Here is a 109,927-nt window from a genome sequence, read left to right as displayed (position 1 = left end):
GGGGCATCGCGCTCGCGCTCGTCATCATGTCGGTGCTTTCGTGGACGGTGATCGTCGTGAAGGCGTGGAATGTCGTGCGCCTGAAGCGCCTGACCAAGAACGCCGAACAGGCGTTCTGGCATTCCGACGACTTCAGCGACGGCATCAAGAAGCTCGGCAGCCAGTCGTCGAGCCCGGCGGACAACCCGTTCCTCGCGCTCGCGCTCGCCGGGCAGGAAGCCGCCGACCATCATCACCAGACGCAGCCGCATCTGCATGACCGGATGGACGTGTCGGACTGGATCACGCGCTGCCTCAAGGACGTGATGGACGAAGGCGTCGGCCGCATGCAGTCGGGTCTCGCGATTCTCGCGTCGATCGGTTCCACGTCGCCGTTCGTCGGCCTGTTCGGCACGGTCTGGGGTATCTATCACGCGCTGCTGACCATCGGCGCGACGGGCCAGACCTCGATCGATCAGGTTGCCGGTCCGGTCGGCGAATCGCTCATCATGACCGCGTTCGGCCTCTTCGTCGCGATTCCGGCGGTGCTCGGCTACAACGCCCTCACCCGCGCGAACAAGGGCATCGTCACGAAACTGAACCGCTTCGCGCACGGTCTGCACGCATTCTTCGTCACGGGCTCGAAGCTCTCGTCGACCAAGCGCGCGACGAACGGCTCGACCGACAGCCTGCGTCTCGCGACGCGCGCGTCGTAAGTCCGGGAGGTTCGCAATGGCCATGAGCCCTTTCGCCGGAGACGAAGACGACGGCATGATGAGCGAGATCAACATGACGCCGCTCGTCGACGTCATGCTGGTTCTCCTGATCATCTTCCTCGTCACGATTCCGGCCATGCATCACGCGGTCAAGATCGACCTGCCGCACGCGAGCAGCCAGCCGCAGGACGAGAAGCCCGCGCATGTGAATATCGCGATCAAGGCCGACGGCACGACGCTGTGGGACGATCAGCCGATCGACGAAGCGACGCTCAACGCGCGCATCGCGCAGGCCTCGCAGCAGAATCCGCAGCCGGAGATTCATCTGCGCGCGGACCGTCAGGTGGCGTACGAGAAAGTCGCCGATCTGATGTCGGCGGCGCAGGCAGGCGGACTGACGAAGATCGGTTTCGTCACGGAGCCCAAAAACGGCAAATAAGGCGGCAAATAAGGCAGCAAGCAGCCTCAAAAGTAAAAGGCCTTCATCGTCAGATGAAGGCCTTTTTTCGTGCGCACTCGGCGCATTCGGGTGAGGCGGTCACTTTGGGTTCGAATAGCCAGAACCAGAAGTCCCGTCACATGCGGCAGCCGTGGTCGACACGGACAGCGCAATCAACCCTATCAGGCTAACTATCAGAGCAGCCGTGAGTTTTCGCATAAGGAGCTCCTTAGCGAAGGAGGTTTCAATATACCGCCGCGATGAGGGACGTTCAATTGAATCTGACCATCGCAAACGCGCACTTCAATGTCATAAACCAATGACAAACGCGGATGCGGTCAAACTGTTTCCCGTTCCGGCGCTTCCTGAACAGGACATTCTCCGGGGAAGCGCTGGCCGCTACCTATCGACTCGACGAGAAAATCCACGAAAGCGCGCACGGCGGGCACCATGCCCTGGCGCGACAGAAAGACCGCATAAAGTTGCGGCGACGGAAACGTCCAGCCCGGCATCACCGGCGAGAGTTGCCCCGTTCGCAGCGGCGCGCCGTACATCATCTCGGGCAACGCCGCGATGCCGACTCCGCGCATCACCGCTTCGCGGATCATCGACAGGTCTGCCGTGACGAGCCGCGGCTCGTGCTCGAACTCGTGGCGCGTGCCGTCCGGCGCGATCAGGCGATAAACGTGGCGGCCATCGGCGGAGGGCGTGTCGATCGTGTCGTATTGGGCGAGCTCGGCGGGCGTCATCGGTGGCGCGTTCGACTTCAAGAGCGACGGCGCCGCAACCAGCATCTGCTCCGTGCGCCACAGCGGCCGCGCGACGACGTTCGAACTCGCGGGCGGCTCCGAGCGCACGCGCAGCGCGACATCGATGGCATCCTCGAACAGATCGACGACACGATTCGTCACGCGCAGCACGACGCGCACTTCCGGATAACGATGCATGAAATCCGGCATCACCGCGGAGAGAAACGTCTGCGCGATCGTCACGGGCACGCTCACGCGCACGGTGCCGCGCGGCGAATCGCGCAGGCTCTGCACGACGTTGACGGCCGCCTGGGCCTCCGCGAGCATCGCCTGGCAATGCTGGTAGAAAAGCTGTCCGGCTTCGGTGAGCGCGAGCTTGCGTGTCGAGCGCTGCAACAGGCGCACGCCGAGCGACGCCTCGAGTTCAGACACACGCCGAGACAGACGCGACTTCGAGATGCCGAGCACGCGCTCCGCAGCCGAAAATCCGCCGTGCTCGACGACGTGCGAGAAATACATCAGATCGTTCAAATCATGCGAGTCGGCTTTCATGGTCGCTCGGGAGACAGGGAATCGAGTTGACGCGGTTCGTTATCGCCAGCGCGACAATCCATTGCGCGGCAGCGTCTTTTACCGTGAAACGCGGCCCATATAATAGACCTGTGTTTCAAATTTATCGCTATTCCCCTATTTCCGCATACGCGACACGAGGCAACCATGTCCACCAGCCGCAGCATCGAACGCATCATTCCGGCGACCCGCACTGTCGAAGGCGGCGGATTTGTCGTGCATCGCCCGTTTCCGACCCGTCTCCTGATGGATTTCGACCCGTTCCTTCTCCTCGACGAAATGGGCCCCGCCGATTACGCGCCCGGCGAGGCGAAGGGCGCGCCCGATCATCCGCATCGCGGTTTCGAGACCGTGACGTACATGCTCGAAGGCGAGTTCGGCCACAAGGACTCGGCGGGTCATTCGGGCACGCTGCGCCCCGGCGACGTGCAATGGATGACCGCCGGCGCGGGCGTCGTGCATAGCGAAATGCCGGCCGAGGAGTTCACGCGTCGTGGCGGCCGCGTGCACGGCCTGCAGCTCTGGGTGAACCTGCCGCAGCGCGACAAGATGATCGCGCCGCACTATCAGGAGATTCTGTCGGCGCAGATTCCTGTCGCGACCAGCGAGGACGGCAAGGTCAGCGTGAAGGTGATCGCGGGCGAAGCGCTAGGCGTGAAGGCCGCGATCGAAACGCGCACGCCCATTCTGTATCAGCACTTTTCGCTGAAGCCGGGTGCGCGGATCGAGCTGACGGTGCCACGCGATTACCGCGTGTTCGCCTATCCGCTGTCGGGCACCGCGCTGTATGGTCCGCAAAGCCAGCCAGTTCGCGCGCAGCAGATGGTGATCTTTCGCGACGACAGCGATACGATCGCGCTCGCCGCGAGCGATGAGCCCGTCGAGCTGCTGCTGATCGGCGGCGTGCCGTTGAAGGAGCCGGTCGTGCGCTACGGCCCGTTCGTGATGAATACGGAGGACGAGATCCGTCAGGCGGTGGTCGACTATCAGGCGGGCCGGATGGGCGCGATCACGCACTGAGCGCCCTCGCCCGCGTACCAGCGCGCATTCGACGAGACGGTGCGGCATGAACGGACACATTGCGTCACAATGACCGTTCTTGCCGCGCCGTTTTTCGTCATTCTTGCAGTCCCTCTCAAAACAAGGAGCAACGCATGGCCGGACCTTCCGTGACCGCCGACATCGGCAATATCGACTATCAAGTCCGTCTCGCAGATGGCACGCATTCATGGATCGCCGACGAGCCGGCAAGCCTCGGCGGCGGCGATACGGGACCGGAACCGGCGTCGCTGCTGCTTTCGAGTCTCGGCGCGTGCACATCCATCACGCTGAAGATGTACGCGAAGCGCAAGGAATGGCCGCTGGAAGGCGTCCACGTCGAGTTGTCGATGAAGAGCACCGCGGAAGGCACGAACATCGATCGCCGCATCTCGCTCCACGGTGCGTTGTCCGATGAACAGCGGGAACGGCTTTTGCAAATTGCCAACGCGTGCCCGATCCACAAGGTTCTGTCCGGCGCGATTCGCATCGACTCCGGTCTCACGCCGCAGTGATGCATCGCGGGCACCACGAACGTCCAAGGAAACGTCGTCTTGAATTTCGAACACCTGATCCAGATCAACGATCCGCTCAACCCGCTCGTCGACTCGCTCACCCCCGAACAACTTTGGGAAGGGCTCGTCCTGCGCGCGGAGCAGCCACAATTGTTCGTGTTGGGGCTGGATAGTTGCGACATCCTCTCGCGCGATGGCGACACGATGGAGCGCGAACTGCACTACGGCCAGGCCACCGTGCGCGATCGCGTGACGCTGACGCCCGGGTCGAGCGTGCGCTATGACATCCTGCCGACTGCCGATTACGTCGGCGGCTCCCTCACGATGGCGATCGTGCAGCCCGATTCGCTTCAGCTATTCCTGCGCTTCACCTACAGCACGACGCTGCCGGAGAACGAGAACGCCACGCCCGACGAGCGTCAGACGCAGGAGATCGTGAAATCGGCCTATCGGGAGTCGGATATCGACACCGTGCGGCTGATTCGCCAGTTCGTGCACGGCCGCAAGGACGAAAATCCGCTGCATTGAGCGTAGCGCCGATGCGGCGACGAATGCTTCGCCGCATCGAGATTGGCTATCAAAAGTTGCGCTTCAATCGGAAAGTCTAGTTGCAAATAGGAATAGTTATCATTTACTATAGACCCATCGAATCAACGAACGCACACTTCCGACATGACCGACACGCTGCGATCCTCCACGCTCAGGCTGCGCCGCCCGGCTGTCCGCGACGCCGCGATCACCCGCCCGAAGGCGACGACCGTCACGACCGTTCACGTCGCGCACGCAGCGGAAAGCAACGCCGAGCGCTCGCTCAAGAGCGACGCGCTGCTGCAGGGACGCAGCCACGTGAGCATCGTGCATAACGGGGAGATTTATCAGTTGCGCGCGACGCGTCTGGGCAAACTGATCCTGACGAAGTAACGCGCCAGACAGGCAAAGAACAGCAGTACGTACCGGGTATTGTGGGGACCACCTCGCCAAGAGGTGTTTGGCCTTAGCCAGCGAGGACGACTTGCACGCGAGAATTTAGACCCCTTCGTGCAAATACCAGCCAGTCGTCGATAGCAAGCGAAGCCGCTTTTTTTGGTTCCTGCTTGGGTTCACACGATGCGCGCCGACGAGCGCCGCATCGGAAACAGAATGGCACGCCTTCGTGACGAAGACGTGCCATTTTTATTGCGCGCATCGCACGAAAGCTTCAGACGTTCTCGATACCCAGCGCCGCGATACCCGCTTTCGCGATCTGCGCATCCTGATCCGACTTCACGCCCGACACGCCCACCGCCCCGACGATATCCGCGCCCACGAAGATCGGCACGCCGCCTTCGAGCATCGCGGTCATGGGCGCGCTAAGGAAGGCCGTGCGGCCCTGCTTGATGGTGTCTTCGTAGACCTTGGTTTCGCGGCGGCCGAGCACGGCGGTGCGCGCCTTGCCCGTCGCCATTTCGACGGTGCTCGCGCCCGCCCCGTCCAGACGATGCAGATGCAGCAGATGCCCGCCATCGTCGACGATCGCAATCGTCACGTTCCAGTTGTGTTCCCTGGCATGCGCCTCCGCGGCGGCGGCCATGGCCTTGACGTCTTCATCGGTCAGTACGGGTTTGGTTCTCACTTCTCGCTCTCGTTGCCGCGCGTGACGGCGTGGACGGTTTATCGACTGAAGCCCCAGAACATCAGGTACCACGCGCTGTCCGCGACGGCCAGCGCAGCGACAAACCATACCATCGTGAGCACGCGGGGAACAAGCGTCGACGCATAGCGGCCCGTCACGCGCCACGCGAGCCACGCGCTCCACAAATTCGCCGCGCCGAGCAAACCGAGGCGCAGACCCGGCACCCACCACAACGGCAAATGCTCCGCGCGCAACAGCGATACCGTGGTCGCGGACAGGCCGAGAAACACGCCGACGCCCGCAATCGGGATCAGCGCGAGCGTCAGATGGTGCAGGCGCGTCGCGTTCATCTTGCCGAGCATGCGCGTGCCGATCGCGAGGAGCGCGAGCAACGCGGTGCCATACACGATTCCTGTCACGACGATATAGCCGATCACCATCGTCCCGTCGAGCCACGAGAAGACGTCGTTCTGCTCCGGATAATGCGTGAAGAGGAACCACGGCGCGTTGGTATCGAGCGGCCAGAGAATATTGCGATCGATGAGCCACGCCGCGAGATATTGCTTCAGGTCGACGAACCACGTGCTCACGGTCCAGTGGAACGCGCCGATCGCGATGCCGAGCAGACCATACAGAATCAGCGCGGTGTCCCACGGATTCGCGGCCTTGTCGCCGAGCGTCACGACTTCTTCCGACGGCGAGCGCCACGTGAGGGCGATCGCATCGCGATGGCCGCTGCATCGGCCGCACATGTGACAGTCGGCGGCGCCCTTCATGTTGCGCAGCGGGACGAGCGGCGCGCAGTTGATCGGAATCACGCGATGACCGTGCTCGCCCTCTTTGTACGAGCGACGCCACGCGTCTTCGCTGACCTTGTAGTGGAACGGCGCGAGCCGCGCGAGCAGCGAGAACACGCCGTTCACCGGGCACAGATACTTGCACCACACGCGCTTCTCGCGGCCATACAGCACGCCGATGATCATCGCGCCCACGGTCGAGCCGCCAAGCACGAGCAGCACCGCTTTCGGATACTGATAGACGCTGACCATCTGGCCGTAGATCGTCGTCAGTCCGAACGCGACGAAGGGCCAGCCGCCCCAGCGCATCCAGCGCGGAATCGCCCAGCCGCGGCCGAACTTGCTCGCGAATTCCGACAGCGCGCCTTCGGGACACAACACGCCGCACCAGACGCGGCCGAGCATGACCATCGACAGCAGCACGAACGGCCACCAGATGCCCCAGAACACGAACTGCGCGGCGAGCGTGAGATTGCTCCACAAATGCGCGGAGCCATCGGGCAGCGGCATCACGGCGGGAACGGCGATCAGAAACGCGTACACGGCAACGACGACCCACTGAATCATGCGGATCGCGCTGCCGTGACGTTGCATCCAGTGACCGGCTTGTTGCAGCCGGCCCGGTCTAGGTATCACAGAACTCATGCTGGACGGCTTGCCGCCTTTTGTTTTTGCGCCATCTGATTTTTCGAATGGCGCATCAGGAGATAGATGACGATCCAGTACAGCGCATACGCGACGAGGTTCATGCCCGCCGGATGCGCGCGATAACCCGTGAGTGTAGCAACGAGCGAGCCGAAGGTACTCGAATCGTCGAGCAGCCACGACGTGTTCCACACCTGATTGACGATGACCGGCAGCACTTCCATGTCGATCAGCTTGTCGACGCCGGTTTCGAACAGGCCCGCCGCGAGGAACAGCAACATGATTTCGGTGACGCGGAAGAACGTGCGCCACGAGAAGATCTTGCCGCCGAGTTGCAGCACATAGAACGTCAGCAGCGCGAGGCCGAAGCCGATGATGATCGCGACATACTGCGACACGTCGACATGCCCTGACTGGCCGAAGCCGACGCCATACAGGAACACGGCGGTTTCGCTGCCCTCACGCGCGATCGCGAGCGCGACGAGCAGCGCGATGCCCCACCAATGCCCGTCCTGCGTGCTCTTTTGCAGCGACGACTCCATGTCGCGCTTGAGCGTGCGGCCGTGGCGCTTCATCCACAGGACCATCTGCACGATCAGCACGCACGCGACCAGCACCATCGCGGTCTGGAAGTAATCCTGCGCATTGCCCGACAGCACTTCGGTGAAGCCGATCAGCGCGGCGCCCAGCGCCACCGCCGCGACCAGGCCGATGACGACACCGGCCCACAGATAAGGCAGGCCACGGCGCGCCTGATGATCGCCGTTCTTCAGCCACGCGTAGAGAATGCCGACGACGAGCAACGCCTCGACGCTCTCTCGCCACACGATGAAAAGTACCTGCCCCATTTCAAACCTCCAGCAATTCCACTTCGATCGGCCGCGCGTGACATGACGCCTCGCGTCGGCACGACACTTATTTCGCGACGATCACGCCCTGCGCGGACTGATGAAAGTCGTCGAAAAACTTGTATTCGCCCGGGTCCAGCGGCGCGATCACGACGAACGAATCGGCGCCCGGCGCGAGGACTTTCTCCTTGCGCAACTGCACGCTTTCGAACTCGGCGGCGCCCTTGCCGATGTTGTGCACTTCGATTTTGATGCGCTGCCCCGCCGGCACCTCGATGCGCGCCGGATTGAGCTTGCCGTCGTTCATCTCGAGCTTGAACGTCGGCAGGTCGGCGGCGAGCGCGGTCCCGGAGGCGAACACGGACATCGCGAGCGCGGCCACCTGAATTTTCAGTTTCATGCGTACTTCCTGAGGATGAACGCGCCCGGTCCGGGATGCCGGGCGCCTGCGACGATCAGTAACCGCCCTTCTTGCCGATGCCCGCGAACGGGAAGTCGTATTCGATCGTGAACGGCTTGAACCACGGACCCACGCCCGTTTCCTTGTCCGTGTGACGGCCGAACGCCATATGACCTTCCTGCGAAGGCGGCGAGATGTGCAGCTTCAGGTGATATTTGCCAGGGCCGAAGAGCTTCACGTTATCGCCGTAATGCGGGCCGTCGCTCGCGACCATCGGCATCAGATCGCCCTTGAGGGTCTGCGTCGTGCCGACCTTCGTGAGTTCATACGTGACGTTCAGATACGGCATCCAGTCGCCTTCGGCGAAACCGGTCGGGTTGTTCTTGACCGCGTGGATGTCCGCCTCGAGGTGAATGTCCGAATCCGACGCCTTGCGCATCATGCCTTCCGGCGCCATCGTGATCGGCTGCAGATACACCGCGCCCGTTTCCATGCCGCCTTCGATGTGCTGCTTGCCGATCGGATATTCGGCGGCCGATGCTGCCATCATCGCCGTGAGACCTGCGGCGGCGACGAGGCCGCGCATCAACGTTGAACCCATCAGAAACTCCTTGTTGTTATCGACTGGCGCGCGTGCCACGCGAGCCTCGCCACTGAAGTACCGGACCGGCGCGCCGGACGCCTCAAAGAGAAGCGTCGGCCGGGGCAATACCTCCCGTTGGAACGTCCGCATCGACCTGTCGCAGAGACGCATTAGCACAACTCTGTGAACGTTAATACGAACCATTCTCAATGTTCGTCAGTTTAGCATCGTTCGACACCCGCAACAATTTGGGCGAGCTTACAGACCTAGGCGCGGTAAGGCTTTTCGCGGGATCGCGCGATTTCTCAAAGCAATAAAAAGCGCGGCGAACATTCGTTTCGCCGCGCTTTCCGGGTTTCAGCGCAATTTTACTTACATATAGCTTACTTTCCGCCGATGCCGCTCACATGATCGCCGACGTTCGCGCCGAACACGCGCTGTCGCAGGAGCGCCAATTGGTCGCGGGTCTGCGCCGCCTTTTCGAATTCGAGATTCTTGGCGTGATCCATCATCTGCTTCTCGAGGCGCTTGATTTCCTTCGCGATCTGCTTCTCCGACATGTCTTCGAACTTCGCGCGCGTCTGCGCTTCCTTGAGTTCGGCGCGGGCTTCGTCGGCGTTGTAGACGCCATCGATGATGTCCTTGATGCGCTTCTCGACGCCGCGCGGCGTGATGCCCATCTTCAGGTTGTGCGCGATCTGCTTCTCGCGGCGCCGCTCGGTTTCGCCGATCGCGCGCTTCATCGAGTCGGTCATGTTGTCGGCGTAGAGAATCGCCTTGCCGTTCACGTTACGCGCCGCCCGGCCGATCGTCTGGATCAGCGAGCGCTCGGCGCGCAGGAAGCCTTCCTTGTCGGCGTCGAGAATCGCGACGAGCGACACTTCGGGAATATCGAGACCCTCGCGCAGCAGGTTGATGCCGACGAGCACGTCGAACGTGCCGAGCCGCAGGTCGCGGATGATCTCCACGCGCTCGACGGTGTCGATGTCGCTGTGCAGATAGCGCACCTTCACGCCGTGATCGGCGAGAAACTCGGTCAGCTGCTCGGCCATGCGCTTCGTGAGCACGGTGACGAGCACGCGCTCATGCACGGCGACGCGCGCGTTGATCTCCGACAGCACATCGTCGACCTGCGAGCGCGCCGGACGCACCTCGATTTCAGGATCGACCAGACCGGTCGGCCGCACGAGCTGCTCGGCCACCTGCCCCGCCTTCTGCTTTTCGTAGTCGGCGGGCGTCGCGGAAACGAAGATCGCCTGCCGCATCTTGCGCTCGAACTCGTTGAACTTGAGCGGCCGGTTGTCGAGCGCGGACGGCATGCGAAAACCATAGTCGACGAGATTTTCCTTGCGCGCGCGATCGCCGTTGTACATGCCGTTCAACTGGCCGATCAAGACGTGCGACTCGTCGAGCAGCATCAGCGCGTCGGGCGGCAGATAGTCGACGAGTGTCGGCGGCGGCTCGCCCGGCGCCGCGCCCGAAAAGTGCCGCGAGTAATTCTCGATGCCCTTGCAGAAGCCGAGCTCCTGGAGCATTTCCAGATCGAAGCGCGTGCGCTGTTCCAGCCGCTGCGCTTCGACGAGCTTGCCGCCGCCATGGAAAAACTCGAGCCGCTCGCGCAGTTCGAGCTTGATGGTTTCGATCGCGCGCATCACGGTATCGCGCGGCGTCACATAGTGCGACGACGGATACACGGTGAAGCGCGGAATCTTGTTGCGCACGCGGCCGGTGAGCGGATCGAAGAGCATCATCGATTCGACTTCATCGTCGAAAAGCTCGACGCGCACCGCCATTTCCGCGTGCTCCGCCGGGAAAATATCGATGGTGTCGCCGCGCACGCGAAACGAGCCGCGCTGGAAATCGGCTTCGTTGCGCGTGTACTGCATCGCGATCAGACGCGCGATGACGTCGCGCTGGCCGAGCTTGTCGCCCGTGCGCAGCGTGAGAATCATCTTGTGATACTCGGACGGATTGCCGATACCGTAGATCGCGGACACGGTCGCGACGATCACGACGTCGCGCCGCTCGAGCAGGCTCTTCGTGGCCGAAAGCCGCATCTGCTCGATGTGCTCGTTGATCGACGAATCCTTCTCGATGAAAAGATCGCGCTGCGGCACATACGCTTCCGGCTGATAGTAGTCGTAGTACGAGACGAAGTACTCGACGGCATTGCGCGGAAAGAACTCGCGGAACTCGGCGTAAAGCTGCGCCGCGAGCGTCTTGTTCGGCGCGAAGACGATCGCCGGGCGGCCCATGCGCGCGATCACGTTCGCCATCGTGAAGGTCTTGCCCGAGCCGGTCACGCCGAGCAGCGTCTGGAACGAGAGGCCGTCCTCGATGCCTTCGACGAGCGTCGAAATGGCTTCCGGCTGATCGCCCGCGGGCGGATACGGCTGATAGAGCTGAAATGGCGAACCTTCGAACGTGACGAACTTCGATTCGTCCAGTTCTTCGGGTGATTCGATGAGAGTGTCGGACATGAGAGATCGAGAGAGTCAACGTCAGGCGCAAACAAGCATTCTAGCGTCGTACGCAATGCGCGCGCTCGCCATGACGTGACCGGGATTCGGAAGGGTTATCGTCGTCAGATTGGGCATGGATCGGCAATCTCAAGCGCGCACCTTCGCGCCCTTTTTTATCGTCGATTTCGCGTGCATCGATATAAAAAAGGGCCGAAAAGCACGCGCATTCGCACCATATTCGTCCGAAAAGCCACACCGGATTCGCTACAATGTGCGACTGGCATAACGGTTTTGAGCCGCTTATCGCCACACATCATCCGTTTGCATCCTGCCGCACGTCCTTCCCTCACTGCCGATAGATCATGTCTCTTTTCTCTGCCGTCGAACTCGCTCCCCGCGACCCGATCCTGGGCCTCAACGAAGCCTTCAACGCCGATACGCGCACGACCAAAGTCAATCTGGGCGTCGGCGTGTACACGAACGAGGAAGGCAAGATTCCGCTCCTGCGCGCCGTGCGCGAAGCCGAAAAAGCGCGCGTCGATGCCGCGCTGCCCCGCGGATATCTGCCGATCGACGGCATCGCCGCCTATGACTCGGCCGTGCAGAAACTGCTGCTCGGCGACGACTCGCCGCTGATCGCCGCGGGCCGCGTCGTGACGGCGCAGGCGCTCGGCGGCACGGGCGCGCTCAAGATCGGTGCGGACTTCCTGAAGCGCCTGAATCCGAACGCGATCGTCGCGATCAGCGATCCGAGCTGGGAAAACCATCGCGCGCTCTTCGAAGGCGCCGGTTTCGAGGTGGTCAACTACCCGTATTACGAAGCCGCCACGCACGGCGTGAACTTCGACGGCATGCTCGCGGCGCTCAACGGCTACGCGCCGGGCACCGTCGTCGTGCTGCACGCGTGCTGCCACAACCCGACGGGCGTCGATCTGTCGGACGATCAGTGGAAGCAGATCGTGGAAGTCGTGAAGGCAAAGAACCTCGTGCCGTTCCTCGACATGGCGTATCAGGGCTTCGCGGACAACATCGACGCGGACTCCGCCGCCGTGCGTCTGTTCGCCGCCGCCGATCTGAACGTGTTCGTCTCGTCGTCGTTCTCGAAGTCGTTCTCGCTGTACGGCGAGCGCGTCGGCGCGCTGTCGATCATCACGACGGGCAAGGAAGAATCGGCTCGCGTGCTGTCGCAACTCAAGCGCGTGATCCGCACGAACTACTCGAACCCGCCGACGCACGGCGGCTCGATCGTCGCGGCCGTGCTGGCGTCGCCGGAACTGCGCGCGACCTGGGAGCAGGAACTGGGCGAAATGCGCGATCGCATCCGCGCGATGCGCAACGGTCTCGTCGAGCGCCTGAAGGCGAGCGGCGTCGATCGCGACTTCTCGTTCGTCAGCAAGCAGCGCGGCATGTTCTCGTACTCGGGCCTGACGGTGGCGCAAGTCGATCGTCTGCGCGACGAATTCGGCATCTATGCCGTGAGCACCGGCCGCATCTGCGTGGCCGCGCTGAACACGCGCAACCTCGACGCCGTTGCTAACGCCGTCGCCGCCGTGCTGAAGTAAGCCGGCTCGGCAGCTTCCAAATGAAAATGGCGCCCTTCGCGGGCGCCATTTTTTTGCGCGTCGAAACCGGCGATTCAGAGCGTCTTTTGCGCGGACGTCACGGCGGGCGTCGCGTCGTCGTCCTCGACGAAGCCTAGCGAAATCGCGCGCGCGAGCTCCGCGCTCACGCCCGCAACGCTGGTTTCCTCGTGGCGCATGGCCGCGCTGCCGCTTTCGCCGGCGTGCATGCAGAAAGCCAGCGCGATCGGAAGCACGATGGCGACGGGCCAGTAAGTCGATATTGTCTTTTTCATGGGACTGCCTTTGGTCGAGATGTCGCAGCGGGTTACAAGCGTTAGTGACCCACTGCCGGACACTTCAAATTTTACGGAATCGTCCCGATCTTAAAAAGCCATTGAAAAGCAAAGGATTGTTGCGTTCGCGACAACAAGCATGTCTCGCGAATGCATGCTCCGACTCGCGTCTTTATGACGCCTGGCCGTCATAAAAGCTTACAAAGTTGTTGGGGACATCCACTCACCGATGTTGTCTCATACAGTAATGGTTCGACAGGTTCTTTAAAGATCATGAAATCCGCAGTTGCTGGTCTTCTCATCGCGTCATCCGCAGCATTTCTAGGCGGCTGCGCGGTTTATCCCGATGGCTCGTCTTATGGCGGCGGCTATCCCGGTGTCTACGACGATCCGGGCTACGGGGGATATTACGGCGGACCGCCGGTGGTTCAGCCGGGCGTTGTCGTCGGTGGCGGTTATTACTCGGGGCCTGCGTATTACGGTCCTGGTCGAAGCCGCTATTGGGATGACGGTCCGGGCTGGCGCCGGCCGCCGCCCGGTGGCTGGCATAGTAACCAGCAGCCGCGCGATCGCGGTCCGGGCGGGCCGCCGCCGCAAGCGGGCGGCAACGGACACCAGAACGGACCGCCGCCGCAGGCGGGCGGCGGTCGTCCGCCAGCCCCTCCGCCTCCGCAGGCGAGCGGCGCGCCGATGCCCAAGGCTGTCGGCGGTCAACCCCCGGGGCCGAATCGCGCCCCGCCGCCATCAGCAAACGGCGGCAACCGCGAGAGCGGAAATTCACGCGGCTTCCTCGGACGCTACGGCGGATAACGCGAAAAGCGCACTCATCGATACGGGCCACGGCAGATTGCCGTGGCCTTTTTCTATCCGAGATGCGAGTGCTGCGCCTTGTACAACTCTCTGAAGGTCCGCCCGACCGGCGCGGGCATGTCGCGCGTACCGGTCCATCCACCGCCGAACGGCAAGCGCGATATCGCTTTCTTGTTGCCACCCATGCGTTCGAGCACACGCACGGCGAGCTTCGTGAAGAGCGCATACGCAACCGGTCGTTTCGCGAGATAGCCCCAGGCTGCGAGCGCGGCGCGTTCGTTCCAGGGCCGCAGGCGGCGCTCCATCTGCTTTTCGCGCAACTTGCGCAGCAAATCCGACAACGGAATGCCCACCGGGCACACGCTGTTGCACTCGCCGCAGAGCGTCGCGGCTTGCGGCAGGTCGAGCGCCTTGTCGATCCCGACATACGCAGGCGTCAGCACCGATCCCATCGGGCCCGGATAGACCCAGCCGTACGCATGTCCCCCGATCTTCTGATAGACCGGGCAATGATTCATGCACGCGCCGCAGCGGATACAGCGCAGCATCTCCTGAAATTCCCCGCCGATCAGCCCGGTGCGCCCGCCATCGACGAGCACGAAATACATGTGCTCCGGCCCGTCCGATTCGTCCGCCGCCCGCGGCCCGGTCAGCAGCGAGAAATAGTTCGAGATCGTCTGCCCGGTCGCCGAGCGGGGCAGGAGGCGCATTGCGGTTGCGAGATCCTCGAGCGTCGGCAGCACTTTTTCGATGCCCGTCACCGCGACATGCACGCGCGGCATCACGGTGCACATGCCTTCGTTGCCCTCGTTCGTGACGACCGCCACCGATCCCGTCTCCGCGATCAGAAAGTTGCCGCCCGTCACGCCCATGTCCGCCGACATGAAATGCGGACGCAGCACTTCGCGCGCCTCGCGCGTCATCTCGGGGATATCGGTCAGGCGCGGCTTGTTGTGCGTCTTCGCGAAGAGATCGGCGATCTGCTCCTTATCCTTGTGGACGACCGGCGCGATGATGTGGCTCGGCGGCTCGTTGTCGTTGATCTGCAGGATGTATTCGCCGAGGTCGGTCTCGATGGACTGCACGCCCATCTCGCCGAGCACGCGATTCAACTGCATCTCTTCCGAGACCATCGACTTCGTCTTGATGACCTTTTTCACGTCGTGCTTGCGGGCGATATCCGCGACGAGCCTGGCCGCATCCTGCGTCGATTCGGCGTAGAGCACCGTGGCGCCGCGCCGGGTCGCTTCGCGCTCGAAGGTTTCGAGCCACACGTCGAGATTGTCGAGCGCACGATCGCGCCGCTCCTTCAGCGCCGCGCGGGTCGCCTCGAAGTCGATGTCGCGCACCGCGCTCGCGCGCGCGCTGACGAACTTGGTCGAGAGCTTCGTGAGATTCTGTTGCAGGCGCTCGTCGGCGAGTTTGGCTGTAGCGCGCGCCTTGAAATGCATCGTCTGGACTTGCATGTGCGGTCTCTCTGTCAGGATGCGCTCACGCGCGGCCTTGCGCGTCGCCGGCAAGCACCTGCGCGATGTGCAGCACGCGCGTCGACGTATCGCCGGTGCGGCGCAGGCGCCCTTCGATGTTCAACATGCAGCCGAGATCGCCGAGCACGACGGTGTCCGCCCCGCTCGCCTTGATGTTCGCGCACTTTTCATCGACGATCGCAGTCGAAATGTCGCCGTACTTCACCGCGAACGTGCCCCCGAAGCCGCAGCAATGCTCGCAGCCCGCCATCTCCGTGACCGGCACGCCCGCCTGCGCGAGCAGATCGCGCGGCTGCGATTTCACGCCGAGTTCGCGCAGGCCCGAGCAGGAATCGTGATAGGTCACCATGCCGTCGAACGCGCCGGGCTCCATGCGCGCCTTCGCGACATTCACGAGAAAATCGGTCAGCTCGAAAACACGCGGCTGCAGGCGCGCGAAGCGGCCCATCAGTTGCGGATCGTCGCGAAAGAGATCGCCGTAATGCGCGCGGATCATGCCGCCGCAGGAGCCCGACGGCACGACGACATAGTCGAACTGCTCGAACTCGCGCAGCGTTTTTTCGGCGAGATCGCGGGCGAGAGGACGATCGCCCGAATTGTAGGCGGGCTGGCCGCAACACGTCTGCGAAGGCGGCACGACGACTTCGAAACCCGCCCGCTCGATCAGCTTGATCACCGAGAAGCCGATTTCAGGGCGCATCATGTCGATGAGACACGTGACGAAAAGTCCGACTCGCATTGAGGGCGTTTCCTGTTTTGTAGAAGTGATTGAACGCACCGACGATTATCCGCGAAAGTCCCGCCCGTCGGGCTCGCGCAGGTCCGCGAGCACCATTGACGAAGGGCATCTTTTTGACCGGCGTTCGCTTTTTTCACATTATGAGATACAATCGCCATTCCGCTGTTTGACGCATCAACCGATTTTTCACGATGAGCGATACGAACCCGGAATCCAAAACATCCATTCAGGTGATCGAGCGCATGATGCGTCTTCTCGACGCCCTCGCCGACCACACTGACCCCGTCAGCCTGAAAGAGCTGTCCCAGAGCACGGAACTGCATCCGTCAACCGCGCATCGCATCCTGAACGACATGGTGCTGTGCCGTCTCGTCGATCGTTCCGATCCGGGCACCTACCGGCTCGGCATGCGGTTGCTGGAACTCGGCAATCTCGTGAAGGCGCGTCTCTCGGTACGCGAGGCCGCGATGCCGCCGATGCGCGAACTGCATCGCCAGACCGGCCAGACCGTCAATCTGTCTGTACGGCAAGGCGATGAGATCGTCTATATCGAGCGCGCGTATTCCGAGCGCTCGGGCATGCAGGTGGTGCGGGCAATCGGTGGCCGTGCGCCTTTGCATCTGACGTCCGTAGGAAAACTGTTCCTCGCCGCCGACGAAGCCACCCGCGTGCGCGCCTATGCGATGCGCACCGGTCTCTCAGGCCACACGCAGAACAGCATCACCGATCTCTCGAAGCTCGAGCGCGAACTGTCGCTGGTGCGCCAGCAAGCCTGCGCGCGCGACAACGAGGAACTGGAGCTCGGCGTGCGCTGCATCGCGGCCGGCATCTACGATGACACCGGACGGCTCGTGGCGGGTTTGTCGCTGTCCGCGCCCGCCGATCGTCTGCAGGACGCCTGGCTCAAGCAACTGAGCCACACGGCGCTCGAAATCTCGCAGTCGCTCGGGTATCACCCGGAACAGGCGGCCGCCGAAGCGCCGCACGCGCACCGCTGAACCGCACTGCATGAAAAAACGGGATTCGTCTTTCGACGAATCCCGTTTTCTTTTGAGTCGGCCGATCGAGCCGACGAAAGTCAGACGCTCAAGGATTCGCGCCGCTGCCCATATCGGCGCTCATGATGTGCGGCTCGCCGAGCGTATCGAGAAACGAACGAAGGCGGCCCGCATCGGCGAAACGCGAGTACTTGCCGTATGAGTCGAGCAGCACGATCACGACCGGGCGGCCGTTCACGTTCGCCTGCATCACGAGACATTCGCCCGCTTCGTTGATGAAGCCCGTCTTCTGCAAGCCGATATCCCACGACGCATTGCGGATCAGCGCGTTCGTGCTGTTGTAGGCAATGTTGCGCTTGCCGGTGAAGACGTCGTAGCTGCGATCGGTCGAGAACTTGCGGATCAGCGGATATTGATATGCCGCGTTCACCATCTTCACGAGATCACGCGCGCTCGACACGTTCTGGCTCGTCAGACCCGTCGAGTTCTCGAAGTGCGTGTCGGTCATGCCGAGCGACTTCGCCTTCGCATTCATCGCGGCGATGAACGCCGGACGGCCGCCGGGGTAATAACGCGACAGCGCAGCCGCCGCGCGATTCTCGGACGCCATCAGCGCGATGTGCAGCATGTCCTCGCGATTCAGTTCCGAACCGACCGCCAGGCGCGAACCGGTGAACTTCTCGTAGTCGCGGTCTTCGTCGGTGACGCTGATCGCGTCGGTGAGCGGCATGTGCGAGTCGAGCACGACCATCGCCGTCATGAGTTTCGTGATCGACGCGATCGGCACGACGGCGCGCGAATTCTTGTCGAAGAGCGTCTCGGACGTGTTCTGGTCGACGACATAGGCCACGCTCGAACGCAACGCGAGGCTGTCGGGCGTGTCATGCAGGCCGAACGCCTGGCCGACCGACGTCGCGCGCGGCTGGAACGCAACCGCGTGCACCGCGCCGCGGCGCGCATGCGGTTCCATGCGATACGACACCCGACGCTTGCGCGACGCGCGGGGCGCATCGTCGTCGTCATCCGTGGCGGCGACCTTGGCGGCTTTCGCGGCCTTCGGCGCCTTGAGCGTGGTTTTCGCCACGCGCGCGGGCTTTTCGGCTTGCGCGGTGGATTTCTTTGCGGTCTTGGTTGCCGTGGCGGTCTTTGCAAGGGCTTCAGCCGGAGCCGCTGCGAAGGACGTCGCTACTGCGATGGAGACAGCGATGGACAATGCCGAGCGCACTGCCACGCCATGCACCACCTTCAACGACGAAAACATTTCGGTTTTCATTAGTGTTCTGTTGGGCGGCTGGAGGGTACCGCCAAGTGTAGTGAAGCAACGAAATTTAAGCAATATTAAGCACTTATCGGCACTCGTTAAACTGAGTTGTAAGCCTGGATTGCATATTGCCGATCAACAGCGCGCCTCGATCGGAAAAAACGATCGTCCCGGCGGAACCGTGCTGCCAAAAGCGCGCTTTTCTACACGACGGCAAACGCACTATCGGCAAAACTTTCCACGACTTTAGTTAAACGTGTGAACCGAATCGGACAAAACGCAGAACTTCGAATCGACGGAGGGAGCGGTCGGATGCCGCGAACAAACACGCGACAGATCGGTCAGCCGAAATGTTAACGTTTCTTCAACAATTTGGTGTACGGCAACATCTTAAAATTAAGACAATCTTCAGAAACTTCTCGTTTTGCATCGCGATAAGACTCAGACTTCGGGCGCGCGGGCAACATCAAATCTTCATCCGGGCGTGTTCTCATCCACTTCAGTGAAGAGCAACAGAAGCTCTGGAGGCCCATGTGCAGCCTGGATGCTCAGGGTTTCCACGGATGCGTCCCCCACACGTTTTTCTAGCAACTAAGTCCTTGTTTAACATACAATTTCGATTCATTGTGCGGCGCACAAAAAGTGCTTGACATCCATCGGAATATCTCTAAAATGGGTCTCATGTTGCGACGCACCAATTGCAGTTGCACCTAGCCGGCCAGGTCCATCGCGCCGGATCTACCCAAACCACGACCCGCGTTTGATGGGTCGGCCATCAGGAGCCTGAGATGACGCTGTTGACCCCCGAGCAAATCGCCGCTGCACAAAAAGCTAACTTCGACACGCTGTTCGGTCTGACGAACAAGGCGTTCGAAGGCGTCGAGAAGCTGGTCGAACTGAACCTGCAAGTCGTGAAGTCGACGCTGGCCGAAAGCCAGGAAAACGCGCAACGCGCGCTGTCGGTCAAGGACGCTCAAGAACTGCTCGCGCTGCAAGCCAGCCTGACGCAGCCGGTCGCGGAAAAGGTGCTGTCGTATGGCCGTCACCTGTATGAAATCGCATCGGCCACGCAAGCTGAATTCGCCCGCGTCGCGGAAGCGCAGTACGAAGAGCAAAACCGCAAGGTGCAAACGCTCGTCGACAACGTCGCGAAGAACGCACCGGCTGGTTCGGAAACGGCTGTCGCCGTGATGAAGTCGGCTATCACCGCTGCCAACACGACGTACGAAACGGTTCACAAGGCAACGAAGCAAGCTGTCGAAATCGCTGAAAGCAACTTCAACGCTGCCGCTACGGCTGCGACGAAGGCCGCTACGCAAGCGACCGAGCAAGCTTCGCGCGCTGCCAAGAAGTCGGTTGCGTAAGTTTGCCGCCGGGCCCTGCCCGGTTTGATGCAGCACGCATGACGAAGAACCCGGCCACCGTGCCGGGTTTTTTGTCGTTTGTCGTCCGCCGTTTGCGCTGCAAATGAAAAAGGCGCGCTCCGGTGAAGGAGCGCGCCTTTGCACTTCCCGAAGCGCGAACGCTTACTTCTTGCGCTGCGGCGGCAAGTCCGTGCACACGCCTTCGTACAGCTCGGCGGCCATCCCGACCGATTCGCCGAGCGTCGGGTGCGGATGGATCGTCTTGCCGATATCGGTTGCATCCGCGCCCATCTCGATCGCGAGACACACTTCGCTGATCAGATCGCCCGCATTAAGACCGACGATGCCGCCGCCGATCACACGATGCGTCTCTTCATCGAAGATCAGCTTGGTGAAGCCCTCGTCGCGGCCATTCGCGATCGCGCGGCCCGACGCGGCCCACGGGAACACTGCCTTGCCGAACTTGATGCCTTCGGCCTTGCACTGGTCTTCCGTCTTGCCGGCCCACGCCACTTCCGGATCGGTGTACGCCACCGACGGAATCTGCAACGCGTCGAAATACGCCTTCTCGCCGTGCGCCGCTTCCGCCGCGACATGGCCTTCGTGCACGGCCTTGTGCGCGAGCATCGGCTGGCCGACGAGATCGCCGATCGCGAAGATGTGCGGCACGTTGGTGCGCATCTGCTTGTCGACGTTGATGAAGCCGCGATCCGTCACCGCCACGCCGGCCTTGTCCGCGCCGACCTTGCCGCCGTTCGGGCTGCGTCCGACCGCGAGCAAAACGAGGTCGTAGCGCTGCGGCTCGCTCGGAGCCTTCTCGCCTTCGAAGGTCACATAGATGCCGTCTTCCTTGGCCTCGGCCTTGGTCGTCTTGGTCTTGAGCATCACGTTCGTGAAGCGCTTGGAATTGAACTTCTCCCAGACCTTCACGAGATCGCGGTCCGCGCCGAGCATCAGGCCATCGAGCATTTCGACGACATCGATGTCCGCGCCGAGCGTCGAATAAACGGTCGCCATTTCCAGGCCGATGATGCCGCCGCCCACCACCAGCATGCGCTTCGGCAACTGACGCAGTTCGAGCGCGCCGGTCGAATCGACGACACGCGGATCGTCCGGGAAGAACGGCAGCTTCACGGCTTGCGAGCCCGCCGCGATGATCGCCTGCTTGAACTTCACGACCTTCTTGCCGTCCGCGCCCTGCACTTCCATATGGTTCGGATCGACGAAACTGCCGACGCCCGTCACGACCTGCACCTTGCGCGCCTTCGCCATGCCCGCGAGACCGCCGGTCAGCTTCTTGACGACGCCTTCCTTGAAGCCGCGCAGCTTGTCGAGATCGACTTTCGGCTCGCCGAAGCTGATGCCGTGCGCCGCGAGTTCCGCCGCTTCGTCGATGACGAGCGCGGTGTGCAGCAGCGCCTTCGACGGAATGCAGCCGACGTTCAGACACACGCCGCCCAGCGTCGAATAACGTTCGACGAGCACCGTCTTCATGCCGAGATCGGCGGACCGGAAGGCCGCCGAGTAACCGCCGGGGCCGGCGCCGATCACGAGCATGTCGCATTCGACATCGGCGGCGCCGGAGTAGCTGCCCGCCTGCGGCGCGGGCGCGGACGCGGACGCCGGAGCGGCTGCGGCGGCTGCCGGAGCGGCCTTCTGCGGCGCGGCCGCGGGAGCCGCGTCGCCGCCTTCGAGCGTCAGGACGAGCGTGCCTTCCGACACGCTGTCACCGACCTTCACCTTCACTTCCTTCACCGTGCCCGCAGCCGGAGAGGGCACATCCATCGTGGCTTTATCGGATTCGAGCGTGATGAGCGACTGCTCCTTCTCGACCGTATCGCCCGGCTTCACGTGCACTTCGATGACCGGAATGTCCTTGAAGTCGCCGATGTCCGGCACCTTCACGTCCTGCACGGCGCCGCCCGCGGCCTTCGCGGGCGCAGCGGCGGGAGCCGGCGCGGCAGCGGGTGCCGCGGCAGCGCCTGCGCCTTGCGTTTCGACCATCGCGATGACCGAGCCCTGGCTGACCTTGTCGCCCTGCTTGACCTTCACTTCCTTGATCGTGCCCGCGACATCGGCGGGCACTTCCATCGTGGCTTTGTCGGTTTCGAGCGTGATGACGCCCTGTTCCTTTTCGATGCTGTCGCCGGGTTTGATATTGACTTCGATGACATCGACATCGGAGAAGTCGCCGATGTCGGGTACTTTTAGTTCGACGAGACTCATGTTGTCCCCTAAGAGATGTGCGGATGGAACCTCAGGGCAAAGCCCCGAGGTCCCGCCGTCGGCCAGATCCGAAGATCAGAGAATGACGCGACGGAAATCGCCCAGAATCGCCGACAGATAAGCGTTGAAGCGCGCGGCGGCCGCACCGTCGATGACGCGATGGTCGTACGACAGCGACATCGGCAGCGTGAGGCGCGGCACGAACTGCTTGCCGTCCCACACCGGCTTCATCTGACCGCGCGACAGGCCGAGAATCGCGACTTCGGGCGCGTTGATGATCGGCGTGAAGTGCGTTCCGCCGATGCCGCCCAGCGACGAGATCGAGAAGCAGCCGCCCTGCATCTGATCGGGCTTGAGCTTGCCGTCGCGCGCGAGCTTCGACAGCTCCGCCATTTCCTTGGCGATATCGACGAGGCCCTTCTTGTCCGCGTCGCGGATCACCGGAACGACGAGGCCGTTCGGCGTATCGGCCGCGAAACCGATGTGGTAGTACTTCTTGAACACGAGGTTGTCGCCGTCCAGGCTCGCGTTGAAGTCCGGGAACTTCTTGAGCGCCGAGACCACGGCCTTGATGACGAACGCGAGCATCGTGAACTTCACGCCCGCCTTTTCGTGTTCCTTGTTCAGCTTGACGCGCAGTTCTTCGAGCTCGGTGATGTCGGCTTCGTCGTTGTTCGTGACGTGCGGAATCATCACCCAGTTGCGATGCAGGTTCGCACCCGAGATCTTCTTGATGCGCGACAGCGGCTTCGGATCGATCGGCCCGAACTTCGTGAAGTCGATCTTCGGCCACGGCAGGAGACCCAGCTCGCCGCCGCCACCGCCAGCCGGTGCAGCCGCTGCGGGCGCCGCACCCTGTCCCGACATCACGCCCTTGACGAACGCGGTGATGTCGCCTTGCGTGATGCGGCCTTTCGGACCGCTGCCGCGCACGCGCGACACATCGACGCCCAGGTCTCGCGCGAACTTGCGCACCGATGGCGACGCGTGGCTCGACGTGCGCGTGCCGTCGCCGGCAGGCATCAGGGGCGCCTGCGCGAGCGCGGACGGCGCCTCTTTCGCGGGAGCGGGTTTCACGGGCGCATCGGACGGCACTTCGACCGGCTTCGCGGGCGCGGGCGCCGCCGCGGGCGCAGCCGCTCCAGCGCCGCCTTCCAGCACGACGATCAGCGTGCCTTCGGAAACCGTATCGCCGATCTTGACCTTCAGCTCTTTCACCGTGCCCGCTTCGGGGCTCGGCACGTCCATCGTCGCCTTGTCGGATTCGAGCGTGACGAGCGACTGTTCCTTCTCGACCTTGTCGCCGACCTTCACGCCGATCTCGATGACCGGAATGTCCTTGAAGTCGCCGATGTCCGGCACCTTCACTTCGATGGAACCGCCGCCGCTCGCCGCGGGCGCCGCAGCGGGCGCCGCCGCCGGCGCCGGTGCGGCCGCTTCCTGCTTGGCGGCAGGCGCGGCAGCGGATGCGCCGCCTTCCAGCACGACGATCAGCGTGCCTTCCGACACGTTGTCGCCGACCTTGACCTTGACCTCCTTCACGGTGCCCGCCGCCGAACTCGGCACGTCCATCGTCGCCTTGTCGGATTCGAGCGTGACGAGCGACTGTTCGGGTTCGACCGTATCACCCACCTTGACCAGCACTTCGATCACGGGGATGTCCTTGAAATCGCCGATGTCCGGCACTTTGACTTCGATCGCTTGACTCATTATTAGTGTCTCCTGGGTTGCACGCGGGCCTCCTTCCGCTTCGGAAGGAGGCCGCGTCACAACGCACGGGGGCGATGCCTTTAGACGGTCATCGGGTTGGGTTTGGACGGGTCGAGGTTGTACTTCTTGATCGCCTCGGCGACGACCTTGCGCTCGATCGTGCCTTCGTCGGCCAGCGCGTTCAGCGCGGCCAGCGTCACCCAGTAGCGGTCGACTTCGAAGAAGTGGCGCAGCGCCTCGCGCGTATCCGAGCGGCCGTAGCCGTCGGTGCCGAGCACCACGAACTTGTTCGGCACATAGCCGCGGATCTGGTCGACGAGCGCACGGATGTAGTCCGTCGATGCGATCACCGGGCCCTTCGCGCCCTTGAGCAGCGCGCTCACGTGCGGCACGCGCTTCTCTTCCGTCGGGTGCAGCAGGTTCCAGCGCTCGCACGCCTGACCGTCGCGCGCCAGTTCGGTGAAGCTCGGCACGCTCCAGAGATCGGCGGTGACGTTCCAGTCGTTCTTCAGGAGATCGGCGGCGGCGATCACTTCGTTGAAGATCGTGCCCGCGCCCATCAGTTGAACGTGCGCCTTGCCCGCGCCTTCGGCCTTCTTGAACGCGTACATGCCCTTGATGATGTCCGAAGCAACGGCATCGCCTTGCGGGATCGCCGGATGCTCGTAGTTCTCGTTCATCACGGTGATGTAGTAGTACACGTCTTCCTGATCCGCGACCATGCGGCGCAGACCGTCCTGCATGATGACCGCGAGTTCGTAGCCGAAGGTCGGGTCGTAACTCACGCAGTTCGGAACGGACGCCGCCCACAAGAGCGAGTGGCCGTCTTCGTGCTGCAGGCCTTCGCCGTTGAGCGTCGTGCGACCCGCGGTGCCGCCCAGCAGGAAGCCGCGCGAACGCATGTCGCCCGCGGCCCATGCCAGATCGCCGATACGCTGGAAGCCGAACATCGAGTAGAAGATGTAGAACGGGATCATGATCTCGCCGTGCGTCGAGTACGACGTCGCGGCCGCGATCCAGTCACACATGCCACCCGCTTCGTTGATGCCTTCCTGCAGAATCTGACCCGTCTCCGATTCGCGATAGAACATCAGCTGGTCGGAGTCTTCCGGCACGTACTTCTGGCCTTCCTGATTCCAGATGCCGATCTGACGGAAGAGACCTTCCATGCCGAAGGTACGCGACTCGTCCGGCACGATCGGCACGACGCGCTTGCCGAGCGCCTTGTCCTTCAGCAGGATGTTCAGGATCCGCACGAAGGCCATCGTCGTGGAGATTTCGCGGCCTTCGCCCGTGCCCTTCAGAAGCGGCTCGAATGCGGAGAGCGCTGGCACCGGCAGCGATTCGGCCTTCTCGCGGCGCGACGGCAGATAGCCGCCCAGGTCCATGCGCTTCTGACGCATGTACTCGAGTTCCTTCGAGCCTTCCTCGAACGTGAGGTACGGCACGTCGGCGATCTGCTCGTCGGTGAGCGGCAGGCGGAACTGGTCGCGGAATTTCTTCAGCGTGTCGATCGGCAGCTTCTTCTGCTGGTGCGTGATGTTCATCGCCTGACCGTGCTCGCCCATGCCATAGCCCTTGATGGTCTTGGCGAGGATGACGGTCGGCGCGCCCTTCGTCTTGGTCGCGGCGTCGAATGCCGCGTAGATCTTGTGCGGATCGTGGCCGCCGCGGTTCAGGTTCCAGATGTCGTCATCGGACCAGTCGGCGACGAGCGCCTTCAGTTCCGGCGTGTTGAAGAAGTGCTCGCGTACGAACGCGCCCGACTCCGACTTGTACGTCTGGTATTCGCCGTCGACGACTTCCATCATGCGGCGCATCAGCGCGCCGGTCTTGTCGCGTGCGAAGAGCGCATCCCAGCGGCTGCCCCAGATGACCTTGATGACGTTCCAGCCCGCGCCGCGGAATTCGCTTTCCAGTTCCTGGATGATCTTGCCGTTGCCGCGCACCGGACCGTCAAGACGCTGCAGGTTGCAGTTGATGACGAACACGAGGTTGTCCAGACGCTCGCGGCCGGCCATGCCGATCGCGCCGAGCGATTCCGGCTCGTCCGTCTCGCCGTCGCCGAGGAACGCCCAGACCTTGCGGCCGTCCGTCTTCGCGATGCCGCGCGCCGCCATGTACTTCATGAAGCGCGCCTGATAGATCGCCATGATCGGGCCGAGACCCATCGACACGGTCGGGAATTGCCAGAAGTCCGGCATCAGCCACGGGTGCGGATACGAGGAGATGCCCTCGCCGCCCACTTCCTGACGGAAGTTGTTCAGTTGCTTATCGGTCAGGCGGCCGAGCAGGAACGCGCGCGAGTACACACCCGGCGACGAGTGGCCCTGCACGAACACGAGATCGCCGCCGTGTTCTTTCGACGGCGCGTGCCAGAAGTGATTGAAGCCGACGTCATAGAGTGTTGCGGCGGACGCGAACGAAGCGATGTGGCCGCCGACGTTCGTGTCCTTGCCCGCGCGCAGCACCATCGCGATGGCGTTCCAGCGGGTGTACGAGCGGATGCGGTGTTCGAGGTCCTGATCGCCCGGATTCTTCGCCTGCGCGGCGACGGGGATCGTGTTGATGTACGGCGTGTTCGCCGAGAACGGCAGGTGCTCGCCATGCACGCGAGCGAATTCGATCTGTTTCTCGATCAGGTAGTGCGCGCGATCAGGACCGACCGCGGAAATTACGCCATCGAGCGCGTCGAGCCACTCGGCGGTTTCCTGAGGATCGTCGTCCTTGGCGTTGGCGACATATTTGAGAACTTCGTCGGGTACAGCGGACATGCTCGTCTCCTGATGTGAGGAACACTCTGAGAACCGCCGGCGCACGCCCGATCGAAGGCGGGCACTGGCCGCGTGCCGGCAATTCTAAAGAGGGTCCAGACCATGATGCAAGGAATTTTTCAAATCATGAGAGTTAATCTCACCATACGAAAAATTGCTGCAACGCACCGTCCGATAAGACTTTTTTGTTCAGATGTTTCTCCTCCTTTTGCGACAATCCATACTTCTTTACCGTCTTTTTACGCCGATTAACAATCAGGTGCTGCGTTACAATCGCTTCCATGTTGACCGAACGGCTGATCAAACGCTCGGCGAGGGTCGCGCGAAAGCCGACCGACGCCTCGCCCTCCCGCTGGCACCACGGCCCGTGGTGGTCGAACTCCTATTTACTCACGCCGCTCATTTCGATCCTGGTATTCCTGGTCGTGATGAGTCTGATCCTATGGAGCCTGAACCGGCGCGAGCAACAGCAGCAGGAAGACACGCTCTATCGGAATGTCGCGTGGGCACAGCAGCAAATCCGTCTTTCGATGACCGGCGCGCAGGAGCAGATCCAGGCGCTCGCGCGCGACATTGCGACCGGCCACGGCGACCCGCAAACCTTCCAGACCTCGTCCACCGACATCATGCAGGGGCATCCCGAGATCCTCTACATGAACTGGTACACGAGCGAGCATAAGCCCCGCTGGCCGAATACGCCGCTGCCCGTGCTCGGATCGCGTCTCGCGAAGCCCAACGACACGCAGATGGACGAGGCCGTGCAGGCCGCATTCGACGAAGCGCGCACCACCCGCCGCCAAGTCTACTCGCCGTTGCTCTACGACGACCTCGGCAATGGCTATATCACCTTGCAGACACCGGTCTTCCGCGACCGCGAGTTCCTCGGCTCGATCGCGGCGGTGTTCTCGATCGAAGGCGTCCTGAAGCACGACATTCCCAGCGAACTGTCGGCGAAGTACAAGATTTCCATCACCGACCTGAACAACCGCGAACTCGCGACCACGTCGAGCCGCCCGCGCCTGCCGCGCGACATGTTCTACGACCTGCCGCTCGATCCGCCGGGACAAGGTCTGTCGGTGCGCGTGTATTCGTATCCGCAGCTCACCAACTTCACCAACAACACGCTCGTCTGGCTCGTCGCGGGTTTGTCGTGTTTCGTGCTGTGGAGTCTCTGGAGCCTGTGGAAGCACACGCGCCAGCGCTTCGAGGCGCAACAGGCGCTGTACGCCGAAGCGTTCTTTCGTCGCGCGATGGAAAACTCGGTGCTGATCGGCATGCGCGTGCTCGACATGCACGGCCGCATCACGCACGTGAATCCCGCGTTCTGCCGCATGACGGGCTGGGATGAGAGCGATCTCGTCGGCAAGAACGCGCCGTTCCCGTACTGGCCGCGCGACGCGTATCCCGAAATGCAGCGCCAGCTCGACATGACGCTGCGCGGCAAGGCGCCCTCGTCCGGCTTCGAACTGCGCGTGCGCCGCAAGGACGGCTCGTTCTTTCACGCGCGGCTGTACGTGTCGCCGCTGATCGACAGTTCGGGCCGGCAGACCGGCTGGATGTCGTCGATGACGGACATCACAGAGCCGAAGCGCGCCCGCGAAGAACTCGCCGCCGCGCACGAGCGCTTCACCACCGTGCTCGAAAGCCTCGACGCGGCCGTCTCCGTGCTCGCCGCCGACGAAGCCGAGCTGCTCTTCGCCAATCGCTATTACCGGCATCTGTTCGGCATCCGTCCGGACGGGCATCTGGAGCTCGCGGGCGCCGCGTTCGACGGCGGCTCGCAAAGCTCGTCGGACACCATCGACATGGTCGACACCTACGCGGGCCTGCCCGCCACCGCGCTCACCGAAAGCTCGGCGGACGCGCAGGAAGTCTATGTCGAAGGCATCCAGAAGTGGTTCGAGGTGCGCCGCCAGTACATCCAGTGGGTCGACGGCCATCTCGCGCAGATGCAGATCGCCACCGACATCACGCAGCGCAAGCAGGCGCAGGAACTCGCGCATCAGCAGGAAGAAAAGCTCCAGTTCACGAGCCGCCTGATGACGATGGGCGAAATGGCGTCGTCGCTCGCGCACGAGCTGAATCAGCCGCTCGCGGCGATCAACAACTATTGTTCGGGCTGCGTCGCGCTGGTGAAATCCGGCCGCGTGACGCAGGAAACGCTGCTTCCCGTGCTCGAAAAGACCGCGCAGCAGGCCGTGCGCGCGGGCATGATCATCAAGCGCATCCGCGAGTTCGTGAAGCGCAGCGAGCCCAAGCGCCAGGCCGCGCGCGTCGCGGATATCGTCGCGGACGCGGTGGGTCTCGCCGAAATCGAGGCGCGCAAACGCAAGATCCGCATCGTCACCGAAATCCGCTCGCGCATGCCGGTGATCTACGTCGATCCGGTTTTGATCGAACAAGTGTTGGTCAACCTGTTGAAAAACGCGGCCGAGGCGATGCATGATGCGAAACCGAACGCCATCGATCCGGTGATTCGCGTCGTCGTGCAGCGCATGGACGGCGGCTTCGTGTGCATCAGCGTGGTCGATCAGGGTCCGGGCGTGGACGAGGCAACCGCCGAGCGCCTCTTCGAACCGTTTTACAGCACCAAGTCCGATGGCATGGGCATGGGGCTGAACATCTGCCGCTCGATCATCGAGTCGCATCGCGGACGCCTCTGGGTCGTCAACAACGTCGAAGCGGACGGCCACGTGACCGGCGCGACCTTCCACTGCAGCCTGCCGATCGGCGCAGTGGACGGCAGCTCGGGCACGAGCGGCACGGATGCGCAGGACGAACATACGAGACAACAAACAGTTACGGGAGAACTATGAGCACAGTCACCACTCAGGAAACCGTCTTCGTCGTCGACGATGACGAAGCCGTGCGTGATTCCTTGCGCTGGCTGCTCGAAGCAAACGGCTATCGCGTTCAGTGTTTCTCCAGCGCGGAATCGTTTCTCGACGTCTATCTGCCGATCTCGCACTCCGGCGCGATTTCCTGCCTGATCCTCGACGTGCGGATGGCCGGCATGACGGGGCTGGAGCTACAGGAGAAACTCATCGCCGAGAATTCGCTCCTGCCGATTATCTTCGTGACGGGTCACGGCGACGTGCCGATGGCCGTCTCGACGATGAAAAAAGGCGCGATGGACTTCATCGAAAAGCCTTTCGACGAGGCCGAGCTGCGCAAGCTCGTGGAGCGCATGCTGGAAAAGGCGCGCAGCGAAAGCACCAGCGTGCAGCAGCAGCGCGCCGCCGCCGAGCGTCTGGGCAAGCTGACCGCGCGCGAGCATCAGGTGCTCGAACGCATCATCGCGGGACGCCTGAACAAGCAGATCGCCGACGATCTCGGCATCAGCATCAAGACGGTGGAAGCGCATCGCGCGAACATCATGGAAAAGCTCTCCGTGAACACCGTCGCCGATCTGCTGCGCCTCGCGCTGTCGAACAAGCCTCAGCAGTAACGGCTTCGCTCTCCCGTTCGCGGCCGGCATCGTCATGCCGGCCGCGCTTTCATGGCGCGCCCGATGTCCGCATCGCGCCGCCCGTCCCCTTCCGAAACCCCCGTTGTCGGCGAGAGTGAAACGTGATATTTCCTGAATCACGTTGACACACATCGCGGCCCGCCCGTAATTTGGCCGGACCCACTACCGGACAACGGTCATGCGCGACAAGGCGTCTGCCACGTACTTGCTCGACGGTCAAACGTTTGGTGTCGATACCTTCGAGACCAGCGCGCTCTCTCGCATCGTTCCCTTCGCTTTCATCAAGCACTGCGCATCAGTTCGCTGCCTGTCAGCAAACAACGTGCGCATCGCGCGTGCACCGGAGGACTTGATCTTGAAACGAAATCCTTACATCGTCGTCGGGCATCGCGCGCTGCGCATGATCGCGATGAGCGTTGCGCTCGCGTTGCCGCTCGCGGCGCTTCATCCCGGACCGGTGCACGCACAGACGCAGGACGCCGCGAGCACCGCGCCGAAGCTGACAAACCAGCAGCTCGATGCGCTGACCGCGCCGGTCGCGCTCTATCCCGACGCGCTGCTCGCGCAGGTGATGATGGCGTCGACATATCCGTCGCAAATCACCGACGCGGCCGCGTGGTCGAAGGCGAATCCGAACGTCAAGGGCGACGACGCGGTCAAGGCCGTGCAATCCGAGCCGTGGGACCCGAGCGTGCAATCGCTCGTCGCGTTCCCTCAGGCGCTCGCGACGATGGCCTCCAAGATCGACTGGGTGACGCAGCTCGGCAACGCCTTCATCGCGCAGCCGAGCGACGTGATGGACTCGGTTCAGCGTCTGCGGCGCGCGGCGCAAAGCGCGGGCAATCTCAAGACGAACGAGCAGCAGAAGGTCACGAGCGGGCCGCCGCCGGCGGGCAGCACGACCACCAGCACCACCGTGATCCAGATCGAGCCGGCCAATCCGCAAGTGGTCTACGTGCCGACCTACAACCCGACAGTCGTGTACGGCACATGGCCTTATCCGGCCTATCCGCCGGTCTACGTGCCGCCGCCTCCGGGATATGCGATGGCGTCGGCGTTCGTCGGCGGCCTCGCGTTCGGCGCGGGCGTCGCGGTCGTGAATTCGCTGTGGGGCAATTGCAACTGGGGTCACGGCGATGTCAACGTCAACGTGAACCGCTACAACAACATCAACACGAGCAACCGCATCAACGCGAACAGCAACAACGTGCGCTGGAACCGCAACGATCCGCAGTTCAACCGGACCAACGTCCAGAACCGGCAGAACACGTTGAACAACGCGAATCGCGGCGCGAACGCCAACCAGTTTCGCGGCCGCGAGGACGGGCGCGCGCAGGCGGCGCAGACGCTGCAGCAGCGCACCGGGCAAAACCTCAACGAGCCGGCCAGCCAGCGCGTGCAGAGCATCCGCCAGGGCGGCGGAGAGAATGCGCGCAACACCAACGATCTGCGTCAGCGCTCGCAGAACGTGAATCGCGATAACGCGCTGCGCGGCGCGGGCGATGGCAACGGTGCGCGGCAGGACATGCAGCGCGGCCAGGCGAGCCGGGAGTCGTTCGCCAATCAGTCGCATAACCGCGGCGGCGGTGTCGAGCGACAGGCGGGCGGCGGTCTCGGCGGCGGTGGTGGTGGTGGCGGCGGATTCCATGGAGGCGGAGGCGGCGGCGGCGTGCAACGCGGCGGCGGCGGTGGCGGCGGATTCCACGGAGGTGGCGGCGGAGGCGGCGGCGGATTCCATCGAGGCGGCGGCGGCGGAGGAGGATTCCGCCGGTGATGATCGAGTCCATCGTCAAACGCCGCTCAGGCGGCGAACGCCAGATCCAGGAGCCCGACATGAAAACACTCGCCTCATCGAAGAAGCCATTGCTTCGCGCACTCGCCGCCGCGTCGCTGGCGCTTTGCGCATCGTTCGCGTACGCGCAGGCCGTGTATCCCACCGCGGAAGCCGCCGCGCAGGCGTTCACCGACGCCATCGCGACCAACGACGAAACCGCGCTCGCCAAAGTCCTCGGCAAGGACCACGGGCGCTACGTGCCCGAAGGCAGCATCGGCGAAGAGGACATCTACGCGTACCTCGCCGCGTGGGCGCAACAGCATCGCATCGTCGAGGATGCGCAGCCGCTCGATGGCCGTCCGGCCGCTCATATCGAAGCGGGCACGAGCGGCTGGACGCTGCCGATTCCGCTCGTGAAAGTAGCGAAAGGCTGGCGCTTCGACATGCCCGCCGCGCGCGACGAAGTGTTCACGCGGCGTATCGGCCGCAACGAGCGTTCGGCGATGCAGGTCGCGCTCGCGGTCGTCGCCGCGCAAAGCGACTATCGCAAGACGGCCGGCCGCTACGCCGACCGTTTCGTGAGCACGCCCGGCAAGCACGACGGCCTCTACTGGGACACCGCGCCGGGCGACCCGGAAAGCCCGCTCGGCCCGCTCGCCGCGACGATGCCGAACAAGCCCACCGACAAGGACGGTTACTACGGCTACCACTACCGCATCCTGACGGCGCAGGGCGCGAACGCGCAGGGCGGCGCGAAGAACTATCTGCAGGACGGCAAACTGACGAACGGCTTCGGCGTGATCGCGACGCCCGCGCGCTACGGACAGACCGGCGTGATGACCTTCATCGTCAATCAGGATGGGCAGATCTACGAGAAGGATCTCGGCCCGGCGTCCACGCGCGCGGCGGCGGCGATCAGGTCGTTCAATCCGGATTCGTCGTGGCAGGTGGTGACGCCGTGAGTCGCGGCGACATGTTGGAGATGGCAGGCCGGAACGCGCGATAGCGCCCGGCGGTATAATTTCGCCCTTCCCAGGGGCGCATTTGCCACGCATTTGCCGAGCAGGCGCCCAGCACCATGCGCGAGCGCCGCGCACCGCTGCCGCACGAAAGCGGCGGGCACGGCGTCGGCTTTACGCCCTCGCGCGCCCTCGCCCATCCTCGATCCGATTCGCCATGACCGCCCAACTCATCGACGGCAACGCCCTTTCCAAGACCCTTCGCGCCGACGTCGCCCAGCGCGCCGCCGCACTCACCGCCCGTGGACACAAGCCGGGCCTGGCCGTCGTGCTCGTCGGCGACAATCCCGCGAGCGAGGTCTACGTGCGCAACAAGGTGAAGGCCTGCCACGACAACGGCCTGCACTCGGTGATGGACCGCTTCCCCGCGACGCTCGCCGAAAACGAGCTGCTCGCGCACATCGCGAAGCTCAACGCCGATCCTTCGATCCACGGCATTCTCGTGCAACTGCCGTTGCCCGCGCATATCGATAGCCACAAGGTCATCGAAGCCATCGCGCCGGAGAAGGACGTCGACGGCTTTCACGTCGCCAACGCGGGCGCGCTCCTGACCGGCAAGCCGCTCTTTCGCCCGTGCACGCCCTACGGCGTGATGAAGATGTTCGAGGCGCACGACATCGGCCTCAAAGGTGCGAACGCGGTGGTGATCGGCCGCTCGAACATCGTCGGCAAGCCGATGGCGCTCCTCTTGCTCGAAGCCGGCGCGACCGTCACCATCTGCCATAGCAAGACGCGCGACCTCGCGAAGCACACGCGCGACGCCGATGTGATCGTCGCAGCGGTCGGCCGCCGCAACATCCTGACCGCGGACATGGTGAAGCCGGGCGCTACCGTGATCGATGTCGGCATGAACCGCAACGACGAGGGCAAGCTGTGCGGCGACGTCGATTTCGCGGGCGTCAGCGAAGTGGCCGGATTCATCACGCCGGTGCCGGGCGGCGTCGGCCCGATGACCATCACGATGCTGCTCGTCAACACGATCGAAGCGGCCGAGCGCGCGGCGCAGGCGTGAACATCGGCGCGGGGCGGCATTAATCGGCCCCTTAAAAACAATCGATTGGAATTTGCCCCGCCCGCCCCAATAATCTCGGAGAGAGCCGGCGCGGCACGCGTCCCGTTCCCGGCTTCGTCCAACACCAGAACGGGAGAGTCATGAGCGATACCACGTCCACCCCGGCAGCGGCCAATCCGCTGCTCGATTTTTCCGATCTTCCGCGTTTCGGCGAAATTCAGCCCGCGCACGTCACACCCGCGCTCGACGTGCTGCTCGCTGATGCGAAAGCCGCCGTCGATCGCGCGAGCGCGCCGGACACGCCCGCGACCTGGAAGGACGTCGTCGAGGCGGTCGAGCAGGAATCGGAAAAACTGTCGCGCGCGTGGGGCGTCATCGGCCATCTGAACGCCGTCGCCGATACGCCCGAACTGCGCGCCGCGCACGCCGAAAACCTGCCGCGCGTCACCGAATTCTCCGCGAGCGTCGGTCAGAATCTCGCGCTCTACGAGAAGTACAAGGCGATCGCCGCAGGACCGGAATTCGCCGGTCTGTCGGCCGAGCGCAAGAAGATTCTGGAGAACTCGCTGCGCGATTTCCGCCTGTCGGGCGCGGAATTGCCCGAGGATCGCAAGCCGCGTTTCGCGCAGTTGCAGGAGGAGCAGGCAGCGCTCTCCAAGGCGTTCTCCGATCACGTGCTCGATTCGACCAACGCCTACGCATATATCGTCACGAAGGAAAGCGATCTCGCCGGCCTGCCCGATGACGTGATCGAAGCAGCCCGCGAAGCCGCGCAACGCGATGGCAAGGAAGGCTGGAAGTTCACGCTGCATTTCCCGTCGTATTTCCCGGTGCTGCAATACGCCGAGCATCGGCCGATGCGCGAAGCGATGTATCGCGCGTACGTCACGCGTGCGTCGGAACTGGGCGGCACCTACGGCGACGGCAAGGCCGAATGGGACAACACGGCGAACGTCGTCGAGAACCTGAAGCTGCGCGAGGAAGAAGCGAAGACGCTCGGCTATCAGAACTTCGCGGAAGTGTCGCTCGCGCCGAAGATGGCCGAATCGCCCGCGCAAGTCATCGCGTTCCTCGAAGATCTCGCCAAACGCGCCCGCCCTTACGCCGAAAACGACTGGATGGAACTGCGCGCGTTCGCCGCGACCGAACTCGGCATGCCCGAACTGCAGCCCTGGGATATCGCGTATGCGGCCGAGAAGCTGCGCCAGAAGCGCTACTCGTTCTCCGAGAACGAAGTGAAGCAATACTTCCCGCAGGAAGCCGTGCTGAAGGGCCTTTTCAAGGTCACCGAAACACTATTCAACGTGTTGATCCGCCGCGACGAGGCCGCCGTGTGGAATCCGGACGTGCGCTTTTTCCGCGTCGAGAACAAGGACGGCACGCTCGTCGCGCAGTTCTATCTCGACCTCTACGCGCGCGAAGGCAAGCGCGGCGGCGCCTGGATGGACGACGCCCGCTCGCGCCACAAGCGCACGCAAGGCGGCGTGCAGACGCCGGTCGCCTATCTCACGTGCAACTTCTCGGCGCCGGTGGGCGGCAAACCCGCCTGCTTCACGCACGATGAAGTCATCACGCTGTTCCACGAGTTCGGGCACGGGCTGCATCACATGCTGACGCGCATCGACGAGCTGGGCGTGTCGGGCATCAATGGCGTGGAGTGGGATGCGGTCGAACTGCCGTCGCAGTTCATGGAGAACTTCTGCTGGGAGTGGGACGTGCTCACCGACATGTCCGCGCATGTCGAGACCGGCGCGCCGCTGCCGCGCGAGCTGTTCGACAAGATGCTCGCCGCGAAGAATTTCCAGAGCGGTCTCGGCACGCTGCGCCAGATCGTCTTCTCGATGTTCGACATGGTGTTGCACACGTCCTACGATCCGGCGAACGCGACGCAGAACGTGAACGATCTCGCGCGCTCGATCAACGAGAAGTTCCATGTGATTCCGCAGGCGCCGTTCTCGCGCTGGCCGAACACGTTCAGCCATATCTTCGCGGGCGGCTACGCGGCGGGCTACTACAGCTACAAGTGGGCCGAAGTGCTGTCAGCCGATGCGTACGCCGCGTTCGAAGAGGCCGCGAAGGCCGGCAACGGCTCGGTGCTCGACGCGACGACGGGCACGCGCTATCGCCGCGAGATTCTCGAAGTGGGCGGCAGCCGCCCGGCGATGGATTCGTTCAAGGCGTTCCGTGGACGCGAGCCGGACATCGACGCATTGCTGCGTCATAACGGCATGTCCGGGCAAGCGGCGCACTGATCGTTAGCCGGCTCGACAACCCGGTCCGCGGGCAAGGGACCGGGTTTTTTATCGCCTGTCGATCCTGAAATCCACTTCCGATGGCCGCCCTTCGAGCGCCAGCGTCGCGCGCACGGCGGGGCTTCGGCTGACCACTTTGCCGCGTCGAACGACAGCCGTGCGCGCCGCGCGCAGGCGAATCGCTTCGATGCGATCGCGCGCATCGAGCACGACGCAATCCGCGTTGCAGCCCACTTCGATGCCGTATCCTTCCAGCCCGAGAATGCGCGCGGGATTTTTCGTCACCGCATCGAAGCACGCGCGCATCGCATCGACGCCGGTCATCTGCGCGACGTGCAAACCCATATGCGCGACTTCGAGCATGTCGCCGGAGCCGAGGCTGTACCACGGGTCCATCACGCAATCGTGGCCGAACGCGACCGTGATGCCGCCTGCCATCAGTTCCGGCACGCGCGTCATGCCTCTTCGCTTCGGATACGTGTCCGAGCGCCCTTGCAGCGTGATGTTGATGAGCGGATTCGCAATCGCCGCGACGCCCGCCTCGCGCATCAGCGGGATGAGCTTGCTGACGTAGTAGTTGTCCATCGAGTGCATCGACGTGAGATGCGAGCCGGTCACGCGTCCGTGCAGTCCGAGCCGATGCGTCTCCGCCGCGAGCGTTTCGATATGGCGCGACATCGGATCGTCGGATTCGTCGCAGTGCATGTCCACGCGCAAGCCCTGCTCCGCCGCGTATTCGCACAGGAGCTTCACCGATGCCGCGCCGTCGGCCATCGTGCGTTCGAAGTGCGGAATGCCGCCGACGACATCGACGCCCTTCGCGATCGCGCGCTTCAGGTTCTCGAACGCGCCCGCGCTGCGCAACACGCCGTCTTGCGGAAACGCGACGAGTTGCAGATCGAGGTAAGGTTTCACACGGCGCTTCACTTCGACGAGCGCTTCCACTGCCAGCAGGCGCGGATCGCATACATCGACGTGAGAGCGGATCGCGAGCAGCCCGCGCGCGACGGCCCAGTCGCAGTATTGCAACGCGCGCTCGACGAGCGCTTCCTGCGTGAGATCGGGCTTCAGCTCGCCCCACAGCGCGATGCCTTCGAGCAGCGTGCCCGACGCGTTCACGCGCGGCAAACCGTAGGACAGCGTCGCGTCCATGTGAAAGTGCGCATCGACGAAAGGCGCGGTGACGAGCGAGCCGTTCGCATCGATTTCCTCTCGCGCGGTGGCCGCGAGATGCGGCTCGATCGCGGCGATACGCCCCGCTTCCATGCCGATATCGACGAGCCCGCGCGAGTCCGCGAGCGCCGCGCGGCGAATGATCAAATCCATGTGCGAAACCTCCGTATCAGGCTTTTCGTCCGATGTGTCCGTTCGATTGTATCGGGACAGAAAGGCCATGCGGAGTTCGATTCAGCGCAGTACGCGATGGCGTCCGACCACCGCGAAACTGAGCGGCAGCGAACCGCGCGACATTGCGCGTTCCGGTTCGATCCTGAGCGGATAGGCGTCGCCCTGTCGCGCGAGCGGTTCGTAGAGATCGGGACGGCGCGCGGATAGCGCCCGACGCCCGGCGCTCGCCTCGGCCAGCGACGGCTTCACGTCCGCGACGATGAGACCGCAATCCGCCGATGTACGACGCGCGAGCACGCGGCCATCGGGTCCGGCGATCAGCGCTTCGTCGCCCGATGTGTGGCTGCACGCGATGAACATGCCGTTGTCGGCGGCGCGCGCGGCGAGCGTCGCGCGCTGCGTGCGATCGCCGCGCATCGGTGCGATGAGAAGCGTCGCACCCATGAGCGCCGTCATCCGCACGTTCTCGACGACGTCGTTGTCATCGCCGATCAGAATGCCGATGCGCGCGCCGAGCGGCGCATCGAACACGGTGAAGCGCTCGCCGCTGTGCAATCCGCAATGCGACGCATGCAGCTTGCGATGACGAACGCGCGCGCCGCCGGGGAAGAGAATCGCGTAGCTGTCGTACAGGCGTGCGTCTTCCGTGCGCTCGATCCAGCCGACGCCTGCCGCGACGCCGGTTGCGTCGACGGCGGCGGCGATCGCGCGGATCGACGGGCCATCGAACGATTCGGCACGCGACGCGTCGTCCGCCACACCGATGCTCAATTGCGGGAACAGCACCAGTTGTACGCCCTGACATGCGGCGTCGGCGATCAGCGCGCAATGGCGCGCGGCATCGCCTTGCGACACGCGCGTGCTGACAGCGATGCGAAACGAGGTGGCGTCCAAGCGAGGCTCCGGAATAAACGGGTAGATGACCTCATTGAACCGCTCGCGTATCGATAAGTAAAATGAATGTTTTGATCGATTCGATCGCCAAATGGAATCGAATATCCGATGGAACTGAAACTCCTGCGCGCCTTCCTCACCATCGCGGACTTGCGCCATTTCGGCCGTGCAGCCGAAGCCTTGCATGTCAGCCAGCCCGCGCTCAGCAAGCAGATCGCCGCGCTCGAAGCGAGCCTCGGCGCGCGCCTGTTCGAACGCGGGCGACACGGCGCGGATCTGACGGCGTTCGGCGCGGGCTTTATCGCCGATGCGCAATCGCTGGTGCGCGACGCCGACACCGTGCTCGCCCGCGCACGCGAAGCCGCGAGCGGCGCGCGCGGGTTCTTGCGTGTCGGCCTGTGCCTGTCGACGCTCACGCATGTGCCCAGGCTGATCGCGGAATTCGGCGCGCTCAATCCGGGCGTGAGCATCACGCTGCACGATCTTTCGTCGCACGAGCAGACGCGCCGCATCCTCGCCAATAAGCTCGATGTGGGATTCATGCGGATGCCCGCGAGCGCCGGGCTGTCGGGCTTCACGGTGCTCGACGAAACGCTCGCGCTCGCCGTGCCCGAGCACACGCGCTACAAGCGTCTGCCCGCGGACCTGAACGAGTTGAACGAGCCGGGATTCATCGCGCTATCGCGCACGCGCGGGCCGGGTCTCGCGGCGCAGATCGATCGCTGGTGCGCCGAGCACGCGTTCGTGCCGCACGTGATTCAGGAAGCGGACGATATCCAGTCCGTGCTCGCATCCGTGGCGGGCGGCGTGGGCGCCGCGTTCCTGCCATCGCGTGCGCAATATCTGCTGCGCGATGCGCGCGTGCTGACCTTGCGCGATCAGCCCGCGCGATGGCGCGTCGGTCTCGCATGGCAAGCCGAACGCGACGACACCGTCACGCGCGGCTTCGTCGCGTTCATGAAAGCGCGCGTGAAAGCGCTGAAGGCTTCGGCTACGCTCGACGGTTGAGCTTCGCGAGCAGCATCGCTTTGATTGCGGGCCATTCGTCGTCGATGATCGAAAAGCGCACCGAGTTGCGCTTGCGGCCATCGGGCATGATGCGCTCGTGCCGCACGATGCCTTCCTGTTTCGCGCCGATGCCGAGTATCGCGGCGCGCGATTTCTCGTTGAGTTCGTCGGTGGTGAACTGCACGCGCACGCAGTTCATCGCTTCGAACGCGTGGGCGAGCAACAGATATTTCGCTTCGGTGTTGATGCCGGTGCGTTGCGTCGATGCCGCGAGCCATGTATGGCCGATTTCGAGCTTGCGGTTCACGCGGTCGATCTTCCAGTAACGCGTGCTGCCGACCACGCGGTCGTCATCGGTTCGCACGATCGTGAACGGCATGACCGTGCCGGCGTCGCGGCCTGCGAACGCGGTGTTTAGATAGCGGTCGATGGTGTCTTCGTTTGGAACGACCGTTACGTTGAGACTCCAGAGCTCGCCATCGGCGGCGGCATCGAGTAAGGCGGCGCGGTCTTCGCTTTGCAGCGGGCGAAGCTGCACGCGCTGTCCGTTCAGGGTCGGTAGGTTCATCGATCGTTTTGCAGGTTTGTGGCCAGACGACATCATAATTCGCTTGCGCTGGCTTGCTTTTGTGGAATCCTGATTTCGTGTCGGTCTATTTGTGTTGCCCCTGTGCGGGGCGGCAGTCACTTTCTTTGCTGCTGCAAAGAAAGTAACCAAAGAAACAGCTATCCCCAGCCTAAGCACTTCACACCGGCCGCGGCACAGACGATTGGCTGAATGGCCCGGCAATAGCGAGTGCCCCCACAAGCAGACAAGGGCTTGGACCGCGCACGGTCTGACAAGCCATAACCCAGAGCACACTGGTTCAGCACCAAATAGCTCCGGCCCGCTACGCGGCCGATGGGTCAATCGGGTGTGCGTGGGCTTCTTCTTCGACGGTTTCCCTCGCATACCCCACGGCAGCGCGTAGCGCTGTGCCGAAGCTATTTGGTGCTGAACCAGCGCCCTAAAACAACTAGCTTGTCAGACCGTGCGCGAGCCAAGCCCGGTTGGGCCTTTGGGGGCGACACTTAGGCGAGTGCCGCCGGCGGCTGGCAAGCATGGCCAACGTGCGTGTGACCGCGGGCGGTGAGAAGCTGCTTTCTTTGGTTACTTTCTTTGCAGCAGCAAAGAAAGTGACCCCCGCCCCGGGGAGGGGCAGTGCTAATAGACCGACACGAAAACAGGATCCGGCGAAAGCACCCCAATCCACCCGCGCAGCGAAACCACCCTCCTACGCTCCGCTAGAATCCTAAACTTCAGCGCACGGCCGCGCTCCCCGAAGAAGACCGAAATTCATGAAAATCGCCACCTGGAACGTCAACTCCCTCAAAGTCCGCCAGCAACACGTCATCGACTGGCTGGCCGCTTCACAAGTCGACGTGCTGTGTCTTCAGGAACTCAAACTCCCCGACGAGAAATTCCCTCGCGCCGAGCTCGAAGCCGCCGGCTTCAAAAGCTGGTTCGCGGGACAGAAGACCTACAACGGCGTCGGCATTCTGGTCAGGTCCGACGCGGGTTTCGAAGTGGATGAAATCAGCGTGGTACGCAACATCCCCGGTTTCGAGGACTTGCAGCAGCGCGTGATCGCCGCGACGATCGACGGCGTGCGCATCATCTCCGCCTATTTCCCCAACGGCCAGGCGCCCGGCTCCGACAAATTCGCCTACAAGATGCGTTGGCTCGATGCGCTGCGCGAATGGCTGCGCGAGGACATGGCGCGTCACCCGCAGCTCGCGCTACTGGGCGATTACAACATCGCGCCGGAAGACCGCGACGTGCACGATCCGAAAGCCTGGGAAGGTCAGAACCTCGTCTCGCCAGAGGAGCGCGCGCACTTCGCGCAGCTCGTCGAACTGGGACTCACCGATGCCTTCCGCAAGTTCGAGCAGCCCGAGAAGCTCTTCACGTGGTGGGATTACCGGATGATGGCGTTCCGCCGCAACGCGGGGCTGCGCATCGATCACATTCTGCTGTCGGAGAAGCTCGCGACGCGTTGCACGTCGTGCGAAGTGGACAAGGTGCCGCGCAAGTGGGATCAGCCGTCGGACCACGCGCCCGTGATCGCGACCATCGACTGATCCCTGCCCGACCAACGCTCACGCGTCGAGATGCAATTCCTGAATCTTGCGCGTGATCGTATTGCGGCCGATGCCCAGCCGCTCCGCCGCCTCGACCTTGCGTCCGCGCGTGAAATCGAGCGCCTCGCGGATCACCGCGGCTTCGAAACGGCGCGCGAGTTCGTCCATCACGTCGGCGGAGTTTTCGCGCAGCAGGCGCGCGACCTCGGTGCGCAAGCCGTTCTCCCACACGCTGGCCGCAACGCCCGCCACAGAAGGCGCCGATGCCGCCGCGCCGTTCTGTGCCGCGGGAGCCGGCGCCACCGCGCCATCGGACGATACGGCGATGGCCTCCGCCGCATAGTCCTGGCGCGGCGTGAGATCGGGCGGCAGATCCTTCTGCTCGATCACCTGCGCGGGCGCCATCACCGTGAGCCAGTTGCACAGGTTCTCAAGCTGACGCACGTTGCCGGGAAACGGCAGCGACGCGAGATACGCAAGCGCCGCGTCCGACACGCGCTTGGGCTCGACGCCCAGATCGCGCGCACTCTTCTGCAGGAAATGGCGCGCGAGCAGCGGAATATCCTCGCTGCGCTCGCGCAACGCCGGCAGACGCAGGCGAATCACGTTCAGACGGTGATACAAGTCCTCGCGGAACAGGCCTTGCCGCACGCGCGCATCGAGATTCTGATGCGTCGCCGCGATCACCCGCACGTTCGCCTTCAGCGGATTGTGCCCGCCCACACGATAGAACTGCCCATCCGACAGCACGCGCAACAGGCGCGTCTGAAGATCGAAGGGCATGTCGCCGATTTCATCGAGAAAGAGCGTGCCGTTCTCGGCCTGCTCGAAGCGGCCCTGGCGCATCGCCTGTGCGCCGGTGAACGCGCCGCGCTCGTGGCCGAACAGTTCGGACTCCAGCAGATCCTTCGGAATCGCCGCCGTGTTCAGCGCGATGAACGGTCCGTTCGCGCGTGGGCTATGTCGGTGCAAAGCGCGCGCGACAAGCTCCTTTCCGGTGCCTGATTCGCCCGTGATGAGCACGGTCGCCGCCGAATGCGACAGACGGCCGATCGCGCGGAACATATCCTGCATCGCCGGCGCCTGGCCGAGCATCTCGGGCGTCTCCGTCACGCGCTCGTCGACGGCCGCTTCGCCGCGCATGCTTTCATCGACGGCGCGGCGGATCAGCTCGACGGCCTTGTCGACATCGAATGGCTTGGCGAGGTATTCGAACGCGCCGCCCTGGAACGCCGCCACGGCGCTGTCCAGGTCCGAGAACGCCGTCATGATGATGACGGGCAACCCCGGCAAGCGGTCGCGCACGGTCTGCAGCAGCTCAAGCCCGGAGCCGCCCGGCATACGGATGTCGGAGACGAGCACTTGCGGGCTTTCTCCTTCGAGCGCGGCGAGCGCATCGCGCACGCCGGAAAAGCTGCGCGTCGTGAAGTTTTCTCGTGCGAGCGCTTTTTCCAGCACCCAGCGGATGGATTGGTCGTCGTCTACTATCCAGATCGGCTTCATATCGTTCGGCGAGAAGTCTTCGTATGGTTCGGTGTGAGCCCGTCGAAACGGTCAGGCTTCGATGCCTGATGGGTCACGTGCTTCGCGTGACGTCGCTGGTCGATCGTGATCAATTCTCAAACGGCAACAGGATGGCGAATTCGGTGCAGCCCGGCCGGCTCTCGACTTCGATCAGGCCATCGTGCTGATGGACGAACGATTGCGCGAGCGTAAGACCGAGACCGCTGCCGTCTTCCCTGCCCGATACGAGCGGGAAGAAGATCCGGTCGCGGATTTCGCTGGGGATGCCGGGACCGTTGTCAGTGATATGCAAGTCCAATGCCAGTTTGTGCAGCTTCTTGCCGATCGTCACTTTGCGCGCGATGCGCGTGCGCAGTTCGATCCTCGCATCGCCTTGTGAAATGCGCTCCTTCAGCGCTTCGGCCGCGTTGCGCACGACGTTGAGCAGCGCCTGAATCAGTTGCTCCTTGTCGCCGCGCAGGTCGGGCACGCTCACGTCGTAGTCGCGCTCGATCGTGAGGCCGCGTGGAAACTCCGCGAGAATCACGGCCCGCACGCGCTCGCATACTTCGTGGATGTTCACATCGCCGACGATATGCGGATGCCGGTGCGGCTCAAGCAATCTGTCGACCAATGTCTGCAGCCGATCCGATTCCTTGATGATGACCTGCGTGTATTCGCGCAGTTCGTCGCGTTCGCGCGCGCCGAGTTCGAATTCGAGCAACTGCGCCGCGCCGCGAATCCCGCCGAGCGGATTCTTGATCTCGTGCGCGAGATTGCGGATCAGTTGCTTGTTGACGGCGGTGAGGTCGTGGATGCGCTCTTCGCGATCGGTGCGCAGATGGCGCTCGTTCTCGAAGAGTTCGAGCAGCACGTATTCGGGCGCCGCTTCGAGATAGCCGACGATCGCATGCACATGTACCGGCTCGCGGCTCTGACGTTCGAGCACCGCATCGAGCCGCGTCGCGTTGAAGCGGTTCTCCGCGATCGACGCGATCGTGGTCGCCAGCTCTTCGGAATTCGCGAAGAGCTCGGGCCAGTTCATCTGCGTCAGCTGCTTGCGCGACATCTCCAGCATCGCTTCGGCCGAAGGGTTCGCGTACGCGATCCTGAGGTTGCGTATGTCCAGAACGAGCACGTTCGTGGGCAGCGCTTCGAATCCCGGGAGAAGCCCGCTTCCCGCGAGTCGCGAGTCGTCTGTCAGCGCATCGGCGTGACCCTTGCGCGCCTTGATGAGGTTCTTTAGCACCATCGTGCAATGGTTGAGGTCGTTCGTGACACCGATCTTCTTCTCGTTCTATGACATTGCGGCGATTAAAAAAGGGACGGCGCGCCGTCCCTTTTCTTCACTGCATCGCATGCGTCGCGCGCTTCGCCTGACTGCTCACCACGAAACGCGTTTCGATCATGCGGGCGTGCGTCGCTTTACAGCGAGTAGTACATCTCGAACTCGATCGGATGCACCGCCTGACGATAACGCTGCAACTCGTTCGTCTTCAGTTCGATGTATGCGTCGAGCATCGAATCCGTGAACACGCCGCCGCGCGTCAGGAACTCGCGATCCGCGTCGAGCGCGTCGAGTGCCTGGTCGAGGCCCGCGCACACGGTCGGGATCTTCTTGTCTTCTTCCGGCGGCAGGTCGTACAGATTCTTGTCCGCGGCTTCGCCCGGATGAATCTTGTTCTGCACGCCGTCGAGACCCGCCATCATCAGCGCGGAGAAGCACAGGTACGGGTTCGCCAGCGGATCCGGGAAGCGCGTTTCGATACGGCGGCCCTTCGGGTTGGACACGTGCGGAATACGGATCGATGCCGAACGGTTGCGAGCCGAGTAAGCCAGCTTCACAGGCGCTTCGAAGTGCGGCACGAGACGCTTGTACGAGTTCGTACCCGGGTTCGTGATCGCGTTCAGCGCGCGCGCGTGCTTGATGATCCCGCCGATGTAGAACAGCGCGAATTCCGACAGACCTGCGTAGCCGTTGCCCGCGAACAGGTTCTGGCCGTCTTTCCAGATCGACTGGTGGACGTGCATGCCCGAACCGTTGTCGCCGACGATCGGCTTCGGCATGAAGGTCGCCGTCTTGCCGTACGTGTGCGCCACGTTATGGATGATGTACTTCATCTGTTGAAGCCAGTCCGCGCGCTGAACCAGCGTCGAGAACTTGGTGCCGATTTCGTTCTGGCCCTGGCCCGCCACTTCGTGGTGGTGCACTTCGACCGGAATGCCGATCTGTTCGAGCAGCAGACACATTTCCGAGCGGATGTCCTGGAACGTGTCGACCGGCGCGACCGGGAAATAGCCGCCCTTCGTGCCCGGACGGTGACCCGTGTTGCCACCTTCGAATTCTTTCGCCGACGACCACGGCGCTTCTTCCGAACCGATCTTCAGGAACGTGCCCGACTGGTCCGTGTTCCATTGCACCGAGTCGAAAATGAAGAATTCCGGCTCCGGACCGAAGAACGCGGTGTCGCCCAGGCCCGAGCTCTTGAGATAGGCTTCCGCGCGGCGTGCCAGCGAACGCGGGTCGCGCTCGTAGCCCTTGCCGTCGGCGGGCTCGACCACGTCGCAGGTGAGAACCAGCGTCGATTCTTCGAAGAACGGATCGATGAAGGCGGTGTCCGCATCCGGAACGAGCAGCATGTCCGACGCTTCGATGCCCTTCCAGCCTGCGATGGACGAACCGTCGAAAGCGTGGCCGCTTTCAAATTTGTCTTCGTCGAATGCCGAAACCGGCACGGATACGTGTTGTTCTTTGCCGCGCGTGTCGGTGAAACGGAAGTCGACGAACTTGACGTCCTCGTCCTTGACGAGTTGCATGACGTCGGCCACGGATTTACTCATTACCTATCTCCTGATTAACAAAAGTCGGCGAATCACCTCGCCGCCCCGACCAATTCTGTACATCGATTCAATCGAGGATGGAAAAGCAGCTTCCGTGCCAAGCGCACCATCTTTGCGCTAAGCGCTTGAAGCAGCGCGCGTTTTGAAGCGATCCTTGTTGCGCTGCGAATCGGATACGCACCTTTTCGGTGCGCACACGGTTGTCCAGTAATATCAAAGCACGATTTCGGTGCATCGCGCCCGTCTTGCACCAGTATCGCGCATCGGTCTGTCCGGCTTATGCCGCGCGCTAGAATGATTCTTTGCGCTTAACGGAGACCGATACGCCATGAGCACGCTCGAACAACTCTATAGCCAGGCCAGCAAACGCGCCGCCGAGAACAGCCTCACCTACGCGGGCGCGTTCTCGCCTGCCGAAGCGTTCGAACTTCTGCAACTCGATCCGCGCGTGCGCCTCGTCGATGTTCGCACGCGCGCCGAGCTTGACTGGGTCGGCCGCCCGGCCATCGATGGCGCGCAGTACGCGCATATCGAGTGGATCCGCTACCCCGGCTCCGTGCCGAATGCCGAGTTTATCGAACAATTGCGACAGGTCGCCACCCCGGATACGCCTGTCGTGTTTTTGTGCCGCAGCGCCGCGCGCTCGAAGCTCGCGGCGGTTGCTGCGCAGAAGGAGGGTTATGCGCAGGCGTATGACCTGCTGGAAGGGTTTGAAGGCGATAAGGATGGGCAGGGGCATCGGAAAACGGTGTCGGGATGGTGTTTTCGGAAGCTGCCGTGGATTGGGGCTTGATGTTGTTTAGTCCGGCGCGTCGAGCAACGTCCGCACGCGCCTGACCCTCGCTTCATCGACAGGCGCGAGCCCCTTCCCGTCGACGCGCACACCCGAGCCGAAGTGCACCGCGCACACACCCGTCGAAGCAACGAAGGGCTGCACGGCATCGACGGTCAGTCCGGCGCCCGCGAGCACCGTGCAGCACGTTCCCGCCGCCCTTTCGACGAGCTTCGCGATCGTCGTCGGCGCTTCCAGCACCGATGGCTTGCCGCCCGACGTCAACACATTGGTCACGGCATCGAAGTTCAGCAGCGTATCGAACGCGGCGAAAATATCGCGTGCTTCGTCGAATGCGCGGTGAAACGTGAGCTGCAAGCCGTCCGCCGCTTCGATCACGCGCGCGAGACCGTCGATGTCGACATCGCCATTCGCGTTCAGCATGCCCACGACGATCGCATTCGCCCGCGTCTTCGCCACGGCGCGCACGTCGCGGAGGATGACCGCGTAGTCGTCGGCATCGTAGACGAACGAGCGGCTGTGCGGCCGCACGATCACGTTCACCGGAATGCCGACCGCGTCGACCACCGCTTCGATCAGGCCGATGCTCGGCGTCAGTCCGCCCTCGCCCATCGCCGTGATGAGCTCCAGCCGGTTCGCGCCGCCGCGTTCCGCCGCGCGCGCATCGGCAACCGTGGTCGCGATGACTTCCAGCAACGTCACTTCGTTTCCTCCGGCGGCACTTCCACGACTTCGCCGCCCAGCGCGATCACGCCTTCACGCAGCACTTCGAACGCCGCGTTCGCCTGTTCCGGATCGCCCTTGACGCCCAAGTCGATGTGCGAGCGCGCGTAAAGCGCCCCGCGCGCTGCATCGCCGACGCTCGGCAGGCTGAACGCTCGCACGCCGTCGAAATCGCGCTCGATCGCGACCATCAGCGGCGTGATGCGCGATTCCGGCAGGCCGAACACGAGCAGCGAGCGCTCCACATGCGGCGTCGCATGATGAAGATGCGCGTACTTCGTGTCGAGCACCCACTCGATCATCGGCCACGCCATCACCGGAAAGCCCGGCACGAAGTGATGATCGCCGACCGTGAAGCCGGGAATCTTGTTGTAGCTGTTCGGAATGATCTCCGCGCCCTGCGGAAACGTGCCCATGTTCAGGCGATGCAGATTCTCCGGCGACTCCAGATCGACCGGTTTGTCGCCCGCCTGAGCCGCCGTGTCGCGGATGCGCGCGCGGATCAGCTCCGCCGCTTCCGGATGCAAAGCCAGCGGCACGCCCAGCGCCTGCGCGGCGCACTGGCGCGTGTGATCGTCCGGTGTCGCGCCGATGCCGCCCGTCGAAAAAACGATGTCGCCGGACGCGAAAGTTCGCGCGAGCGTCGCGGTGATGCGCGCGGGATCGTCGCCGACGTACTCCGCCCAGTCGAGCGACAGGCCGCGCGCGCTCAGCAATTCGATGATTTTCGGCAGATGCTTGTCGGTGCGTCGGCCGGACAGGATCTCGTCGCCGATGATGATGACGCCAATGCCCATGAGTGCCCCTTTGTTCTTACAGTGAAACGTCGCGGGATTCGACCGTGATCGCCGGATAATGCGGCTCGTTCGCGCGCAGGCGCTCGAGCGCGTGCAGACAGTAATGCGCGAACCACAGCGCGGAAAACACGAGGATGAACGCATACGCCCAGATCGTCACGGCGGCGACGACCGGGAAAAGCGGCAAGAGCCATACGGACCACGCCCAGAGCATCGTCGGCACGGAACTCAGAAGTCCGCTCACGATGCCGATCGCGAGCAAAGGCCACCGCGCATTACGCACGATCGCGCGGCGCTCCTCCGCGCTGGCATGCAGCGCGAGCGCGTCGTAAGTCATTATGCGATACGTCAGCCAGCCCCACAGCAGCGGCGGGATCAGCGCGAAGAACGGCGGGATCAGCCAAAAGGGCAGCGTGACGACCAGCAGCACGAGACACACGAGCGTGGTCACGACCGAGTGCCCGAGACTGCCGTACCACGAGCCGCCGCGCCGTTCTTCGAGCGACGAATAATGCCCTCTCGGTTTGCGCGTGAGCAGCGTGATGACGCCCGGCATCGACAGCGTCGCGATCAGCAGCAGCACCGTGACGACGATCAGCGGCACCGTCATGATGACGACGAGGAACGGCGCGATCACCGCGTGCAGCGACGAGAAGCCGACCGTATCGAAGAGGCGGTACATCGCGGACGTGAGCGCCCAGCCGTCGAGCCAGCTATTCGCGGCGCCCGTCAGCGTCTGCCAGAAGAACCAGAGGAGCGCGCCCCATAGCACCGTGGCGACGCCGAAAGGCATCAGCGTCAGCCAGAGCATGCGCGGATGAAAGACGTTCGCGAGCGCGCGCACGAACGAACGCAGCAGGTCACTCATGCGTGATTCGAAGAAGAAAGAGAAAGAAGAACCGACAGGATAAACCAGCGCCGCGCGCGGCCGCTGGTCGTGGCGGAACGTTCAGACGGCCGCCGAGTTGTCCGAAGGGGACGCGCCCGCGCGACGCGCGGAAACGCGCGCGGCGATGCGCCTGAACGCGAGCCAGTGCTGCTCGATGAAACCGTCGCCATAATGAACCGGCTTCACGCCCGGCGCGCCGAGCTGGTCGCGGATGCCGGTCGGCTCGACGGTGCGGTCGAACGATGCCGAGCGGAACAGGACATCCCAGAACGAGAACAGCACGCCGAAGTTGCAGCCGTAGGTCGTGCCTTCGTGACCGAAGCCGATCGCGTGATGACGCCGATGAAACGCCGGACTCACGATGATGCGATCGAAGAGCCAGCCGAAGTGCAGCCGAATGTTCGCGTGCTGCACGCTCTGCATGAAATTCGTGATGGCGACGAGCACGACGAACTGCGACGGCTCCACGCCGATCACGAGCGCGACGCAGGCGAAAAAGCTCGCCTGCAGAATGTCGTCGAGCAGATGGTTGCGATCGTCCGTCCAGAGCGACATTTTCTGCTGGCTGTGATGCACCGCGTGCAGTTCCCACCAGATGCCGAAGCGATGCTCCAGACGGTGATACCAGTAGCCCGCGAAATCGAGGATCAGCAGATAAATGACGAACGTGACGAGCGGCTGCGTTGTGACGCCCGGCCACAGGTTGTCGATTTCGAGATTCGGCACGTTATGGATGCGCAGCCAGCTCTGCATCGAATCGAAGAGCGGCTGGAACGTGAAGAAGAAAAACAGGTTGAGGATGCCGAGCTTGACGATCCACGTGTAGAGCACGTCCACACGCACGCCCTTGCGGTCCTTCCATTCCTCCGCGGGGCGGAAGGCTTCGAGCGGGCGCAGGATCGCGTACATCGCGAGCACTTCCAGCACGCCGACGATCACCCAGTAGAGCGCGTCGTACGTGTCCTCGTCGTAGTCCATCAGGCCGATCTTGAACAGCGCCGGCTGCACGACATCGACATAGAGCAGCGTCTGCAGCCAGGAAACGAGACCGTCCAGCGACGAAAGAATGGAATGAAACATGGTGCTCCGTGGTGCTTGCGGCCGTCCGGTGCGCCGGCCTTTCCTCAATCCTAGTATAGGGCGCGCCAGGCGCCCTCTGCTGCTCCGCTTATGCCCCGTTGGGCGCCGTCACCGGTGCGCGGTTGAAGAAATAAATGCCGTGCGGCGAGCGGCCGACCTTGATGGTTTCGATCAGCTTACGATTCGCGAGGTCGATCACGCCGACGTGCTTCGCGAAGCGGAACGTAACCCACAGATACTTCTTGTCGGCGGAAAGTTCCATATCGTCCGGGCCCGGCAGCAGACCGGTGATATCGCCGACGTTCGTGAGCGTGTCCTCGTCGATGATGCTGATCGTGTTCGCCACGCGATTCGACACCAGCACGTGCTTGCCGTCGACCATCGAACGGAAGTTGTGCGCGCCCTTGCCCGTCGTGATGGTCTTGACGATCTTCTGGTTGCGCCAGTCGACCACGGCTACGTAATCCGCACCCGTCATGCCGACGAGCAGATACTTGTCCTGCGGCGTGAGCCAGACGCCGGCGGGCACCTTGCCGACCTTCATCTTCCATTTCACGGTCTGCGTCGCCAGGTCGATCGCGGCGATTTCACCGGACACCTGCAGCGAGATGAACGCAGTCGAACTGTCGTTCGTGAACGCGATGTGGCTCGGCATCGTCGCGAGCGGCAGGCGCTTCGCGAGGCTCAGGTTCTTGCCGTCGAAATGGTAGATGTCGAGGCGGTCGAGACGCAGCCCCGTGGACACGAACCATTTCCGGTCCGGCGAAAAACCGAGCTGATACGGATCTTCGATATCCTGCACCCAGCGCTGGAACGCGCCGGTTTTCGGATCGACGAACATCAGGTTATTCGACACCGAATTCGCGACGATCAGCGACGAGCTGTCGGGCGTCGGCATCAGATGGTGCGGTTCCTTGCCGGTAGGCACGGTGCCGACGACCTGATGCGTGTTTTCGTCGATCAGGCTCAGCGTGGCTTCCGCCGAGTTGAGCACGATGACATTGTTGGCGAACGCTGCGGTGGCGACGAGAGCGGCGCCGGTAGCAAGCGCCGCGCGTGCGGCGGCCGCACGGAAACGGCCGGAACAGAAAATATTGCGCATGGAAAATAGGCTTCGGAAGGCAGGCGTCATTGTAGAACGTTTGCCTCGCGCGGCGGGTTGACCGGCTGCGGCTTTTTGCGCAATACGCTGCGAGGGCGCAAGAAACGGCGTGTTGCGGCAAGTTTTTCGGTCACGGTCTAGCGCTGCATCGATTCCCAGACCTTGTGGAGCCGCTTCACCGACACGGGCATCGGCGTGCGCAATTCCTGCGCGAACAGCGACACGCGCAGTTCTTCCAGCAACCAGCGGTACTCCGAAAGCCGCGCGTCCGCGACGCCGCCGCGCTGCGAAATCGCACGCTGATAATGCTGCGCGAGCGGTTGCAGATCGCCGAAAAGACGCGCGTCGCGGGCCGGATCGGCCTTGAGCTTGTCGATGCGCAGGCCGATCCCCTTCAGATAGCGGGGAAAGTGCGCGAGCTGCGCATACGGCGTATCGATGACGAAGCGCTTGCCGATGAGCGCGCCCAGTTGCGCCTGCATGTCCGCATACGCCGATGTGAACGCCTTCGCCTGCGCCAGCTTTTTCGCGAGCGCCGCATATTCGGCCAGAATCGCGCCGACGAGCCGCGCGATTTCCTGCGCGAGCAGCGTCAGACGGCCCTTCGCGGCGTCGCGGCGGGCGTGGAAACTGGCGTCGTCGTCGGGCAGCGGGTCTTGCAGGCACGCGCGATCGAGCGCCGTCTCGACAATCTGGTCGCGCAATTCATCCGCCGTGCCGAGCGCCATGTACTGCATCGACATTTCGCGCAGGCCCGGCAGGTTTTTCTCCAGATAACGGATCGGCTCGCGCAGTTGCAGCGCGAACAGCCGCCGCAACCCCGCACGATGGATGCGCGCCGCTTCCTCGGGCGAATCGAACACTTCGACGTCGCAATGCGTGCCGCGATCGACGAGCGCCGGATAACCGAAGAGCGTCTGCCCGCGACGGCGGATTTCCAGCAATTCGGGCAGCTTGCCGAAATTCCAGGTGGTCAGATTCTCGTAAAGCGCAGTGCCGACGCCGGCCGGTTGCGTTTGCGGCGCCGATTCCGACTCGCCCGAGAGCGCGTCGAACGCCGCCGCCGACGTCAGCTTCTGGAACACCTGCTGCGCCTGTGCGCCGAGCTCCGTGCGCAACTGCGCGAGATTGCGGCCCATCGCGAGCTGGCGGCCGTGCTCGTCGATCACCTTGAAGTTCATGAACAGATGCGCGGGCAGCGTTTCGAGCTTGAAATCCGCGCTCTTCACGGCGAATTGCGTTTGCTCGCGAATATCGGCGATGAGCGAATCGACGAGCGCGCCCGCGCCGAATTTCGGCCCCGCATGACGCTCGGCGAAACCCGCCGCGTACTCCGGCAACGGCACGACGTGACGGCGCAATTTCTGCGGCAGCGACTTCAGCAGCAGTTGCGCCTTTTCCTTGACCATGCCGGGAACGAGCCATTCGACGCGGCGCGCATCGACCTGATTCAGCCCGTAGAGCGGCACCGCGAGCGTGACGCCGTCGCGCGGCGAACCCGGCTCGAAGTGATACGTGAGCGACATCTCGATGCCCGACATCGTCATGCGCTTCGGGAACAGATCGGTCGTGACGCCGGCGGCTTCGTGGCGCATCAGGTCGTCGCGAGAGAGGAAAAGGAGCTTCTCGTTGCCCTCCTTTTTCTGCTCGTCGCGATACCAGCGCTCGAACGCCGCGCCCGTCCACATGCCTGCGGGAATCAGCGAATCGTAGAAGCCGTAGATGAGTTCATCGTCGACGAGCACGTCCTGGCGGCGCGACTTGTGCTCCAGTTGCTCGATGTCGGCGACCAGCTTGCGGTTGTGCGCGAAGAACGGCAGGCGCGTATCGAATTCGCCTTCGACGAGCGCGCCGCGGATGAACAGCTCGCGCGCGTATTTCGGGTCCTGCTTGCCGAAGCTCACGCGGCGGCGCGCGTAGACGGTCAGCCCGTAAAGCGTCGCGCGCTCGTAGGCGACGACCTGCGCGGCTTTCTTTTCCCAATGCGAATCGGAAAGCGACGTCTTCAACAGATGCGCGCCGACGGTTTCCAGCCATTCCGGCTCGATCTTCGCGATCGTGCGCGCGTACAGCCGGCTCGTTTCGATCAGCTCGCCCGCCATCACCCAGCGCCCCGCTTTCTTCAGGAGCGCCGAGCCCGGCCACAGATGGAACTTGATGCCGCGCGCGCCGAGATAATGCGGCTCGTCGTCGGCTTTCAGTCCGACGTTGCCGAGGAGACCTGTCAGAAGCGACAGATGCACCTGCTCGAACGTCGCCTCCGATTCGTTCAGACGCCAGCCGTGCTCGCGCACGACCGTCAGCAATTGCGAATGCACGTCGCGCCATTCGCGCAACCGCAGGTGCGACAGAAAATTCGCGCGGCACGCATCGGCGAGTTGCTTGTTCGACTTCTTGTGCGCGACGGCATCTTCGAACCACTTCCAGATGCGCGTCCATTGCAGGAACTCGGAGCGCTCGTCGACGAACTGCCGATGCGCCTGATCCGCCTGCTCCTGCGCCTCGATCGGCCGGTCGCGCGGATCCTGCACCGACAATGCCGACGCGATGATCAGCACTTCCGCGAGCGCATGATGATCGCGCGCGGCGAGGATCATCCGGCCGACGCGCGGATCGAGCGGCAGGCGCGCGAGCTCGCGGCCGAGCGGCGTGAGCGCGTTGTCGTCATCGACGGCGCCGAGTTCGTTCAGCAACTGATAGCCGTCCGCGATCGCGCGGCCCGGCGGCGGCTCGATGAACGGAAAGGTTTCGATCGCGGTCAGATGCAGCGACTTCATGCGCAGAATCACCGCGGCCAGCGACGAGCGCAGGATTTCCGGATCGGTGAAGCGCGGCCGCGCCTGAAAATCCGCTTCGTCGTAGAGCCGCACGCAGACGCCGTCCGCGACGCGCCCGCAGCGCCCCGCGCGCTGATTCGCCGCCGCCTGCGACACCGGCTCGATCTGCAACTGCTCGACCTTGTTGCGATACGAATAGCGCTTCACGCGCGCCATGCCGGTATCGACGACGTAGCGAATGCCCGGCACCGTCAGCGACGTCTCCGCGACGTTGGTCGCGAGCACGATGCGCCGCGCGTTCGACGGCCTGAACACGCGCTCCTGCTCCTGCGCGGAGAGGCGCGCGAAGAGCGGCAGGATTTCCGTGTGCGGCGGATGGTGCTTGCGAAGCGCCTCGGCGGCGTCGCGGATTTCGCGCTCGCCGGGCAGGAAAACGAGCACGTCGCCGGGGCCGACGCGGCACAGTTCATCGACGGCATCGACGATGGCTTCCATCAGATCGCGGTCGGTTTTGCGATCGTTGCGCCGGGACAGCGTGCCCTGCGCGTTCTTGATCGCCTCGCTTTCCTCTTCGATCGGCCGATAGCGCACTTCCACCGGATACAGCCGCCCGCTCACCTCGATCACCGGCGCGGGCTTTTCGTCGCTGCCGAAATGGCGCGCGAAACGCTCGGCGTCGATGGTCGCCGACGTGACGATCAGCTTCAGATCCGGACGCTTCGGCAGGATTTCCTTCAGATAGCCGAGCAGAAAGTCGATGTTGAGGCTGCGTTCGTGCGCCTCGTCGATGATGATCGTGTCATACGCGTTGAGCAGCGGATCGGTCTGCGTTTCGGCGAGCAAAATGCCGTCGGTCATCAGCTTGACGGACGCACCCGGCGCGAGATTGTCCGTGAATCGCACCTTGTAGCCGACGACTTCGCCGAACGGCGTGCCGAGTTCCTCCGCGATGCGCCGTCCCGTCGCCGAAGCGGCGATTCGCCGTGGCTGCGTGTGACCGATGAGACCGCTGCCGCCCGCGCCGAGACCGCGCCCGAGCGCGAGGCAGATTTTCGGAAGCTGCGTGGTCTTGCCCGAGCCGGTTTCGCCACTGACGATGACGACCTGATTCGCCGCGATCGCGCGTGCGATTTCCTCGCGCCGGCCAGAGACTGGCAGCGCTTCGGGGAAGACGATCGGCGGAATCGGGTTCGGTGTGACGACGCGCGGAGCGCGTGGTGGACGCGGTTCGCGGGCTTGTTCACGCGGTTCGCGCTCGCGTCGCGCATCGGGCGCGGGCCGTTCGCTTCGACGCTTGGCGCGCTGAACCTCTGGCTTGCGTGTGTCGGCTGCTTTGGTGCGCGCGCCACCGTCCTGCCGTTCGGCGCGATGCCCGTCGCGAGGCGGACGAGCATCATCGCGCTTCGCCGGCGCGGCCTGCCCGGGTGCGGCGAGCGGCTCGGGCGCCGGAGCGCGATCCGTTTTCGCGGCAAGCGCAGGCTTCTGCTTCGCCCGATCGCGGATCGGCTCCGCAGGCTGGGGCGGCCGAGGCGGCGGCGGACGTTTCGCAGCCGAAGTGCCACTCTGCCCGCGCGTCACTTCCGCGGCCTTGCTGTGCACGGCGCTTTTCTGCTGCGGCGGCGCCGACGCAGCAGGCGCGCCCGCCGCGAACCGCCGCGCGGCGAGTTCCTTCTTGCTCAACCCCGCTTCGCCGGAATCGCCGGACGCGCCCCCGCCCTCCCGCGCTTCGCGCAGCAGATTTTCACGCAGTTGTCGCAACTGCTCCTGAGGATCGAGGGATTTATCGGCGGACTGAGACTTGCCCGCCTGATCGGGACGTGATGGACGAGAAACATTCGGCATAGCGTCGCATTATAATCCCGGGATGAATTCCCAAACCGACCTCACGATGACCGCGTCGCAGCCGGCAGCCGAGCCCGAAGCGCCCGATCTCCACGCCCAGTTCGTCGACTGGATGCGCTCCGTCGCGCCGTATATTCACGCGTTCCGGAACAAGACCTTCGTCGTGGCGTTCGGCGGCGAGCTGGTGCAGGAAGGACGCCTGAACGCGCTCGTGCAGGACGTCGGCCTGTTGCACGCGATGGGCATCCATGTCGTGCTGGTGCACGGCTCGCGCCCGCAACTCGACGAGCAGTTGAGCCTTCACGGGGTGGAATCGTCGTTCTCGCACGGCCTGCGCATCACCGATGCCCGCGCGCTCGAATCCGCGAAGGAAGCCGCCGGCGAAGTGCGTCTCGACATCGAGGCTGCGATCAGCCAGGGTTTGCCGAACACGCCGATGGCGCACGCGCACATCAGCGTCGTGTCGGGCAACTTCGTGACGGCGCGCCCGGTCGGCATACTGGATGGCGTCGATTTCCAGCATACGGGCGTCGTGCGCAAGATCGACGGCGATTCCATCCGCCAGTCGCTCGCATCGAACAAGCTGGTGCTGCTGTCGTCGCTCGGCTTCTCGCCGACCGGCGAGGCGTTCAATCTGTCGATGGAAGATGTCGCGTCCGCCGCCGCCATCGCGCTGCGCGCCGACAAGATCATCTTCGTGACCGAAATTCCGGGCCTCGTCGATTCGGAAAACGAGCTCATCCGCGAAATGTCGCTCGACGACGCCTATCGCCTGCAGGAAAGCGGCGAGCTGCAAGGCGACACCGCGTTCTATCTGAAGCATACGGTGCGCGCGTGCCGCGGCGGCGTCGCGCGCGGCCACATCATTCCGTATTCGCTCGACGGCCGCGTGCTGCTCGAACTGTTCCTGCACGATGGCGTCGGCACGATGATCTCGTACGAGAACCTCGAAAGCCTGCGCGAAGCGACGCCGGACGACGTCGGCGGCATTCTGACGCTGATCGAGCCGCTCGAAAGCGACGGCACGCTCGTGCGGCGCGGACGTCACCAGATCGAGCGCGATATCGACCACTTCTCCGTCATCGAGCACGATGGCGTGCTGTTCGGCTGCGCGGCGCTCTATCCGTACACGCAGGAACGCATAGGCGAGATGGCGTGCCTGACCGTCGCGCCGGAAGCGCAAGGTTCGGGCGACGGCGAGCGCCTGCTCAAGCGCATCGAGCAGCGGGCGCGGGCGCGCGGCCTCACGCGTATCTTCGTGCTGACGACGCGCACCGAGCACTGGTTCCTGAAGCGCGGCTTCGTGAAAGTGACCGTGGACGATCTCCCCGAAGACCGCCGGCGCCTTTACAACTGGCAGCGCAAGTCGCTCGTCCTGATGAAACAGCTTTGAACACGATTTGAGAAGCGCGAACCGCGCTTCTCCCCCGATACAGAGGAGAAACTCACAATGGCTCGAATGGTTCAATGCGCGAAGCTCGGCAAGGAAGCCGAAGGACTGGACTTTCCGCCGCTGCCGGGCGAGCTCGGCAAGCGCATCTACGAAACGATCTCGAAGGAAGCCTGGCAAGGCTGGCTCAAGCAGCAGACGATGCTCATCAACGAGAATCGACTGAACATGGCCGATCCGCGCGCGCGCCAGTACCTCATCAAGCAGACCGAGAAATATTTCTTCGGCGAAGGCGCCGATACGGCCACGGGCTACGTCCCGCCGCAAAGTTGAAATCGCGGCTCGAAGGCACTGCAAGAACCGGCCCATGCGGCCGGTTTTTTGTTGCCCGCGAATGCGCAAAATGTTCCGAATGGACCATCAGACGAATCTCATGGGATTCGGCGCAATCCTAGACCAGGCAAGGGATTGAGCCAGCCTCCGAAGCGTGCGCCGACGGCCCGGTTTGCACATCTTCTGTCATCGTGTTATCATCTGTTCGTTATCAACAGTAATTCACCATCATTCACGCGCATGAGTCCGGCGCATCGCTTCTCGGACGCATCGCGGTAGTGACAGTTTTCATACAAAGAGGCGCGTCGGTTTTTTAGCTGGTCTTGCCAGCCTCACGCCGGCCTTTTTCGTCTCAGGTTGTTTTTTCGCCGACGTCGCGGCTCCACCCGCGGCAACTCAGGTTCAACGCCGGGTTCGCCGTCCGCACGTCAAATTCGTTTGTTTCATCCGAGTGCAATTTCGCGACCCACCGCGAAGCACCGGCACCGCGCTTGCTACTCGATTCTTCAGCATCTGCTTCGAACACGATGCTGCGCGGAGCCATTGGCGTCCGTTTCCCGCGATGCAAAGCGGCGCCGTCGCGAAACTGCACTGTCCCGGCAATACGCGCTGTCCTTTCGACGGCGCGCCCGAAGCTCTGCGCGAGTTCTCGGGATCGAATACGGAGTTTTTCAGACTATGTCTTCTCTTCAAGAGGGCCTTTGGCGCAAACACGATTCATCGAGTCGGAAGTCCGATCTCACCCTCGACGACATCACCATCGTCGATCAGTCCCTGCTCAAGCGCGCGGTCGGCGCGATGGCCATCGGTAACGCGATGGAGTGGTTCGACTTCGGCGTGTACAGCTACATCGCCGTGACGCTCGGCAAGGTGTTCTTTCCGTCGAGCAGCCCGGCGGCGCAGTTGCTCGCGACCTTCGGCACGTTCGCGGCCGCGTTCCTCGTGCGCCCGATCGGCGGCATGGTGTTCGGCCCGCTCGGCGACCGCATCGGCCGCAAGCGCGTGCTCGCGATGACGATGATCATGATGGCCGTCGGCACGTTCTGTATCGGCCTGATTCCGAGCTACGAGTCGATCGGCGTGATGGCGCCGGTGCTGCTGCTCGTCGCGCGTCTCGTGCAGGGCTTCTCGACGGGCGGCGAATACGGCGGCGCGGCGACCTTCATCGCCGAATTCTCGCCGGACAAGAAGCGCGGCTTCATGTCGAGCTTTCTGGAGTTCGGCACGCTCGTCGGCTATGTGCTCGGCGCGGGCGTCGTCGCGGTGCTGACCGCGGTGATGTCGGAGCGCGAACTGCTTTCGTGGGGCTGGCGCATTCCGTTCATGATCGCGGGTCCGCTCGGCTTGATCGGTCTGTATATCCGGATGAAGCTCGAGGAAACGCCGGCGTTCCAGCGCGAAGCCGAGAAGGCGGAAGCGGTGTCGCACGAAACGACCAAGGAGCAGTTCCGCGAGACGCTGATCCAGCAATGGAAGCCGCTCTTGCAATGCGTGGGCCTCGTGCTGATCTTCAACGTGACCGACTACATGGCGCTTTCGTATCTGCCGAGCTATCTGTCGGCGACGCTCAAGTTCAACGAGACGCACGGCCTTTTCATCGTGCTCGTCGTGATGGTGCTGATGATGCCGCTGACGCTCTTCGCTGGCCGCCTGTCGGACACGATCGGCCGCAAGCCGGTGATGCTCGCGGGTTGTATCGGCCTCTTGGTGCTGTCGATTCCGGCGCTTTCGCTGATCCGCATGGGCACGATTCCGTCGATCTTCGCGGGCATGATGATTCTCGGCGCGCTGCTGTCGACGTTCACGGGCGTGATGCCGTCGTCGCTGCCGGCCCTCTTCCCGACGAAGATCCGCTACGGCGCGCTCGCGATCGGCTTCAACGTGTCGGTGTCGCTGTTCGGCGGCACGACGCCGCTCGTCACGGCATGGCTCGTCGACAAGACCGGCAACCTGATGATGCCCGCGTACTATCTGATGGGCGCGTCGCTGATCGGTATCGTGTCGGTGCTCGCGCTGCACGAAACGGCGAAGAAGCCGCTGAAGGGTTCGCCGCCGGCCGTGGCGTCGAAGTCGGAAGCGCACGCGATCCTGCGTGGCCATCGCGAAGCCGCTGAAATGGACGATACGTTCCCGGAAGGCACGGTGCGCGCGTAAAGCGTCGGGTTGTCGGATGGAGCAAGGCCGGTGCGTGAGCGCCGGCCTTTTTTTATGTCACGAGCGCGACGAGATGCGCTTGCAGTTTCCCATCGTCGATATCGAGCAACGCGAGCGTGATCGGCAATTTGAAACGGCGCGGCCCCGCGCTGCCGGGATTCACGAAGAGCACGCCGTTGCGACGCTCGATGAGCGGCTTGTGCGAATGACCGGTCACGACGACATCGATGCCGTCGAGTTGCTTCGGGACATCGGCGATATCGTGGACGACGTGGATCATCGCGCCGCCAAGCTCGATGCGCGCATGTTCCGGCAATCGCGCGACGTCATCGCCGACATCGTTATTGCCGCGCACGACGGTGAGCGGCGCGAGGGACGCGAGCGCATCGAGCACGTCACGCTTGCAGATATCGCCTGCATGAACGATGTGCGCGCAGCCGCGCAATGCGTCGAGCGCCTCGGGGCGCACCAGATTGTGGGTATCGGAAATGAGTCCGACGCGCATCACGTTTCCTCGTTCGCGAGAATGCGCTCGATACGTCGATCGGGCACGAGCCATACGGCTGCGACGAGCGCGTAGATCGTCGCGGCGATCCACGGCTGCCAGAACGACACGGCGATGGCGACGAGATAGAGCAGCACCGAGAGCTTGCCTTTGCGGTCAGCGCCGACCGCGCGTTCGAGGGCGACGTTCTCGCCGTGCATCGAAATGAGCGCGCGGGTGAGGATGTACCACGCGACGGCCGTCATGAAGAGCACGAAGCCGTAGCAGGCGGTCGGCACGGCGGTGAGATGATTTTCGCCCATCCAGTTCGTCGTGAACGGAAAGAGCGACAGCCAGAAAAGCAGATGCAGATTCGCCCACAGCACGCGGCCGTTCACGCGCTGGATCGCGTGGCAAAGGTGATGATGATTGCTCCAGTAGATGCCGACGTAGATGAAGCTCAGCACGTATGCACAGAAAACGGGCAGGAGCGGCGTCAGCGCGGTGAAGTCTTCGCCGTGCGGGACTTTCAACTCCAGCACCATGATCGTGATGATGATGGCGATCACGCCATCGCTGAATGCTTCGAGCCGGGTCTTGCCCATCGTGTGTCCTCGCGCCGAAATCGGTGCCGCCGATTATGCGGGAGGGTCGAAAACTTGTCGAACGGCGTGCATGGTGGCGGTTGGCGCGGCTTTGGCGCGGTGTCGGGCAATGGTAGAATCGCGTCCGCCCTGCCGGGGTGATGAAATTGGTAAACATAGCGGACTTAAAATCCGCCGCCTAACGGCTTGCCGGTTCGAGTCCGGTCCCCGGCACCAGCCACGCAACAAGGGTTTCCACGATAGCAACGACAACGTTTCGAATTCACAGTGTGCATTTTTCTGCCAGACACGTACGGGCCTGTCAGAATCCCCGCGAAGGCAGGCCCGGCGGCCGATTGATCACGTTCGAAAGCGTCGCGTTCAGGTTGATTCCATCGCGTGGATTAGTTAGCCACGTGTGGCTCGGCAGCTTAGCGCCATCTTTCCACACCGCCAGAGCGTGTCCCGTGTAGAAGCTTTGAAATTCGTCGGCATGCATCGTGACCGCCCCGGCCGCCGGATCTGATAGATAGAAGACGCCATCCCCCACTGAGCGGAGCACGACGAAATGCTGAAATGTTCCCTTATCGAGATGCACGATAACCGGCCCTGACATGTTTTTCAGTTGGCCTATTTCTATCCTCGCTCCTTCCGCGCTGAATCCCAATTGCGTTGCGATGTAAATTAGATCGTCAAAAGACAGCCCGTCTTGAGTTATCTTCGCCATTTCCTCTCTAGTGTAACGTTGTCGCAATACTTCGAGTACTGACTGCTCGGTCGTAGGATAGGACCAGTAGAACGTCAAAAGCGTAGAAAGGCTCGCTGCCCCGCACGTGTAATCGAGAAACTGGGGCGTCGTCCCTTCGAATCGCATAGTCGCATATGGCTTTGGTCGATCTGGAACGGGAGTGCCGATAGCGCATGCCGTCAACGAGATCATAACCGTATAAGACGCAATCCTAAAAGCGCACGCGCACTCCCAATCCGACCGCGAAATTCGGTACATCTTGATTCATTCCAAAAGTCAGCGAAGGCTCAAGGTACACTCGTTGCGTAACGCGCTGAATGATGCTGAGCCGAGAGACAGCCGGATAAACGCTTGAGCCATAGACTTTCCGGCCATTCACAGTTATAACTGATGTGTAACCCCCGTTAAATGAAAATCCTAAAGTCGTCTTCTCAGAAGCGGCGAAGCTGATGCCCATATTGTATGTATAGGCCAGCCCCATTTTTACTTGATAGGAATCGACATTTTGAGGGAAAGTGTACACCACGCCTACCCCCGCGAAAATAATGATCGGATCAACCGTCTTATAAACTTGAATACCACTTCGGATTCCCCAGGCGCCCTGCGAGAAATAGTTGACCAATGGATTTATTGGATTGGGTGTCGCAACAAAGTTCGGCGCGTCAAGCCTGTAGTTGCTAAAGTCATACGGCCTTTGTCCCGTCGGAAATATTCCCGCCAAAGACACTACGATGCCAGGCCAATTTCTACTTTGTTCAACAATTTTTGCATTCAGTTGAGCTTGTATGTCGCCGAAACCACGAGCGTCGTACTGCACCTCGTTGCTCGGCCCGAAACTGCTTGTTCGCGCGGTGAAACCGTACGGCACGGTGACGCCAAACTCGAGCCAGTCAAGCACACCGTAACGAAGCGTTGTAACGTTTAGAAACGCATTATCGGTCTGCAACGTAGATCGCCGGCTCAAATAGTCGATCTCGGATGAGAGTTCGAACCGCCGAGGTTTTAGTGTGACCGCGTTCTCTCGCATCACAAAGAGTTCCTGTGGAGCATCGTCTAGGGGCGGAGATGATGGCTTCTGGACTGCTTTGGGTAACGCCGCGGGGCTAATAATGGGCCGCTGCTTCTGCTCCTCAGGGTGATCGCGAGTGACAGGCTCGGATGCAACGGGGTCCGCATAATTCTTTTCGCGGACGGCGTCCGAAGAGACGCCGAATTTATTTTCGATCGCGCCTCGATTGCGGTTCTTGGCCATTTCGGAATTTAGCGCATCTTCCAATCGTCGAACTCGCTCCTCGAGTCTTTGAATCTTCTGCTCAAGCGTCACTCGCTCCTTGGCTTTTGTCGTGTCGGCGATCACGCTCGGAGAGTGGCCGAAAATAAAAGCGGCGGCAAAGGGTGCCGCCCACGAGAACTTGTTTTTATTAACCGTCACAATTAGGCCATTTCCTATCAACCTTTGGAAGGCTTGTCATCTTTGACAATGCGTGGCGAGCATGTAACGAAGCTTTACTTCAATGTTTTGCAGCGTAATCGAAATAATACCTAGCGTAATCAGCGTAGGTGGCCGCATAGGAATAGTACTGCGACGAAGTGGAACTGCAAGCTCCCGAGCAGGTGTTTGGATACTTCTGTGCGAACCCGCCATAGGCAAGAGCTAATTGAGCATAGAATATTCCATAATATCCGTAAAAGTCCTGTGCCGCGCTTTTTCCGATGACTTGCTTATTTTCGGCGACACTTGTCTTTACGACGCTGGCATCTCCGAAAATAGGGTTCGCCTGCGACGTCCCTGCTAACACGAGTAAGGCAGCAAGGACAACCGGCCTGAGCGGCTTCCGAATTAATGACATGATTTTTCCTCCTACGGGAACACTTGCAATTTCGCGACGCGCTCCTTGCAAGACGCTTATGTTATTGGTTTTAAAGTAGATCATCCATGTCAGATGTCAAGCGCAATTAGCAAACGCTATTACGCGCGTTCCACTTAGTCGCTTAACTAGTCAACAACTAATGCACGTTCGTTAATTTAATTTTAATAGCTATAAATAGGCAGACAAAACTCAAGCCAGAAACGCGATCGGTAATCTTCCTGTTTTGAGTCACGCTAAACACTCGAAATTGATGTTTAGCAGCATTCGGTCGAGCCCGCCGTGAGCGGTGCCTCGTCCTAGCGACGGCTCGGTTTCCAACCGCCTTTCGCGGCTGTGGCGCGGTCGTGCGCGGAGATCGCTTTTGCGGTCCCGTCGAAAAGCGCGTGGGTAGAACTCCCGTAGATCTGCTAAGTCCAGCCGCGTGCGTCGCCGTAGTGTCATATGCACCGCTGGCGCCGACACAAGCAGTGATCGCGGCCTATTGCGCGCTTTTCAGAAACACGGTGAATTTGAGATCCGATGCCATGTGGTCATTCCTTCGCGGTGGTCGTGAGTCTGCAGGTGCCCGCGATCACTCCTTTTTTCTGGAGGATGCAGATGTAGTGCTGGAGGTAATCGGCCTTTGCGCGGGCGTCGCTGTCGGCGTCGTCGACGATCCCGAAAAGAGCTGATCCAAACGAAGGTGATAGCTCGGCTGTGCCACCGGCACCATCGCCCACGCCGCTGGCGCCTGCGCCTGAATCTGTGGCGTTGCCACCATTTGCGGGGGTGAAGGAGGTGACTGCGACGCGCAGCCGGCGAGCGCCATCAGCGATAGCAGCGCGATTCTTCGCATTGTCAGCTTCATGAGATGCCTTCTCCTGGTTGAGCTTGTCGTCGAGCTGCGCGAGTTGCGCGGCTGCGTCGTTTTGTTTCGCGATCGACGCGCGCGCCGCGCTCGCAGCCGCATCGGAAACGGCCTGAAGCTTCTGCGCGTTAATCTCGTTTTCGCGTGCGTACGCGGTCTGCTCGCTTGCGAGCTTTGTGGCATCGATCGTGTGCACAGCCGCGCCCCCGATCGCGATGCCTAGTGCGCCCGCGATGATTCCTGTGATGAGGTATGGGGACATGTCAGTTTCCTCGGCAGGCCTGCGCCTCGAGCTGGCGACGCGTCACGATTCCGCCGCAGCGGTTCGCCGCGATCGCGCAGTCCTTTCCGGCGACGAACCGCCACTTAATGAACTCGGCACAGGCGCCCGGGAAGTCGCGCGCGATGTAGCGCTTGCGAAGCGTCGACCCCTTATAGTTCGGCACGCCGATGTTATAGGCGAGATCCACGACCGCGACCTTCTGTCCGTCCGTCAGCGTGTCGAAGCCGGGCGTGACCGACCGCACCTCGTCGGCATAGCCAGCGAGGCTGTCGCTGAGCATCGACTTGCACTCGGGCAACGCGTACGCGCGCATCTCGACGTTCGTCTCACCGAAACAGACCGTCTGAATGTTGTTTGCGAGACGGTCGTTATATGGCTTGAGCGACACGCCCTCTTGAGAGGCTGTGAGCGCGACGAGCGCGGCCGCCGCTGCTGCGCCGATCGTCGCCGCGAGTGCCTTCTTGCCGGGTCGCTTACTCGGCTGCTGCGCTTGCGTCGCCATCGGCCGCCTCGGTCGTTGTCGTTTTAGGGGACGTCGTCGTGTAGCGGGCGGCGATGATCGCCAGACAGCCGACAGTGATCGCGATCGCGAGGCGCCAGCTATCTGGAAGGAGCGATTTCACCTCGTCAGGCATACCTGTCCACGCGGCCTCGATGAAAGGCGAAGCCGCGGAGACCGCGCCGAGCGCGGCAGCGATGATGGTTGACGAGTACGTGTGCACCTTGGCCGCGTCATCGACTAGGCGGAGCTTCAGATTCATTGGGATCCTTCGGAATGTTGATGTGGCTTATCGCCGGCTGCCGGCCCACGGCGTCGACGGCACGACCGCCGCCGGATGTGTTGCGGTTTCGAGCTTTTTCTCGGTCGCCTTCGCCGTGCTTGCCGCTTCCGCGGCGCTTGCGGTCGCGACGGATACTTTCTGCTCGACGACTTCGGTTTTCTTCGCGGCCGCAACGGCCGCGACGGCAGCGGCGCGCGTCTGCTTGAGCATCGTCGCCTGCCGCGCATCGGTCAGCTTCGCGCGGTCGCCCAGGTATCGAAGCGTGTACGCCGCGAGCTCGTGCGTGTCTGTCATCTGCGCTTTCAAATCGATGAGCGCCTGTTCGCTGCGTTCGTTGAGCTTCTGAAGCCCCTCGATCCGGCCGGCGAATTCGCGCGTGCAGGCTTCGCGCGTCTCCTGTCGAACTTTCGGAATCCGCGCGAGATACGCGGCGCGCTCTGCCTGCCAAGTGGCCCGCTCGACCGACATGCCCCACTGCCCGATGAAAAAACCAACCGCGGCTACGCCAGCCAGCCCTCCCATTAGGCACGCGCCCACAACCCACCATCGCCAGTCACGAACGCGAGACATCTGATTCCCTCCGGTTGTCGATCGCACGCTCAAGACGTTCGATCCGAGTTTTCAGTTCGAGCACTTCCGCCTCCGCGTGCTGAGCACGCCGGTCGGCCGCGTCGGCTCGCTGCTCTGCGGCACGCATGAGTTCCTCGGCACGGTCAGCGCGCTGCACGGCGAGTAGTTCTCGCGCCTCTGCTCGGCCGGCACGCTCTTCCGCCAACGTCGCGAGCCGCTCAAACCGCCCGATCGCTTCAACCTGCGCGGCAGAGTCAGCCTTGACGATGTTGGCTTCGCCTTCGCTCTCTGCTTGCCGGCGACGGTCGATCTGCCGCCACATTCGGCCGCCGACCCAGAAGGTGCCCACGCTTCCGAGGGCAGTCACGATCGACTTGACGCCCTCGTTCCAGAACTCCGACATCTGGCATTTCCTCAGTTGAGCCGCGGCGGACAAAAGAAAAGCCGCCCGGGGGCGGCTGGAAGTGTTGAATTCCACCACTTAGAATCGTGGTAATGGTTGGTAATGCCTTGTGACATTCGGGGTTAGAATCTCTCCCGCCTGTATTCAAGACGATTAATATGCGAGACGCCCCGATTGACAAGAACACGTCCGCCTGGCTGGACGTGATGCGTGGCGGAGCTGCGCAAGCCGTTCTGCTCGGACACCTGTACCAACTATTCTTCTTTGGCAGCCACGGTGGTCCAGAATCTCAGCTGGTGATGCTGATCCATGCCGCGATCATTTTCGTTTCGCGCTATTCGCACGAGGCCGTGATCGTGTTCTTCGTCCTGTCTGGATACCTTGTCGGCGGGCCCGCCGCGCGATCGCTGATGTCTGGTCAATTTTCTTGGAAGGAATATCTCCCGGCGCGATTGACTCGGCTTTGGACCGTGCTGCTGCCCTGCCTTGTACTGACATTCGCGCTCGACATGGTCGCGACGAATTTTGGAACAGGTCTCTACTTCCTGAAGGAGTGGGCTTCGATTTACCCGCGCGATTGGGTACGCGCTGACACTTGGAGCCTCGAGCGCCTTTTTGCCAATGCCGCGTTCCTTATTCGGGTCGAGAAACCCATGTTCGGGTCGAACATCTCCCTTTGGAGCCTAACAAACGAGTTCTGGTATTACGTGACGCTGCCAGCAATTGTCACTGTGTTTATAGGGGGAAAAGCGCAGCGGATATTCTCCGCATTCGCGCTGCTGTCCGTCGCGTACGTTATCTATCGTCTTCACAACTTGTCGCCTGGTTTCATCGCTGGCTTTGGCATTTGGATGCTCGGTGCAATCCTGCACAGAATCTCCGCGAGGAAATCGGCTCCGTACATCGCGCTTGCGCTGCTTCTCACTTCCGGATGTCTCCTGTGGAGTGTGGCGCCGAATCCAGAGACGATCGCTCACGATGCATTGATCGGTGCTGCGACAGCGGGAGTCATAGGACTCGCACGCTTTGTCCCGGCTCGCGGCTTCAGAGCGATCGGCAGATTCTTCGCTGGCTACAGTTTTTCACTCTATGCAATTCACTTACCCGTCCTCGTGCTGCTCTTCTCATTCGATCCCCTGACCGCTATCGACCGGCCATACGGCGGGTACGATCTACTGCGATTTATTGGCTATGCGGTCGCGACGAACTTGGCGGCGATGGCGTTTTGGTTCGCATTCGAGAAGCGCACCGCTTCGGTCAAGCGTGCGCTTCGCGGGACGTTGTTACTGAGCGGGAGCCGCGGGCCAAACGGGATTTGATTGCGTGAGGTCGATTCGATTTACCGCGACGCGGTACTGTTTCCAAAGTTTCAGAAGCGCCGCTTCCGCGTCCGTCGCAATCTCTAAATCGACCGCATCTTGCAAAGGCGCGATCGCAGCCGATGCCGCTACCAATAGGGCATCGCGTCGAGCCGTGTTGTCGGCGACGACCTGCTCCGGACTCAGAGCCGGCCCCACGTACTCTGAAAATGTCGCTCCATCGTAGACCATGCCAAGAACTGGAAGCGGCGAAAGGTTGCTCACGTCTACAAGAGTCGCGACAAATTCAAGCGTGAAGCGGTCTTCGATCGCTATTTCATCGCCCGCGTTGTGCACGACCTTTCCATCTTCGTCGACGATTTCAACGTCATAGATGGCTGGCGCGATGATTTCCCCCAACCGATCAGCTTCGATTCGTGCAAATGTTTTCATTAGGCATACTCGTAGATGAAGACTGCTCCGGCCGCGCCAGGCCCCCCAGCGAGAGTCGCTTGGCTGGCCCCTGTTGCGACTCCGCTGCCCCCTGACCCCGGTGCTACTCCGGCATTTCCAGCGGTGTTCCCGGCCGTCACGGCGCCTCCATTTCCATACACCGATGAAGCGCCAGCACCCCCGACCAAAGCCGACCCGGAAGTCAGCGCGAATGAGCTATCGCCGCTTTGTCCGCTCGTATTCAGCAAATTGCCGCCAGTGGCTGTCGATGTCGCCGCTGACCCGCCGCCCGTAAGCCACGGGGCGGTTGTTGGGCCGGCAGTTGTTCCGCCCTTGCCCCCTGGCGCCGTCATGACGGACCCGATCGAGGAACTGCCACCTGGATTTGATCCACCGTTGACCTGAGCCCCGCCTGCGCCAATGGTAATCGTCGTGCCATTGGCTATCCCAGAAGGGAACCAGCCGCTCGCGAATGCGCCGGAAGCGCCGCCGCCGCCAACTGCGCACTGACTCGCGCCGGTGACCGGTGTTCCGCCGCCGGATCCGCCTCCTCCAACTACCTCGGCATAAGCAGCGTTACATCCGGCGGTGCGCGTATAGGTGAACGTGCCGCTGCCTGTCCACTTTTGTACGTTGAGCAAGCGGCCGGCCCCGACCATAGTTTTGATCGCGTCGCGAACCTGGGTGTAGACAGTCTTGCTCGGCGTGAGCCCACCGGCCGCAACTACGGCCATAAGCTCTTCCTGAACCATGTTCAGCCACGACCCGCGAACGTTTGTGGCGGGAGTGCCGCCTGTCGGGTTGCCTTCGGTGAAGTACCCAGGGGTTCCTGCTGCTTCCGGAGTAGGCAAGCTCGTTGCCGCGGTTGCATCGTCAATGCGTTGCATGTGACCTCTTTATGCGTAAGCGAAGATTGGGATCGTGTGTGCGGGCATCACGGCGCGAAACTCACACTCAAGAACAGCGTTTCCCCACGAAGCGAGGGGATCGCCGGCAGCCATTGATCCAGCGACCGCGCGCACGACCGTGTTGATCGGTGCCGTGATCTTCCAGGCGAAATTCCAGTCGTAGCCGTTGACCGGCTGCCCGGCTCGCAATACCCCGGCGCGAGCTTGGGTGTATTGCGTTATCGTCACCGCGTAGCCGAGTGATGCCGCGAATGCAGTGAGTTGGGAAATGGATGCGCCGCCCATGGCAGTGAGGCGCGCGATTACTTGCGCGCGCCGCGCGAGAATGGTCGGTGCCTCGCCAGCACAAGGGTCTGGCAGTCCAAGCGTCGACTCCCACTCGGGGAGGAGCTCGTACGTCGTCGAAGGGAATGCGTCGACCAGTAGGTAATTCGCTCGCGCCGTCTGCCGCTCATAGCTTGGCGCTAGCCCGGACAGAACCTTGGACTGAACCGTGTCTGGATCGCGCGGCCACACACGGCCACGAGGCAGAAGCGCCTGCATGGCGGCCAGAAAATCGGCCGCCTTAAAGTTCGGTGCAAGCATGGATGCCTTAAACGTAGTTCACGCCGGCGAGCACCGGAAGCTGACCGAAGCCGCTCGTGATATTTCCCGGATAGGTGGTGGTCGTCACGCCGACGAGACCCTGCACGAGCGTTATGACGAAGCCGCTTGTACCTGAAACAGATGCGATCGCGGATTCGATGTCTGATCGATTGATCGTCCCTGCGCGCGGGTCGCCGTTACGAAACAACACGTCGGAGATCGCCGAAGCAATCGCAGCGCGAGTCGCGGTCGATGTGCCCAGCAGGTCGGAAAGCGTGAACGTCAGACTGTTCGCGACGGGTGCGCACGAATAAACGAGCGCCGTGACCGGCTGCTGATTGACGACGGCGTCGGCAACAACGAGCTGGTCGCCAGTCGCGACCGTGCCGCGCGGCGTACCGCCTGGCCCTTTGTCATATTGCGATACGCCGTTCGTGCCTTGTGGGAATCCGTTATGTGAAGCCTCTGCCGAGTCCCACATCGTGTAGATGACGACTGTGCCGGCACCGAAACCATTCGGCGCGCACCACGCTCGACTCACGCCCGGTACCGCGAGCGCCCACCCGACATAGTCGTTCAAGTCGCCGCCTTGCGGTGTGTTCTGGTACGCGGCGAGCATGCGCGTGCGCAGATCGTCGTTATCTTCGACGTCCGCGCCAGATGCGACGGTGGCCGTGACCGTTCCAGAGGACTGCAACCCCGACACCGCGACGCCAAGTGCTACCGTCGTACCCGGATCAGCGTTCCCCGCCGAGCCCGCCAAGGTTGCGACGATAGTCACCGAGAGGGAGCCCGTTCCATCCACCGTCGCTGCTGCGGCCGTCGTGTAAGTAGCGCCGTCGCTGCGCACGACCTGAGTGCCGGCACTGAGAGGCGTTCCGGTCACGCCGGCAAACGTCGCGGTCAACTTCGCCGGAGTCGCGGCCTTCCGATACACCTTCTTGAGCGCAGACCAACCTTCGAGATACTCATCTTCCGCAGTGAATGGAACAGCCTGCCTTGCAATCCAGTCGAGGTATCCCATCTGCAGGTTCGACATTCCTGCCTGCACTTTGCCGATTACTTTCAGGACGGTACGTCGCAATGTCGCGTCTGCACCCTGCAAGGCCGAGTTAATGTCGGCCGCCACCTCGCTGATCAAGGTGGATAGCGTTTTTCGTTGGAATGGCATATCAGGATAGCTGTTGCCATGCCCATGCGTACGTCAGTGAGACGCTGGGCCCGGCAGGTTGATAGAGCGTGATCTGCGCGCCGAGAAACGTGTCGCGCGTCCATTCCGTCTGAACATCCATGCTCGCGACGACGCCGTCATCAACGAGCCATTGCAACGCCTCGATGATGTAATCGCGAGCGTTGTTCAGCACTTCTTGCGTCTGCTTCGACCTATCGAGCAGCCAGAGCCGCGAGCCGATTGGACTGTCCTCGTCGAGATCGCCCCACCAGCCGCGCGGATCACCAGTCTCGTCGGGAATTACGTCATCGGAATTTGCGGAGCGGTCGGTGAAGAGGCTCAACAGCACAGCGGTTTGCAGATCGTTCCCGGTGAGCAGGTCGGGACCGAGCTGCTGCCAATCGCCGCGACTGTTCGCGGCATCCCAGACGATGCTGATGTCAGGCATCTATTACTCCGGCTGTGTCGGCGGCTGCGTATTGATCGTGCTGCCGCCGGTCTGCACGTTGACGATCGGATGCGTGTGCATGTTGGCGACTGCCCGCATCCCGGCAACCGTGCGCGTGTTCGTGTTGCAGTTGTCGAGAATGTCGCCAGTGCACTTGAGTAGCGGCGTGTCCGCCACAATGTCCGGCGTATTCTTGATCGTCACGGGCTTCCCGCCTCCGTCGAGCACCATGCCGGCCTGAGAGAGGTAGACCTTCTGCCCCGTGTTGTCGTGCACGACAACCTCTCCGCTCGCCAACGCGGTGACGCGATATTTCGCGTTCGACGTGGCGATTACGATGCCGTTCGTGCGCTCGCCGTTCCCGAACACAATGAGCGCCTCTGATCCGATGGGCGGATTCGACGACAGACCATACTCGACGTAGCGTGGAATGTCGCCGACCGTCTCAAGCGCATTGATCTTCGCCTGCAGGTATTGAACTGTTCGCGTGTCATCGACGAACGAGATCACCGCGCGGCTCACGAACAGACGAATCCGCCGCGAGAGCGCGTTCAGTGCGTCGAGCATTCAAAGTCCTCAGGCCGGCGCGATGTCCGGATCAATGCGTTGAAGAACGAGCGGCTCGGGCAGATATGCCTGACGCGGCGCGAGCAGTAGCTCGGTATGCGTGCCGTTCTCGTCGAGGATGAAACTGATCTCCGTGATGAGCAGCAGCGTCTTCTCCGGAATCTTAAGCAGCGGCATCGTGACCGGCACCTGATAGTTCAGATACCAAGGCGAGCCGCTCGCATCGGTCCAGCTGTCCACCAGCGCGCGCACCTGGCGCGACATTCCGTAGGCGCGTGCAATCTGCCAGTCGACGCGCCGCTGCAGATACGTCCGATCGGACGAAGGCTGCTCCGACACGATGAACTTCGGCCTGTACCGCTTCACGCCCGGGTCATACGCCGTGTATTCCGGCAGCAGGTTGACGCCAATGTCCGTCGCGTTGTTGTAATTCGTCAGCACGCCCGAGACGCTCGAAAAGCGCCCTAACGAACTCTTCAGTGACACCGCCGATTCGACGTTCGCGCCGAGCTCGAGGCCCGTCGATCCGAGTGCGTCACCGGCAAGCGCGAGACACAACGAGCCATCTTCAAGCTCGAACGCGAGCACGCCGCTGTAACGGCAGCAACGCTCGATGATCTCCCACGGCGTTTCGGTAATCGAGATCAACTGAAACGGAATCGTCGGCAGTTCATCGATCACCGCCTGCAGGCTCGCGCTGACCACCACCTCGATGTCGAAGTTTTTCACCAGCGAGCGGCAGACCGCATCGATTCGGCTATTTGCCAGAATTCGATCGACGGGCGCACTGCAGTCGATCAGATCCTCACATCGACCGCGGCCAGTTGCTCGGATCAGATGCGCGTGGGGCGTGATGATGTATTCGACGGTGTCAACGTATCCGGTGAGCAGCAGATTGTCGGCGTCGATCGCGATCTGAATCGGCACACCGCCTATCAGCGATGCCTCGTCGACCTCGTCGGGAAATCGCTCGGTCATCTCCAACACGAACGATCCGGTGCAGCTCTCGATCGAACGCGTCACGCGCGCGCCTTTCCAGCCGGTGATCGAGATGCCTGCATCCGGCAGCGTGACAACAAGCGAATTCATTAGTACGTTGCCCCGAGTGCGAATTGACTGGTTGAGCCGGTCGAGCCCCGCTCCACCGTCGATTTCACGTTCGGCGATCCTGAGACCTCAGCGCGCGACCCCTTCGGCAGATTCCCGAGCTCGACCTTCACTCGAAGCTCGCCATCCGCGCGTGCTGGCGGCTGATCCTGCTGAGCAGCCGTCGGTTGAGACGCGCCACCTGAGTAAAGGCCCGCGATACGGTCGGCTGTGGCCGAGCGCGCGGCGGCCTCAGAAGCGGCAGCCGCTGGGCGCTCATAGAAACGGGACACAACGTCAGCAGCTTGAGCAGGCGTGCGCGCCATCTCCAACTCGGCGCCCGCGCGCTGCTCACCGCCTTGGCGTAGCTCGTAATCGACAAAGCCGAGCTGCTGCTCGAGCGTTGAGTTTCCGATCCAGTTGCCGGCCCACTTCTGAAATGCGGCTTGCCGGTCTGGATGCCACTGAGCGATACCATAGGCCTTCCCGTCATCGCCGGACGCTGTCGGATCGATGCCGCTCTCGTGCTGCAGGTTCGACGCGATACCGATGGCCTGTGCGCGAGTCCAGCCGCGGGATTCAAAGAACGAGACGGCTGCCGGAACATTGGCATTCGGCTCAGCCCCGACTTGCGCGTTCGTGCGCGCGCCGTTGCCTCGCAGGAAGTTGCCGAATTTCTCCAGTCCATCGATCGCGCGATCACCGAGATTTGCGGCCGGCGGGGCATCGGGCGACGAAGCAGGAACATAGCCTTGCCCGTTCCAGCGTGTCGGCACGTATTCCTGTCCATTCAAGCGCGCGACGACGCGCTCAACGCCTTCAAGGAAAATCGTCAGGGCGGGAGCGAGGCCACTCAAAATTGTCTGCTTCGTCTTGTCGAACTGCGCATCGAGCTTCGACATCGCTTCGGCGAAGTCATTGGCATGCCGAATGTCGTCCTCGCTCGGGGCAAGCGCCAAGCCGCGCGAGTAGCGTTCGCGCACCCCGCCTGCGCCCTTGTTCAGGAGATCCTCAAGACCGCCCGCGTCAAGCGCTTCGAATAGCCGATGCCGTGCGAGCGGACCGTTACGGCTATTGACGCTCTCGCCGGCGGCGGCAATCTGCTCGAGCAGGCGTTCAGAACTGAACTGCCCGCGCGCATCGAGTCCGTTGATACCGTACGCCTGATAAATCATCCGCTTCTGCGGATCGCGTCCCTGCGTCGACTCGTAATAGCCGCGCGTCACTCCCTCCACCGCCGAAGTCGCCTGGTCCCCGCCGATGCCGACCGACTTAGCCGCGTTCTGAATGCCGAATAACTGCTTCGCGTCGATACCGAGCGTCAGCGACTTGTTACTGACGCTGCGAACGGTGTTCGCCCATGCCGATTCGATCGAGAGAATCTTGGACGTGACAAGCGCCGCAGCACCCACGACACCGGCAAGCAACGCGCCGCTAAGCGCGCTCGCGCGCGTCGCACCGGTCACGAAACTTTGCACCGCCGTCACCCCCTTCAACGTGGGATTTGGAGGGGCTTGAAGTGGGATTTGTAGCCCCTTGAATATTGGAGGAGCTTGAATTTCCATCCCCCTTAGAGCGTCGCGATTTAGAGTGGCTTGATTTTTCACCCCTCTTCGCGGCGTATTCTTCGAGCGTCGGCGGGCTCAACGAGATGGTCTTGCCGCTGCGCGGATCAACGCTCTGTACGATCGTCGCGCCAGCCGGTGCGAGCATCTGATAAATGATGATGCTTTGCGTCCGGCCGAGCCGTTTGTCCGTCTCAAGCAGGTAGCCGAGTTCGATCAGCTTGCTCCGCGCGCGGCGGATCGTCTGGATGTTCAACTCGGTGTCGAGTTCGAGCTCATCGTTCGTGACCCACGTCGAATAGTCTTCAGCAGCCCAGTTCGCGTAGGTCTTCAGCAGCGTCTTGGCCGACGAATCGCCGACGCGCTGACGCTTTGCCCATTGATGTGCGTATCCGCTCATGGCTCCCTCAGTGCAGATCCGCGCCGCGCATCTTCTGCGCGATCTCGGTGAGGCCCTTGGCGGTCACGAGAACCTGCGTGGTGACCTTTTCCGACCCGTCATTGCGATGGACGGTCGTGATCTTGTGCTCGAGCACGCCGCGCTGCAGCTTGTCCTGATAGGCGGTCCACGTCGCGCCGCCGGGACGGCGATAGATCCAGCCGTTCGACTGCATCCACTCGAACACGCGCTTCGGCTGCTCCTGCAGGTTCTTCGCAGCATCGGTGATGCACATGGCGCCCTGCGCGGCGACCGTCAAGCGCTCCAGTGCGGCAACTTTCGGGGCGGCCTCAATGACTTGCTGCTGCAGCGCGAGGTTTTTATCGACCTCGTCAGCCCACGCGCGCGCCGCGATCGCCGGGTTCGTGAAGTCGGGCAGTTGCGGCTTCGAGACTTGCTCCTCGAGCGCTTGCCAACGATCGACGAGGCGTGCGGTGAACTCCGGCGAGAGCTGCGCAACGATCACGTAACTGTCTCGTTTGCCGATCTGGTACTCAGCGGCGCGCCGGCCGAGGCTGTCGAGGTATTCCCCCAATGGGGGAAGAGCGATCACGCCGCGCGCGGCAAGACGTTCGATCGACTGCTTGACCTTGTCGTGGCGAGACTCGACCAGATCGGCGATTTCGCGACTGGACATCGTCGGCGCACTCAGGGCGATTGCGTTCATGGATGACCTCACAGGTCGTTGTCGTGACCGCACGGCAGCGAGCCGTCGGACGATTGACTAGCGCCGCAGCCGATGCAGATCTTCGGCGCGGCGTTCGTCGTGGTCGATTGATCGGTCGCCAGCGGCCCGAGAAAGAAGCGTCCCGTGTGAAGAAGATCCGCGCCGCCGAGCGACGGCTGAAGGTCGCGGGCACTCACGCCTTCACCTTCGAAGCCTTGGCCGCTTTGACGCAGTCGGCGTTGAAGGTGGCGAATTCGCGCGACAGGCAAACGCGCACAGACGCGAGCTCGCCCGGAAAGCGCTCGCCGCGTGCCGCAACCGCACACAGTGCGTCGCGGATCTGCTTCTGCTGCGCAGCCGGCAGTTCCGGCGGCGGCTCCGGCGCGAAGAGAACCGGATACGAATTGTTTTGCATGGGATCTCCCGCCGGTAGGCCGGTCAGTAGTACTAAATCGGAACAGAAGAAGCCTGGCGTCCAAGCTGCTTGTGTTTCGACTCATCCATGCAGGTGTCGGCCCCGTAACCGACTTGCTCCGTCAGTTGTCTGACGTTTTATTCCCCGCGCTTCCCAACGTGGGCCACTTCAAACGCGGCTACTTCCGGGTGCAACTGTCCATATGCTGAGCGCAGGACGTGATACCCGAGATACTTCTGTGTTGAAACGCCCAGACTCGCCGCCAAAGCAGCCAACTCCCCAGCTTCAGGAATCGGAAGTTCAACGAGAAGGCTGGTTTTTCCTTCGGTCATGCGGTTACAACGCTCCCAACTTGGACCGCCGCGACACTGACGCCCAGAAGATTCGCTGGCAAAGTGCCAATCGTGCCGAACAGAAAAAGCTTGGCAATTCGAGCAAGCGCAGCGGAATCGTGATCGATCCCATGCAGAGCCTTGTAGGCCTGCAATCCCTCGTAGACGGGGTCTTCGAGGCGGGTCTTGACTTCATTTCGAAACTCGGCACGACGCGACATAGAACCTCCCTAACAAAAAGAAAAAGTTGAACGATGACCATCTTTAACGCGGGTGAGACCAACCTCCTCTTCTTCCACCTGGATTTCGGCTGTCCGAGAATCACGCAATATCTCGAACCCTCGATAGTCCGGCCGAAGCTTCTCGCATGTGATGCGTTCGTCTTTCAGCGCGTCCTCTATGAACGGGCACGCCTCGACCGGAGCACGCTTGTCCCGGTTGATCCATTGCCAGACGGCCTGCGTGCTACTTCCGATACGGCGCGCGAAATCGGCCTGGCTATCGCACAGGGAGACGGCGAGCTTCAGGGTTTCGAGCGCGAGGGTTTGGGCGGCGTTTTCCATAGCCACCATCATAAACCTTTGTTTAAAGAAAATCAAACTCTTGTTTATGGCGCATGAACACAATTGTTTATACGATGCGCCCCATGAGTCTGGGAAAGAACGTCAAGCACCTTCGCGCCTTAGCTGACATCGCACTGGAGCCCTTGGCGGAAGCCCTGGGCTTGGAGCGTGCCGCCGGCCGCCAAAAAATTTATGCGCTCGAAAAGCGCGAGAGCAAAAAGTCAGACATCGCGTCTGACCTCGCCAGATATTTCGGCTTCCCGGTCGAACGGCTGCTCTCCGAGGATCTAACCAGCCTGACAAAGGATGAGTGGTTGGCGATCCGCAGCGCCTACTATCATTCCAATCCACCGAAAAGCAGCCAGAACACGGGCCAGATCGAGCAATCGACAGCGCCGTCGCGGGCGGATCATTCCCGAACAGAACTTGGGCGGACGGAAGCCTTGCAACGTGTGCAGGCGGCCGGCAACTCCCTCGGGCTCTCTGCAGTGGAAATTGCAAAGGCCGCCGACGTCGATCAGAGAGTGGCCGAGCGTTGGCTACGTGGCGAAGGAGATCCGCCCACTTTGGAGCAGGCAGTTGCGCTCCAAAACAAGTTTGGGATCAATGCCGTCTGGCTGACAAAGGGCAAGGGAGATCCGGGCGTTACCGTTCGCTTCACGGACGAGTTTCAGCCGGTCCCCATAACGAACTGGAAGGCAATACCTGTGGTTGGCATGGCACAACTTGGAGATAACGGTTACTGGGCCGACCTGGAGTATCCGGTTGGTCACGGTGACGGGTACGTTACCTTCCCGACGAACGATCCGGACGCTTACGCACTTCGATGCGAAGGCGACTCGATGCGCCCTCGCATAAAGGCCGGAGAGTTTGTAGTTGTTGAGCCAAATCACGAAATCGAGCCTGGCGACGAGGTTCTCGTGAAGTCAATCGATGGCCGCGTGATGGTGAAGGAGTTTCTCTATCGCCGCGCTGGACGCACGCACTTGATCTCGACGAACGACGCGCACCCACCCGTCGCCTTCGCCGACGACGAAATCGAGAAGATGCACTACGTGGCCGGCATTGCAAAGCGCGCGATGTGGCGCCCTGAGTGAGAGGAACGGTAATAAGCAAGCAGCCGTTTCGATCACCCCCCGATGCCGTTCTTTGCCAGTAGCAGCAAGCTCATGCCGGCCGCCACACCTGCACCCGCTTTGCTGGGTTTTATTCGTTCTTCGCGGTTTTTCTGAACACCGAGTGCTTACAGGCTGGGGTCGGCCACTATCTGCCTCTCAGTCGAACCACGCAGCGGTCATTCGGCCGGCCGGTTCGTCCCGAAACCCGCCCTATGCTCAAGGCGTGGATGTGGGCCTGTGCGAACGGTGGGCACGGACCCGCATCAGGCGGCGAAAAAAAGTATCTGGCCGTTGACCTGGCGCCATCAACCGAGACTAGCCTCGACACCGACGTCGTCGAGTCCGCTAGTTATGCTCACGGCCCGCACGTCCGCGCCTGCAACACAGGCACGGCTACCCTAAGTATGTACTCCGCTAATTCATCAATACGTGCCCGGACCTCGTGCGAATGGCAATCGACATGACGCAACTGTCGAAAATCGGTCCACTGATGCCTGAGAAGCGCTTCTAAGTTCGACCCGAACACGGTGTCTTCAGCGGAAATTTGACCCACACTGACGTAAAGAATCGGAAAGATCAGGTCGTCACAACCCAATTCAAGCATGCGGTGCCGAAATGACTGAAACTCCGCGAGGCAATTCTTACTTTTCAAGTAGCGCGGGGTGATGATTGGAATGAAGAATAGAGCTTGGCCAATCGATCGCTCGATCGAAGCAGCCCAATCCGACCCTGTCGGCATGGACTGAATGTCCTGCCAGATCACGATATCCGCACCGTGCTGTAAAGCAAGCGCCTTGCCCATCAAGCATCGGAGGAGACTTAAATGGCCGTCACTGTGTACGTCGTCGCAGCGGGAATAACTCCAGAAACCCACGAGGATAGGCATGTGCGATCTCCGATAAGGAAGCGGGCGTTCGCTTTCTATAACCGACCAGTACCGAGAACCTCACAACACTGCGAAGGCCCTTGGCAGAGCGTTTTTCATCTTAGTTCTCAATCGTCGGCCCGGCGGCTCGAGAATCGACAGCGGAAGATCTGCCATTCGTTCCGGACCACATATGCACTATAGAGGAGGTCTGATCGCTTTGAAGATGCGCAACACAGGTCGTGGTCCTCGGAAACCCGGAGTCTGGCCGACGAGGGCCCGACGACGACTCTCCCGAGTCGTTATCGTCCGCGCAAAATGTTCAGTCATGGCAGTGAGACCTCACGGCACCCTGCCCTCCGATTCGGGGAGAGATGGTTCACTTACCAGGTTGGTTCCGTCGTTTAGCCCGCTGTGTAGAATGCGCAAGAGCAATGCGAGGAAACAAGCCATGAACGAACTGAAAGTGTTTGTGAGCGTCGGCGGAACTGCGACGGACCAACAGGAGAGTTTCGTCCGCGCAGTTGAGAATCGGCTGCGAGCGGAGGGCCTTATTCCCTGTACCGTCGGACGGAACACCTTCAGTTCGGATTCGCCATTAAAAACAGTAGTGGAACTCATGAACAACTGCTCGGGGACGGTTGTTATTGCACTCGAACGAAAATATTTTTCGAACGGAATCGAGAAGCGCGGTGGCCCCTCAGAAGTTCCAATCACAAACGTGGCACTTCCGACGCCATGGAATCAGATCGAAGCGGCGATGGCCTACAGTAGGGGGCATCCATTACTTGTTATTGTTGAGCAAGGTATATCCACTGAAGGATTACTGGAGCCTGGCTTCGACTGGTACGTTCAAGTGGTCGAATTGAAAACCGAAGCGCTTACCACGATACAGTTCAACAGTGTTCTTGCGAGTTGGAAGGGAAAGCTGTCCACCGCCGACGCAAAACCTATGGCAAAAGCTAACCCATCGGAGATGACAGTCAGCGAACTCATTGGCAACACAAAACCATCCCAGTTATACAGTTTCGTTGCAGCGATTTTCGCACTTGTTGCAGGGGCGTTTGCTCTCGGTGCGAAGCTTCACGGGGGCTAAGCCCCGGACTGAATTTCTGCCCGCTGCTCCTCAAATTGAGGATTCCGACCTGTTCTTCCGCCGGAGCGCACCTGCGAAAGACTTTCCAAGCCCGGTCGCGGCAGGGAAAAGATGCCCGGTCGTACCTATGGTCAGCGCGGTGCCTGCCTTAAAAAGCTGCGCACTAGGACGGCGACTTGCCCGCGTGACCGTTTCACTTCCTCAAGAGATGTTCCACCTGCGAAGTTCGGACGGCCGAAGTGGGTCGGCAACGGCCTCCGCGCTACTTGTGACGTTGGAATTAGCACCGGAAAATTCAGAGTTAAGCGAACCAAAACCATTGCGGTTCCCTCGCTGTTTTCAAGGGCGAAGGCAATCCCAAACTGTCTCGCTCATTTTTGACCTTCCATGCAACCCGTAGTTGACCAGCCGTCGAGCATGGGCCATTGATACCATAGTCATCACCTTTCCTGTTCATCGTTACGACCGTGAGGGGCGTGTAAGCTCCCGTTTTTTCGAACAGGCATCCGCGTGCACGACGCCCCGAAGTCGCTTTATGCTTTGTGTGGGACTGTCCAGCGGCGGGCCGAAGGCGCGCGCCAGGCCTTCTGACGCCGCTGCTGTGTCAACGAATACATTGGGGCCGTCGCCAGAGGGGCCAAGCAGGTGCGGCGCAAGATATTCAGGGCCTGCCGCCAGAACGTACGATGAGTAAGGACACGCTCGCGGCGCTGTAAGACGAGCGCGGTGTGTGAAAGAGCGTGACAGTGTCGAGCAATTCGCCGCTGTAACTCACGGCGTGACGGATGCCCTCGCGGAAGAGGGCATCTGCGTGATTACTTCGATGCGGCGGTCATCGGCGTTCCGATGTAATGCGAGTCTTGCAGGGCCTTCTCGCCTTCCTCGGCCGTTTCCAGCGAGGGGATGATGCGTCCTACGAGCAGACCGAAGCCAATACGCGTCCTCACGTATTTCGTCTCGCCTGCATCGAGCGTGAACGTGACGGTCTTTTCGGTCTCCGTTGCCGTTGACACGACGTACGTGCCAGCAGGTTCGTCGACATAAAAGAAGCCGCCCGGTTTGGACTCGCCCACTACCGTGCCGTTCAGACGGATGTCCGGCTGTACAGCGGAGCCGACCATCGAATTGGAGCGATAGAAGTAAATCCGCCCTTGCGATTCCTTCATTGTCGGAATCGACGAGGCGAGATCCTTGTATTGCGGACCACTGGCGCACCCCGACGCTACGAGTGCCACGAAAGAACCGGTCAGCAATGCACGAAACAACTTAGCCATTTATTTTCTCGATTTGTATGGATTGAGGTGGTTCTAATGCGGAAAAATTGGACTCGCCGGGCAAGTAGAAACCCACCAGCCGATCTCCGTCGATAACGAGATACGCTTCATGCACCTGACGGCCTTCAATGGTGAATTCAGAACCGACTGGCCGATAGACTGAACCTTGCGGCAGTACCCCGATGGATCGCCAGGTCGAACCTTCCCGCAGCTTGCGCGAGTATCCGGTGGCGAGCCGCAGGACCACCGGCCTGACGATGCGAACCATCTGTCGCGGCGTGTTCTGCGCCGTCAATTGCGATGTCTGAACCTGAATTGCCGGTGCGCACGCGCAGAGCGCCCATGCGGCGGCCGACGCGACTCCGAGCCCTCGGATGTTGAGCAAGATGGACCTCTGGAGGTATTTTTCCAGACCCTCTTGTCGGCATTTCGACAGAAAACTTTAGAGAATTGTTTTACTTGTGTCGGTTATTGATCGTTCATTGTGCCTGTTGATATGCCGCGGCGCCCCACTCCGACTGCGATCCCAATAGCGGTCCGCATACGTCCTCTCATTTTGTCCGATTGAATCGACGCAGGTGCCACGTGCGCTGTGCGGGCTTCTGCGCTGTTACAAATTTCTCACACCCGCATAAACATTTGTTTTGACGTTTTCTAAACCAATGTTTATGATGCCTCTCATGCGCTGAACGAACAGCGCACCGGCGAAAACCGGGAGCCCTGATCTCAGGGCACTGGATCAAACAGTGTCTTGTACTCAGGGCTTCCTGTCCGGCAATTGGACAGGAGACTCGTGTGAGCACGCTTGCAAAAGATCTGATTGAACTGATTCGTCTCGCCCAAGGCGCGCAGGCGCGCTGACCGAACACCTCCTGCGCGAAGTCGCACTCAACATCATCGCTCCGGGCGTCGCTGACGCGCGGCTTGGCGGGTAAGGACGAACGGGAATGAATCGAGCACTCAACGACAACGCCCTACTCCGCGACATCACGCGATTGGAGGACGTCGAGAAGCTGTACAAGGCGATCGGCGTTGCCGGTCTGTATGGAATCGCAATCGGCGCAGTGTGGTTCCTGTGCGTTGCCTTCAAGGCCGGGGTGTTGGTGTGAAGCTCTGGCAAATCTGGTGCATCACGTTTCTGGTCGCGGGCGCTTACCTCGCGATCTGCGCGGAGCTCGATTACCGCGCCGCTCGAATCGAACGCTGCGCTGTGATCCACTGCGCCTGAATTGATCCCGTAAAGGCTCACTCATGAACGCCTATCAGATAGTAGTCCTTTTCTTCATCGTCACGATGATCGCAGCAATAGCGTTCGTGCGCGGCGCAGATGCACGGGCCACGCGACTGATCAGCGAGATTGAGCAGAAGAAAAAGCGTATCCGCTGGCCGGCGGCGCACTGAATTCCAACCAACCGCGCGCCGGCGCGTAACCCGGCCGTCTGACTTGATGACGTTGCGCGCCGCCTGACCGTGATGGGCCACCCGATAAGGGCGACAGGTTTGCAGCGTCATCAACTCAGATTCGAACAAGAACGAGGACAGCCATGGGCTATGTGACGATGGACCACGCGAAGTGGGCTGAAGACGACATCCGCGCGGCGAAGAAGCGCGAGCAGAAGGATCACCCGCTGAAGCGCCGGCGCGACGTCACGAAGGGATACCGCGCGGCGCCGGACACCCTCTCGCCGTTCCAGCGCAACGTTTTCAACATTCTCGGCATGGTCGGCAACGGCATCTACAACGCGCCGATCGCTTGGGATGCGATTCGCTGGAAAGGTTGGGGACACGGTATCGCCATTCCTTGGAAGAACGATCTGGCGACGTGGGACTTCAATGGGCTGACGAACCTCGTCTTCCTTAGCCACGAAGCGCGCATCCGCGTTGAGATCCGCCCGAACGGGTTCCACGGCCTGCTGCTGTGCTTCTGGCCGCGTGTGGCAAAAGGCAGCATGTGCGAGCGTCATCCGAACCTTGCCGAAGCCGTCGCGGCCTTCCGTGACTATCTCGGTGAGAACCATTCGATCGTCTATCGCGAGACTCGAGACGAAGCAGCGAAGGAGGCGGCGTGAGTACTGCATCGTCGAGAAAACTAATCCAACGCGAGCCCGTCTGCGGTGCGCGCTTTCAAGGGTCGGTCCGCTCTCTTGCGAAGTCGCTGCTCCTCCAATCTCAACCGGTTGAGGATTACTTCGGCTTTGCCAAGGTGGAATCTCGGGTCGACCTCCTGAGCCAGGAGTTTCGACATGCGCCTCTTATACAAGTAGATCGCTCGCTGCAGCACGATGATCTCTCGTGCGATCGACGCATACGGCGGTTCATGAAGAGGTATCCGATCGAGCGCAACAATTCCTCCGTCGGCCAGAGCCTGGAAGCCGCGAATTGCCTCTCGGTATTCCCTGTCAGCCGAAATGTGATCCTTGACCGCCTTCTGCGTGCGTCCGCACGCCAAGACAAGACTGTGCGCGATTGCGATGACTCCATCGAGTCGCTCAACGCGATCATTCTTTCGCACGACTTCTTCTCGTTCGACTGCGTGACGCATTTGCAGGCGCGTTATGACTACCGAGCCCACGATCGCCGCGACGGCGCCGAGCGCTTGAGCCCAGCCAGCCGCAGAAGAGCTATCCGTCGGCGGAAAGCAATAGAACCAGCCCAGGATCGCCCCGGCGGCGAGGCCCGAAAGAAAGGAAACCCAAGAGCCGGTGCGATTCATCGGATCAGTCCATATGTCGAAAGGCGAGGAATCCTAGCATGAGCGAAAACACCCTGTGGATGCTCCACATCCAAGGCCCGGACGACATCGTCGCGGCACCGTCGAAAGAGGAAGCCGACAAGGTCGCCGCAGCGTTCAACGCGTACTGGGGCGCGTATCTCGCAAAGCAGCGTGCGCAGTCCATCGCGGAAGGCAAGAACCCGGACCACTGGCCGACCGTCACCGCCGTTGTCGCTGAATGGGACAGCACGCCGAAGCAGCACGCGTCGAACCTGAAGCGCTACTGGCCGGACTATGCCGAGTATCTGGAGTCCGCAGTGGAAACCGGAGAGAAAGCGTGAAAGAGCGCTCTATCGTCTCTCGGTCAGCCGCCGATTCTCGCGGCACGACGTCGAGCATCAGATGCACCGCCGTTGAACGCTTCGTCTTCAGATTCGAAACGAAGGCCGCTGTCGTATCGCTTTTCGCTCACGCCCCTACCGCTGTGATCCGTCTCCACGATCGTGTAGGTGAAGCCACCGCCTCGCAACGGCTGCACAGCAACCTGAAATTCGAGATCACCAGCCCTGATCGGATCGCGTGACATAGCAGGCTCCGGATGTAGGAGCAAATCGTATCACGCTCGATAACCACAACGACTCACGAGAATAAGCATGAAACGCGACTTGATGTCTTTGCCACTCGATCTCGGCAGCGAATTGATCGTCGACAACTTCGCTGGTGGCGGCGGTGCGAGCACGGGACTTGAGCGGGCGTTCGGCCGGCCGGTCGATGTTGCGATCAACCACGATCCCGAAGCGCTCGCGATGCACGCGGCGAATCATCCTCATACCGCGCACTACTGCGAGAGCGTGTTCGACGTCGATCCGGATGAGATCACGGGCAATCAGCCGGTCGCGCTCGTCTGGCTGTCGCCTGACTGCAAACATCACTCGAAGGCGAAGGGCGGCAAGCCGGTCGACAAGAAAATCCGCGGGCTGGCATGGATCGCACTGCGCTGGGCGGCAAAGGTCAAGCCTCGCGTGATCATGCTGGAGAACGTCGAAGAGTTTCAGCACTGGGGCCCGCTCAACCCCGAAGGCAAGCCTGACCCGAAGCAAAAGGGCCGCACGTTCCGCTCGTTCGTGAACGCGCTCGAGCGGCACGGATATAGCGTCGAGTATCGCGAGCTGCGTGCGTGTGACTACGGCGCGCCGACGATCCGAAAGCGTCTGTTCCTCGTCGCGCGCCGCGACCATCTGCCGATCGTCTGGCCCAAGCCGACACACGGCGCGCCCAGCAGCGTCGGCGTCACGTCGGGCAAGCTGCAGCCGTGGCGCACCGCCGCGGAATGCATCGACTGGTCAATCCCGTGCCTGTCGATCTTCGAGCGCGATCGCCCGCTGAAAGACGCGACGCTGCGGCGCATCGCGCGCGGCATCATGAAGTTCGTCGTGAACAGCGCCGATCCGTTCATCGTCAAGTTCTCGCAGAACAGCACCGGCCAGACGCTCGACGAGCCGTTCCACACCGTCATGGCCGGCGCGCCGCGCTTCGGCGTCGTCGTGCCGACGCTGGTGCAGACGGGATATGGCGAGCGGCCGGGCCAAGCGCCACGCGTGCCCGGTCTAGACAAGCCTCTCGGCACGATCGTCGCGGGCGGCGCAAAGCACGCGGTCGTCGCGGCATTCCTCGCCAAGCACTACGGCGGCGTCACCGGGATTCCCCTCGATGTGCCCACCGGCACCGTCACGACGACTGATCATCACGCCCTCGTGACCTCGAACCTCGTGAAGCTTCGCGGCGACAACGTCGGGCAGCCGACAGACGAACCGCTGCGCACGATCAGCGCGGGCGGCCTGCATCAGGCCGAGGTGCGCGCCTTCCTCGTGAAGTACTACGGGAGCGAGAAGGACGGCGTCGACCTGCGCGAGCCGCTGCACACGGTGCCGACGCATGACCACTTCGGCTTGGTGACAATCTGCGGCGAAGACTACGCGATCGTCGACATCGGAATGCGGATGCTCACGCCGCGCGAGCTCGCGCGCGCGCAGGGCTTTCCCGACAGCTACCTGCTCGACCCGATGTTCAACGACAAGCCGCTGTCGAGAACCTCGCAGGTTCGGATGATCGGGAACAGCGTGTGTCCGGATCTCGCAACCGCGATAATCGTAGCCAACTTCGCGCACGAAAAGCAGATGACGGGAGTTGCAGCATGAACCAGCGAGAACTTCAGCTTCTGCTCGATGGCGCCTTCGACCCGATCGCCTACTGGTCGACGAGGCCCGTGAAGGTCTGGGTTGTCGAGATCAGCCGGCGCGTCGGCTACGAGACGAAGAAGCACACGATGTACGTCCGTTCGCGCACGCGAGACGGCGCCGAACAGTGTGCCCGCGAGAACACCTTCATCCGCGGCAACGTATCGGCACGCGCGCGCCTCGCGACGCCGCGCGATCTTGGCTGTGTCGCCGCCTAGTCGTCACCCATTATTTTTGAGGAAAGCATGACCCAAGAACTCATCCGCCAGTTGTTTCACACAGCCCGAAACGCTGATTCGCTGGAAGCGTTCGAGCGTGTTGCGTCAGAGATTCTCTCCGCGAGCATCGCCGCCGACTCAGCGGGGGCGAATGAGCACATGCAGTTTGAAGCCTGGCACGTTCAACACGTAAGTTGAAAGCCACGGCTCGATGCGCCGGCCGGTCTTTTCGAGGACGATAAGAAAGCATGCGCCGCTTGGCACGCCCGAGACGCCGAGATCGCCGCGCTGCGCGAGCGGATCGCGGGGATGGAGAAGGATGCGGAGCGGTATCGGTGGTTAGTAAAAGAGCATTTCCCGACCGCAGCCAAGCCGCCGGTTGCTCAGGTCGTATGGAAAGCATCCGGTGACCGATATAGCTGCGATTGGGTGAATATGATCGACGGCTGGGACCTTAATCGCGCAATCGACGACGCCATTGCCAAGGAGAATCCATGAGTCATCGTCCCCTGTACTGGCCGCACGGTTTTGGCGGGAAGCTGGTCACGCTCGCGATCATCGGCTTCGTCTTGTTCCTCGTCGGCTCGCTCGTGCTGGAACTGATTCAAGACCTGATCCACCGCTTCAAGGAATGGAGAAATCGGAAGTGAAGCGCCACCGCCTCCTGACCGCCACCGCGCAGCGCAGCGCAGCGCATCGAGCATCAGATCGTCGCCGCGATCTACTCGTTGCAGAGCATGAACGCGCGCACCGCGGCATTGCCGGAATACGCGCAGCAGAACATCGCCAGACGAATGACGCTCGACGCATATATCGAGATCCGAGGAAAAACGCGGCAAGACGCCGCCATTGGCGAGGAGAAGCAGGGATGCTGAATGACGAAGAGATCATGTCGGCAATCGTTGCCGCGTGCGACTTCGACCGTGCCGGCGTCGAGCGCTGGCGCACGGAGGCGCTAACTATCGGCCGCGCCGTCGTGAGTGCCGCGATCAAGGCATCCGACACCGCCCGCCTCGACTTCATGGTCCGCGCTGGCGCAGTCGTGCAGTGGTACGGCGAGACGTGCCAGCTTCACGGCAGCGCAGGCGTCATTTCTGGCAAGGGCGAGTTCTACGACTCGGCGCGCGAGGCGATCGACGCGGCTATGACACGGGAGAAGCAATGCGCAAACTGACCGCGTTTGATTGGGCGTGGCTCGCCGTTCCGGTTATCGCGGCGATCGCATACCTGATCGCGGAGATGCTCTGATCCGCCGCTCAGAGACCGACGATTTTCCAGAGATCCGGCAGATACAAGTTCGGATCGTGATCGGCGAGTAGCGCGACCGTCGCCTTGTAGTAGACGTCGCCGTGCTCGCTATCTAGATCGTCATAGTGGCCGAACTTGGCAGTGACGATCGCGACGGCAGCGGCGTCGATGGAGTCGATAAGGGCTTGGGCTTGATCTCTGTTCATGCCCGCGTTATCGGCAGCAATCGAAAGAACTTTAGACAGTGAAATGCAGCAGCAAATCGAAGAATTCATGCGCGTTAGCCCCGCGTATCGGGAGAGCCAGACATGGGAATCGCATCCGGAAAGCGAGTGACCGCCAAGGAAGCCGCCGAGATACTCGGCGTGCCGGCGCACCTGATCAGTCGGCTCGACGTAAAAGGCCAGTACATTCAACGCTTCAAGCTCACGCGCAAAACACACGTCTACGATCTGCAATCCCTCTACGTCTATCTCGAATCATGCCAATCGAAACCATTACAAAAAACGGCCGCAAGCGTTACCGATGGACATTCAACCGCATCATCAAGGGTGAACGTGTCCGTCAAACCAAGCTTCTCCCTGCTGGAATTTCTTCCGCAGAGGCGGACGGCCTAGCCAGGCGATGGGAAGCGGAGATATATGCGATCGCGAACGGCGAGCGGCGAGCGACGGTGACCATCGGCGACTGTGTGCGCAAGCACGTCGCAGATAAAAAGGATCGCTGGAAGGATGCGGTGAAACGAATTCGCATTCTTCAGAAGTGGAGCGCCGAGTATGCCGATCAGGATGCTCTTGATCTCCACGACTGGTCAATTCGCTTCGTCGGATATATGCGCGCCGCCAAGGATCACCGCGGCTTGCCGAAGCGTCCGCTGACAGATGCGTCTATCCGAAACACGCTCGCCTACCTGCGCGCAGCAATCAAATATGCCCACAAGGTCGGCATGCTGTCTGAGGATCAAACCGCGCGCATGGCCATGCCGTCGGTGAGCAATGAGCGCCACCACTACCCGCAGCGCCGCGAGATGCTGCTGATCGCGCGGGCATGCAAGCATCGCGAAGTGCGCGCCGGAATCCGCATTGCATTCTATTCAGGCATGCGCAAGTCGGAGATCCTGCGTGCCATGGTGACCAAGAAGGGCTTCGTGCTGACGGACACGAAAAACGGGAAGCCGCGCATTGTGCCGATCCACCCGCGCATCGCCGTGCTCGCGCGCCGCACGCGCTTCACGGTCAATGCGAACGTGTTCGGGAATCACTTCGAGGGAGCGCGCGTCGCAGCTGGTTTACCGACGACGCACTTCCACGACTTGCGCCACGCGGCCGCGTCGGAGATGATCAACGCGGGCGTCGACCTCTTCACCGTCGGCGGTGTGCTCGGGCATCTATCGATCGTTTCGACGAAGCGCTACAGCCATCTCGTTACCGAGAAACTGACGACGGCGATTGAGAAGATAGGAGGCAGATAGGGGTGTGCATTTTTCTGCCAATCTATCGTCAATCACTGTTTTTATATACAGCATCTCATCGCCCGCCGCCCCTTGTATTTCCGTGAGAGCCTTGCTTTATCACTGTTGGTATATACAGTGAGTTAGGACTTAAAATCCGCCGCCTAACGGCTTGCCGGTTCGAGTCCGGTCCCCGGCACCAGGCACGCGATTCGCACTCCCCTCAATCGTTTAGCGGCATCCCGCCAACCAGCGCCACGCCGTTGGCTACCTGCCTCCCGACCGCATCCGCGACTTCCTGGATGCTGCGATAGCCCGTCGGCATCCAGTGCAGCCACGTGTCCTCCTGAACGTCGAAGCTGGCGTCACCGACCGTCACCGTTCCCGACACCCACTCCGCACCATCGAGGAAATTGAAGGCGATACGCGCCGCGTCGGACTTCGATCGAACGCTGGTGATGCGGATCCTGACCGGGACCCCGTTCGGATCGATTCGAAGTCCGAGATGAGCGGCGCGCATCGCGAATGCGGACATCATCGCGCTGCGAACCCATGGCGTGAGAAGAACACCGTTACTGTCGATCGTCGGGGACTGGATGCCATCGACGATTCGCTGCCTCGTCTGGACACTGCCCGCGCTGGAAGATGGGATATCCGGTACTGTCGTCAGGCATCCGGAAAGAAACAAGGACAACGCAACTGCGCTTGCAAGGGATTTCAGAGCCATTCGTGGTTCAAGTTTTCGGTAAAGGATAGGGTCACCGCAATAACGACCCGCCTTCCGAAATCTTGAGCCCCCTCACACCGCATTCAACAACCGCTCCGCGTCCCTTACCGCATCGAACAGCGCCTCGATCGCCGTATCGCGATCAAGCAGGCACACATGCTCGATATCGAACGGCAACGCATCCACACCTATGAACCGCACCGTTCCGCCGAAGCAGTCGCGCGTCTTGCCGCCGCGCACCGACGCGATGTAGTTCGGGGTGATGTAGAGCGCAACGGGCGTCATGGCAACCTCGGCAATGGTCCGGTCGATGAACCAGAGTCTAGCGATGCCCACCGTCGCGCTGCACCCGCCTGACGCGGGGAACGCTTCCCCTCTTTCGCGGCCCTCGCCGCTACACCGCGTGCCCCAGCACCCGCGCGACGTAATGCCGTCCCCACGCCTCGCCGTGCGCGATCGCCTCGGCGACAGTCTCGAAAGGACCGTGATCGCCCGTCATTTCGCCCGAGTCGTCGGCGAGGGTCGAACCGTGCACAGGTTTGCGGTCGAGCCGCGTCACGCGCACGCGAATCGCGTAACCCTCGGACGGAGCCGCCTCCTCGTCGCCGTCGGCTTCGATCGGCCTGGATACGGCCTGCATGGCGAGCAGGTAATCGCCTACTTCGATGTCCTTCTGCATGGCGGTGGTCTCCATCGGTGCGCAACGCGCGGTCGAATGACAGAGCCGATTGTGCTACCGCATCGCGCGAGAAAACAAGCGCCCGGCCAAACCCTCGCGGGGCGCGCATGATATAAAGTTTCGCCCCGTCCTCTTTCCGCTCCGAGCCCTTCGCGGCATCGGGCACCGACAGAATTCATCGATGAACCATCGCACCCGCCATCTGCCGCTCGTTTTGCTCGCGATTCCGCTCGCTTTTCTCGCGGGCTGCACGTCCTATTACAAGAACGTCGAAGCCTGCAAGGACAAGGTGCGCGCGGATTATCCCGACCCCGCGAGCGCGCCGCTGAAAATCACGGGCTCCGGCGCGAGTTATCATGGCTCGCGGGTGGTCGTGCACGGCACGATCCAGAATCCGCCGAAGCCGCCGGCCACCAAGGCGGCGCCGGTGCCCGCGGCCGCCGAATGCACGTTCAGCGAAACGTCGATGACCGGCTTCCAGTGGCTCGTTCCCGCGAAGCTCGCGCCGAAGCCGCCCGTCGCCGCATCCGACGATTGAGCCTCTAAACCGCTCGCGACGAGGAGATTCACGCGCATGCTGCTCGCCCAGATCAGCGATCTGCACATCACGGCGCGAGGCACGCTCGCCTACGGCCGCGTCGATACCGCCGCTTTCCTCGCCCGCGCGATCGGCGTGCTCAACGCGCTCGATCCCCGCCCCGACGCCGTGCTCGTCACGGGCGATCTCGTCGATGCGGGCGGCATCGACGAATACCGGCATCTGCGCACGCTCCTCGATACGCTCGCGATGCCGTGGCACGTGATCGTCGGCAATCACGACGACCGCGCGAACCTGCGTACGGTATTCGGCGACCGCCCCGAGCTCGCGGGCCACGACGGCTTCGTGCAATACGCATTCGATGTCGGCGATGTCCGCGTGCTCGCGCTCGACACGCTCGATCCCGGCTCGGGCGGCGGGCGTCTGTGCGCCGCGCGCCTCGCCTGGCTCGAAGCGCAGCTCGACGCCTGCCGCGACCGGCCCGTCGTCATCGGCATGCATCATCCGCCGATCGCGTGCGGCATCGGCTTCATGGACGAAATCCGCCTCGCGCCGGACGACAGCCGCGCGCTCGATGTGCTCGTGCGCCGCCATCCGAACGTCGAGCGCATCGTGTGCGGTCATGTGCATCGGGCCATCGGCGCGCGGTTCGGCGGCACGCTCGTCTGGTGCGCGCCGTCGACCGCGCATCAGGTGGCGCTGCAACTGAAACCCGACGGCCCCGAGGCGTTCGTCATGGAGCCGCCCGCGTTCGGGCTGCATCTGTGGCGCGCCGATCTCGGACTCGTCACGCATTGCATGAGCGTCGATCAGGGCGGCGGCCCGCAGCCTTTCTGACGGCGCGCTGCGGCGCTCGCGCGTCTTCAGTATGATCGGCGGCTGATCTTCACTGGCTTCGGTTCATGCCCAATTCGCCGCAATCGAATCCTCCGGCGCGCCATCCGCACTATTCGCGCGCCACGCTGTGGCTGCTCGCGACTATCGCGGGCGTCTCGGTCGCGAACATCTATTTCAACCAGCCGCTGCTCGGCGATTTCCGCGCGAGCTTTCCCGGCGACGCCCATTTGATCGGCGCGGTGCCCGCCTCGACGCAACTCGGCTACGCGCTCGGCATGCTCGTGCTCGCGCCGCTCGGCGACCGCTTCGACCGGCGTCTTTTGATCCTGCTGCAACTCGCGGCGCTCGGCGTATCGCTCGTGGCCGCGGCAAGCGCGCCGACGCTCGCCGTTCTGATCGCGGCGAGTCTCGCGATCGGCATCGTATCGACGATCGCGCAGCAAGCCGTGCCCTTCTCCGCCGAGCTCGCGCCCGCCGCCGAACGCGGCCACGCCGTCGGCACGGTGATGAGCGGGCTGCTGCTCGGCATCCTGCTCGCGCGCACCGTGTCGGGCTTCGTCGCGCAGTACTTCGGCTGGCGCGCCGTGTTCGGCGCCTCCGTGCTGGCGACGATCGCGCTGGCGGTCGTCGTGATCGCACGGCTGCCGAAGAGCCGGCCGACCTCGACGCTCACCTACGGCAAACTGCTCGGCTCGATGTGGCATCTCGCGGTCGAAAACCGCGCGCTGCGCGAGGCGTCGTTCACCGGCGGCGCGCTCTTCGCCGCGTTCAGCATCTTCTGGTCGGTGCTCACGCTGCTGCTCGCGGGCGAGCCGTTTCATATGGGTCCGCAGGCGGCGGGTCTTTTCGGCATCGTCGGCGCGGCGGGCGCGCTCGCAGCGCCGCTCGCGGGCAAATCAGCCGACAAGCGCGGCCCGCGCGCCGTCATCTCGCTGTGCATCGGGCTCGTGGCGCTGTCGTTCGTGGTGTTCGCGTTCTCGGCGACGAGCATCGCGGGGCTCGTCGTCGGCGTGATCGTGCTCGATGTCGGCGTGCAGGCCGCGCAGATTTCGAACCAGTCGCGCATTTACGCGCTCAAGCCCGAGGCGCGCAGCCGCGTGAACACGGTCTATATGGTCGCTTATTTCATCGGCGGGGCGCTGGGATCAGGGGTCGCGTCGCTGGCGTGGCAGGCGATGGGCTGGACGGGCGTGTGTCTCGCCGGTCTCGCGGCGACAGGTCTCGCGGGCTTCAGCCACTGGCGCGGGCGCGATAAGCGATAGCGGCTTCAGGTGCGCCCGCGTGCGTAATCGCACAACGCGTCAAGCACACGATCGAATTCGAGCGACTTGTCGAAGAAGTGACGCACGCCGTATTGCAGGCAACGCTCACGATACGTCGGCAGCGCGTGATTCGTGAGCACCGCGACGAACGCGCCCGGCGAGCGCGCCGCGCCGCATTCCTCGAGCCACGCGAGCACGTCGATGCCCGAGCCGCGCTTCAGTTGCAGATCGACGATCACCGCGTCGAACGCCTGCGCCGACAGCAACGCGATCGCATCGTCCGGCGCATCGGCGAACGCGCTCACGCGCCACGGCCCGAGCGCATCGATCGCCTCGGTCAGGCTGCGGCGGATCAGCGGCGAGTCCTCGATCAACAGCACCGCGAGCGGCGTGCGCCGCGCGCCCGGCTGCCCGCTTCGGTCGTCAGTGGTGATGTGATTGCCCACGTCGGGCGCCCTCCGGCAGTGCTCGCGGATTTCAAACCATGCGCCGCTATTCGATCAGGCCATTCTTGATCGCGTAATACGTGAGATCGGCGTTATTGGAAAGCCGCATTTTTTCGAGCACGCGCGCGCGATACGTGCTCACCGTCTTCACCGAAAGATGCAGTTCCTGCGCGATTTCCGTCGGAATCCGTCCGCCCGCGAGCTTGCAGAAGATCTGGAACTCGCGCTCCGACAGCAGTTCGTGAGGCCGTTCGGCGGCGGGCTTGTCGAGCTTATCGGCGAGCGCATCCGCGATGAACTCGGACAGATACCGATGCCCGCGCGCCACGGTGCGGATCGCGCGCACGATCTCCTCGGGCGCGGCGTCCTTGTTCAGATAGCCGTTCGCACCCGCCTTCAGCAGGTTGATCGCGTACTGACTCTCCGGAAAACCCGAGAGCATCAGCACGCCCTGCTCCGGACGGATCTGCTTGATCACGCGCAAGGTGTCGACGCCGTTCTTGTCCGGCATCGCGATATCGAGCAGCACGACATCGAACGCCTGCGCGCGCACGAGCGCGATGGCTTCGTCGCCAGTTGCGGCCTCGCCCGCGACTTCCATGTCGGGCTCGTCCACGACGAACTGCCTGAATCCGCTGCGCACGATCGCGTGGTCGTCGGCTATCAAGACTCGAATCATTCGCGTCGTCCGCGCTGCCGGACGCTCTTGTAGTAGTTGATCGGTCATTTCATGCATGCGGCCCGATACGCCCGCAGCGTATCGGAGCCGCGTCGCCCTTAGCCGTTACGGCCTTCCAGCAGATCCGCCATATCGTCGGCGTGTTCTTCCTCGACGGCCAGAATGTCCTCAAAGATGCGGCGCGTCGTGACGTCCTTGTCGCCGAGATATCGGATGATCTCGCGGTACGTATCGATCGCGATGCGCTCGGCGATCAGATTCTCGCGGATCATGTCGATCAGATCCTTGCCTTCGTTGTACTCGGAATGCGAGCGCGACGAGAGGCCGTCGGGCGCGAAATTCGGCGCGCCGCCCAGTTGCACGATGCGCTCGGCGAGCGTATCGGCGTGCTCCTGTTCCTCGTTTGCGTGCTCCAGGAACTCCTGCGCGACGGCTTCCGAGTGAATGCCCTTCGCCATGAAGTAATGACGCTTGTAGCGCAGCGTGCAGACGATTTCGGTGGCGAGCGAGTCGTTGAGCAGCTTCAGGACCGTCTCGCGGTCGGCGCCGTAGCCCTCGGTCACTGCGCCTTCGTCCATGTGCTGACGCGCATCGGCGCGAATTTTTTCGACATCGAGAACAAAAGCGCCCGAGGACTGATTCGACTCGGCTTTTACAGCAGACGATTTGGACATTTGGTTCGCTCCTCTGTACGGGATGAGATGACTGTTCGCTGGAGCAGGTTCTTGCAGATGCGGCGTGCATAGAACCCTGCTATCCAATCAGAGGTTCCGATGCATGTGTCATGCCTGCCCCTCGAAAAAGCCGCGCGACGGTCGTAAGTCCCGCGCGCGGCTTGATGGCTCATGGCTCTCGCCGTGATGCGGGCGTCATGTACGGAACACGCCAAGCAGCAAGGTGACCACGAACACGACCAGAAAAATGAAGAAAAGAATCTTCGCGATTTCCGCCGCGCCGGCCGCGATGCCCGTGAAGCCGAACACGGCGGCGATGATGGCGATGACGAAGAAGACAGCGGCGTAGTGAAGCATGTGAGCTCCTTCCTAAGTGGTTGAGAACGGTCCGGCGAGTCGACGCAAGCGCCGCTAATCGACGGCTTTTTTCGTGACGACGAAGCCCAGCACCAGGAACACGACGCACAGGATCAGGAAGAGCACGAACAGGAACTTGGCGATGGCCGCGGCGCCCGCAGCGACGCCCGTAAAGCCCAGCACCCCGGCGATCACGGCCACGATCGCGAAAAACAAGGCCCACTTCAGCATGATCGTTCCCCGTAAAGAATGAATGACGGAACCATGCTAGCGATGCCCGCCGCGCGGCGCATTCGGGCAGGCTCCTTTTTTGCTGTGGGAATCCACCGACACTCGCTTTCAAACCGGCTGCCGAAGTGAAACGCCGAACCACCGACACCATGAGCCACGTACCGCGAGCCGCGATCCTGCCCGACGACCCGCCCCTCTTCGCAGCCGACGAGCCCGCCATGCCGAAAGCGTCCACGCCGCCCGCGCCGGCCGGCATCGCGCGCCGCGCGGCGCGGTTCAACGACTGGATGCGCCGCTATAGCTGGGCGGTCGCGATGACGGTCGCGATCGTCATCACCGTGGGCGGGTTGATCATTCTGGAATCGGGACGGATGCGCATCGCGTCGGAATATGAAACCGCGCTCGAAGCGAAGGGCGCGACCGCGCAGCTTTCGACGCTCGCCGCCGATCTCGCCACGCTCACCGCCGACGAGCGCGGCTACGCGCTGAAGGCGGATGGCGCGTTTCCGGCGCACTTCAGGGAGACGGCGGAGCGCGTGCGGCGCACGCTGGCGTGGCTCGATGCGTACTACCGCCGTATCGGCGACGACACCGCGCTCGCGAGCTTCGCGCAGATCCGCGCCGCCGCCGACGATGAAATCGCGCAAGGCACGGTGCGCTTCGCCGACCCGCCCGCCGACCCAGCCGCACGCGACCGCATCCTCGCGCCGCCGCCCGACACGAGCGCGACGCTCGACGCGGCGCTCTCGCTCCTGCGACTGAACGAGGAACAACGCGCGCAGCATGCGCTCGACGCGAGCCGCGCGGATCAGCGTATCTCGACGCTCTGTGTCGGCGCACTGTGCGCGCTCAATATCGTGTTGTTCATCCTGCTCTTTCGCAATCTGGGCATCCAGCTCGACAAGCAGGCGCGCGTGCAGAAGGCGCTCATCACGCAACAGGAAGAGCTCGATCAACTCGTGTTCGCGCGCACGCGCCAGCTCGAAGCGCTCGCCTGGCACTTGCAATCGGTCAGCGAAAACGAAAAGACGGAGCTTGCGCGCGAACTGCACGACGAGCTCGGCTCGATCCTGACCGCGAGCAAGATGGATGTCGCGTGGGTGCGCGGCAAGCTCAAGAACACGGAACCCGCGATGGCCGAAAAACTCGCGCGCGCGCTCGGCAATCTGGATCAGGGCATCGCATTGAAGCGACGCATCATCGAGGACATGCGGCCGACCGTGCTCGCGAGCTTCGGCCTCGTGACCGCGCTGCGCTCGCTTGCCGACGAAGCCGCGCAACGCAACGGCTGGAGCGTCGAGTTCGATCTGCCGGGCGACGACGTGAAGCTCGGCGAGGCGATCGAAATCGCGCTCTTTCGCGTCGCGCAGGAGACGCTGACCAACGCGGCGAAGTACGCGCACGCGAGCCGCATCCGCGTGACGCTCGACGTCGATGAAGAGAACGTGTCGCTCTCGATCATCGATGACGGCATCGGCATCCGGCCGCAGGATCTCAAGCGCACGCAGACGCATGGGCTCGTCGGCATGCGCCAGCGCGTCTCGGCGCGCGGCGGGCGCTTCGAGATCGAACGCGCGTCGCCACATGGCACGTCGATCAGCGTGTCGATGCCGCGTGAGCGCAGCGTGGATGCACCCGTCGTCGCGCCTTCCGCGTAGGACGATGCCGACATCGAATGCAGACGCCGCCGACAGCAAAATCGCAGCCGTGCCTACAGCCTGAGACCGACCGATTTTTTTATGATTGTTCACACCGGTATGCGGGGCGTCGAAGAGGTCCGTCACCAGACAATGATGCGCGAACCCGATTCCAGTCACGCATTTCAACTCCAAGGGGAATAAACATGACTCGACTCATCGCTCTACTGCTGATTGCAGGCACGGCGGCTCTCGCGGGCTGCAACACCGTCTCGGGCGCTGGCCAGGACATTTCGAAGGGCGGTCAGGCCATTTCGAATTCCGCCGAGGAGCACAAGTAACGGGCGAGGGGCGCCGCATCGTTGCGGCGCACGCGCTCAGGCGTTCCATAGCGTTGATGTAGGACCCTGTCTTCCCGCCACGTTCGCGTGGCGGGATTTTTTTTGCGTCGCTGCGGCGCTCGCGAAATGCAAAAAAAACCCGGCCGATGCTGCGCGGCCGGGTTTCGTTGCTTCAGGCGCTCGTCTTTATTGCGTGTCGGGCAATTCCAGCGCCGGTTGTTGCGTGTTGCCGCCCTGCGCGACCAGCATACGGATCTTCTCCGGCACGAGTTGCGAGACCGCATTGCCCGAAGGCAGCGTCGTCACGAGCCAGTCCGCGTTGTTGACGAGCGTGAACGAGGCCGATGTGTAGACCGGCGTCTTCGTGCCCGGCAGCGTCGCGATCAACTGGTACGTGCCGCCCGAGACATAGATGGAATCCTGCGTCGTCGCGGGCACGGCGTTCTTGTAGGCGACGCCCGCCATCGTCGGACTGACGCTCGCGATGTTCGTCCCCGGCGCGACGAGATAGATATCGAGGTTCGGCGCGTTCGTCGACGCGTTGAACGCGCGCACGCGCGCGCTGCTCGACAGCAAGCCCTTGTCGAACGGATCGTCGATGACCGCGATCGACGGCAGGAAGCCCGCATCCGGCAGCGCGATCACCGTGTACTCGTGCCCTTTCGCGGCGTTCGAGATGCTCGTGTCGGTGGCGAGTTGTGTCGTCGTGTTGACGGCTGCGTACGAGAAGCTGTGCTGGCCCGTATCGATGTTCGCGAAGTTGGTCACCGCCTTGTAGGCGAGATTCGGTTGCAGGATCTTGGCGTTGTCGTAAAAGTCGACGTTCGGGCCGCTCGGAATCGCGTGGATGAAATGGACCTGCGCCGGCGTGACGCCGATTTCCTTGCCGACATCGTCGGAGCTTCCGCCGCAAGCGGAGAGCAAAGCGGCGACGGCGGCGAGCGCGGCAGCGGTGCGGATGAGCTTCATGGTTCCACCTTTTTGTCTGGTTCTTTTCTATTCGAGTCCGTGGCGCGTGTGCGTGATGCCCGGCCTGGGACTCTCCCTTGTTGACCTTCCCTGTCCGCTTGCAACGAAGTTTGGTTTCGAAGACTCGGCGGAACGGGCGTTCGCATGGAGCAATCGACGTGCCCCTGATCGGTGCTTGAGCGCTTGGATGAGCCTCGAAGCCTTGTGGGATAAGGCTTTGCTTTCGTTAGAGGATTGCTTCGGGATGAGTACAAGCGGCGAACTCGGCACGCTGACACGCCTGCAAATCTCCCGATGGAAACACTCAATTTTCCAATCTGGAGAAGCGGCAAATCGAAACCGATCGATAGAATCGGTGACGCGGTTCGTAAAACATTCGGAGTCGTTTCAGGGATGCAGGATGATTTTCAGTCGATGTATAAGCAGGCGGCCGAATGCTATAACGCTGGCCAATGGCAAGGCGCTGTGTTCTGGAGTGAACGATGTCTGAGCATCGAATCGGATAACGCGGAAGCGCTCCATTTGCGTGGCATCGCCGCGCTTGCACTCGACGATCCAAAAGACGCGCAACGCTGGGTTCTGAAAGCAATCGAGCGTTCGCCGAATCCGGTTTTCCTCAATTCGCTCAGCGTGATTCAGACGCACCTGGGCGCATTTGCCCGCGCCGCCGAAAGCGCGCGAACCGCACTCGACATCGCAATGCAAGGGCACCCGGATATCGATAAGAGCGTCGTGCTCTATAACCTCGGTCGCGCGTTGCAATTGGATTTGCGCTTTGCCGAAGCGGCTGAGGTATATCGCGAGGTGATCGATTTCAGCCCTCGTCATTTTCAGGCGCACAGCAATCTCGGCGCATCGTTGAAGTCGCTGGGCCACCTCGACGCGGCAGTCGAGCAACTCCATCGCGCTTTGTCGATCCAGCCGGCGAATCCGGAGGCTCAGGGCAACCTCGGTCATGCGTTGCTCACGCTGGGTCGGTACAGGGACGCGTGGCCGCACTTCGAACATCGGTGGTCCACGTTTCAGGATGAGAGCGGCAACAGGAACGTCAATCCGCCGAATCTGCCGATGCCTCAATGGAAAGGCGAAAGCACGCGAGCGGATCGGGATCGTCTGCTGATACTGCACGAGCAGGGGCTGGGTGACACGCTTCACTTCTGCCGATATATCCCGATGGCGATGGAGCGTTTCTCTCAGGTGGGCTTCGCCGGCCCCGAACCTCTTCGACGCCTGTTGAGCCGCGCTTTCGGTTCGACGTCATCGAAGTTCGTGTACCTCGATGCGACGCGCGTTGACTTGCGACAGTGGGACATGTACAGCCCGCTGCTGTCACTGCCGATGGCGTTCGACACGGATGCAGACTCCATCCCGGCCGCGATTCCTTACTTGCACGCGGAACCGCGCGCAGCGCAGCGCTGGTCGAAACGGCTCGCCGGCCTGCACAACCCGGCGCGGCCGCGTATCGGTCTTGCGTGGGCCGGCGGCGGGCTGGTGCCGGAAGTGGATGCGAGACGAAGCATGCCGGTCGAGATGATCGACGCGCTCATCGCCTGGCCTCATGCGCTCTGGATCAGTTTGCAGAAGCCAGCGAACGACGAGAAGAGATTGCAACGCCGGCAGCGCGTGCATATCGTCGACTGGATGAACGAGATGAACGATTTCGCCGATACTGCCGCGCTCGTCGCATCGCTGGATCTCGTGATCTGTGTGGACACATCCATAGCGCATCTCGCCGGCGCAATGGGCAAGCGCGTATGGCTGCTCAATCGGTATCAGGGTTGCTGGCGCTGGATGCGCGATCGTGAGGATACGCCGTGGTACCCGAACATGCGCATCTTCAACCAGAAAGAACGCGGCGACTGGAACGAGGTATTGGCACGCGTGGTCGCGGAACTGGAACGGGGTGCCTGGCGGTCGTCGTAGTTGAATAACCCGCCTGAGCTTCGGGGGCAGTCGAGCCCCTCCTGCCCCTCGTCGACCACGCTCGCCTTGCCGCGCCCGCAGTTTAGACGCCGCTCGCGTCGAGTTCCCGACTGAGCTGCTCGCCATGACGCATCGCAAGCGTGCGAAAGGCCGGCTGCATACCCATGTAGTGCACCATGAAGGTATTGCGCGTTTGAAGCTGATAAGGCGTGTTTAGCGTTGTGCAGTCGATCAGTTCGTCATAGGTGGCTTTTCCATGACGCTCCATGACCTTGATGAAGATGTCCTGGTCACCGCCGTTCGCGTACACAGTCGACTTGTCCGACATTTCGCTCACCGTCTGCGCGACTTCTTCCAGCAACCGAGCATTCTCCCGCGTGTTACGAAATCCCATGACACCCGAGTTGAAATGCCAGCTGATATCCGCCGCCAACACCCGATCGGCGTTCTGCAACATTGGTTCCAACGGCTTCTTCTGATCGACGACGAGCACGTCCGCATCGATCCAGAACACCCATTGATGCTGTCCGAGATGATGACGCAGCACCCATGGCTTGAACCAGTTGCCCGCTGCATTCCAGCCGGCCTGATCCGGAATGTCGCGATAAACATGCAAGGCATAACCGTGACGCGCGCAATAACGCCGCAGGTTGGCTTCCGCGATCTCGCCGTACTCGCTGACGTTCGGCGTGTACAGCATGGTCAGCGCAATGGGCGCATCGGCATTCATCGCTTCATAGCGTGCAGCGCGATCAGGCGTGTTCTGCCGCGGCCACGTGAAGAGAGGCCGCCCTTCTGCCTGGCACGCGTTGATATGCTCCGCGAGCAGATCGCGCAGCTTCGTGCAGACTGGATAGTTTCTAGGCGCGACTGACAAATCCACGAGCGCCAAGGCCAGGACCGGGACGTCGACCCAGAACATCGACGTATCCAAAGCGACCGGCGAGACAGCGAGGTGCCCGTTATATTCGCAGTCGAACGGTTCCGGCTTCAACAGCGTCAACAGGTCCGATTCGCTCAGCGGCGTTTCATAGCAGAGCTTCGTACCACCGAAAAGATAGCTGGCAAGCGCGCGTGACATGATCGTGTTGCGCCACAACTGGAATGACGCCATGACATAGTCGGAGTCCAGCGCGGCAATCCAGTCCGATTCGCGACCTTCCATCAACACTTCGCAGCGAATATCGCCTTTCAGCAAGCAATCCTGTGTCAGCAGCAGAACGAGATCGCCTTCCGCGCAGGCGCGCAACGCTCGCAAGAGCACCTGATACTTCATGATCATGCGCAGTTGCGGCCAACCTATTGCGCTCGCATCGACGTATTCGTGCGTGTATCCCTGCCGCTCGCAGTAGAGGCGATGATTTTGCAACGAAGCGCGAGCGCTATCGTCCGCGAAGAAACTGATGACGTGGGTGGTCATGGCGATGCTCCGTGTTCCCGCGAGCCGGCTTCGCGACTACGCGTTTCTGCCGCGGATTTTGTCCGCCGCTCGGTGCACGGGCAAGTGTGAAGACAGATTGTTTCACTCTGCCGCTTAAGGCGCGAAAGCCGTTTCGCGTCAGTTCACAACCGGCGCTAAGCCACCCCCCGCCGCCGATAATCGAACCAGAACGAAAGCCCCACAGAAAGCAAAATCACGACCGTCGCGATAACGGTCCATTGCGTGATGATTTCTCCGAGCAGCAACGCGCCCAGCAACACCGCGACAACCGGATTCACATAAAGACAACTCGTCGCGACGATCGTGCTCGTATGCCGAATCAGAAAGTTATACGCGACATACGCGGCCATCGACCCAATCACCACGAGATACACGAACGAAAATCCCGCGCCGACGCTCATATGCGTCACCCGCTCGCCCGCCGCCAGCGCGATTGCCGTCGCGATCAATCCGCCGAGCCCGATCTGCAAGGCCGTCGACATCAGCAGATCCGAAGGCTGCGGCAGACGCGTCGCCAGATGCGCGCCGCCCGCCCAGAAAATCGCGGCGCACAGAATCGCCAATGTACCGACGGTCGAACTCGGAGAAGGATCGCCATGATTCAAGAGCACGATGCCGATGAGACCCAGCGCCACCGCGAACCATTCACCCCTGGCGACGCCGCGCCCGCTGAGCGCGGTGAAGATCGTCGCGAAGAGCGGCACGGTGGCCACCATCACCGCGGCCGTGCCGGTTCCCACCGTGCGCATGCCGTAGGCCATCATCCCGCTCGACAAACCCTCCAGCAATGTGCCGACGATCGCCGCATTGCGCACTTCCCGCGCGCTGGGCCACACCGCCTTGCGATGCACGGCGATCACGAACAGCCCGACGCCCGCGCACAGATTGCGCAGGCCGCCGAGCATGAGCGGCGGAAACGACTCGAGCGACAAATGAATCCCGAGATACGTCGAGCCCCACACGAGATAAACGACGGCCAGCGCGAGCGCGACCTGCCCTTTGAACGAGCGCGGCGCACGAAACGGAAAACGGTCGGGGAAACTGAACGGCAGACGCGGCGGCGGCAAAGCGGACATGCATTACTCCGCAACGGCTGCGCGCCGGACAACTGCAAATGGGACGGGGAAATACGCTGCGGCGACTACCAGACTGAACGGCATGACGGGACGAAAGAAGTGCGATTGCGCGAGGAGAGACCGCGCGACCCTCGGGAAAACCCCGAGAATCCGCGGCGCCCGACATTATGCAGTAAGCACGGAACGCGTTTGCACAACTTTACGAATGGTTGCCAAGACGCCACGCCGCGGTGTAACGTGTCGGCTGCTAACGCGGGGGTCCTGCGTTGCACATCGCGATCTCGATCGGTTCTATCGACGAAATCGCTTCGTGTGGCGTGGGTGAGAAATACCCTTTGAACCTGATCTGGATAATGCCAGCGCAGGGAAGCGTTCGGGTTCCATGGTTTGCAGCATCAGGCCACTTCTTCCGGACCCGTACCTTTCCATCTCGTTCCTCCCTGTTTAGCTCCTGAATCAGCCGAGCTCGACGGCGTTCGTGTGTGCGTCGTCGTGCTTCGGCAATAAACCATCCCTACAGGAGAGACAGCACATGAATGCCAACCCGAAGTTCCTGTCCGAGAATGCCGTCGTCGATGCCGCCGCCATCGCGCCGCTGCCGAACTCGCGCAAGGTCTACGTGACCGGCTCGACGCCCGACATCCGCGTGCCGATGCGCGAAATCACGCAATCGGACACCCCCGACGGCTTCGGGGCAGAGAAGAACCCGCCGGTGTACGTGTACGACACCTCGGGCCCGTACACCGATCCCGACGCGAACATCGACATCCGCGCGGGTCTGCCCGCCGTGCGCGCGCAATGGATCGAAGCACGAGGCGACACTGAACAGCTCGATGGCTTGTCGAGCGAATTCGGCCGCGAGCGCGCCGCCGATCCGAAGACGGCCGAACTGCGCTTTCCCGACCTGCATCGCCATCCGCGCCGCGCGCTGGCCGGCAAGAACGTCTCGCAGATGCACTACGCGCGGCAAGGCATCATCACGCCCGAGATGGAGTACATCGCGATCCGCGAAAACCAGCGGCGCGCGGAATACCTCGAAAGCCTGAAGCAGAGCGGCCCGAACGGCGAAAAGCTCGCCGCGATGATGGGCCGCCAGCATCCCGGCCAGGCCTTCGGCGCGGCGGCGTTCGGCAAGGATGCGGCGAAGGAAATCACGCCCGAATTCGTGCGCGAGGAAGTGGCGCGCGGCCGCGCGATCATCCCGGCGAACATCAATCACCCGGAAAGCGAGCCGATGATCATCGGCCGCAACTTCCTCGTGAAGATCAACGCGAACATCGGCAATTCGGCGGTGACCTCCTCCATCGGCGAGGAAGTCGACAAGATGACGTGGGCGATCCGCTGGGGCGGCGACACGGTGATGGATCTCTCGACGGGCAAGCACATCCACGAAACGCGCGAGTGGATCATCCGCAATTCGCCGGTGCCGATCGGCACGGTGCCGATCTATCAGGCGCTCGAAAAGGTCAACGGCAAGGCCGAAGACCTGACGTGGGAAATCTTCCGCGACACGCTCATCGAGCAGGCGGAACAGGGCGTCGATTACTTCACGATTCACGCGGGCGTGCGCCTGCAATACGTGCCGCTGACCGCCAACCGCATGACGGGCATCGTGTCGCGCGGCGGCTCGATCATGGCGAAGTGGTGCCTCGCGCATCACAAGGAAAGCTTCATCTACGAGCACTTCGAAGACATCTGCGAAATCATGAAGCAATACGATGTCTCGTTCTCGCTCGGCGATGGCCTGCGCCCCGGCTCCATCTACGACGCCAACGACGAAGCGCAGCTCGGCGAACTCAAGACGCTCGGCGAACTGACGCAGATCGCGTGGAAGCACGACGTGCAGGTGATGATCGAAGGCCCCGGCCACGTGCCGATGCAGCTCATCAAGGAGAACATGGACCTGCAACTGGAATGGTGCGACGAAGCGCCGTTCTACACGCTCGGGCCGCTCACGACGGACATCGCGCCGGGATACGACCACATCACGTCGGGTATCGGTGCGGCGATGATCGGCTGGTTCGGCACCGCGATGCTCTGCTACGTCACGCCGAAGGAGCACCTCGGCCTGCCGAACAAGGACGACGTCAAGGTAGGCATCATCACCTACAAGCTGGCGGCGCACGCGGCGGATCTGGCCAAGGGTCATCCGGGCGCGCAGGTTCGCGACAACGCGTTGTCGAAAGCGCGCTTCGAATTCCGCTGGGAGGATCAGTTCAACCTCGGCCTCGATCCCGACAAGGCGCGCGAATTCCACGACGAAACTCTGCCGAAGGATTCGGCCAAGGTCGCGCACTTCTGCTCGATGTGCGGCCCGCATTTCTGCTCGATGAAAATCACGCAGGACGTCCGCGATTTCGCCGCGAAGCAAGGCTTGAGCGAAAACGAGGCGCTCGCGAAGGGCATGGAGACGAAGGCGATCGAGTTCGTCAAGAAGGGCTCGGAGATTTACCAGCCGACTTGATGCTTGTTTTTGGCTGACAACGGCCTGTCGCACAGCGCGTGCGGCAGGCCGTTTTTTTATTGGAATCGGGCGCAAAGCCTCGTCGCGTATGGATGAGCGATCAATCTGACGATTCGGGCACTTTTCCTGCTGGGAAAACGAACGAACCGGCGAAAAACATGGCGGCCCCCGTTGGCCGACGCCGAAACGGTCACTGCGCGGCTCGCGTAGCCGCGTGTGAACCGGAGCCGATTCATCTCATCATCGAATTGGAGAGTCGACATGAAAAACATCAAACAGATCGGCGCCGCTGCAATGGTCATCGCGTTTCTGGGAGGATTGACCGCTTGCAGCGACATGACCACGCGTCAACGGGATACCGCCATCGGCGCAGGCGTGGGCGCGGCCGGCGGAGCGGTGATCGGCGGCAGTGCACTTTCGACGTTGGGCGGCGCTGCGGTCGGCGGCGTCATCGGCAATCAGGTCGGGAAGTAAGGAGGTGGCCGTTTTCGGCGGCGAAGTGTTGCGCTTCGCCGCGTCGAACCGATCCGCTGTTTCATGTTTGTTACAGAAAGGCGTTTCGGTAATGCTTTGTCACATGACATCGGACGCCTGCGCGCCATCGTTCGTCTAAGCTGTTTCTAACGGACCGTTCGATTTTCATCGAGAAGAGTCCGGCAAGCCGTAGCGCAAGGAGCAGCATCATGATTTCCGCCTTTATTCCCGGACCCAAAACGGCCGCCGCCGCGCTCGCCGCCGGGCTGCTTCTCAGCGGGTGCTATTACCCTTACGGGTATCCGGCTTATCCACCCTATCCCGTCACGAGTGCGACCTACGCGCAGCGTGAGTTCGTCGTTCCCGCATCGGGAGCGGCTGTAGCGACCTCGCCTGCCACGCTGCCGCCGCAGTACGAGTACGCCGTCGGCTCGCCCTATTCCGACTACTACCAGACCTATCCGTACCCTTATCCGTATCCGTACTATCCGTACGCCGGGTATCCCGCGTATTACGGCTATGGATATGGCTACGGCTATCCGGCGGTCTCGATCGGCTTCGGCTATTGGGGCGGCGGCGGTTGCTGCTGGGGTCACGGATGGCACGGCGGCGGATGGCACGGCAACGGCGGATGGCACGGCGGCGGAGGCGGCTGGCACGGTGGCGGCAGCAGTTGGCACGGTGGCGGAGGCGGCGGCCACGGGCACTGAGCGCCGTGTCGCGATCGCGCCGGATGACACAGAAAAGCCGTCCGGCGCACGCCTGCGTAACAAAGCTGCAACATTTTCTGATCGGCTCGCGCACTTACGCGCACATTACGCAACTGTGCGCTGCGACACTTGCCTTATCCGACAAGGCTTCGGCACATTTCGCCAGACGATTGGCACAGTTCTGGCTACATAGCTCCCCTATTCGACACGTCGCAACGGCGACCCAGGTAGCAAACCTCGCGCGCATCGCTGGCGCACTTTCCGTATCGGGGGATCGGACATGATGGCCTTTATGTTTTTCCTGCTGTGGATGCTCGCCTCGCTCGGCCTTCTGACCGTGTGGGTGTTCCGCCAGACGCCATCTGTCCGCCATGACGAACGCGCGCCGGACGCGGTCGCCAAGGGCTGACGCTCTCCACTTCCGCGCCGCTCCCGCATCGACGACGCGCCCGCAAGCGGCGCGTCCCGTCACGCCGATGCCGCAATGGGCGGGCATTCACGCCTTGACGCAGGCCGTTCGCGCCCTATTCTTAGTGTGCGCGTTATGCGTTTGCTTAAGCCCGCGGCCGGCTTCTGCTTAACATCGAACTCCACGCGCATGGCGGCTTCGCTTCGCGCCGCTTCGGCTCATGACAGAGAGAAGGAGACCCGATGTTCCACCAGCTACTCACCCCGATCGCCAATTCCCTGTTCGCATCGTTCATCGTCGCCGCGCTGCCGATCATCCTCGTGCTCGTGCTGCTGGGCTGGGCGCGCCGCCCCGCGTGGCAGGCATCGCTCGCGGGCTTGATTCTCGCGCTCGTCATCGCCGTGGCGGGCTGGCATTTCCCGGTCGCGCTCGCGCTCGATTCGGTCGCGGCCGGCGCCGTGTTCGCGCTATGGCCGGTCATGTGGATCGTCTTCGCCGCGATCCTGCTCTACAACGTCGCGCAACGCTCGGGGCGTTTCGAGGCGTTTCGCCTGTGGATGGTCGATAACCTCCCGAACGACCGGCGCATCGTGCTGGTCGTGATCGGCTTCTCGTTCGGCGCGCTGCTCGAAGGAATCTCGGGCTTCGGCACGCCGATCGCGATCACGAGTTCGCTCCTGATTCTGCTCGGTTTCCCGACGCTCGAAGCGCTCACCTTCACGCTGATCTTCAACACGGCGCCGGTCGCGTTCGGCGCGCTCGGCGTGCCGATCACCGTGCTCGGCGCGGTCACGCACCTGCCCACCGATGCGCTCGCGAAAATGGTCGGCCGCCAGTTGCCGCTCTTCGCGTTCTTCCTGCCGTTCTACGTGATCGGCATTTACGCGGGCTTTCGCAACATGCTGCGCGTGTGGCCCGTGCTGCTCGTCTCCGGCGGCGCGTTCGCGCTCACGCAGTTCGTGACGTCGAACTACATCAGCTATGCGCTGACCGACGTGCTTTCGTCGCTCGTCTCGCTGATTCTGACGATCGCGTTCCTGCGCGTGTGGAAGCCCGTCGCCGACGAGCGCTTCGCCGTGAACGTCGAGCGCCTCGGCAACACGGGCGCGACGCTTTCGGGCGGCCACGGCTGGGTGCCGTGGATCGTCGTATCGGTGGTGGTGATCGTGTGGACGGTGCTCAAGATTTTCCTGATCGGCGACGTCAAGGTGCCGTGGCCCGGTCTCGACAAGGCCGTCTACATCACGCTCTATAACCAGCCGTACGGCGCGATCTGGGACTTCCAGCCGCTCGCGACCGGCACCGCGATCCTGGTGGCGTCGATCATCACGGCGCTGCTCGTGAAGCTGCCCGCGCGCGAGTACGGCGCGGCGATCGCGGATACGTGGGTGCAGACGCGCATCGCGATTCTGACGGTCGCGACGATCGTCGGCCTTGCGTATCTGATGAACTACTCGGGCATGAACTACACGCTGGGTCTGGGCGTGGCGTCGGTCGGGCCGTTCTTCCCGCTCGTGTCCGCGTTCCTCGGCTGGGTGGCGGTGTTCCTCTCCGGCAGCGACACGTCGGGCAACGCGCTCTTCGGCAATCTGCAGGTGGTGGCGGCGAATCAGCTGAACCTGAATCCGGTGCTGATGGCGGCGACCAACTCGTCGGGCGGCGTGATGGGCAAGATGATCTCGCCGCAGAACATCTCGACCGGCGTGGCGACGACCGAGCTCAAAGGGAAGGAAGGTGTCGTCTTCGTGCGCACCTTCAAGCATTCGATCCTGCTCACGATCGTGCTCGGCGTGCTCGTGTGGCTGCAGCAGAACGTTCTGACGTGGATGATTCCGCCGCACTGAAAATCCGGCGCGTTTCTCCCGCTTCTTGCGCTCTCGTTCGGCGGGCGTTCTATCGATACGGGCGCGGTGCTAACATGCGCGGACTTTCAATCAGCATCCCGAAGTCCGCCTCGCCATGTCACCCGCCAATCTGCTGCAACTGATCGTGCTCGCCGCCCTGTGGGGCGCATCGTTTCTCTTTATCCGCGTCGGCGTGGCCGAGTTCGGCGTCGCACCGCTGATGGCCTTGCGCGTGGGTATCGGCGCGGTGTTTCTGGTGGCGATGCTGCTGGCGCGCCGTCCGTTCGCCGCCACCGTCAAGACGCTGCGCACGCGCTGGCTCCAGTTGCTGGCCGTCGGCATTCTCAACTCCGCCGCGCCGTTCTGTCTCTTCGCGTACGCCGAGCTGACGCTTTCGGCCGGCGCGACGTCCGTCATCAACGCGACGACGCCGCTCTTCGGCGCGCTCGTCGCGTTCCTGTGGCTCCGGGACCGTCTGACGACGGCACGCTCGATCGGCATGGCGATCGGCTTCGCGGGCGTGCTCGTGCTGGTGTGGAATCAGATCGCGCCGGATCACGGCGGGCACGATGCGGCGCTGCCGGTGCAGGGCATGCTGGCGGCGGCTGCGGCGCTCGCGGCTTCGGCGCTTTATGGCGTCGCGGGCAACTTCGCGAAGAAGTATCTGATGGACGTCGACGCGATGACCAACGCCGCCGGCAGCATGATCGGCGCAACTCTCACGCTCGCGCCGATTGCGTTTCTCACCTGGCCCGCCGTGCCGGTTTCGGCGCACGCGTGGGGTGCGGTGCTCGCGCTCGGCATCGGCTGCACGGGCATCGCTTACTTCATCTATTTCCATCTGGTCGCGGTCGCGGGGCCGGCCCGCGCGATGACCGTCACTTTCGTCATTCCGCTCTTTGGGATTCTTTGGGGCGCGGTGTTTCTCGGCGAACATGTGTCGATTGCGATGATCGCGGGGTGTGGGATCGTGCTTGCGGGGACTGCGCTTGCTACCGGTGCTGTGAAGCGTGTGCCGTTCGTTGGGCGGCGTAAGCTTGTGCCTTGAGATTTCGGGGAACTTGTTTTCGTGTCGGTTTATTGGCATTGCCCCTGTGCGGGGCGGCAGTCACTTTCTTTGCTGCTGTGTATAGACCGGAGACATGGTTGACACTTTCGTCGGGGACATGGTTGACACTTTGATCATCGTGTATCGGGCTGGTTCGGGTCAAACGTCATGAGTCG

At 62.3% G+C, this 109,927-nt stretch carries 117 protein-coding genes, 1 tRNA gene, 1 pseudogene and 1 riboswitch (1 of these 120 running past the window's edge); of the genes and pseudogenes, 51 read left to right on the top strand and 68 right to left on the bottom strand.

Annotated elements, in window-relative coordinates; all coding sequences use genetic code 11:
• Together QCE73_RS05255 and QCE73_RS05250 are read left to right on the top strand one after the other, a co-directional pair.
• Window positions 1–695, top strand: the 3' portion of a protein-coding gene (locus tag QCE73_RS05255) for a MotA/TolQ/ExbB proton channel family protein (protein ID WP_035506532.1). The gene continues 52 nt to the left of window position 1, outside the view; only the last 695 of its 747 coding nucleotides appear in the window; its start codon lies beyond the left edge, outside the window; it ends in the stop codon at window positions 693–695.
• A gap of 16 nt (window positions 696–711) precedes the next feature.
• Window positions 712–1,134, top strand: coding sequence for a biopolymer transporter ExbD (locus tag QCE73_RS05250; protein ID WP_035506530.1), 423 nt, complete (start codon window positions 712–714; stop codon window positions 1,132–1,134).
• Between the two features lie 338 nt (window positions 1,135–1,472).
• On the opposite strand, the gene QCE73_RS05245 is transcribed toward QCE73_RS05250, so the two are convergent.
• Window positions 1,473–2,435, bottom strand: a complete 963-nt coding sequence (locus tag QCE73_RS05245; RefSeq protein ID WP_035506528.1) for a LysR family transcriptional regulator — start codon at window positions 2,433–2,435, stop codon at window positions 1,473–1,475.
• 165 nt (window positions 2,436–2,600) lie between these two features.
• Between QCE73_RS05245 and QCE73_RS05240 the strand changes: the two genes are divergently transcribed.
• From QCE73_RS05240 to hemP, 4 genes are all read left to right on the top strand, one after another.
• Window positions 2,601–3,473 carry a pirin family protein gene (locus tag QCE73_RS05240; protein ID WP_309880085.1) on the top strand — a complete coding sequence of 291 codons (873 nt, stop codon included), beginning with the start codon at window positions 2,601–2,603 and terminating at the stop codon, window positions 3,471–3,473.
• 134 nt (window positions 3,474–3,607) lie between these two features.
• Window positions 3,608–4,006: an OsmC family protein gene (locus tag QCE73_RS05235; RefSeq protein WP_238288022.1), complete on the top strand. Its 399-nt coding sequence runs from the start codon at window positions 3,608–3,610 to the stop codon at window positions 4,004–4,006.
• A 39-nt stretch (window positions 4,007–4,045) separates the two neighbouring features.
• The gene (locus tag QCE73_RS05230) at window positions 4,046–4,534 is read left to right on the top strand and encodes an SRPBCC family protein (RefSeq protein ID WP_035506521.1); all 489 of its coding nucleotides are present in this window, start codon (window positions 4,046–4,048) and stop codon (window positions 4,532–4,534) included.
• Window positions 4,535–4,678: 144 nt separating this feature from the next.
• Complete coding sequence (gene hemP / locus QCE73_RS05225) at window positions 4,679–4,927, top strand: hemin uptake protein HemP (protein WP_309880083.1); 249 nt, start codon at window positions 4,679–4,681, stop codon at window positions 4,925–4,927.
• Window positions 4,928–5,204: 277 nt separating this feature from the next.
• On the opposite strand, the gene QCE73_RS05220 is transcribed toward hemP, so the two are convergent.
• The 6 genes from QCE73_RS05220 to uvrB form a co-directional block, all read right to left on the bottom strand.
• Window positions 5,205–5,618 (bottom strand): heme-binding protein, encoded by a 414-nt coding sequence (locus QCE73_RS05220; RefSeq protein ID WP_035506515.1) that lies wholly within the window; start codon window positions 5,616–5,618, stop codon window positions 5,205–5,207.
• Window positions 5,619–5,656: 38 nt separating this feature from the next.
• A complete protein-coding gene (locus tag QCE73_RS05215) occupies window positions 5,657–7,060 on the bottom strand; it encodes a 4Fe-4S binding protein (RefSeq protein ID WP_309880080.1) in 1,404 nt (467 codons plus the stop codon).
• Complete coding sequence (locus QCE73_RS05210; RefSeq protein ID WP_309880079.1) at window positions 7,057–7,908, bottom strand: FTR1 family protein; 852 nt, start codon at window positions 7,906–7,908, stop codon at window positions 7,057–7,059. Before QCE73_RS05210 ends, QCE73_RS05215 begins: the two co-directional genes overlap by 4 nt.
• A 67-nt stretch (window positions 7,909–7,975) precedes the next feature.
• Window positions 7,976–8,308 (bottom strand): cupredoxin domain-containing protein, encoded by a 333-nt coding sequence (locus QCE73_RS05205; RefSeq protein WP_035506507.1) that lies wholly within the window; start codon window positions 8,306–8,308, stop codon window positions 7,976–7,978.
• 55 nt (window positions 8,309–8,363) lie between these two features.
• Entirely contained in the window at window positions 8,364–8,909 is a 546-nt protein-coding gene (locus QCE73_RS05200; RefSeq protein WP_035506575.1) for an iron transporter, read from the bottom strand.
• 365 nt (window positions 8,910–9,274) lie between these two features.
• Window positions 9,275–11,371, bottom strand: coding sequence for an excinuclease ABC subunit UvrB (gene uvrB / locus QCE73_RS05195; RefSeq protein WP_035506505.1), 2,097 nt, complete (start codon window positions 11,369–11,371; stop codon window positions 9,275–9,277).
• 344 nt (window positions 11,372–11,715) lie between these two features.
• On the opposite strand from uvrB, the gene QCE73_RS05190 reads away from it, so the two are divergent.
• The gene (locus QCE73_RS05190) at window positions 11,716–12,915 is read left to right on the top strand and encodes an amino acid aminotransferase (RefSeq protein WP_309880076.1); all 1,200 of its coding nucleotides are present in this window, start codon (window positions 11,716–11,718) and stop codon (window positions 12,913–12,915) included.
• A gap of 74 nt (window positions 12,916–12,989) precedes the next feature.
• Here QCE73_RS05190 and QCE73_RS05185 read toward each other — a convergent pair whose 3' ends face one another.
• Window positions 12,990–13,208 carry a hypothetical protein gene (locus tag QCE73_RS05185; RefSeq protein ID WP_035506500.1) on the bottom strand — a complete coding sequence of 73 codons (219 nt, stop codon included), beginning with the start codon at window positions 13,206–13,208 and terminating at the stop codon, window positions 12,990–12,992.
• Window positions 13,209–13,481: 273 nt separating this feature from the next.
• Here QCE73_RS05185 and QCE73_RS05180 point away from each other — a divergent pair, with 273 nt between their 5' ends.
• The gene (locus QCE73_RS05180) at window positions 13,482–14,018 is read left to right on the top strand and encodes a hypothetical protein (RefSeq protein WP_309880074.1); all 537 of its coding nucleotides are present in this window, start codon (window positions 13,482–13,484) and stop codon (window positions 14,016–14,018) included.
• Between the two features lie 53 nt (window positions 14,019–14,071).
• Here QCE73_RS05180 and QCE73_RS05175 read toward each other — a convergent pair whose 3' ends face one another.
• Window positions 14,072–15,484, bottom strand: coding sequence for a lactate utilization protein B (locus QCE73_RS05175; protein WP_309880072.1), 1,413 nt, complete (start codon window positions 15,482–15,484; stop codon window positions 14,072–14,074).
• A 25-nt stretch (window positions 15,485–15,509) separates the two neighbouring features.
• A complete protein-coding gene (locus QCE73_RS05170) occupies window positions 15,510–16,244 on the bottom strand; it encodes a (Fe-S)-binding protein (RefSeq protein WP_309880070.1) in 735 nt (244 codons plus the stop codon).
• Window positions 16,245–16,435: 191 nt separating this feature from the next.
• On the opposite strand from QCE73_RS05170, the gene QCE73_RS05165 reads away from it, so the two are divergent.
• Window positions 16,436–17,242 carry an IclR family transcriptional regulator gene (locus tag QCE73_RS05165; RefSeq protein WP_035506496.1) on the top strand — a complete coding sequence of 269 codons (807 nt, stop codon included), beginning with the start codon at window positions 16,436–16,438 and terminating at the stop codon, window positions 17,240–17,242.
• Between the two features lie 88 nt (window positions 17,243–17,330).
• Here QCE73_RS05165 and pbpG read toward each other — a convergent pair whose 3' ends face one another.
• Window positions 17,331–18,326: a D-alanyl-D-alanine endopeptidase gene (gene pbpG, locus QCE73_RS05160; protein ID WP_309880068.1), complete on the bottom strand. Its 996-nt coding sequence runs from the start codon at window positions 18,324–18,326 to the stop codon at window positions 17,331–17,333.
• Here pbpG and QCE73_RS05155 point away from each other — a divergent pair.
• Both QCE73_RS05155 and QCE73_RS05150 read left to right on the top strand, forming a co-directional pair.
• Window positions 18,313–18,753 (top strand): hypothetical protein, encoded by a 441-nt coding sequence (locus QCE73_RS05155; RefSeq protein WP_309880067.1) that lies wholly within the window; start codon window positions 18,313–18,315, stop codon window positions 18,751–18,753. The two genes, pbpG and QCE73_RS05155, sit on opposite strands and share 14 nt — an antisense overlap.
• A gap of 538 nt (window positions 18,754–19,291) precedes the next feature.
• A complete protein-coding gene (locus QCE73_RS05150) occupies window positions 19,292–19,867 on the top strand; it encodes a phasin family protein (protein WP_035506491.1) in 576 nt (191 codons plus the stop codon).
• A gap of 162 nt (window positions 19,868–20,029) precedes the next feature.
• Here QCE73_RS05150 and lpdA read toward each other — a convergent pair whose 3' ends face one another.
• From lpdA to aceE, 4 genes and pseudogenes are all read right to left on the bottom strand, one after another.
• Window positions 20,030–21,781: a dihydrolipoyl dehydrogenase gene (gene lpdA / locus QCE73_RS05145; protein WP_309881911.1), complete on the bottom strand. Its 1,752-nt coding sequence runs from the start codon at window positions 21,779–21,781 to the stop codon at window positions 20,030–20,032.
• A gap of 120 nt (window positions 21,782–21,901) precedes the next feature.
• Window positions 21,902–22,093, bottom strand: a pseudogene (locus QCE73_RS05140) (biotin/lipoyl-containing protein); the annotation flags it as partial.
• A 75-nt stretch (window positions 22,094–22,168) separates the two neighbouring features.
• Complete coding sequence (aceF, locus tag QCE73_RS05135) at window positions 22,169–23,803, bottom strand: dihydrolipoyllysine-residue acetyltransferase (protein WP_035506488.1); 1,635 nt, start codon at window positions 23,801–23,803, stop codon at window positions 22,169–22,171.
• A gap of 80 nt (window positions 23,804–23,883) precedes the next feature.
• The gene (aceE, locus tag QCE73_RS05130) at window positions 23,884–26,577 is read right to left on the bottom strand and encodes a pyruvate dehydrogenase (acetyl-transferring), homodimeric type (RefSeq protein WP_035506486.1); all 2,694 of its coding nucleotides are present in this window, start codon (window positions 26,575–26,577) and stop codon (window positions 23,884–23,886) included.
• 281 nt (window positions 26,578–26,858) lie between these two features.
• Here aceE and fixL point away from each other — a divergent pair, with 281 nt between their 5' ends.
• The 6 genes from fixL (at window position 26,859) to QCE73_RS05100 (ending at window position 36,103) form a co-directional block, all read left to right on the top strand.
• Complete coding sequence (fixL, locus tag QCE73_RS05125; RefSeq protein WP_035506485.1) at window positions 26,859–29,393, top strand: oxygen sensor histidine kinase FixL; 2,535 nt, start codon at window positions 26,859–26,861, stop codon at window positions 29,391–29,393.
• A complete protein-coding gene (gene fixJ / locus QCE73_RS05120; RefSeq protein ID WP_014190971.1) occupies window positions 29,390–30,025 on the top strand; it encodes an oxygen response regulator transcription factor FixJ in 636 nt (211 codons plus the stop codon). Before fixL ends, fixJ begins: the two co-directional genes overlap by 4 nt.
• A 421-nt stretch (window positions 30,026–30,446) precedes the next feature.
• Window positions 30,447–31,820: a DUF3300 domain-containing protein gene (locus QCE73_RS05115; protein ID WP_309881910.1), complete on the top strand. Its 1,374-nt coding sequence runs from the start codon at window positions 30,447–30,449 to the stop codon at window positions 31,818–31,820.
• 59 nt (window positions 31,821–31,879) lie between these two features.
• Window positions 31,880–32,782: a DUF2950 domain-containing protein gene (locus QCE73_RS05110; RefSeq protein WP_309880065.1), complete on the top strand. Its 903-nt coding sequence runs from the start codon at window positions 31,880–31,882 to the stop codon at window positions 32,780–32,782.
• A 214-nt stretch (window positions 32,783–32,996) separates the two neighbouring features.
• Window positions 32,997–33,851: a bifunctional methylenetetrahydrofolate dehydrogenase/methenyltetrahydrofolate cyclohydrolase FolD gene (gene folD, locus QCE73_RS05105; RefSeq protein ID WP_035506479.1), complete on the top strand. Its 855-nt coding sequence runs from the start codon at window positions 32,997–32,999 to the stop codon at window positions 33,849–33,851.
• A 140-nt stretch (window positions 33,852–33,991) separates the two neighbouring features.
• Complete coding sequence (locus QCE73_RS05100; protein WP_309880064.1) at window positions 33,992–36,103, top strand: M3 family metallopeptidase; 2,112 nt, start codon at window positions 33,992–33,994, stop codon at window positions 36,101–36,103.
• Window positions 36,104–36,151: 48 nt separating this feature from the next.
• On the opposite strand, the gene QCE73_RS05095 is transcribed toward QCE73_RS05100, so the two are convergent.
• A complete protein-coding gene (locus QCE73_RS05095) occupies window positions 36,152–37,429 on the bottom strand; it encodes an amidohydrolase family protein (protein ID WP_309880063.1) in 1,278 nt (425 codons plus the stop codon).
• Window positions 37,430–37,510: 81 nt separating this feature from the next.
• On the bottom strand, window positions 37,511–38,344 hold the full coding sequence (locus QCE73_RS05090; RefSeq protein WP_309880062.1) for a nitrilase-related carbon-nitrogen hydrolase: 834 nt from the start codon (window positions 38,342–38,344) through the stop codon (window positions 37,511–37,513).
• Between the two features lie 108 nt (window positions 38,345–38,452).
• Between QCE73_RS05090 and QCE73_RS05085 the strand changes: the two genes are divergently transcribed.
• Window positions 38,453–39,352 (top strand): LysR substrate-binding domain-containing protein, encoded by a 900-nt coding sequence (locus QCE73_RS05085; RefSeq protein ID WP_309880061.1) that lies wholly within the window; start codon window positions 38,453–38,455, stop codon window positions 39,350–39,352.
• Here the strand turns inward: QCE73_RS05085 and QCE73_RS05080 are convergent.
• Window positions 39,336–39,920, bottom strand: a complete 585-nt coding sequence (locus tag QCE73_RS05080) for a GNAT family protein (RefSeq protein ID WP_309880060.1) — start codon at window positions 39,918–39,920, stop codon at window positions 39,336–39,338. The two genes, QCE73_RS05085 and QCE73_RS05080, sit on opposite strands and share 17 nt — an antisense overlap.
• 770 nt (window positions 39,921–40,690) lie before the next feature.
• Between QCE73_RS05080 and xth the strand changes: the two genes are divergently transcribed.
• On the top strand, window positions 40,691–41,473 hold the full coding sequence (gene xth, locus QCE73_RS05075) for an exodeoxyribonuclease III (RefSeq protein WP_309880059.1): 783 nt from the start codon (window positions 40,691–40,693) through the stop codon (window positions 41,471–41,473).
• An 18-nt stretch (window positions 41,474–41,491) separates the two neighbouring features.
• Here xth and ntrC read toward each other — a convergent pair whose 3' ends face one another.
• The 3 genes from ntrC to glnA all read right to left on the bottom strand — a co-directional run bounded on the left by ntrC (window position 41,492) and on the right by glnA (window position 45,817).
• Window positions 41,492–42,976 (bottom strand): nitrogen regulation protein NR(I), encoded by a 1,485-nt coding sequence (ntrC, locus tag QCE73_RS05070; protein ID WP_035506457.1) that lies wholly within the window; start codon window positions 42,974–42,976, stop codon window positions 41,492–41,494.
• Between the two features lie 109 nt (window positions 42,977–43,085).
• Complete coding sequence (glnL, locus tag QCE73_RS05065; RefSeq protein ID WP_309880057.1) at window positions 43,086–44,228, bottom strand: nitrogen regulation protein NR(II); 1,143 nt, start codon at window positions 44,226–44,228, stop codon at window positions 43,086–43,088.
• A 173-nt stretch (window positions 44,229–44,401) separates the two neighbouring features.
• Complete coding sequence (glnA, locus tag QCE73_RS05060) at window positions 44,402–45,817, bottom strand: type I glutamate--ammonia ligase (protein WP_035506453.1); 1,416 nt, start codon at window positions 45,815–45,817, stop codon at window positions 44,402–44,404.
• A 328-nt stretch (window positions 45,818–46,145) separates the two neighbouring features.
• On the opposite strand from glnA, the gene QCE73_RS05055 reads away from it, so the two are divergent.
• Window positions 46,146–46,610, top strand: a complete 465-nt coding sequence (locus tag QCE73_RS05055; RefSeq protein WP_187608996.1) for a rhodanese-like domain-containing protein — start codon at window positions 46,146–46,148, stop codon at window positions 46,608–46,610.
• Between the two features lie 6 nt (window positions 46,611–46,616).
• Here QCE73_RS05055 and QCE73_RS05050 read toward each other — a convergent pair whose 3' ends face one another.
• From QCE73_RS05050 to hrpA, 6 genes are all read right to left on the bottom strand, one after another.
• Window positions 46,617–47,312, bottom strand: coding sequence for a copper homeostasis protein CutC (locus QCE73_RS05050; protein WP_309880055.1), 696 nt, complete (start codon window positions 47,310–47,312; stop codon window positions 46,617–46,619).
• Window positions 47,309–48,130, bottom strand: coding sequence for a molybdopterin-binding protein (locus QCE73_RS05045; RefSeq protein WP_309880054.1), 822 nt, complete (start codon window positions 48,128–48,130; stop codon window positions 47,309–47,311). The genes QCE73_RS05050 and QCE73_RS05045 overlap by 4 nt, the downstream gene beginning before the upstream one ends.
• A 16-nt stretch (window positions 48,131–48,146) precedes the next feature.
• Window positions 48,147–48,998 carry an EI24 domain-containing protein gene (locus QCE73_RS05040; RefSeq protein WP_309880053.1) on the bottom strand — a complete coding sequence of 284 codons (852 nt, stop codon included), beginning with the start codon at window positions 48,996–48,998 and terminating at the stop codon, window positions 48,147–48,149.
• A gap of 81 nt (window positions 48,999–49,079) precedes the next feature.
• Complete coding sequence (locus tag QCE73_RS05035; RefSeq protein WP_035506439.1) at window positions 49,080–50,099, bottom strand: sterol desaturase family protein; 1,020 nt, start codon at window positions 50,097–50,099, stop codon at window positions 49,080–49,082.
• Window positions 50,100–50,187: 88 nt separating this feature from the next.
• Window positions 50,188–51,201 (bottom strand): beta-propeller fold lactonase family protein, encoded by a 1,014-nt coding sequence (locus tag QCE73_RS05030; protein ID WP_035506437.1) that lies wholly within the window; start codon window positions 51,199–51,201, stop codon window positions 50,188–50,190.
• 137 nt (window positions 51,202–51,338) lie between these two features.
• Complete coding sequence (gene hrpA, locus QCE73_RS05025) at window positions 51,339–55,820, bottom strand: ATP-dependent RNA helicase HrpA (protein WP_309880045.1); 4,482 nt, start codon at window positions 55,818–55,820, stop codon at window positions 51,339–51,341.
• Between the two features lie 22 nt (window positions 55,821–55,842).
• Between hrpA and argA the strand changes: the two genes are divergently transcribed.
• The 3 genes from argA (at window position 55,843) to proP (ending at window position 59,697) form a co-directional block, all read left to right on the top strand.
• Entirely contained in the window at window positions 55,843–57,213 is a 1,371-nt protein-coding gene (gene argA, locus QCE73_RS05020) for an amino-acid N-acetyltransferase (RefSeq protein ID WP_309880043.1), read from the top strand.
• A gap of 57 nt (window positions 57,214–57,270) precedes the next feature.
• On the top strand, window positions 57,271–57,543 hold the full coding sequence (locus tag QCE73_RS05015) for an oxidative damage protection protein (protein ID WP_035506430.1): 273 nt from the start codon (window positions 57,271–57,273) through the stop codon (window positions 57,541–57,543).
• A 678-nt stretch (window positions 57,544–58,221) separates the two neighbouring features.
• On the top strand, window positions 58,222–59,697 hold the full coding sequence (proP, locus tag QCE73_RS05010) for a glycine betaine/L-proline transporter ProP (RefSeq protein WP_309880042.1): 1,476 nt from the start codon (window positions 58,222–58,224) through the stop codon (window positions 59,695–59,697).
• 52 nt (window positions 59,698–59,749) lie between these two features.
• On the opposite strand, the gene QCE73_RS05005 is transcribed toward proP, so the two are convergent.
• Both QCE73_RS05005 and QCE73_RS05000 read right to left on the bottom strand, forming a co-directional pair.
• The gene (locus tag QCE73_RS05005; RefSeq protein WP_309880041.1) at window positions 59,750–60,202 is read right to left on the bottom strand and encodes a metallophosphoesterase family protein; all 453 of its coding nucleotides are present in this window, start codon (window positions 60,200–60,202) and stop codon (window positions 59,750–59,752) included.
• Window positions 60,202–60,786 (bottom strand): TMEM175 family protein, encoded by a 585-nt coding sequence (locus QCE73_RS05000; protein ID WP_035506419.1) that lies wholly within the window; start codon window positions 60,784–60,786, stop codon window positions 60,202–60,204. Before QCE73_RS05000 ends, QCE73_RS05005 begins: the two co-directional genes overlap by 1 nt.
• 131 nt (window positions 60,787–60,917) lie before the next feature.
• Between QCE73_RS05000 and QCE73_RS04995 the strand changes: the two genes are divergently transcribed.
• Window positions 60,918–61,002, top strand: a tRNA-Leu gene (locus QCE73_RS04995).
• 85 nt (window positions 61,003–61,087) lie between these two features.
• On the opposite strand, the gene QCE73_RS04990 is transcribed toward QCE73_RS04995, so the two are convergent.
• The 8 genes from QCE73_RS04990 to QCE73_RS04955 all read right to left on the bottom strand — a co-directional run bounded on the left by QCE73_RS04990 (window position 61,088) and on the right by QCE73_RS04955 (window position 66,344).
• Entirely contained in the window at window positions 61,088–61,639 is a 552-nt protein-coding gene (locus tag QCE73_RS04990) for a cysteine peptidase family C39 domain-containing protein (RefSeq protein ID WP_309880040.1), read from the bottom strand.
• An 85-nt stretch (window positions 61,640–61,724) separates the two neighbouring features.
• Window positions 61,725–62,945: a transporter gene (locus QCE73_RS04985; protein ID WP_309880038.1), complete on the bottom strand. Its 1,221-nt coding sequence runs from the start codon at window positions 62,943–62,945 to the stop codon at window positions 61,725–61,727.
• 79 nt (window positions 62,946–63,024) lie between these two features.
• Window positions 63,025–63,363: a hypothetical protein gene (locus tag QCE73_RS04980; protein WP_309880036.1), complete on the bottom strand. Its 339-nt coding sequence runs from the start codon at window positions 63,361–63,363 to the stop codon at window positions 63,025–63,027.
• Between the two features lie 551 nt (window positions 63,364–63,914).
• The gene (locus tag QCE73_RS04975) at window positions 63,915–64,493 is read right to left on the bottom strand and encodes a lysis system i-spanin subunit Rz (protein ID WP_309880035.1); all 579 of its coding nucleotides are present in this window, start codon (window positions 64,491–64,493) and stop codon (window positions 63,915–63,917) included.
• A gap of 1 nt (window position 64,494) precedes the next feature.
• Window positions 64,495–65,016 carry a glycoside hydrolase family protein gene (locus QCE73_RS04970; protein WP_309880034.1) on the bottom strand — a complete coding sequence of 174 codons (522 nt, stop codon included), beginning with the start codon at window positions 65,014–65,016 and terminating at the stop codon, window positions 64,495–64,497.
• Window positions 64,988–65,275: a hypothetical protein gene (locus tag QCE73_RS04965; RefSeq protein ID WP_309880033.1), complete on the bottom strand. Its 288-nt coding sequence runs from the start codon at window positions 65,273–65,275 to the stop codon at window positions 64,988–64,990. The genes QCE73_RS04970 and QCE73_RS04965 overlap by 29 nt, the downstream gene beginning before the upstream one ends.
• Before the next feature lie 27 nt (window positions 65,276–65,302).
• Window positions 65,303–65,866 (bottom strand): hypothetical protein, encoded by a 564-nt coding sequence (locus QCE73_RS04960; RefSeq protein ID WP_309880031.1) that lies wholly within the window; start codon window positions 65,864–65,866, stop codon window positions 65,303–65,305.
• The gene (locus QCE73_RS04955) at window positions 65,850–66,344 is read right to left on the bottom strand and encodes a hypothetical protein (protein WP_309880030.1); all 495 of its coding nucleotides are present in this window, start codon (window positions 66,342–66,344) and stop codon (window positions 65,850–65,852) included. The genes QCE73_RS04960 and QCE73_RS04955 overlap by 17 nt, the downstream gene beginning before the upstream one ends.
• A gap of 83 nt (window positions 66,345–66,427) precedes the next feature.
• Between QCE73_RS04955 and QCE73_RS04950 the strand changes: the two genes are divergently transcribed.
• Complete coding sequence (locus QCE73_RS04950; protein WP_309880029.1) at window positions 66,428–67,588, top strand: acyltransferase; 1,161 nt, start codon at window positions 66,428–66,430, stop codon at window positions 67,586–67,588.
• Here the strand turns inward: QCE73_RS04950 and QCE73_RS04945 are convergent.
• The 14 genes from QCE73_RS04945 to QCE73_RS04880 form a co-directional block, all read right to left on the bottom strand.
• Complete coding sequence (locus tag QCE73_RS04945; RefSeq protein ID WP_309880027.1) at window positions 67,553–68,020, bottom strand: tail fiber assembly protein; 468 nt, start codon at window positions 68,018–68,020, stop codon at window positions 67,553–67,555. The genes QCE73_RS04950 and QCE73_RS04945 overlap by 36 nt on opposite strands.
• Window positions 68,021–68,916: 896 nt before the next feature.
• Window positions 68,917–69,513 (bottom strand): putative phage tail protein, encoded by a 597-nt coding sequence (locus QCE73_RS04940; protein ID WP_309880026.1) that lies wholly within the window; start codon window positions 69,511–69,513, stop codon window positions 68,917–68,919.
• Between the two features lie 7 nt (window positions 69,514–69,520).
• Window positions 69,521–70,654 (bottom strand): baseplate J/gp47 family protein, encoded by a 1,134-nt coding sequence (locus tag QCE73_RS04935; RefSeq protein WP_309880024.1) that lies wholly within the window; start codon window positions 70,652–70,654, stop codon window positions 69,521–69,523.
• Window positions 70,655–70,685: 31 nt separating this feature from the next.
• On the bottom strand, window positions 70,686–71,132 hold the full coding sequence (locus QCE73_RS04930) for a phage GP46 family protein (protein ID WP_309880023.1): 447 nt from the start codon (window positions 71,130–71,132) through the stop codon (window positions 70,686–70,688).
• Window positions 71,133–71,135: 3 nt separating this feature from the next.
• Window positions 71,136–71,699 carry a phage baseplate assembly protein V gene (locus tag QCE73_RS04925; protein WP_309880022.1) on the bottom strand — a complete coding sequence of 188 codons (564 nt, stop codon included), beginning with the start codon at window positions 71,697–71,699 and terminating at the stop codon, window positions 71,136–71,138.
• A gap of 9 nt (window positions 71,700–71,708) precedes the next feature.
• Window positions 71,709–72,788, bottom strand: a complete 1,080-nt coding sequence (locus QCE73_RS04920) for a phage baseplate assembly protein (protein WP_309880021.1) — start codon at window positions 72,786–72,788, stop codon at window positions 71,709–71,711.
• Window positions 72,788–74,263, bottom strand: a complete 1,476-nt coding sequence (locus tag QCE73_RS04915) for a phage tail tip lysozyme (protein ID WP_309880020.1) — start codon at window positions 74,261–74,263, stop codon at window positions 72,788–72,790. Before QCE73_RS04915 ends, QCE73_RS04920 begins: the two co-directional genes overlap by 1 nt.
• Window positions 74,220–74,750: a hypothetical protein gene (locus QCE73_RS04910; protein WP_309880019.1), complete on the bottom strand. Its 531-nt coding sequence runs from the start codon at window positions 74,748–74,750 to the stop codon at window positions 74,220–74,222. The genes QCE73_RS04915 and QCE73_RS04910 overlap by 44 nt, the downstream gene beginning before the upstream one ends.
• A gap of 7 nt (window positions 74,751–74,757) precedes the next feature.
• Entirely contained in the window at window positions 74,758–75,456 is a 699-nt protein-coding gene (locus QCE73_RS04905; RefSeq protein ID WP_309880018.1) for a phage antirepressor KilAC domain-containing protein, read from the bottom strand.
• A gap of 8 nt (window positions 75,457–75,464) precedes the next feature.
• On the bottom strand, window positions 75,465–75,653 hold the full coding sequence (locus QCE73_RS04900) for a hypothetical protein (RefSeq protein WP_309880017.1): 189 nt from the start codon (window positions 75,651–75,653) through the stop codon (window positions 75,465–75,467).
• Complete coding sequence (locus tag QCE73_RS04895) at window positions 75,650–75,871, bottom strand: hypothetical protein (RefSeq protein ID WP_309880016.1); 222 nt, start codon at window positions 75,869–75,871, stop codon at window positions 75,650–75,652. The genes QCE73_RS04900 and QCE73_RS04895 overlap by 4 nt, the downstream gene beginning before the upstream one ends.
• Window positions 75,872–76,008: 137 nt before the next feature.
• Window positions 76,009–76,203 (bottom strand): hypothetical protein, encoded by a 195-nt coding sequence (locus QCE73_RS04890; protein ID WP_309880015.1) that lies wholly within the window; start codon window positions 76,201–76,203, stop codon window positions 76,009–76,011.
• Window positions 76,200–76,424, bottom strand: a complete 225-nt coding sequence (locus QCE73_RS04885; RefSeq protein WP_309880014.1) for a hypothetical protein — start codon at window positions 76,422–76,424, stop codon at window positions 76,200–76,202. The genes QCE73_RS04890 and QCE73_RS04885 overlap by 4 nt, the downstream gene beginning before the upstream one ends.
• 9 nt (window positions 76,425–76,433) lie before the next feature.
• Window positions 76,434–76,766, bottom strand: a complete 333-nt coding sequence (locus tag QCE73_RS04880; protein ID WP_309880013.1) for a YdaS family helix-turn-helix protein — start codon at window positions 76,764–76,766, stop codon at window positions 76,434–76,436.
• An 83-nt stretch (window positions 76,767–76,849) separates the two neighbouring features.
• On the opposite strand from QCE73_RS04880, the gene QCE73_RS04875 reads away from it, so the two are divergent.
• Window positions 76,850–77,863, top strand: coding sequence for a S24 family peptidase (locus QCE73_RS04875; RefSeq protein ID WP_309880012.1), 1,014 nt, complete (start codon window positions 76,850–76,852; stop codon window positions 77,861–77,863).
• Between the two features lie 376 nt (window positions 77,864–78,239).
• Here the strand turns inward: QCE73_RS04875 and QCE73_RS04870 are convergent, their stop codons facing one another.
• Window positions 78,240–78,770 (bottom strand): toll/interleukin-1 receptor domain-containing protein, encoded by a 531-nt coding sequence (locus tag QCE73_RS04870; protein ID WP_309880010.1) that lies wholly within the window; start codon window positions 78,768–78,770, stop codon window positions 78,240–78,242.
• A 430-nt stretch (window positions 78,771–79,200) separates the two neighbouring features.
• Here QCE73_RS04870 and QCE73_RS04865 point away from each other — a divergent pair, with 430 nt between their 5' ends.
• Complete coding sequence (locus QCE73_RS04865; protein ID WP_309880008.1) at window positions 79,201–79,845, top strand: hypothetical protein; 645 nt, start codon at window positions 79,201–79,203, stop codon at window positions 79,843–79,845.
• A gap of 815 nt (window positions 79,846–80,660) precedes the next feature.
• Here QCE73_RS04865 and QCE73_RS04860 read toward each other — a convergent pair.
• Together QCE73_RS04860 and QCE73_RS04855 are read right to left on the bottom strand one after the other, a co-directional pair.
• On the bottom strand, window positions 80,661–81,119 hold the full coding sequence (locus QCE73_RS04860; protein WP_309880007.1) for a DUF2846 domain-containing protein: 459 nt from the start codon (window positions 81,117–81,119) through the stop codon (window positions 80,661–80,663).
• The gene (locus QCE73_RS04855; protein WP_309880006.1) at window positions 81,112–81,504 is read right to left on the bottom strand and encodes a hypothetical protein; all 393 of its coding nucleotides are present in this window, start codon (window positions 81,502–81,504) and stop codon (window positions 81,112–81,114) included. Before QCE73_RS04855 ends, QCE73_RS04860 begins: the two co-directional genes overlap by 8 nt.
• Window positions 81,505–82,066: 562 nt before the next feature.
• Here QCE73_RS04855 and QCE73_RS04850 point away from each other — a divergent pair.
• The 3 genes from QCE73_RS04850 to QCE73_RS04840 all read left to right on the top strand — a co-directional run bounded on the left by QCE73_RS04850 (window position 82,067) and on the right by QCE73_RS04840 (window position 83,188).
• The gene (locus tag QCE73_RS04850) at window positions 82,067–82,228 is read left to right on the top strand and encodes a hypothetical protein (protein WP_309880004.1); all 162 of its coding nucleotides are present in this window, start codon (window positions 82,067–82,069) and stop codon (window positions 82,226–82,228) included.
• Between the two features lie 142 nt (window positions 82,229–82,370).
• On the top strand, window positions 82,371–82,520 hold the full coding sequence (locus tag QCE73_RS04845; protein WP_309880002.1) for a hypothetical protein: 150 nt from the start codon (window positions 82,371–82,373) through the stop codon (window positions 82,518–82,520).
• A gap of 143 nt (window positions 82,521–82,663) precedes the next feature.
• Complete coding sequence (locus tag QCE73_RS04840; RefSeq protein WP_309880001.1) at window positions 82,664–83,188, top strand: hypothetical protein; 525 nt, start codon at window positions 82,664–82,666, stop codon at window positions 83,186–83,188.
• Window positions 83,189–83,208: 20 nt separating this feature from the next.
• On the opposite strand, the gene QCE73_RS04835 is transcribed toward QCE73_RS04840, so the two are convergent.
• Window positions 83,209–83,832: a hypothetical protein gene (locus tag QCE73_RS04835; protein WP_309880000.1), complete on the bottom strand. Its 624-nt coding sequence runs from the start codon at window positions 83,830–83,832 to the stop codon at window positions 83,209–83,211.
• 38 nt (window positions 83,833–83,870) lie between these two features.
• Here QCE73_RS04835 and QCE73_RS04830 point away from each other — a divergent pair, with 38 nt between their 5' ends.
• Window positions 83,871–84,173, top strand: coding sequence for a hypothetical protein (locus tag QCE73_RS04830; protein ID WP_309879999.1), 303 nt, complete (start codon window positions 83,871–83,873; stop codon window positions 84,171–84,173).
• A 23-nt stretch (window positions 84,174–84,196) separates the two neighbouring features.
• Here QCE73_RS04830 and QCE73_RS04825 read toward each other — a convergent pair whose 3' ends face one another.
• The gene (locus QCE73_RS04825) at window positions 84,197–84,418 is read right to left on the bottom strand and encodes a hypothetical protein (protein ID WP_309879998.1); all 222 of its coding nucleotides are present in this window, start codon (window positions 84,416–84,418) and stop codon (window positions 84,197–84,199) included.
• A 67-nt stretch (window positions 84,419–84,485) separates the two neighbouring features.
• Between QCE73_RS04825 and QCE73_RS04820 the strand changes: the two genes are divergently transcribed.
• From QCE73_RS04820 to QCE73_RS04790, 7 genes are all read left to right on the top strand, one after another.
• Entirely contained in the window at window positions 84,486–86,030 is a 1,545-nt protein-coding gene (locus tag QCE73_RS04820; protein WP_309879997.1) for a DNA cytosine methyltransferase, read from the top strand.
• Complete coding sequence (locus QCE73_RS04815) at window positions 86,027–86,287, top strand: hypothetical protein (RefSeq protein WP_309879996.1); 261 nt, start codon at window positions 86,027–86,029, stop codon at window positions 86,285–86,287. Before QCE73_RS04820 ends, QCE73_RS04815 begins: the two co-directional genes overlap by 4 nt.
• Window positions 86,288–86,314: 27 nt before the next feature.
• Window positions 86,315–86,485 (top strand): hypothetical protein, encoded by a 171-nt coding sequence (locus tag QCE73_RS04810; RefSeq protein WP_309879995.1) that lies wholly within the window; start codon window positions 86,315–86,317, stop codon window positions 86,483–86,485.
• A gap of 111 nt (window positions 86,486–86,596) precedes the next feature.
• Window positions 86,597–86,785, top strand: a complete 189-nt coding sequence (locus QCE73_RS04805; protein WP_309879994.1) for a hypothetical protein — start codon at window positions 86,597–86,599, stop codon at window positions 86,783–86,785.
• Complete coding sequence (locus QCE73_RS04800; RefSeq protein WP_309879993.1) at window positions 86,782–86,937, top strand: hypothetical protein; 156 nt, start codon at window positions 86,782–86,784, stop codon at window positions 86,935–86,937. The genes QCE73_RS04805 and QCE73_RS04800 overlap by 4 nt, the downstream gene beginning before the upstream one ends.
• A gap of 87 nt (window positions 86,938–87,024) precedes the next feature.
• Window positions 87,025–87,162: a hypothetical protein gene (locus QCE73_RS04795; protein ID WP_309879992.1), complete on the top strand. Its 138-nt coding sequence runs from the start codon at window positions 87,025–87,027 to the stop codon at window positions 87,160–87,162.
• Window positions 87,156–87,461: a hypothetical protein gene (locus tag QCE73_RS04790; protein ID WP_309879990.1), complete on the top strand. Its 306-nt coding sequence runs from the start codon at window positions 87,156–87,158 to the stop codon at window positions 87,459–87,461. Before QCE73_RS04795 ends, QCE73_RS04790 begins: the two co-directional genes overlap by 7 nt.
• An 82-nt stretch (window positions 87,462–87,543) precedes the next feature.
• On the opposite strand, the gene QCE73_RS04785 is transcribed toward QCE73_RS04790, so the two are convergent.
• Window positions 87,544–87,993, bottom strand: a complete 450-nt coding sequence (locus QCE73_RS04785; protein WP_309879989.1) for a hypothetical protein — start codon at window positions 87,991–87,993, stop codon at window positions 87,544–87,546.
• 23 nt (window positions 87,994–88,016) lie between these two features.
• On the opposite strand from QCE73_RS04785, the gene QCE73_RS04780 reads away from it, so the two are divergent.
• Complete coding sequence (locus tag QCE73_RS04780; protein WP_309879988.1) at window positions 88,017–89,006, top strand: site-specific integrase; 990 nt, start codon at window positions 88,017–88,019, stop codon at window positions 89,004–89,006.
• A gap of 202 nt (window positions 89,007–89,208) precedes the next feature.
• Here QCE73_RS04780 and QCE73_RS04775 read toward each other — a convergent pair whose 3' ends face one another.
• From QCE73_RS04775 to QCE73_RS04765, 3 genes are all read right to left on the bottom strand, one after another.
• Window positions 89,209–89,712 carry a hypothetical protein gene (locus tag QCE73_RS04775; RefSeq protein ID WP_035506417.1) on the bottom strand — a complete coding sequence of 168 codons (504 nt, stop codon included), beginning with the start codon at window positions 89,710–89,712 and terminating at the stop codon, window positions 89,209–89,211.
• A gap of 72 nt (window positions 89,713–89,784) precedes the next feature.
• Entirely contained in the window at window positions 89,785–89,997 is a 213-nt protein-coding gene (locus QCE73_RS04770) for a hypothetical protein (RefSeq protein ID WP_035506415.1), read from the bottom strand.
• 109 nt (window positions 89,998–90,106) lie between these two features.
• Complete coding sequence (locus tag QCE73_RS04765; protein ID WP_035506565.1) at window positions 90,107–90,391, bottom strand: hypothetical protein; 285 nt, start codon at window positions 90,389–90,391, stop codon at window positions 90,107–90,109.
• A 181-nt stretch (window positions 90,392–90,572) separates the two neighbouring features.
• Here QCE73_RS04765 and QCE73_RS04760 point away from each other — a divergent pair, with 181 nt between their 5' ends.
• From QCE73_RS04760 to QCE73_RS04750, 3 genes are all read left to right on the top strand, one after another.
• On the top strand, window positions 90,573–90,929 hold the full coding sequence (locus tag QCE73_RS04760; protein ID WP_309879987.1) for a hypothetical protein: 357 nt from the start codon (window positions 90,573–90,575) through the stop codon (window positions 90,927–90,929).
• Between the two features lie 36 nt (window positions 90,930–90,965).
• Window positions 90,966–91,766, top strand: coding sequence for a phosphodiesterase (locus QCE73_RS04755; RefSeq protein ID WP_309879986.1), 801 nt, complete (start codon window positions 90,966–90,968; stop codon window positions 91,764–91,766).
• A gap of 65 nt (window positions 91,767–91,831) precedes the next feature.
• Window positions 91,832–93,028 carry an MFS transporter gene (locus QCE73_RS04750; RefSeq protein WP_309879985.1) on the top strand — a complete coding sequence of 399 codons (1,197 nt, stop codon included), beginning with the start codon at window positions 91,832–91,834 and terminating at the stop codon, window positions 93,026–93,028.
• 5 nt (window positions 93,029–93,033) lie between these two features.
• Here the strand turns inward: QCE73_RS04750 and QCE73_RS04745 are convergent, their stop codons facing one another.
• The 5 genes from QCE73_RS04745 to QCE73_RS04725 form a co-directional block, all read right to left on the bottom strand.
• Window positions 93,034–93,474, bottom strand: coding sequence for a response regulator (locus QCE73_RS04745; protein ID WP_051627092.1), 441 nt, complete (start codon window positions 93,472–93,474; stop codon window positions 93,034–93,036).
• Window positions 93,475–93,520: 46 nt separating this feature from the next.
• Window positions 93,521–94,153, bottom strand: coding sequence for a response regulator transcription factor (locus QCE73_RS04740; protein WP_035506405.1), 633 nt, complete (start codon window positions 94,151–94,153; stop codon window positions 93,521–93,523).
• A 98-nt stretch (window positions 94,154–94,251) separates the two neighbouring features.
• Complete coding sequence (locus QCE73_RS04735; protein WP_035506403.1) at window positions 94,252–94,827, bottom strand: bacterioferritin; 576 nt, start codon at window positions 94,825–94,827, stop codon at window positions 94,252–94,254.
• Between the two features lie 195 nt (window positions 94,828–95,022).
• Entirely contained in the window at window positions 95,023–95,184 is a 162-nt protein-coding gene (locus QCE73_RS04730; RefSeq protein WP_016344888.1) for a DUF1328 family protein, read from the bottom strand.
• Window positions 95,185–95,238: 54 nt separating this feature from the next.
• Entirely contained in the window at window positions 95,239–95,415 is a 177-nt protein-coding gene (locus QCE73_RS04725) for a DUF1328 domain-containing protein (RefSeq protein ID WP_309879982.1), read from the bottom strand.
• A gap of 218 nt (window positions 95,416–95,633) precedes the next feature.
• On the opposite strand from QCE73_RS04725, the gene QCE73_RS04720 reads away from it, so the two are divergent.
• Both QCE73_RS04720 and QCE73_RS04715 read left to right on the top strand, forming a co-directional pair.
• Complete coding sequence (locus QCE73_RS04720) at window positions 95,634–97,073, top strand: sensor histidine kinase (RefSeq protein WP_309879981.1); 1,440 nt, start codon at window positions 95,634–95,636, stop codon at window positions 97,071–97,073.
• Window positions 97,074–97,258: 185 nt separating this feature from the next.
• The gene (locus QCE73_RS04715) at window positions 97,259–97,393 is read left to right on the top strand and encodes an entericidin A/B family lipoprotein (protein ID WP_016344885.1); all 135 of its coding nucleotides are present in this window, start codon (window positions 97,259–97,261) and stop codon (window positions 97,391–97,393) included.
• Between the two features lie 186 nt (window positions 97,394–97,579).
• On the opposite strand, the gene QCE73_RS04710 is transcribed toward QCE73_RS04715, so the two are convergent.
• The gene (locus QCE73_RS04710) at window positions 97,580–98,362 is read right to left on the bottom strand and encodes a DUF4397 domain-containing protein (RefSeq protein ID WP_187608979.1); all 783 of its coding nucleotides are present in this window, start codon (window positions 98,360–98,362) and stop codon (window positions 97,580–97,582) included.
• Between the two features lie 393 nt (window positions 98,363–98,755).
• Between QCE73_RS04710 and QCE73_RS04705 the strand changes: the two genes are divergently transcribed.
• Complete coding sequence (locus QCE73_RS04705; RefSeq protein ID WP_309879980.1) at window positions 98,756–100,285, top strand: tetratricopeptide repeat-containing glycosyltransferase family protein; 1,530 nt, start codon at window positions 98,756–98,758, stop codon at window positions 100,283–100,285.
• A gap of 82 nt (window positions 100,286–100,367) precedes the next feature.
• On the opposite strand, the gene QCE73_RS04700 is transcribed toward QCE73_RS04705, so the two are convergent.
• Both QCE73_RS04700 and QCE73_RS04695 read right to left on the bottom strand, forming a co-directional pair.
• Window positions 100,368–101,705: a hypothetical protein gene (locus tag QCE73_RS04700; protein WP_309879978.1), complete on the bottom strand. Its 1,338-nt coding sequence runs from the start codon at window positions 101,703–101,705 to the stop codon at window positions 100,368–100,370.
• A gap of 155 nt (window positions 101,706–101,860) precedes the next feature.
• A complete protein-coding gene (locus tag QCE73_RS04695; protein WP_309879977.1) occupies window positions 101,861–102,802 on the bottom strand; it encodes an EamA family transporter in 942 nt (313 codons plus the stop codon).
• A gap of 244 nt (window positions 102,803–103,046) precedes the next feature.
• A riboswitch (TPP riboswitch) is annotated at window positions 103,047–103,188 on the top strand.
• Window positions 103,189–103,334: 146 nt separating this feature from the next.
• On the opposite strand from QCE73_RS04695, the gene thiC reads away from it, so the two are divergent.
• The 6 genes from thiC (at window position 103,335) to QCE73_RS04665 (ending at window position 109,751) form a co-directional block, all read left to right on the top strand.
• Complete coding sequence (gene thiC, locus QCE73_RS04690; RefSeq protein ID WP_309879976.1) at window positions 103,335–105,266, top strand: phosphomethylpyrimidine synthase ThiC; 1,932 nt, start codon at window positions 103,335–103,337, stop codon at window positions 105,264–105,266.
• Window positions 105,267–105,560: 294 nt separating this feature from the next.
• Window positions 105,561–105,740, top strand: coding sequence for a glycine zipper 2TM domain-containing protein (locus QCE73_RS04685; RefSeq protein ID WP_371881107.1), 180 nt, complete (start codon window positions 105,561–105,563; stop codon window positions 105,738–105,740).
• A gap of 209 nt (window positions 105,741–105,949) precedes the next feature.
• Window positions 105,950–106,450 carry a hypothetical protein gene (locus QCE73_RS04680; protein ID WP_309879975.1) on the top strand — a complete coding sequence of 167 codons (501 nt, stop codon included), beginning with the start codon at window positions 105,950–105,952 and terminating at the stop codon, window positions 106,448–106,450.
• A gap of 280 nt (window positions 106,451–106,730) precedes the next feature.
• Window positions 106,731–106,859 carry a hypothetical protein gene (locus QCE73_RS04675; RefSeq protein ID WP_273591704.1) on the top strand — a complete coding sequence of 43 codons (129 nt, stop codon included), beginning with the start codon at window positions 106,731–106,733 and terminating at the stop codon, window positions 106,857–106,859.
• A 242-nt stretch (window positions 106,860–107,101) separates the two neighbouring features.
• Window positions 107,102–108,703: an L-lactate permease gene (locus tag QCE73_RS04670; protein WP_035511636.1), complete on the top strand. Its 1,602-nt coding sequence runs from the start codon at window positions 107,102–107,104 to the stop codon at window positions 108,701–108,703.
• Between the two features lie 115 nt (window positions 108,704–108,818).
• Window positions 108,819–109,751, top strand: coding sequence for a DMT family transporter (locus tag QCE73_RS04665; RefSeq protein ID WP_309879974.1), 933 nt, complete (start codon window positions 108,819–108,821; stop codon window positions 109,749–109,751).
• Window positions 109,752–109,927: the final 176 nt, after the last annotated feature.

The sequence above is a fragment of the Caballeronia sp. LZ029 genome (genome assembly GCF_031451275.1).
Taxonomy (GTDB): Bacteria; Pseudomonadota; Gammaproteobacteria; order Burkholderiales; family Burkholderiaceae; genus Caballeronia; species Caballeronia jiangsuensis.
The sequence above is the reverse complement of the archived record's forward strand: the minus strand, read 5'-3'. Positions and strand labels throughout refer to the sequence as shown.

Bases quoted from the DNA above. Each gene is read 5' to 3' on its own strand.
- uvrB (WP_035506505.1), bottom strand. From the start codon at position 11,371: ATGTCCGACACTCTCATCGAATCACCCGAAGAACTGGACGAATCGAAG.
- QCE73_RS04960 (WP_309880031.1), bottom strand. From the start codon at position 65,866: ATGTCTCGCGTTCGTGACTGGCGATGGTGGGTTGTGGGCGCGTGCCTA.
- QCE73_RS04840 (WP_309880001.1), top strand. From the start codon at position 82,664: ATGGGCTATGTGACGATGGACCACGCGAAGTGGGCTGAAGACGACATC.
- QCE73_RS04970 (WP_309880034.1), bottom strand. From the start codon at position 65,016: ATGGCGACGCAAGCGCAGCAGCCGAGTAAGCGACCCGGCAAGAAGGCA.
- QCE73_RS04870 (WP_309880010.1), bottom strand. From the start codon at position 78,770: ATGCCTATCCTCGTGGGTTTCTGGAGTTATTCCCGCTGCGACGACGTA.
- proP (WP_309880042.1), top strand. From the start codon at position 58,222: ATGTCTTCTCTTCAAGAGGGCCTTTGGCGCAAACACGATTCATCGAGT.
- QCE73_RS04850 (WP_309880004.1), top strand. From the start codon at position 82,067: ATGAATCGAGCACTCAACGACAACGCCCTACTCCGCGACATCACGCGA.
- QCE73_RS05190 (WP_309880076.1), top strand. From the start codon at position 11,716: ATGTCTCTTTTCTCTGCCGTCGAACTCGCTCCCCGCGACCCGATCCTG.
- glnA (WP_035506453.1), bottom strand. From the start codon at position 45,817: ATGAGTAAATCCGTGGCCGACGTCATGCAACTCGTCAAGGACGAGGAC.
- QCE73_RS04665 (WP_309879974.1), top strand. From the start codon at position 108,819: ATGTCACCCGCCAATCTGCTGCAACTGATCGTGCTCGCCGCCCTGTGG.
- QCE73_RS04810 (WP_309879995.1), top strand. From the start codon at position 86,315: ATGACCCAAGAACTCATCCGCCAGTTGTTTCACACAGCCCGAAACGCT.
- QCE73_RS05165 (WP_035506496.1), top strand. From the start codon at position 16,436: ATGAGCGATACGAACCCGGAATCCAAAACATCCATTCAGGTGATCGAG.
- QCE73_RS04895 (WP_309880016.1), bottom strand. From the start codon at position 75,871: ATGCAAAACAATTCGTATCCGGTTCTCTTCGCGCCGGAGCCGCCGCCG.
- QCE73_RS05245 (WP_035506528.1), bottom strand. From the start codon at position 2,435: ATGAAAGCCGACTCGCATGATTTGAACGATCTGATGTATTTCTCGCAC.
- QCE73_RS04795 (WP_309879992.1), top strand. From the start codon at position 87,025: ATGAACGCGCGCACCGCGGCATTGCCGGAATACGCGCAGCAGAACATC.
- QCE73_RS05095 (WP_309880063.1), bottom strand. From the start codon at position 37,429: ATGGATTTGATCATTCGCCGCGCGGCGCTCGCGGACTCGCGCGGGCTC.
- QCE73_RS04740 (WP_035506405.1), bottom strand. From the start codon at position 94,153: ATGATTCGAGTCTTGATAGCCGACGACCACGCGATCGTGCGCAGCGGA.
- argA (WP_309880043.1), top strand. From the start codon at position 55,843: ATGAATTCCCAAACCGACCTCACGATGACCGCGTCGCAGCCGGCAGCC.
- folD (WP_035506479.1), top strand. From the start codon at position 32,997: ATGACCGCCCAACTCATCGACGGCAACGCCCTTTCCAAGACCCTTCGC.
- QCE73_RS04990 (WP_309880040.1), bottom strand. From the start codon at position 61,639: ATGCGATTCGAAGGGACGACGCCCCAGTTTCTCGATTACACGTGCGGG.
- QCE73_RS04670 (WP_035511636.1), top strand. From the start codon at position 107,102: ATGTTCCACCAGCTACTCACCCCGATCGCCAATTCCCTGTTCGCATCG.
- QCE73_RS05040 (WP_309880053.1), bottom strand. From the start codon at position 48,998: ATGAGTGACCTGCTGCGTTCGTTCGTGCGCGCGCTCGCGAACGTCTTT.
- QCE73_RS05030 (WP_035506437.1), bottom strand. From the start codon at position 51,201: ATGCGCAATATTTTCTGTTCCGGCCGTTTCCGTGCGGCCGCCGCACGC.
- QCE73_RS04825 (WP_309879998.1), bottom strand. From the start codon at position 84,418: ATGTCACGCGATCCGATCAGGGCTGGTGATCTCGAATTTCAGGTTGCT.
- QCE73_RS05000 (WP_035506419.1), bottom strand. From the start codon at position 60,786: ATGGGCAAGACCCGGCTCGAAGCATTCAGCGATGGCGTGATCGCCATC.
- QCE73_RS04930 (WP_309880023.1), bottom strand. From the start codon at position 71,132: ATGCCTGACATCAGCATCGTCTGGGATGCCGCGAACAGTCGCGGCGAT.
- QCE73_RS04770 (WP_035506415.1), bottom strand. From the start codon at position 89,997: ATGACGCCCGTTGCGCTCTACATCACCCCGAACTACATCGCGTCGGTG.
- QCE73_RS04925 (WP_309880022.1), bottom strand. From the start codon at position 71,699: ATGCTCGACGCACTGAACGCGCTCTCGCGGCGGATTCGTCTGTTCGTG.
- QCE73_RS05100 (WP_309880064.1), top strand. From the start codon at position 33,992: ATGAGCGATACCACGTCCACCCCGGCAGCGGCCAATCCGCTGCTCGAT.
- QCE73_RS05015 (WP_035506430.1), top strand. From the start codon at position 57,271: ATGGCTCGAATGGTTCAATGCGCGAAGCTCGGCAAGGAAGCCGAAGGA.
- ntrC (WP_035506457.1), bottom strand. From the start codon at position 42,976: ATGAAGCCGATCTGGATAGTAGACGACGACCAATCCATCCGCTGGGTG.
- xth (WP_309880059.1), top strand. From the start codon at position 40,691: ATGAAAATCGCCACCTGGAACGTCAACTCCCTCAAAGTCCGCCAGCAA.
- QCE73_RS04705 (WP_309879980.1), top strand. From the start codon at position 98,756: ATGCAGGATGATTTTCAGTCGATGTATAAGCAGGCGGCCGAATGCTAT.
- thiC (WP_309879976.1), top strand. From the start codon at position 103,335: ATGAATGCCAACCCGAAGTTCCTGTCCGAGAATGCCGTCGTCGATGCC.
- QCE73_RS05110 (WP_309880065.1), top strand. From the start codon at position 31,880: ATGAAAACACTCGCCTCATCGAAGAAGCCATTGCTTCGCGCACTCGCC.
- QCE73_RS04910 (WP_309880019.1), bottom strand. From the start codon at position 74,750: ATGAGCGGATACGCACATCAATGGGCAAAGCGTCAGCGCGTCGGCGAT.
- QCE73_RS04685 (WP_371881107.1), top strand. From the start codon at position 105,561: ATGGTCATCGCGTTTCTGGGAGGATTGACCGCTTGCAGCGACATGACC.
- QCE73_RS04920 (WP_309880021.1), bottom strand. From the start codon at position 72,788: ATGAATTCGCTTGTTGTCACGCTGCCGGATGCAGGCATCTCGATCACC.
- QCE73_RS04845 (WP_309880002.1), top strand. From the start codon at position 82,371: ATGAACGCCTATCAGATAGTAGTCCTTTTCTTCATCGTCACGATGATC.
- QCE73_RS05005 (WP_309880041.1), bottom strand. From the start codon at position 60,202: ATGCGCGTCGGACTCATTTCCGATACCCACAATCTGGTGCGCCCCGAG.
- QCE73_RS05180 (WP_309880074.1), top strand. From the start codon at position 13,482: ATGAAATCCGCAGTTGCTGGTCTTCTCATCGCGTCATCCGCAGCATTT.
- glnL (WP_309880057.1), bottom strand. From the start codon at position 44,228: ATGGTGCTAAAGAACCTCATCAAGGCGCGCAAGGGTCACGCCGATGCG.
- QCE73_RS05045 (WP_309880054.1), bottom strand. From the start codon at position 48,130: ATGGGCATTGGCGTCATCATCATCGGCGACGAGATCCTGTCCGGCCGA.
- QCE73_RS04885 (WP_309880014.1), bottom strand. From the start codon at position 76,424: ATGTCGCGTCGTGCCGAGTTTCGAAATGAAGTCAAGACCCGCCTCGAA.
- QCE73_RS04755 (WP_309879986.1), top strand. From the start codon at position 90,966: ATGCTGCTCGCCCAGATCAGCGATCTGCACATCACGGCGCGAGGCACG.
- QCE73_RS04760 (WP_309879987.1), top strand. From the start codon at position 90,573: ATGAACCATCGCACCCGCCATCTGCCGCTCGTTTTGCTCGCGATTCCG.
- QCE73_RS05200 (WP_035506575.1), bottom strand. From the start codon at position 8,909: ATGGGTTCAACGTTGATGCGCGGCCTCGTCGCCGCCGCAGGTCTCACG.
- QCE73_RS05085 (WP_309880061.1), top strand. From the start codon at position 38,453: ATGGAACTGAAACTCCTGCGCGCCTTCCTCACCATCGCGGACTTGCGC.
- QCE73_RS04695 (WP_309879977.1), bottom strand. From the start codon at position 102,802: ATGTCCGCTTTGCCGCCGCCGCGTCTGCCGTTCAGTTTCCCCGACCGT.
- QCE73_RS04835 (WP_309880000.1), bottom strand. From the start codon at position 83,832: ATGAATCGCACCGGCTCTTGGGTTTCCTTTCTTTCGGGCCTCGCCGCC.
- QCE73_RS04765 (WP_035506565.1), bottom strand. From the start codon at position 90,391: ATGCAGAAGGACATCGAAGTAGGCGATTACCTGCTCGCCATGCAGGCC.
- QCE73_RS04980 (WP_309880036.1), bottom strand. From the start codon at position 63,363: ATGTCATTAATTCGGAAGCCGCTCAGGCCGGTTGTCCTTGCTGCCTTA.
- hemP (WP_309880083.1), top strand. From the start codon at position 4,679: ATGACCGACACGCTGCGATCCTCCACGCTCAGGCTGCGCCGCCCGGCT.
- hrpA (WP_309880045.1), bottom strand. From the start codon at position 55,820: ATGCCGAATGTTTCTCGTCCATCACGTCCCGATCAGGCGGGCAAGTCT.
- QCE73_RS05240 (WP_309880085.1), top strand. From the start codon at position 2,601: ATGTCCACCAGCCGCAGCATCGAACGCATCATTCCGGCGACCCGCACT.
- QCE73_RS05210 (WP_309880079.1), bottom strand. From the start codon at position 7,908: ATGGGGCAGGTACTTTTCATCGTGTGGCGAGAGAGCGTCGAGGCGTTG.
- QCE73_RS05035 (WP_035506439.1), bottom strand. From the start codon at position 50,099: ATGTTTCATTCCATTCTTTCGTCGCTGGACGGTCTCGTTTCCTGGCTG.
- QCE73_RS04965 (WP_309880033.1), bottom strand. From the start codon at position 65,275: ATGAATCTGAAGCTCCGCCTAGTCGATGACGCGGCCAAGGTGCACACG.
- QCE73_RS05215 (WP_309880080.1), bottom strand. From the start codon at position 7,060: ATGAGTTCTGTGATACCTAGACCGGGCCGGCTGCAACAAGCCGGTCAC.
- QCE73_RS04780 (WP_309879988.1), top strand. From the start codon at position 88,017: ATGCCAATCGAAACCATTACAAAAAACGGCCGCAAGCGTTACCGATGG.
- QCE73_RS04880 (WP_309880013.1), bottom strand. From the start codon at position 76,766: ATGGAAAACGCCGCCCAAACCCTCGCGCTCGAAACCCTGAAGCTCGCC.
- aceF (WP_035506488.1), bottom strand. From the start codon at position 23,803: ATGAGTCAAGCGATCGAAGTCAAAGTGCCGGACATCGGCGATTTCAAG.
- QCE73_RS04735 (WP_035506403.1), bottom strand. From the start codon at position 94,827: ATGTCCAAATCGTCTGCTGTAAAAGCCGAGTCGAATCAGTCCTCGGGC.
- fixL (WP_035506485.1), top strand. From the start codon at position 26,859: ATGTTGACCGAACGGCTGATCAAACGCTCGGCGAGGGTCGCGCGAAAG.
- QCE73_RS04790 (WP_309879990.1), top strand. From the start codon at position 87,156: ATGCTGAATGACGAAGAGATCATGTCGGCAATCGTTGCCGCGTGCGAC.
- fixJ (WP_014190971.1), top strand. From the start codon at position 29,390: ATGAGCACAGTCACCACTCAGGAAACCGTCTTCGTCGTCGACGATGAC.
- QCE73_RS04975 (WP_309880035.1), bottom strand. From the start codon at position 64,493: ATGTCCCCATACCTCATCACAGGAATCATCGCGGGCGCACTAGGCATC.
- QCE73_RS05175 (WP_309880072.1), bottom strand. From the start codon at position 15,484: ATGCAAGTCCAGACGATGCATTTCAAGGCGCGCGCTACAGCCAAACTC.
- QCE73_RS05170 (WP_309880070.1), bottom strand. From the start codon at position 16,244: ATGCGAGTCGGACTTTTCGTCACGTGTCTCATCGACATGATGCGCCCT.
- QCE73_RS04865 (WP_309880008.1), top strand. From the start codon at position 79,201: ATGAACGAACTGAAAGTGTTTGTGAGCGTCGGCGGAACTGCGACGGAC.
- QCE73_RS05080 (WP_309880060.1), bottom strand. From the start codon at position 39,920: ATGAACCTACCGACCCTGAACGGACAGCGCGTGCAGCTTCGCCCGCTG.
- QCE73_RS05205 (WP_035506507.1), bottom strand. From the start codon at position 8,308: ATGAAACTGAAAATTCAGGTGGCCGCGCTCGCGATGTCCGTGTTCGCC.
- QCE73_RS04805 (WP_309879994.1), top strand. From the start codon at position 86,597: ATGGAGAAGGATGCGGAGCGGTATCGGTGGTTAGTAAAAGAGCATTTC.
- QCE73_RS04890 (WP_309880015.1), bottom strand. From the start codon at position 76,203: ATGACCGAAGGAAAAACCAGCCTTCTCGTTGAACTTCCGATTCCTGAA.
- QCE73_RS04875 (WP_309880012.1), top strand. From the start codon at position 76,850: ATGAGTCTGGGAAAGAACGTCAAGCACCTTCGCGCCTTAGCTGACATC.
- QCE73_RS04945 (WP_309880027.1), bottom strand. From the start codon at position 68,020: ATGAAAACATTTGCACGAATCGAAGCTGATCGGTTGGGGGAAATCATC.
- QCE73_RS05185 (WP_035506500.1), bottom strand. From the start codon at position 13,208: ATGAAAAAGACAATATCGACTTACTGGCCCGTCGCCATCGTGCTTCCG.
- QCE73_RS05150 (WP_035506491.1), top strand. From the start codon at position 19,292: ATGACGCTGTTGACCCCCGAGCAAATCGCCGCTGCACAAAAAGCTAAC.
- QCE73_RS04775 (WP_035506417.1), bottom strand. From the start codon at position 89,712: ATGGCTCTGAAATCCCTTGCAAGCGCAGTTGCGTTGTCCTTGTTTCTT.
- QCE73_RS05250 (WP_035506530.1), top strand. From the start codon at position 712: ATGGCCATGAGCCCTTTCGCCGGAGACGAAGACGACGGCATGATGAGC.
- QCE73_RS05115 (WP_309881910.1), top strand. From the start codon at position 30,447: ATGATCGCGATGAGCGTTGCGCTCGCGTTGCCGCTCGCGGCGCTTCAT.
- QCE73_RS04950 (WP_309880029.1), top strand. From the start codon at position 66,428: ATGCGAGACGCCCCGATTGACAAGAACACGTCCGCCTGGCTGGACGTG.
- QCE73_RS04750 (WP_309879985.1), top strand. From the start codon at position 91,832: ATGCCCAATTCGCCGCAATCGAATCCTCCGGCGCGCCATCCGCACTAT.
- QCE73_RS04860 (WP_309880007.1), bottom strand. From the start codon at position 81,119: ATGGCTAAGTTGTTTCGTGCATTGCTGACCGGTTCTTTCGTGGCACTC.
- QCE73_RS04830 (WP_309879999.1), top strand. From the start codon at position 83,871: ATGAGCGAAAACACCCTGTGGATGCTCCACATCCAAGGCCCGGACGAC.
- QCE73_RS04715 (WP_016344885.1), top strand. From the start codon at position 97,259: ATGACTCGACTCATCGCTCTACTGCTGATTGCAGGCACGGCGGCTCTC.
- aceE (WP_035506486.1), bottom strand. From the start codon at position 26,577: ATGTCCGCTGTACCCGACGAAGTTCTCAAATATGTCGCCAACGCCAAG.
- QCE73_RS05235 (WP_238288022.1), top strand. From the start codon at position 3,608: ATGGCCGGACCTTCCGTGACCGCCGACATCGGCAATATCGACTATCAA.
- QCE73_RS04730 (WP_016344888.1), bottom strand. From the start codon at position 95,184: ATGCTTCACTACGCCGCTGTCTTCTTCGTCATCGCCATCATCGCCGCC.
- QCE73_RS04725 (WP_309879982.1), bottom strand. From the start codon at position 95,415: ATGCTGAAGTGGGCCTTGTTTTTCGCGATCGTGGCCGTGATCGCCGGG.
- QCE73_RS04820 (WP_309879997.1), top strand. From the start codon at position 84,486: ATGAAACGCGACTTGATGTCTTTGCCACTCGATCTCGGCAGCGAATTG.
- QCE73_RS04800 (WP_309879993.1), top strand. From the start codon at position 86,782: ATGAGTCATCGTCCCCTGTACTGGCCGCACGGTTTTGGCGGGAAGCTG.
- QCE73_RS05055 (WP_187608996.1), top strand. From the start codon at position 46,146: ATGAGCACGCTCGAACAACTCTATAGCCAGGCCAGCAAACGCGCCGCC.
- QCE73_RS04675 (WP_273591704.1), top strand. From the start codon at position 106,731: ATGATGGCCTTTATGTTTTTCCTGCTGTGGATGCTCGCCTCGCTCGGC.
- QCE73_RS04710 (WP_187608979.1), bottom strand. From the start codon at position 98,362: ATGAAGCTCATCCGCACCGCTGCCGCGCTCGCCGCCGTCGCCGCTTTG.
- QCE73_RS04720 (WP_309879981.1), top strand. From the start codon at position 95,634: ATGCCGAAAGCGTCCACGCCGCCCGCGCCGGCCGGCATCGCGCGCCGC.
- QCE73_RS04905 (WP_309880018.1), bottom strand. From the start codon at position 75,456: ATGAACGCAATCGCCCTGAGTGCGCCGACGATGTCCAGTCGCGAAATC.
- QCE73_RS04940 (WP_309880026.1), bottom strand. From the start codon at position 69,513: ATGCTTGCACCGAACTTTAAGGCGGCCGATTTTCTGGCCGCCATGCAG.
- QCE73_RS04700 (WP_309879978.1), bottom strand. From the start codon at position 101,705: ATGACCACCCACGTCATCAGTTTCTTCGCGGACGATAGCGCTCGCGCT.
- QCE73_RS04680 (WP_309879975.1), top strand. From the start codon at position 105,950: ATGATTTCCGCCTTTATTCCCGGACCCAAAACGGCCGCCGCCGCGCTC.
- QCE73_RS04815 (WP_309879996.1), top strand. From the start codon at position 86,027: ATGAACCAGCGAGAACTTCAGCTTCTGCTCGATGGCGCCTTCGACCCG.